The sequence below is a fragment of the Bilophila sp. T19-St14 genome, from assembly GCF_059728385.1.
The window spans coordinates 3,111,862-3,227,204 of record NZ_BAAGFT010000001.1 but is presented as its reverse complement, the minus strand read 5'-3'; the positions used below and the strand labels follow the sequence as shown (position 1 = coordinate 3,227,204).

Below are 115,343 nucleotides of genomic sequence, written 5' to 3'. Positions count from 1 at the left end.
GCGCAATCCTTGAGAGGCATTTCAAGCTCGAAACGCCTTTCTGCCATTCATAGAGGCACCGATAACGGGACCTTCTGAAGTTGAAATCGGCAAACCGAGTTCTTCCCGAAAAGGAACTCGGCCAACGAGCGGAAGGCGGCATTCACCAAAACACATGGAGGCACGATGTTTCTGGCTCATCTCAACTGGCAAGAGGCGGAATCCGTCCTGAAGGCGAAAGACCTCGTCGTCATCATCCCATTGGGCAGTACCGAGCAGCATGGCCCGCTGGGGCCGTTAGGCACGGATTTCATCATTCCTCAACATCTGGCCGAGCAAATCGAGGCGAAAACCAAGGCGCTGGTCGTTCCCACCATGCCTTTCGGCGTTGCCGCCCATCATACTGATTTTCCGGGAACCATCGACATTGGGCTTGAGGGGCTTACCTGCGTCATGCGGGGCGTGGTCGAAAACCTCATGAAGCACGGAGCCCGCAGATTCCTATTTCTCAACGGGCACGGCGGTAATGACCCGGCTCTGGATAAGGTTGGGCTGGAAACATTTCGGGCTGGAGGACTCTGCGCCCAGATCAACTGGTGGAGTTTGGCTCCGGCTCTCAATTCCCAATGGATCACGGGGCATGGAGATGCGCAGGAAGTCGCCATGATCCGTGCCATCGACAACAGTCTGATTCGGGATGATTCACTGATTCCTACCACGGTCAATCATTTGTCCGCTGAACTCCGCAATACTCATCTGAATCAGGTCCGGTTTGGCAATGCCGCGGTGAAGGTCATCCGGGATGTCCGATCCACGGTCAATTCTGGGGGATTCGGCGGACTGGAATCTGGACTGGGCACGCAGGAATGGGGCAAGGAAATGCTGGAAGCTGTGGTGGACTACTGTGTCGGGTTCGTCGAGGCGTTCCGTCAGGTAGACATCGAGGGAGCGCATCGGCATGTCTGAGCTTGAAACCCTGCTAGCGCAGGTGGATGCGGATAGGCTGATGGCACATGTCCGCAACATCACACAATTCGAGCGAATTCCGGGCAGCGACGAGGAACGGGCCGCGTTCGACTGCATTGAGAAAGCCCTTGTAGCCTGCGGTCTTTCCCCCCAGCGGCAAATGTTGCCCGCATACGTCAGCATTCCCGTGTGCGCGAAGTTGACGGTCGCTGGAGAAGACATCCCATGCACCGCTCATTCCATGCTGCCGAGCGCAGAGCTGAATGCTGAACTCGTGGAAGTGCCTGATGCTGCCTCCATCCTTCATTGCAATGTGGTAGGAAAGATTCTTCTGATCGATGGTCTGGCCATGGCTCCCACCGTGCGTGCAGCTCAAGAGGCTGGTGCCTTGGGCGTCGTGTTCGTTGCCGGTTCCCGGCATTATCACAAAATGATCGTTTCCACGGTATGGGGAAGCCCGGAGCCAGACGACTGCACCGCTTTTCTGGGCATCCCTGCCGTGACCGTGAGCTACAGGGACGGCGAACGCATAAGAAGTCTGCTACGGCGATCCGTTGAGGTTCACATGGCTACGGCGGTCGAGAACAAGTGGATGGAACTTCCTGTGATCACTGCGGATATCGGTAGAACGGACAAAGGCTATCTTATGCTTACCGGGCATGTGGACAGCTGGTACAAAGGAGCCATGGACAATGCCTCTGGAAATGCCGCGTCCCTTGAGATAGCTCGCATTCTGGCTGCCGAGCAGTCTTTTTTGCGGCGCGGCGTGCGTGTGGTGTTCTGGTCTGGGCATTCTCATGGGAGGTATGCCGGTTCTACCGCATTCTGCGATGCGTTTTTTCAGGATATTCACGACAATGCATTCCTGCATGTGAATGCAGACTGTCTGGGCGGCTGCGGCGCAACCCTGTTGAGTCAAGGCGGTTGTATGGCTGAATCATGGGCACTTGGCGACTTCGCCATCCGCACGGTCACGGGAGAGGGTTTTGAAGGTACCCGTTTCAGCCGTTCCTGCGATCAGTCGTTTTGGGGAACGGGGACTCCTTCTCTATTTTCCAGCGTTTCTGAGCAACCCAAACCGGAAACCGAAGATGCGGCCTCAAAAGCATTCGGCCTCATGTTCGGAGGCAGCAAGAGCGGTGGCTATGGATGGTGGTGGCATACTGAGGCGGATACGGTGGACAAGATTGATCCCGAATTGTTGCGGCGGGATACACGGATCTTCCTTGCGGCTGTGTACAAGGCCTGCGCCGACCCTGTCATTCCTCTGGATATCCGGGCTGGATTCGCCGAGTTTGCGGAGCAGGTTCGCGACTATGCGGCGACAGGGAACGGTTTAGATTTCAGACCGTTGCTATCTCGCATTCAGTGGGTGGAGAACCTGCTGGCTTCTCTGGATTTGTCCGGCGATACGGAGAAAGCGAACAGGTTGATTCTGAAATTTGAGCAGAAACTGGTCCCTCTGCTGTACGTCAAGAAGTCCAGGTTCGGGCATGATGCCGCATCCCGGCAGGCTCCTTTGCCCTTGCTGGAGGAAGTGCCTGCCTGGGCTGCGGAGACGAACGCGCATCGGCGCCATTGTCTTGAGGTGCTGCTGAAAAGACGCCTGAACGAATTGACCTTTCGGGTAGGCGAATTAGTCGAGCTTCTGGAAGAGCTCCATGAAAGGACATGATTCTTTCTTCGATGGTGGAAAAGCTACCCGGCGCGGACTGTATGATTGCGGTCCGCGCTATACCGTTTTATGCGATAGCCCGTCGGCCAACCCAGATCTGGAAAGGACCTGATTTGTCGGGCTGGAAGTTTTGCGCGCGGGAGAAGGTAATGTTACCGGTGCGTGTGCGAACAACGCTGCGGGAACGAGATGCCATAGTGGACAATGGCAGAAACGCCCTTCGGAAAAAATGAGCTATGCATGATCGATGCAAAGTTCTTGTGGCGCTTGATGCCTCCGCTCATGTGACCGCCCAACGTACGGCGGCGGTTGCGGGAGGATAGTACAGCATTTTTATCAATACCACAGCGGGCAACGGGCATGATACGATTTTTCTGGCTGAACTGACCGGAAGAATGAGACACGTTTACGCCTTTGACGTCCAGACTGCGGCCCTGAAAAGCTATCAGGAACAGGCTTGAGGCGACCCGGTTGTCTATGGACGGTTGGCTTTAAACCCGAAGCCTATACCTTTCATGTTGAAAAGACATTACACGCATGCAGCGCGGCAAGATCCGAAAGGGGACGGGGGAATACGAACATTCATACCAGCACCGTCTTGAGCTTGTGGCCTTTAGATGTTCATAGATGTGCTCAACCTCTCCCTGCATACGCCAATAGCTCGACTGTTTCGGTACTTGAATCCATTCGCTCAAGTTTTGGGATATATAGGTCTAATTGCCCACCAGTTTTATTCTTTGCGGCCACCTTGGGGCTTTGATCCTAGACGCTCTGTATGTGACATTAAACAAGGCCATTCTTTCGGATACCAGTAGAGGGAAGTTTGTGTAGGACGAGAGCCAATCTATAAAAACAAAAGATAACGCGAATTGACTCCCCAAACGAATTGAAAAGGCTGTGTTATAGAAAATGGTTGATGCTTTTTTCCTTGAAGCTCCAAAGGAATAACCGGCAAAATGCCTTATCCGTGAATCCCGCCAAGGGAAAAACCGGAGAAAAAGGCTGTATTTTTCACCTCACTGTGGAGATGAAACAACCACAAACTTATAACAAAGCCATTGAAAAAGAATCCACAGAGGTAGCCGGTGTTTCTCATATGCACCTGTAAGGCTCTGCCATCAGCAACACCTTAACAGGCACATAACGATCTGGCATTGACATCTCTGTTATCTGCCGCCCGTAAACGGGCTCCCGGAACAGGGAAGGAAAGCTGTGTATCCAGTTTATCCTCTTCCAGTTTTTTTATGCAATACTTAATCTTCTCTTTATTTTGCCTGCCGTGTCTATGTAATAGCCCCGGCACCTAAATCCGTGATTGCGGTATTTAAACTTCAAATCCCAAAACGCGCGTAGAGCATCAGGCTGCTTTTACCCTTCAGATATTCTATAAATTCCAATACGCCCATCTTGGGCTGTATCTCAAGCAGCATATGGATATAATTCGGACAGCATTCCGCTTCAACAATTGTTACTCCTTTCCATTCGTAATGCCTGCGCAATATCTCGCCGATCCCATGCTCCTTTTCATCATAGAAAACCTATCTGCAATATTTGAGGATAACCACCAATAATATTTGCAGTTTCATTTTGTGCGGACTAAACTTTGAACGTCACTCATTGTGACTTCCTTTTGACTTGTTGCCGCTTGCATCTGCCAGACCATAATACTTTGCTAACAAATCAAAATTGTTACTATACGAAAGCTCTATAAGATTTTGGAGACCTCCCACCTAGTTGGGAGGTTTTCTTTCTATACAAAAAGGGGAGCACTCAAAAAGTGTTCCCCTCTTTAGAAAATTAGCAGATGCCTACTTAGCAGACAAATCGCTTATCCTTCTTGGTTTCTTCTCTAACGATCTTAAAGAGGACAGGACTCAAGAGCAACAAGCCCGAAAGGTTGGGGAAAGCCATGAGTGCATTGCAAGTATCAGCAAGCAGCCAAACAACATCGAGAGCTACGAGACCTCCGACTCCTACAGCTATGCAGTAGATAATCCTAAAAGGAACTTGTCCTTTATCACCAAAAAGATAAATGATGCAACGTTCTCCATACACGCACCAGCCAAGGGCCGTCGTGAAGGCGAAGAGAGCCAGACAAATGCTTACTCCGTATTCACCAATGGAAGACAGGGATGAGGCAAAGGCTGTAGCGCTAAGAACCCCTCCATTGAGTCCACTGGACCAGAGAGGGTCTCCTTCTGGAGTCGTGCCAACCAAAATAACAAACCCTGTCATCGAGCAAACGATAATAGTATCGATGAATACATCAAGCATACCGATAGATGCTTGAACCAGTGGGCTTTCAGCGGTAGAGGCGGCATGGGCCATGGGAGCGGTGCCAAGGCCAGCCTCGTTGGAGAAAATACCACGCGCCATCCCCATCTGAATAGCCATCATGATAGTTGCGCCAACAAAACCACCCTGAGCAGCAGTAGGCGTAAAGGCGTCAGTTACAACCCATACAAAAACTTGAGGGACGCGATCTATGTGCATGATGATAATGACCAAGCACATGATAATGTACAACCCTGCCATGAACGGAACCAGTTTGCCAGCGACAGCACCAACACGCTTGACGCCTCCCAAGAGGACCAAAACGCACATGACGACCAAGATTCCGGTCACAAGATACTTATTAAGGCCGAACGAGGAAACAAGGTTGCCGCATATAGCATTGGCTTGAACCATAGCGCCGGTGCCGATACAGGCCAGTGTTCCAAAAACGGCGAACAGCACTCCAAGCCATGCCCACTTTGGACCAAGTCCGTTCTTGATGAAGTACATAGCTCCGCCTACCCAGTTGCCGGCAGGAGTTTTTTCACGAAAATGGACAGAGAGGAGCACTTCAGAAAATTTGGTCATCATTCCAACAAGGGCAGTAACCCACATCCAAAAGAGTGCCCCTGGGCCGCCAATAGCTATAGCTGTAGCCACACCAACAATGTTACCCGTACCAATGTCAGCAGCAATAGCTGTCATCAAAGCATTCCAAGGAGATATTTCACCATGACTGGATTTATCTGAGCGACCTTCCCATAGGCATTTATAAGCTCGGATCCAATTGCGAAATGAATAAAATTTAAGACCTATATTAAGGTATAAGCCTGTTCCAACCAGCATGACTAACATGACAGGTCCCCATACAAAACTATTAATGGGGGTTAGGATATCTTTGATAAGCTGCTCCATGATACCCTCTACATGTTTGAGTGTTCAATCTAAATTGTTTGAACGTTCAATTTAAAATTTCCATCCACCCTGATGCATATATGCGAGCACTCTTTTGATAGATCAAGAGAGCTATTAGATCAACAAAAAATGAGACCGTGATAAACTGGGGAATTTATCACGGTCCATTTTTGGGGGAGACTACAATGGAAGGTAGTCTTTACCTTTATTTATCATCATATCAACAGTATGTCCATACTTGATTCATTGCCTTTTGCATAGTGCTATAAAATTTGATTGATTACTCAATGTATCCTCTTTGGTGTGAAATTACCTGTAACACCTATTTATTAACTACAAGAAAACATTTATATATTTCATCAGAAATAGTATACCCTAATTTATAAGCCCAAGAATTATTAACTGAGATAGGAGTTAATAGAAAAGGGAAGGTAGCTGGTTGAGCAAAAGGCATGGCACAACGGTCCTACCGAGTCGCTATGCACTATCAATTCTTCAGTTTGCAGAATGTATTTTCAATGGCTGTTATAGAAAATGGTTGATGCTTTTTTCCTTGAAGTTCCAAAGGGATAACCGGAAAAATGCCTGAGCCGTGGCTCCCGCCAAGGGGAAAACTGGAGAAAAAGGCTGTATTTTTCACCGCACTGTGGAGATGAAACAACCACAAACTAGAACAGAGTCTTTTCAATAAGATGCCGACGGTTATATCGCATCTTATCAAAAGAAATTGCTTCATTTCTGTTTTTCAGGAGGGATGTAGACCGTCATGTCCTCAGCTTTCAAAGATTTTCTACAACCACTCAACATTATATGATAAATTCTGTAAACTCAATCTGCAAAGATGATCGTGCGTACGGTGCGTTGTACAGAACGCATTGAATACATGATAAAATATTTATTCCAATCTATAGTAAATCCAAAGAGCTATCGTTTCACTCAAAAAATAGATTTTTCTTTTTTCAAAAAGAAATCTGTTGAACTTTTCAGCATATAATATGCCTGATACGTCTCAATTGATCACGAATGAACCGTTTACCAATGATGACAATATCAATAAACTCATTTTTAATTTTTTATATCTGGTTATATTACTAAAAAGACAATAACAAATAAACAATAAATAAAAATAGTAAATAAATCTATATATTAATATAACACAAATAAGATAAAAATATAGATTATTACAATCCTCTATAGATGTAAAAAACGATCAAAATGGCAAGACTGCAATTGTATCTGTAAGCCTTGTAATACCAGATAAAAGAGTCACAAATGATTTTTGTTCCGTATATCCTTATTCTCATTTTTAAAAATATTCTTGAATTGACCAAAAACAAGGTTTTAAATCTATTAAACAAAAGACTGAACTTTCCCACAAATCATCAAAACATCTCTTAAAACGGCTCTCAGGACGATAAAAATAGATTCCGGGGAGGAGGCAAGCCTGCCAGCCGTAATCAACTCTCCCTCATTCGCAACAAGGCTCAGGAACAAAGGAAAAATTCAGAAGAGCTTGCCGAAACGAGTCTCCTCATGTTTCTGGAAAAAGGTCTTGATCCGGTCCAGGGTGTTTTCGATCTCCATATCCCCGATTCCTCCGTGCTCCTTGATCCAAGCGAAAAAACTAAACTGGGCCGCACGTGAGGCCGTTTTTTCCGGCCACGGAAGGACACCAAAGTCGATGGCTTTTTCTCCTGCGGTAGCTATCAGTCCGAATCGCTGGCACGCACGTTTGACTTGCCCCGAAGCAGCTTTCGGGCACACGTCCTGAATAAATTCGCTACTCATCTGCTTCGCATCAGGGACATGCTTCTCAAGCCCATCGACAAGACATCCGAGGACTCTCCGAAGTGCCGTTCCATAAAACCGTCCGACAGCTCCAACCAACTGTTGGCTGAAACTGTTCCTATTCAATCCACTAGGAATATAGGTAAAAATTCCTTGTCCTGTTCCTCCATCCGCCGGGATGTCCAGCACTTGGACGGCCTGTCCGGGCATAGCTTGCCCTCGTCCGTCTTCCGCAATCTTGTCCACAAGCGTCAGCCCTTCCGTAGACATGAAGGACAACCGCCACTCCTGTATGGCCTTGGCATTGCCTTTCTTGTTGGCGCGAGCCTTCCCTTGACCGTTTGCCAGCATGTAGGCAACCTCGCTCACGACACGCGAAGAGGCCTGTCCGATTTCGTCAAGACAGAAGAGGTGGTCACAGTGTGCCGCAGCAGTACCCTCAAGGGCGTTGTCGGTAGCCCGCCATTGGCGGATATAGCCATGCCTTGCCTACCTCCACCGCTACAGACAGAACCTGCCACCTTGATGGCAGTCGTTTTGCCGCAGAAAGAAGGCCACCACCTTCAAGTCCACAGGGTTCGAGAAGTGGTCCTGTAACAGCAAGGCTGTGTTAAAGTTTCCGGTTGATACAGCAATCAGAGGTCATTCATCTGCCCCTGTTTCAGCGGAACATTCGCTGCCGTGGAGACGGCCGCACTTCCAGCGCGGTGAAAGGCACCCTCCGGCAACGGCTGACGGCGCTTCGTCTCGCGCGGCTTCGCCGCTCTCGACCGCGCTTCGCGAGACATTTGGCCGCTCCTCGCCCCCTCCATGCCGCATTGCCATGCGGCGGTGGACGTCCTCAAAGCTCGCTGACGCTCGCGCCTCCGACGGTTAAACGAGCATACTTCTCTTTATCAACCGTAAACTTGAACAGAGCCAAAAGCAAAAGATATCGCCAGCTCCAACAGCGGATTGCCGAGGCATGGTTCCGCCACATTTTTCTGCCAGCCTTCAAGAATTCCGGCAGCCTCAAAACGACCTGCCAATCTCGGAGATTCAGGAATGAACAACTCTCCTTCAGCCCTGCCATAGGCTATGTCCCTAAGAACGTATACATCACCAATCCATCTGATTTTTTTGACTATCCTTGCAAACATCTGTGGAGTCGAATCGTCCAGAAAACGGATAAAAAGACTCCGAGCCACTTTATCCGGTGAAATCTGAAATCCCTGTTCCAACAGCGTTTGCCGCAAGCTGTCTCCGTTCCCCTCCAACTCTGCCATACTGAGGATGAGTTGGCGAAGGACGCCATTGGCATCATGGAACCTTACAAGATGTCCCCATAAACCGTTCAGAGAATCTCTCGTCTGGGACGGCTTCAATTGGAAAGAATAACTCCCCACCCTAGATTACATTATGCGTAGATGTGAAAAGCAATCCCGTCCAAGACGGCAAGGGTCGAAATTTCCGTACTCCGGCCAGAAAGCCTTGATTGAAACGGTTTCCTCCAGTGTTGCACGTGGCAAAGGCGTTCGGGGATCAAACAGCCGATGGCGCTCCTTTCTCCCGCAGCCCCGGACACCAAAGATGGAAATCTTGCCCCTTTCTTTCGACCGCTTCGCCACAGGGCGAACGCAGCAAGAACATCGACTCAGGGGGTACCGGCCTGCTGGCGTATAGGGAATAAAAACGGGCCGGCTGCCCCATTGAAGCACAACCGGCCTGTTTCCTTGTTTTTCCGGGAATGGTTTCTATATGGAAGCGGCCCGCCCTCTCCAGCGTGCGTAGTGCCCAAGCAGGCACTCCCTGTTTCTTTTCAGCGTATGCCTGAGGTCATGTCCGTCCATCATATCTTTCCGTGCGGCTTTCCTGACGCCGGCAAGACAAGCCCTCCGTTCCAGCAATGCCGCAATGCGGTTCACCGTGGCTTCCGCGGAACGAAAATCACACAGAAAACCGTTCTCCCCCTCCCGGACAAATTCACGCACCGCCTCCGTATCCGAAGCCAGCACCAGACAGCCGCAGCTCATGCTTTCCAGCAACGCCAAGGAAACGAACGCGGCGGCGGAATGGATATAAAGGGAAGAGGCCCTCAGCACATCCCGATATGCTTCCGCCGAAGAAAAGCCACACAGAAGAACACGCTCGGCGTACTTTCCCAGTTTCCCGGCAAGCTGCTCACGTAAGACGGGAAGCTGCGCCCGCCCAACGAAAGGGGCAAGGACCGCCGCCCGGCAGGTTGAGCGTTTGGCAAGCAATCCCGACAGGATATCGAATAGCGGAAAGGCTCCCGGCGACGCCAGTTCCTGCCCGGAAAAGGCCACCAGCTCCCCAAACGCCTCTCGACCGGAACCGGGGGAAAAGAAATCCGTATCCACACATCGAGGCAGGACAACCATGTCTTTGGCCAGCCACTCCGGGAACTGATCCCGCTGGTATCGCGTTGAAGTGACGGCAAGATCGCAGTCGGCGAGGCTGTTGAGATGCAGCACATTGCGTATCCGCCTGCGCGCCGGATCGGCCTTTTGGACACCCTCCAGCCCATCATCCCGCCTTGAGAAGGTTTCGGCATGCACCACACAAAAGCTCTCTGGGAATATGTCTCGGAGGAAAAGGCTGTTCCCCATAGCCGCCGTCGTGCAGATCATATCCGGCACGAATCCCGTCTTCCGCAGTTTCCAGAGTTCTCCCGCCGTCATATGGCCACGCAGGTACGCCCTGTGAAAATCGCGCCCGGCCTCCTGCAAGGGCGGCAATGGCCCCTGACTGCCTCCAGCCTTCGGCATGCGCAGGTTCAAACGAAGCACGCCGGGGACGGACAGATCCCTTCTGCCGTATTCCGAGGCGAACCAAACGGTTGTATCCGGCATGGCCGCAAAATCCGCAGCCAGATGACCAAATGGTCCCGGAAAGGCATAATACACAAACAAGACTTGCATGGCTGAACCCAACGCTCCGCACAGGCTGAAAGGTGATTGCGCCGAGAGGGACGGGGGATCGGAACAGGCCAAAACGTATTCCTTCCTTAAGGGGCATCCGACAACCCGCCCTCGTCTCCATTCCCCGAAAAGTCCCAAAGGCGGGAGCCTGCCCGCCTTTGGGAATCCCGGTTTCAATCACATGCCGTGGTTATTCGCCGCGCTTGCCTCCGCAAGCTGCTGCACAAGGCTTACATCGTCCGCAGGCAAGGATTCGCTGAACCCCACAATGCCGGCGACTTCGCTCGTCAGCTCATCAACATCGGGAACTCCGGGCATACCGTTTTGCGTACCTTCCAGCGCCTTGTCCACCTTGATCTCCGTGAGGCTCGGATCGAAATCATCTTGCCCACTGTTCGGCGCAGTTCCATCGGCATCTTCCGCCAGAAGCGAATCCAGAGTTCCGTCGGGTTCCTCAAGCACGTCCTCCAGATTCAGCCCGCCTGCCTGTCCGCCATAATGTCCGCCGTTCCCAGAGGCATCGGAGAGGAAGACATCCGAAGCCTCCACTCCAAAGATGCCGACGTCGCCGCCATCCCCCAAAAAGAACGCCGAATCGGAATATTCCATCTCCGGTTCCCTTTCCCAACGCGTCTCGGCCGCATTTCTGGAAACCAGCGAATCGTTTTCGGCGGCACTGGCCGCAAGGCTCTTGTCTTCAGCCCAGATCTCCTCGGCGGCACTCCCAAGCTCATCCCGTTCCATGAAGAGCTTATAAAGGGCATCTTCACCGCCGTCAGGGAGGGATGACGGTTCATGGGCGTCCCCTTCTTCGGAAGCAGGCGCGGGCAGGGGCATTTCTTGCCCGGCAAGAACGAACCCGTTCGTCCCTGAGCCGGAAACGCCATCCCCATCCTCTGGGAGGGATGCCACGATGCTGGGGATGCCGTCATACATCAGGTTCTGCATTGCAGGCTGCGCAAAAGCGGCGCCGTCCAGAGGCAGGTTTCCAAGATGGGACAACGGCACGTTGATGGTGAAAGCGTTCTCGGCACCGTATTGATCCTTAAAGGTGATGGTAAAGCTATCCGCCGTGTCTTCACCCGGATCTTTCTCAAGCGTATAGGTATACCCCCATGTCCCATCCTGTTTTTCCGTGATTGCCACGGAACCGTACGTTCCTGCGGCAGACTCAGGAATCTCGACCGGATGGCCATCGGGAGCGGTAACGGTAAAGGAACCGCTCATGGTATGCGTTTGAGCATCATGGCGTATTGCCGGGTCAACATCGGCCTCAGGGGTATTGTTGGTTCCCTTGAAGCCCAACCGGACAGACGCAGTGCCGCTTTCCCCTGCGCGATCCTCAACCTTGAACACAATATCCAGCGTGCCCCGCTTTCCGTCCGGCACGCTATCCGTCAAATTGGCATCGGGAACGAACGGATAGCCATAGGCGTTTGTTCCCGTCTCCTGAAGGGTAGTGGTTCCGACGCCGGGGTTCTCGCATGTGTTGCCTGCCACGGCATACGGTTTCCCGCCGTACTCAAGGGACAGCACTACGCTATCCTGAACGCCCGCATCGGAGAAGCTGACGGTCCCAGAGGTCTTGTCGGCGCCGACGGCGGCAGCAACATCGGACGCATCGTTTTCATTGGCAACAACGAACGAATGTTGCGTCTCTCCAGAATCCGTCAACGACGAACCGTTATTGTCCGCCACGCTCACAGAGAACGTGATCTCTTCCGATCCGCCTTTGGGCAGGGAGTTCGCATAATTCGCATCAGGGGTGAACGTATAGGACAATACATCCTCGTCGCCGTCTCCCTTGGTGAATTGCAAAGCAAGCGTTCCCACAAGAACGCCTTCCGCGTTGTAAACGGAAACGGGCTTGCCCGGCACCTTGGCGGTATCCACGCTCAGCGGAGTTTCTCCGCCCTCTGCGTACAGGCCGTCGAAAGTCACCGTATGCGTATCGGCCTTGTCCGCATCCGAAAACGTGAGCGTGCCCGTGACATCATCCACGACATCCCCCACGATTTGCGGTGCATCGTTCGCATTGGAAACCGTGAAGCCGCCTTCTCCGGCAACGAGAGTTCCCTGATTGGAATCGGAAACTGTGACCGTAAATTCCAACGAGGTATCGCCCACGGGCAGCCCGTTCAGATCGGAAGCGGGCGTGAATTCATACTCAATCCGGTTCCCCTGATTCTTGTCTCCCTGAGTATAGGAGACTTCAAGGGCGCCGACCGACACGCCGTCCTTGTAGACTTCAAATTTCTGCGAGGTGCCGCCACTCAGATCAACGGCAAGATCCTTGCCTTGCGCATCCTTAAGGCCGTTGAAGGTTACCGTGTGCGTATCCAGAATATCCTTATCCGAGAAGACAATGGTTCCTTCATAGTCGCCTCTAGAAACGTCCGTTCCCTCACCGCTCTCAGGGACATCATTTTTATTCTCAATGGTGAACGTCTGATCCGGCTTGGTATCGGACTTCATATCCGTTCCCGCCACGTTCCTATCCGTCACCGTCACACCAAACGAAATGTTTGAGCTGCCGACGGGCAGCGAATTCGCATAACCCGGATCAGGGGTGAACGTATAGGACAATACATCCTTGTCGCCGTCTCCCTTGGTGAATTGCAAAGCAAGCGTTCCCACAAGAACGCCTTCCGCGTTGTAAACGAAAACGGAACCCTCCGGCATATTGGCGGTATCCACGCTCAGCGGAGTTTTTCCGCCCTCTGCGTACAGGCCGTCGAAAGTCACCGTATGCGTATCGCTCGTATCCACATCCGAGAATTCGAGCCTGCCTGTGCTCGTGCCGCCAGCATTGGTGATGGTATTGGAATTGATGACGGGCCCATCATTCGTTCCGTCAATGGTGACAGATATGTCCGCTTCTATCTTATTGCCCGTGCTGTCGGAAATAACGACCTTAAAGGAGTCCTCCTTATATTCGCCCTGAGCCAGAGCCTTCATTTCCTCCGAAGGCTCATAGCGATACGCGCCCGTGGACGAATCAAGGAACAGGGTTCCATGCTCTCCTTCGATGCGCTGCCAGACCTTGCCGTCTTCCGTAACCGGCTGGGAGCCCTCGGCCGTATACGTCAGAGGATCCGATCCTTTGCCGTCAATGCCCTTATCCCAGCCCTCGGCCTTGATCTGGCCCTCAACGCGCTCGGCCGTATCATTCACCGAAACGGAAAGGCTGCCCTCATCAGTCACTTCCGGCGTGCTGTCCGTACCCTTGATATGCACCGCCAGTTCCTTTTCCACCGATTCCTTGCCGTCAGTCACGACTACGGTAACGGAATCCTTAACGATATCCGTAGGCCTCAGGTTCTTGACCGCATCGGCTTCATTGTTCAGCGTAAAGGTATAGTCTCCCGTCTTGGTGTTGATTTTGAACGTGCCGTAGGCCGTTTCCACGACGCTCCAGACAACGCCGTCTACCGTTTCTTCCGTTTTTCCGCCGTCAAAGGAATATCTCAGGTCATCCTGATCATTTTTATCCACATCCGAGGCTGTGGCCTTGCCGGACACATCTTCGTCACCTTCCTTGATGTCCAACACAGGCTTATCCAACTCCAGCACAGGCAAATCGTTGGTGCCGTTTATGGTGACGGTGATCTTTTGCGAGGTCACGCCGCCATCCTTGTCCTTGACGTAGATGGTAAAAATCTCGGTCAGCGGCTCATCGTCCTCTCCCAGTTCCTGCACGGCCTGTAACTGATTGTTGAGCTTGTACGTATAGGAACCGTCGGCATTCACATAGAGGGAGCCGTATTTCCCTGCGGCGATGCCCCCCGCCGTTTCGGCGCCTTCTTTACCTTCGCCAGCGGCGACGGTATAGGTAAGCCCCGTGGGTTTTCCGTCCGTACCCACCCTGTCGTCCTTCACTTCCAGCGTTCCCGTGTCGGAGAATGTCGTATCTTCCTTGACGATAAGCTCCTTCTTGAGGCCCGTTATTTTCGGTTCTTCATTGGTTCCCGTGATGGTGATGGAAATATCCGTGGACGCCGTGGCATTCTCCAGCGGCGAACCATCATCCTTTTTCGAGCCGTCATCCACGGTGATGGTGAGCTTCAGCTCCTCGTTTTCTCCAGCCAGCAGTTTTTCTGCCGCCTGCTCACTGGCCTTGAACGAATACGTGCCATCCTGATTCAGCGTGAACGTGCCCCAGTTGACGCCGTCCTTGCTGACCTTGTAGGAACCGTCTCCCTGAAGCTCAAGCTCAAGGCCGGAACCCTCAGCCGCGGAAACGGTGTATTGAAGATTCCCAGCCCCCCCTTCCGCGTTGCCGACATCACTAGCATCCGGGTCGGACGTGGTAAGGGTACCCTCGACGGCATCAGTCGCCGTATCCTCCAACGTGAGGTTCTCCGCCCCTTCAATCACGGGACGGTCGTTGATGCCGGAGACCACCACCGTTATCTCAACCGGCTTTTCCATACTTCCGGTCTGCACATAGAAGGATAACTCTTTCGATTCGCCCTCATCCAGAGACTGCACGGCATCGCTGCCGTTGTTCAGGACAAAACGGTATCCCCACTCTCCTGCTTCGTTTTTCTCCAGAACCAGAGCGCCGTAATCCGTATTGACTATATGGGTTTTGCCGTCGCCAGGTTGCGGCTCTCCAGTCCCCCCATTATCCACAAGCCAGATATCGTCCGGCTCAAGTTTGACGGTGTTTCCATCCTCATCCAGAAGCTTGGAAAACTCACTCTCCACGGCAGGCGGCGGGGTGTTGTCGATTGGTTTTCCAGTCTCATCTACAGCGTCGTTTCCATTCTCATCCTTCTTGAAATACTCGTGGTTGTCTTCCGTTACCTCCACTGTGGGGATGTTATCGTCAAGAAGCAATTTACCCTCGCCCTCTTCCGAACCCGGCTTGTGGGTCACATCAAAAACGATGGTTTCTTCATGCGTAGCGCCATAAGGGTCGGAAACGATGATCGTAAACGAGTCCTGACCGCCATCTTTTTCTACAAGATCCTGATAGTCTTTAAGGGCAGGGTCTACCGTATAACTGTACTCGCCGGTTTCGGAATTGATGACCAAGTAACCGTATTGCCCCTTGATGGTCTGAAGGCCGACCTGAGCCTCAGTCGTCCCATCCGCGTCATCCACATAGTAACGCAGGTCATTGGCATCGTTGTCGTAATCGGAACCAGAGGCTTTGCCTCTGACAGGATCCCAACCCTCAACGCTCATGTGCCATGTTGTACCTTCCCCCGTTATCACAGCGCCGCCTTTACCTTCCAGCGTCAGTTCATACGGCGCGTCATTTTCCCCCTTGATAGTGACGACTATATTATTGGAAACCGGCTCACCATTGGACGTTCCCGAAACTGTAAATGTTTCCTCTACAGAATCTGTTTCATTGAGCCAATTGAGCTTCTCTTCTACGTCCTTTTCCTTTGACAATGTATACGTATAAGAAAGAGAACCATCATCTCCTTTGGTCAGGGTTAATGTTCCGTACTCACCTTTGATCTCCCACGGCCCGTTTCCAGTAAGCGGAAGCTCTTTATTGCCGAATGTGATGGACGTAAACTCTTTTTCGCCGGCATCGACGTCAGAAATGACAAGCTTGCTGCTTCCTTCAACAACAACGTCCGCAGCATGTTCATAGGTCGTCACGGACCCCTTGTTGATGGAGGCCGCATCTTCCTTACCAGTAATCGTGAAGGTCAGTTCCTTTTCTTCAGAAACCGCATGGTATTCGTCTCTGACGACCACGGTAAAGGAAACCTCCACCGAGTCACCCTTATCAAGCTCCTGAACGGCGTCGTTATTGACCACGAATGTATATTCCCCGGTCTTCTCGTCCAGAGTCAGGTAGCCGTACTTGTTGGAGGCATCGGATCCGACATAGCTGTAGCTGACGTTTCCGTCCTTATCCGTATCCGTAACCCTGATCAGGTATTGGAGCGAACCAGCAGGGCTGTCCACGTCCGATGCGGAAATCGTACCGCTCACGGACTGGATCTCGCTATCTTCCTCAAGGCCACTAATCGTGTAACCTTTATTATCTTCGTCGGGGGTCAGCGTAATTCCGTCGGGGGTATCTTTACTCAGCTTGATGTCCCTCACGACAGGCGCGTCATTGGTTCCCACCACGGCGATTTTCAGAGGCTGGTCAGCGCCCAAGCTCTCAGGGTTGCCCTTTTCCCCAGCATGGATCTCAAACTCCTCATACCCAATCTCGCCCTGCTCGAGCGCTTCGGTATCCGGGTTGCCATTATCCAGTTGATAAAAATACTGTCCCGTCGCACTGTTCAGATAAAGCGTTCCGTATGTTCCCTTTACGATGCTGACCGTGGCATCAGGGCCCCACTCCTCCCCCGAAAATGCTCCGTTGATTGCCTCCCGAATATCGGAGGACAAACCTCCAAACGTTTCCTGAGCAACGCCTTCTTCTTTGACGGAATATTCGATAGGAAGTGATTCGTCAGGATCGACACCTTCGAACTCCTCACCAACCTTGTCAAATTCCTCAGCTTCCAACTTGCCCGATGCGGTCGGCTTTCCAGGCTTATCCGTGTTTTGCTTACCATCCTTTTCCGGCGCTATGACCCCGGCTTCCTCCACCACATGGATGGCGGCGTTTCCTCTGAAAACGGTAGGCGTATCCTCACCCGTGATCGTGATGGTGATCTCCTGCACGTCATACGCGCCCTTATCGTCACGCACGACCACATAAAAATGCAGCTCTTGCTCCTGTCCTTTCTGGAGCCCTATGACTTTGTTGCTGGTTTTATCCAGATAGAAGGTATATTCGCCCGTCTCCGGGTTGATTTCGAGTTTTCCCCATCCGTCTGCGGAAATGGATGGCTTCATATCAACGGACTCGCCGTCCTGAAGCTTCACATGGTCTTCTTCTGTAATCAGGCCAAAGGTATGGCTATCTCCCTTGCCGTCCGCATCCGTGCTATCCTTGTCCGCATCCTCAAACTCAACTCTGCCGGTAACCTTGTCCTCACTTTCCAAGATGGACTTATCGAGGGGGTTTTCCTTACCATTCGTGATCGTCGGCTTGTCGTTGCTGGCGTGGATGGTAAATTCCTGTTGAACCGAGTTCGTGCTTGTGGAACCGTGCTGATCCTTCGACTTGAAATCGACCGTAAACGAGAAGCTGCTGCCTTCCTCATAGCCTTTCAGAGGCGCTTCGTTCGTCAATTTGAACGAATAGGAGCCATCAGACTTCAATTCCAGTTTGCCGATTTCCTCTCCATTGAGAGAAACGGTGACCGTACTTTCATCATCACCAACCGCGCATGAGATGCCGTTTTCCTTACCGTTCGCCCCGCTGATGAAGAAGCTGACCGTATCTCCCGCGTCAGGATCGGAAGCCGTAAGGCTGCCCGTGATTTCCATCTTTGAAGAATAATCTTGATTTTCTGCCGGGTTGAGCAGCGTATCCGGCTCTGTGGTGATGGGCTTGTCATCGTTTTCCCCATCACGCCCCACGCCGGAAACATATATATCGCCGTCAGCTTGCTCTTTGACAACAGAAATCGAGGGCCGGTCATTGGTACCTTCGATGTTGATGGTCGCGGTATGCGTTCCCTCGGAAAGGACACCATGATTGTCTTTTACCTTAAGCGGGATTTGGATACTCAAATCCATGCCCTGCGGAATGTTTTGCAGGCCATCCTCACCCTGATTGGGCGTGAACGTGTAGGAAAGATCCCCATCCTTACCGTCCTGTTCCAGCGTTAGCGTACCCAAGGTTATGGGGTTTCCTCCGTTGATTCCGGGAATGGTGGCTGTGACGGTATATTCTCCAGCACTTCCAGTTTCCGTTATCGAATAGGTAGAGCCTGTAAGGGCATCTGCAAAGTCGCCAGAAACAGTGCCAGAAACCGTAAGCCCAGCATCCTTCGGCAGATCGCCGCCAATGACGAGGCTGTGCGTGTCATTGGCATCCACCTTATCGAATTGAACAGATTGGGTGTATTCCTCCTCCGAAGAGACCTTCTCATCAGGTTTATGAGCAGGATCTTTGCTGCCCCAGACGCCTGCTTCGACAACATTCATCTCCGACGACCCGTCAGCAAGAATCGGCAGATCGTTGGTGCCCTTTATGGTAACGGTAATCTCTTTTTCATCCCATGCGCCCCGATCATCCGTAACGCGCACGGTAAAGGTTTCGGTCACTGTATCGCCCTCGCTGAGGGCTTTCAGCTTCTCCGAATCCATCTTCAAATCATAACGGTAGCTTCCGTATTCATCGATGGTCAATGTGCCATAATCCGTGGAAATTGCTTTTCCACCTTCACTAACCTTCCCAGGGTCAGACGTGCCGCCATTCAGGGATGATTCCCCCCCGGTCAACGAAAACTCAAGGTCGTAATTGTCTTCCGTTGTAGTCTCCTGCCCGCCGCCGTTTTCCTTATCGGCATCCGTGGCATAAACGCTGCCGGTAAGCGAAACGACGCCCGCTTCTCCGTCCTCCCTTCCATCCCTGCTTGCTTCATGCAGGGACGTATCGCTACCAACCTCTTTGCCCGCTTCATCCCGATAGGCCCGATCTTCACGAAGAAACAGCTCAGGGCGGTCATTGGTGCCCGTGATGTTGACGGTCAGGGTCTTGCTGTCCCATGAACCATGCTCATCCTTGACATAGATGACAAAGCTGTCTGTTACCTTCTCGCTCTCATTCAGCGCATTGACTTTCCCGGGACGCGAATCATCATCCTCAATGCCCTCATTTCCCTTTTCAGCCAGAACATAGCGGTAAGACCCATCCGCCGAAAGGATAAGGGTTCCGTACTCGCCTTCTATGCGCACCTCGCCTGACGGATTTTCCTCAGTCTCTTCCGCGAATCGTGCATCATCGGACAGCTTATCGGCATCTGTTCCCGCAACCGCACCATAGACCAGTCCGTCCTCATCCCCCCTGTCTACATCCGAGCCTTCAGCCTCGCCGCTACTGGTATCCTTTCCTGTAAATGGAGTATTTTCCTCTTTGTCAGTACCATTTTTATAAGGTTTTCCAGCAGCGTCCTTGCCCACGCCGGACTCAACCACGTCCAGTGTTTCTGTGATGGAGAGTGTGGGCCGGTCATTGGTTCCCTTAATCGTAATGGCAAGATTAAACGGATTTTCGGAAAGGCCGCCCGCCGAGTCTTGTACGGTGACGCCGATGTTGAAGGAAAGCCTGTCGCCCTGCTCAAGGGCGTTCATGGCCTCCGAACCCTGTTGGGGCTCGAATGAATACACTCCCGTTTCCGGGTTCAGGGTAAAGGTTCCGTAATCCGTCTCAAATGAAGTGACGAAACTCGCCGTGCTCCCGTCAGGAAGCGTGATCGTTTCCGTCTCCACTACGGTGCAAAGAATGGATTGCGTCTCCGAAGGCTCGCCATTCCTTTCCAATGTCCCTTCAAGGGTGAACGTACTCCCCGCTTCGCCTTTCCCTTTCAGCGCATCCGAATAGAAAGTGTGCGTTTCCCCCCTGTCCTCGTCTTTAACCTGAATCTGCCCGCTCACTTTAGAAGAGCCGTCAAGAGTTTCATTAGGATCGGGATGTCCGTCCCTATCCGCATCCCCCCATACGCCGTTTTCCCTTATCGTCAGCGATCCCCCGGCAGGGTCAGGCACGGGAAGGCCGTTGACGCCGGTAATGGTGACGGTAATGGTTTGTTCCGAAGACGCGCCATGTTCATCGACAACGGTTATCGTGAATTCTTCAATATGCGTTTCGCCCTCGCCCAACCCCTGAACGGCCTCGGAATCGTTGTCGAGCTTATACGTCCATGTGCCGTCAGGATCGACCGTCAGGGTGCCGTATTCCGTTTCAAAAACGGCAGGGGTGCTGCCTTCGGCGGTTTTGTGGCCCGTCTGCGTCAATTCCCCGTCGTCAGCGGCAATAAGGAACGTCTGGTTCGTCCCGGCGTCGGCATCCACATCCGTTACGGTGAACTTCCCTCCACTTTCGTACGTTCCGGCATCCTCCGTGAAACTGGCCTCCTTGCCTTCAAGCTCCAGTTCAGGGCGATCATTCGTTCCCTTGATGGTGACGGTGATCTTGGTATCCGTCCAAGCGCCGTGCTCATCCTCCACGCGGACAGTGAACGTCTCCGTGACGGACGTGCCGCAGGCAAGGCTCTGCGTGTCTGTGGAGTCGTTATTAAGCGTATAGGTATAGGTGCCGTCGGGATTCAGCGCCATGACGCCATACTTGGTGGGGATGCTGGATACGGAAGCACCGGATCCGTCGACAAGATGAAAAGTGATATTGTCGTTATTGGGATCATCGCCGGTCAGGGGGCCGGATATGGATGGAATTCCGGGATTCTCTTCATTGCCGCCGTGGAATACGCCCGCTTCCTCGACTGCAAGGCTGCCGGGATCGTTTAACGCCGGTTCAAAATTGGGGACATCGTTTCCGCGCAGCCCTCCCCAAGCCTCCCGTTCGGGAGAAAAGGCACGGCTGCTGCTGAGATCCAGCCCGTCAAGACGATCCAGCCCGTCAATCAGTTCGGTATTGGCATATTCATGGAAGCGTCCGCCTTCAGCCGTCGACGCCGCCGGGCCAGCCGCAGGCATGAGTTCATCAAGGTTCAGGGCCGCAAAAAAATCCGCCCCGGCTATCTGCGCCCCATCCAGAATGAAGTCGGGCACGCTCTCTCTGGTGTAGGCCGTGTAGAAATCCTGAATGACGATGCTGGAACCGTCTTCAAAAGAGAACACGAGATCGTCGCCGCTCCGCTCAAGCAGTGCGTCTCCTGTCATAAAGTTGAGCTGAATGCGGGCATTTTCGACGCTCTGAACGACAGACCGGGTTCCGGCCTCAGGTTTTGCGAGAATAATATCTGCCATGATGCACGTTCCTTGTGGCTAGTATCTGAAAAAAAAGAAAAACGCCCTCTTTCCAAAACGGAAAAAGGACGTCAGGCACCGTCGATGACAGCGATGGGAGCAAAAATTACGGCATGGCTAAAGAGTCTGCCTTCAGGCAGCCCTGAGAGAGAGAGAGAGAGAGAGAGAGAGAGAGAGAGCATTGCACGAACTCCTGCCGAAACACGTAGGCATCCAAAATAACTTTGGATACTGGTCATGAAAAACAGTCACATCCCGACTGTTCGGCACCCCTTCATGATGGCAGGAGATGCTTTGCTTGTTGTGTTGATACCGATTCCTGATATATGTGTCAATAGCCTCTATCGGGCGCCCCCGGAACGCAATCAGGGCACAGAAATACTCTGCCTACGCCATACTGTCCTTATTTCATCCAGATTTTCGACAAACGAATCCCGCATAAAAAAGGCTCTGTTATCGTTTGCGGTTGTTTCATCTCCACAGTGCGATGAAAATACAGCCTTTTTCTCCGGTTTTCCCCTTGGCGGGATCCACGGCCAAGGCATTTTTCCGGTTATCCCTTTGGAGTTTCAAGGAAAAAAGCATCAGCCATTTTCTATGACACAGCCTTGGACATTACTCCCACAGTACATAAATTTGAGAGATGGCTATCGGGTATGTGAAAGAACTTGGACAATGATCAAAAGTTTTTCTACGTAACTTATTTTCATGTTATGCGTACGGTACATTGTACGAACAGCCTTTTCTCCCCGCTGAACGGAGATTTTGTCAGCTAAATTCAAACCACACAGGATCCTCCGCCCGATAAAAAAAGAGTCATCCAAAAGTCTTTGGCCTCCTATTTTGCTCACTAGTGGTTACTGCTGAACTGATTGCACTCAGCCTCTTGTAATTGGAAACAAGCCAGACTCGTCTTCCTCCCAACTCTAAGCCCCCCGCTTGTTTCATCCCCCGATCTACTTTGTTTTCACTGTCAGGCTATGCGGCTATCTGGCTGCCCCCGATCAGAATGATGGATAGATCCCCGATTGCCCCAGTGCATCCAGATGTCTCTAGGCAACATCCACGCCTTGCCGGTCCGGTTGGCGCTTTCATCACCGGGTTCTGCCCACAATCATAAGCGGCTTAGTGAGCATTCCGCTCATGCTGCCCATTACGGCGTGACTTAGAAATTACGAATTCTCTCCCCTAATTACGTACATCTCCGTCGGCTTTGCCAGCAACCTGACCTTCGGTCTTCTCCGTCACCGTTGCGGTGACCACCACAGGAAGTGAAGGCTAACCGTAGCCAAAGGCTTCTCAGCGGGTTCCCCAACACTGCACGTTGAGCCTCCTTATAAATACGTGGGGCAGTCCGGATCCGGGGACAGCGCAATACGTCACGTTGGGCACCTTTAGCCTATGCTGACCCATCGGTCCGATAACCCTGTAGGCGTACGGGATTTCTGTGGAATCAACCGATACAGCCCGCCTAATCCGGGAAATTGGGAAGGCCGTTCCTATGCAGGGACGGCCTCCCGTGTTTTCCTTGCAATTTTGGAAAACATAACCAACGCCGTAGGCTGGCAAGCCGCCAGTCCGGGGCCATAACATATATCCCTCAATGCGGTTTCAGTTCAATCTTGAATGGATACGCCTCTCGCGGCGTCCGCTTCGAGAACACGCCTCAGGCTGCTGTAACTGATTCCCAAGGCCTTAGCCGCTTTTCTGCGGTCACCCGCACAGCGCCGCATCTCCTTGCGGACAATCTCCAGCCGGTACGCAGCAAGCTGTTCCCCCAGCGTCCCCTCCTGCGGTGCCTTGTCGAAGAACTGGTTGCGATGGCGGAATATCTCCTCAAAACAGGCGAGGCTGGAACTGTTGTCCCCGAGCAGGACAAGGTAGCTTTCCATGACCGACATGAGTTCGCGGATGTTCCCCGGCCAGGAATAGCGCCGGATGGCATCCAGAATGGCCGAGGTGACGACGGAGGCGTTTTTCCCATACCGTTTGAGGACGTTGGCGATGAGGAGCGGTACGTCTTCCAAACGATCCCGTAGAGGGGCGACTTCAAGGCAGACGCCCGCCAGACGGAAGTAGAGATCCATCCTGAACGAGCCCGCCTTGACCAGCTCCAACAACTGTTTGTGCGAGGCGCAGATGACCCGCACGTTGACTGGGATGAAGCGATCGCCCCCTACGTGCATGACTTCCTTCGCATCCAGCACGCGCAGGAGACGGAGCTGCACGGCATGGCTCATGTCCCCGATCTCGTCAAAAAAGAGGGTGCCGCCGTTCGCCAGTTCAAAAAGCCCCGCCTTGCCGCCGCGCTTGGCTCCGGTAAAAGCCCCCTCCTCATAGCCGAACAGCTCGCTTTCCAGCAGCGGGTCCGGCAGGGCCGCGCAGTTGACCACCACAAAAGGCTGCTTGGCCCGTTTGCTGGCGGCGTGCAGGGCGTGTGCAACAAGCTCCTTGCCGGTACCCGTTTCGCCGTGGATGTAGACCGAGATGTCCGTGGGTGCGTAGCGGGCGATGTTCTCTTTCAGTTTCGCGACGCTGGCTGACTTGCCGATGATATCCCTTACCGTGTAGTTGGCCACGAGCCCGCGTGAATGGAGATCCGTATCAATCTTCCGGTTTATTTTTTGGAGGTTCTGCACGTCATGGATGAAGCAGACCGCGCCCGTCGTCGACGACGACATTGCCAGCGGGAACGTGTTGATGAGCAGCTGTCTGCCGTTGATGGTCACCACCCGATCTATGAACGGGGAAGAGTGTTCCAGAACGTCATCAAGAAAGAGCGGCGGGAAGAAACGGGCGAGCTCATGCGAAGCCCCCACACGCAACAGCTTGAGCGCCTGCGCATTGTGGAAAACGATGTCCCGTTGTGCGCTGAGGCAGATCACGCCCTCTTTAGAGTAGTGGAGCATCGCTTGGATGTTGGATCGGTTCGTCTGCTCCATGCGCATATTTTCGGCTATGGTGATGGCCCGGCTCACCGCATTGCGGATATTCACGGGCTGCGGCTCATCCAAAAAGATCTGTCCACCGAGCCGGCTGACGATCCTCGCCGTCCCGCCCCCGCCCACGAAAACCCGAACACCTCGCGCCATCGTTTCCTTGATCCGCTCCTCAAGTTCCTCCTTAGTGTCGTAGCGAACCGGAATAATGCGCATACCAAGCAAGGATTCCATGAATTCGATATCGCGGGCCTCATTGATATGCGCGGTGAGGGCCACTGTGTCCGAAAGCTTTCTGGCCCGGCTCAAGCCTTTGATGATGTCAATCTCCGAACGCTCGACGAAAACCGTGCGGCGTCCGAATTTTTTGAAGACGGCCTCACGGAACCCGCCGTGGCACAGCAGGACTTCGTACCCCTCTTCAAACAGGCGCCGGGCGTCTTCGAGCGCCGTCTCGTAGCTGGTCACCTCAATGGATATGTTCCACCCGAGAAGCAGCGTTTCCCGGTACACGATATCGGCGACAAGTTTGGAATGGACAAGCGCCGCAATCCGGTATTCCTGTTTCACATTCGGCTCCTGCATGGCAAAAACGGCCTTTGATTTGAAGGGGTACGGGGAAATATGCTCAAAATTGAGCACCATTTGCTCAATTATGAATCTACACGCCTGATTATCTGATTGTCAATAAACTCATAACCATACAACATATCATGCAATCGGTTCCCGGAAAGACCTTGGCATGGTTTTCGCTTGTTCAAAAGAGAACAGGATAACGCCGCCGGCCGCAACCCGTTACGCGTACGGCTCAAACCAGTCAAAGGAGTCTCCCCATGAAGCGTTGTTTTGCCTTCTTGCTGACGGTTTTCGTGGCCCTTTCCCTGACGGCCTTCGCCCATGCCGGAACCTACCCGGACAAGAGCATCAAGATCATCGTCCCCTTCAATCCGGGAGGCGGCGGAGAACAGGGTGCCCGCCTTCTCGAAAAGGATTTCAAGGAAAAGGTCGGCCAGCCCCTTTCCTTCATCTACAAGCCCGGAGGCACAGGGCTTATCGGCATGGTGGAGCTCAGCCGCCAAAAGCCGGATGGGTACACCATCGGCATACACTCCTATCCCCTGCTCATGCTCGACATCATTACTGGCCGTGCCGGGTACACGCTGGACAGTTTCGATTTCATCTCCCTCCTCTGTCTTGAGGAAGTCTATCTGGCCGTCCGCGCCGACAGCCCCGTTTCCAGCGCCAAGGAACTCATTGAGCGCGCCAAGTCCGAGCCCGGCAGGATCAACCTCGGCATCTGCGAAATCATGGGCCCCACGCATATCCCCGCCCTGCGCCTGAAGGCCGACGGCGTGCCTTTCAACCATGTGCCCATCGACGGCGCGGGCAAGGTCGCTCCCGCGCTCCTTGGCGGGCAGGTTGAAGCCGCCATCGTCCCCTCCGGAGGCGTCTCCGGTTCCATCAGCAAGATGAAGGTGCTCGCCGTATTCGCGCCCGAACGCAGCAAGCGCTTTCCCGACGCCCCCACCATGAAGGAGGTGGGGTACGACATCAACAGCGCCGTGGGCCGCTACATCGCCGCCCCCAAGGGTGTGCCCGCCGAAAAGCGGAAGGTGCTCGAAGACGCTTTTAGGACCATCCTTTCCAACCCGGAAGTCATCGCACGCTATGAAAATGCGGGAACCGTGGCCGCATGGAAGTCCGGCGACGAGCTGCGCAAGATGTTTGAGGACTATGAAGAGGAAGGGCGCGCCATGGTCGAGTTCTACCAGAAGTCGCAGAGCAAGTAGCCCCGTCCGGAGAAGCGGCTTTAGACCACTTCAGGATTCACCTTCCCACTAAGAGGATGTCCCATGGATGCAGTCCCTTCCATGCTTGAGTATATTGTGCGGGGCGCGGCGAGCGCCGTGCTTCCCATGAACCTGCTGGTTATGTTCCTTGGCCTCATAGTCGGCATCGTCGGCGGCATGCTCCCCGGCATCACCACCGTAACGGCCGTGGCCCTGTTTGTCCCCTTCACCTTTTCCATGCCCCCGGACATGGCGCTCATCGGGCTCGGCGGCGTGTTCTGCGGGGCCATGTACGGCGGGGCCAACGCCGCCATCCTCATCAACACGCCGGGAACGCCGGGCTCCATCGCCACCACGCTGGACGGTTATCCCCTTGTCTTACAGGGCAGGGCCGAAGAAGCCTGTTACATCGCCCTGCTCGCTTCGGTCCTCGGCGGCATTTTCGGAACCATCGTGCTCATGCTGTTCTTCGAGCCGCTGTCCGTCATGGCCCTGAAGTTCGGCTCCGAGGCCTTCTTCTGGATGGGGCTCTTCGGCCTGTCCACGCTGGCGGCGATGTTCCCCGGCAATATCGCCAAGGGATTGCTCGGCGGAGCCATCGGGCTGGCCCTGTGCATGGTGGGCCTTGACCCCGTGATGGGGATGCCCCGGTTCACCTTCGGCTGTTTCGAGCTGGTACAGGGCCTCGATATGGTCGCCCTCATGATCGGCCTGTTCTCGCTTTCCCAGATGTTCGTCATGCTGGAATCAGACGAAAAGTATATCGTCAAGATGGAACGGCAGGCGCATGCCTTCAAGCTTGCCGTCTTTGATATCCTCAGGCATTTGAAGCTGCTCTCCGTGGCCTCCGCCATCGGAACCTTCATCGGCGCGCTTCCCGGCGCGGGGGGCAGCGTAGCCGCACTCGTCTCCTACAATGAGGCCAAGCGGTGGGACAAGGACCCCGACCGCTACGGCAAGGGTGCCGTGGAAGGCGTCCTCGTTCCGGAAAGCGCCAACAACGCGAGCGTAGGCGGTGCGCTGGTTCCCCTGCTCTCCCTCGGCATCCCCGGCAGCGCGGCGGCCGCCGTCCTCGCCGGCGGGCTCATGGCGCAGGGGCTGACGCCCGGCCCGCAGCTCATGGAAAAGAACCCCGAGATCGCCTACGCCTTCATCGTGAGCATGATCATCGCCAACATCGGGATGCTGCTCATCGGCTACCTGCTGGTCCGCGTGTGCACGCGTATCCTCGATGTGCCCAAGCTGCTGATCATCCCGGCGGTCATCTCCATCTCGTTCCTTGGGGCCTATGCCCTGCGCAACAGCATGTTTGACGTCCTGCTCATGATCCTGTCTGGCGGCATCGCCTATCTGCTGCTCAAGGCGAAGATCATGCCCGCAGGCATCGCCCTCGGGCTGGTGCTCGGGCGGATCATCGAAGAAAACCTCATCGTGACCCTCTACCGCACGCAGGCGGAGAACTCGCTCGCCGATCTGCTGGTCTTCTCGCCCCTCGCCGCCGTATTCATGGCCGCGTGCATCCTTGCCATCGTCATCCCGCTCTGGCTGAACCACCGCAAGGAGCGCAAGGGCATCGCCCTCTCCAGCCTGCGCCCGTCCGGAGTGTGCCTGCGCCGCTACGACTTTTGGGTCGTCCTTGCAATCACCGTCGGCGGGGCTGTCCTCCTGCGCCAATCCTACGCCATCGAAGGCATTTCCGGCTACTTCCCGCAGGCCGTGTACGCCTCCATCGTGGGTTTGGGGCTCTTCATCATGCTGATGCAGATCTTTTCCGGCACGGCGCGGAAGCCGGAAACCGTGCGTCCGGGCTGCTACTGGAGCATCTGCCTGTACCTCGGGCTCATGGGCGTCGGCTATCTGCTCATCGAACCGCTCGGCTTCTACGCCGCCACATTCCTCTGCATCGTCGCCATGACCGCCTACGGCACGTTCTGGCTCTCCGGGCGCAAGGCCGACTTGCGGGGCATCGGTTCGGTACTGGCCTATTCGCTGCTCCTCATCGCCGTCGAGTACGGCTGTTTCTCACTGATCATGGAAGTACAGACCCCCACCGGGCTTCTGTTTTGACGCCCCGCACAAAGGATCTCTCGTATGGACATAATGGAATTGAGAACACGGCTTGAAGAGGCCCCGCGCATCCCGCTCGGCGTATGGCCCACGCTGTTCATGCCGATGGACGGGCTGCGGGCCCGCCTCTCCGCCGAGGGGATCGAATGCCCCCGGCTCTGGATCAAACGCGAGGACATGACCCCCCTCGGCGCGGGAGGGAACAAAATCCGCAAACTGGAGCACGTGCTCGCCAAGGCCCGCGCGGAAGGTGCCGACGTGCTGCTGAACACGGGCGAGGTGCAGTCCAATCAGGTCGTACAGACGGCGGCCTCAGCCGCGCACCTCGGCATCCCCTGCGAACTGTTCCTCGGGCGGACCGATCCCCCGCTCTCGGAGGACGATCAGGAAACCGGGAACATCCTGCTCTGCCGCATTTTAGGGGCTCAGGTGCATCTCGTACCGCCGGACGCCGACCGGGGCGCGGCCATGCGCCGCCGGGCCGAGGAGCTGAGGGCCGAAGGGCGGCATCCCTACATCATCCCCCGCGGCTCCTCCACGGTGGAAGGGGCGCTCGGTTCCCTACGCTGCTTTTTCGAGCTGCTCGATCAGGCGCAAGCCAGCGGCTTCACGCCGGACGCCATTGCCGTCACGGTGGGCAGTTCGGGCACCACGGCGGGGTTCCTCGCCGGCGCGCACGCCCTTGCCCTTTCGGGCGGGCCGGACATCCCCCTCTACGCCTTCGACACTTTCGGTACTGACTACCCGGTGCAGGCCCGTGAACGCATCATGGCGCACGCCGAGGAATGCTGGGCTTCGCTCGCCCTGCCCGGAATATGCGGGGAAAGGCTGCTGCGCCTCTCCTGCGATTTCGTGGGGCCGGGCTACTCCCGCCCCTACCCCGGCATGATCGAGGCCGTACGCCTCGTCGCCCAGAGCGAAGGCGTCATCCTTGACCCCAACTATACCGGAAAAAGCATGGCGGGCCTGCTCGACGCGATCCGCAAGGGCGCGTTCACGGCGGACCAGCATGTCGTCTATCTGCATACAGGCGGACTCCCGGCGCTGTTCGCCATGCGCCGCCACTTCGCCTAACCGCTTTTACGATAAGGAGCCTTGCATGAGCCTTACTTCCAAAAACAACGAAAAGATCGGTGCGGTCAACCGCGGCACGCCCTGCGAATCCGGGCTGTGCAACTTCTGCCGTACGGACTGCCAGGGCCGCTGCGAAACGTGGCTGAGCTCCCTTCTGGGGCGCAGGACGCTGGTGCCCCGCGACTACGGCAACGCCACCATCGGGACCGAAAACACCACGCACGTGGGCGTTTCCTACAATGCCCTGCGCATCCGGGGCCGCGTCTTCGGCGGGGCCGGGCTCGACCCGGAAAAGGCCCGCACGGGCGACGCGGCCTATTGCGACGCCGATCTGACCACGGCCGTGGGCTCCAACGCCAAGTACCCTTGCGACTATCCGTTCCTCATCGGCGCGCTGAGCCGCAATCCCGTGGTCGACAAGTACTGGGACAGCTTCGCCGTGGGCGCGGCCCTGTGCGGCATCCCGCTGGTCATTGGGGAAAATGTGGGCGGCGGGGACAACAAGACCGAATTCAATCCCGACGGCTCCATCCGCGCCCTGCCCGATCTGGACCGCCGCATCGCCGTGTACAGGCGCTATTACAATGGCAAGGGAGCGCTGTTCGTCCAGCTCAACGCCAATGACGCCTATAACGGCGTGGCTGAATACGTCGCCCGCAAATATGGCGATTTCGTGTGCGTCGAAATCAAATGGGGGCAAGGCGCCAAGCCCATCAACGGCGAAGGGCTGATCCGCGATCTCGACTACGCGCGGTTCATGAAGAGCCGCAGCTACTGCCTGCGCCCGGATCCCGAGGATCCGGCCGTACAGGAGGCCTTCCGCGCCGGACGCGTCAAACACTTCACCCGCTACACCGGCCTCACCTACCCCGCCCTGTCCACGCCCGAGGACGTGCTCGCCGAAGTCGCGGCCAAGGCGGAACAGCTCCGGGCCAACGGCGCGGCACGGCTGGCGCTGAAGACCGGGGCGTTCGGGATGCCCGATCTGGCGCTGGCGATACGGGTGGCCTCCGAGCTGGATTTCGAACTCCTGACCATCGACGGCTCAGGCGGCGGAACGGGCATGAGCCCCAACGACATGCTGGACAACTGGGGCGTCCCCTCCGTCCTGCTGCACGCCAAAGCGCATGATTACGCCTTCCTGCGGGCCGCCGCCGGGAAGAGGGTGGTCGATCTCGCCGTGGGCGGCGGGCTCGCCAAGCCGAGCCAAGCATTCAAGGCGCTGGCCCTCGGCGCCCCCTACGTCAAGGCTGTATGCATGTCGCGCTCGTTCATGATCCCGGCCTTCCTCGGCTGCAACATCGAAGGGGCCCTGCACCCCGAACGCCGGGAACGTGTCCACGGCGCGTGGTCGGCGCTTCCGAAGACGGTCCTCGACATCGGCGATACGCCCGAAACCATCTTCGCCGGATACCATGCCCTCAAGGAACGCCTCGGAGCCGACGAAATGGCGCATATCCCTTACGGAGCCATCGCCATGTGGACGATGTGCGACAGGCTCGGCGCAGGGCTCCAGCACCACATGGCCGGGGCCCGCAAGTTCGGCATCGGGCACATCGACCGCACGGACATCTGCGCCGCCAACCGTGAAACGGCTCAGGAAACGGGCATCCCCTTCATCACGGAACAAGACGACGAGCTGGCACGCCGCATCGTGCTCGGCTGACAAGGAGAGGCTTTCATGCTGGATCTGCTCTTGGGCAACGCCCGCATCGTGGACGGGACGGGCAACCCCTGGCGCAAAGGCTGCGTCGGCGTGCGCGACGGGCGCATCGTGGCCGTGGGTTCGGCCCACGACATGCCCGAAGCCCGGACGGTGCTCGACATCGGAGGCAACATCCTGTGCCCCGGCTTCATCGACAGCCACAGCCATTCGGATTTGAGGATAATAGATGAGCCGTTGGCCTTGCCCAAAATCATGCAAGGGATTACCACAGAGAACGTAGGCCTCGACAGCATGTCGGTGGCCCCCATCAGCGACAAGAACAAGGAGTCGTGGAGCACGAGCATTTCCGGGCTCGACGGCGTAGCCCAGAAACCGTGGGGCTGGAACGGGTTCGCCTCCTATCTCAATGCGCTCGACGCCGCGAAACCGAGCGTCAACCTGAGCTCCTATGTGGGGCTCGGCACCGTGCGCCTCGACGTCATGGGCATGGAGGACAGGCCGCCCACCGCCGAAGAACTGCGCCTTATGGAAGAAAGCGTGGCCCGGTGCATGGAGGAAGGCGCGCGCGGCATTTCGGCGGGGCTCATCTACACGCCCAACAAGTACCAGTCCACGGAAGAACTCGTCGCGCTCGCCAAAGTCGCGGCCCGCTACGACGGCATCCTCGACGTGCATATGCGCAATGAGGCCGACCACATGGCCGAGGCGTTGGAAGAGGTCATCCACATCGGGCGCGAAACCGGCATCCGTATTCTGGTGACGCATTTCAAGCTGCGGGGGCGCAGGAACTGGGGGAACGCCCGCAGGCATCTCGACACCATCGACCGGGCCCGCGGGGAAGGCATCGACATCGGCATCGCCCAGTATCCGTATACGGCCAACAGCACGTTCATGCACGTCGTCGTTCCGCCGTGGTACCACAGCCGGGGAACGGACGGCCTGCTCAAAGCCTTGGCGGAGGAACGCGAACAGGTCAAAAAGGACATGCTCACCACCGAAGGCTGGGAAAATTTCTCGCAGGTCATGGGCTGGGAGAACATCTACGTCTCCTCGGTCGCCAGCGAAAAGAACCTCTGGTGCGAAGGCAAAAGCGCCGTGGCCCTTGGCGAGGCCCTCGGCAAGTCGCCCGAGGACGCGGTGCTGGATCTGCTGATCAAGGAAAACCTTGCCGTGGGCCTGCTTGGGCACGGCATGTGCGAAGAGGATGTGATGGAAGGCATGAAGCACCCGACCATGTGTCTGATCACCGACGGCCTGCTGAGCGGCGGCAAGCCGCATCCGCGCACCTATGCGGCCTTCCCCCGGTTCATCGCCCGTTACGTGCGGGAAAAGCGCCTGCTCACCCTTGAGGAGGCCGTGCGCAAGATGACCTCCAGCACGGCGCTCAAACTCCGCATGAAGCGCAAGGGCTTCATCATGCCCGGCATGGATGCGGACATGGTGGTGTTCGGCGAAGACCGCATCCGCGATGTGAATACGTTTGAAAATCCGCGAGTCTATCCGGAAGGCATCGATTACGTGCTCGTCAACGGCGAGATCGCCGTCGATCACGGCGTCCATACGGGCGCGCGTCCCGGCAAGACCATACGCGACTGACCATGCCACCGACGGCGCGGCCGTTTCCCATCGCGGGGGACGGGCCGCGCCGTTTTTTCGTTCTTCAAGGAGGAAACGTCCATGTCGTACAGCCCCACGCTCGGCTCCGTGTTCAACCGCACGAAAATGCGCGATCCGTCCCATGTCTGTTCTTTTTCCGGCATGTGCGCCATGTGCACCGCCGACTGCATCGGCAGTTGCGAGATCGGCCTGTCCGCCGTCCGGGGCATGGAGACCGTATATCCCACCACCACGGGGGAAAACCAGATCGCCTCGGAAAAGGCCTATCCCGTCGATTATTCCCATTTCAACATCAACGGCAGAGCGTTCGGGGCAATGGGGGCTCCGCTGGACGCCGATCGCGCCACCATCTACCATGTGGGGCTCGAACGGGAGATCGGCACCCTCAACCCCGTAAAGCTGGCGCTGCCGATCATCCTCCCCGCGCTCATCAAGCTCAACTGGCCCGACTACTTCGGCGGCGCGGCCATGGCGGGCGTCAACGCGGTCATCGGCGAAGGGGCCGTGAGCAAGGACCCGACGCTTGCCTACGAAAACGGCAAGGTCGTCCACGCCCCGAAACTCCGGGAAATGCTGGACGCCTTCAACAAGTATGACCGGGGATACGGGCAGATCATCCTTCAGGCCAACTATGACGACGACGCGCAGGGCGTGCCGGAATACGCCATCCGGGAATGCGGGGCCAAGGCCATCGAATTCAAGTTCGGGCAGTCCGCCAAGGGCACGCAGCCCGCGAACCTTGTGCCGACGCTCGAAGAGGCACTGAAGAAATGCGGACAGGGTTTCCTTGTCCTGCCCGATCCGCGGGATCCCGGCGTACAGGAAGCCTATGGCCGCAAGGCGTGCCCCGCCTTCCACGTCTACGGCCGTCTGCCGATCTGGAGCGACGACTATCTGATCGGCCGCATCGCGCAACTCCGCGACATGGGCATGACCAACGTGTATTTCAAGATGGCGGGCTTCGATCCGGAGGATCTGGAGCATGTCCTCCGGCTGGCTTCCAAGGCGCAAGTGGATATGGTCACCTTCGACGGCGCGGGCGGCGGCTCCGGTTACAGCCCCTGCAAGATGATGAACGAATGGTGCCTCCCCACGGTCGTCATGGAAAGCATCCTTTACGGCATCCTCGACAAGCTGGCCGCGGAAGGCATGGAACTCCCGCATGTGGCGATCACGGGCGGCTTTGCGACCGAGGATCAGGTGTACAAGGCGCTGGCCCTCGGCGCGCCCTACGTCTCCGCCGTGGGCCTGTGCCGATCCAGCATGGCGGCGGCCATGAGCGCCAAAAAGATCGGGGAACTCATTGAAGCGGGCAAAGTCCCCCCGGAACTCGCCCGTTTCGGCACGACGAAGGAAGAGCTGTTCAGCGATCTTCCCGAACTGCGGGGGCTCTACGGCAGCGCGGCGGACGGGTTCTCCACCGGGGCCGTCGGGGTATATTCCTACCTGAACCGCATCGCCTACGGGCTGCGCCACTTCGCCGCCCTGAACAGGAAATTCGACGTGAAGCACATCGGGCGGCGCGACGTCTTCCCGCTCACCCGTGACGCCAAGGAACTGCTTGACGGAACGTGGCTGCGGTAGCCTCCCCTTCCATCCCCTTTTCCGTGCAGGCGGCATCGGCTCTTTCCCCGGTGCCGCCTGCCATTTTTTTGTGCCATCTGTATGAAGCGGAACAAGGGGCCGCCGTGCGCCTTACCCATCCAACGCGGATAACGATTCGACGATACCGAACAAAAGATACTTCTCCGCAAGATGCGTAAAAGTATTGCCGAAGCGTCCAAGTTCCGGCACATTTTGGCGCCGTTTCGGGCGGCTGAGAGGGGCCCATGGATCACGGACGTGGCATGTTGGTGAAACCTACGTACATAAGCGATTTGAATGGGTTGCGCTTTATCGGGCAATATAGGGTTCTGGAAACTTTCGTACACAAGCGGTTTGAATACTCCGTGGGAACAGGTGCTGCGCCGTGCTTCCCGGCATGCCTTCCCGAAGCGGCACACCACTGACGCCCATTGACGTTTCAAATAAGGAATCACCCCATTCCCTTCGCCGGCGGCTTATCCTCCCATATCCGTGAGCGGTTAGCGTACGGCGAACCAACCTGAAACAGCGGAAAGCCCCGTGCAATGCGGGGCTTTTGTTTTACTCGGCGGCGGAAGCCGTCCCAATCCCCAGCAGGCCCCCAACGGCCCGCACAAGCTGGACATGGCCTTTCCCCCCGCCTACAATGGGGCTTCGACTGAACAGGGGGTGGACATGGCGCTTTCCCAATCGCAAAAGATCATTGCCTTTCTCGAAAAACATCGGGGCGAGAGCTTTACGGCCCGGCAGATTGCCGAAACCATCGTACAGCAATACGCTTCCGACTACGCCCGAAAACGCAGCAATCCCCGTTTTGCGGATGACAAGGCGTTCCTTTCGCAAATCATTGCGGAAATCGGATCACAGAAGGATACGCTCAAAAGGCTCCGCCCCACCCTCGTATGGCAGGACAGGCCCAAGCCCCGCCGCTACTGCATTCCATTGGAAGAAACGCAGGGGGCGCCGGATACGGCCCAAGGCGAAACAAGCGATCGCGATGAGGATGCCTGCTCCTGTGAGGAACGGGCCCTGCTGGAACAGGAGCTTTACCCGCTTCTCATCAGCTATCTCTGGTCGGAGCTGCACCTCTACCCCATGCGCATCCGGGAAGGCCGCTCCCGCAATACGCGGGGAAACGGCGGCAACCAATGGCTCCACCCCGACATCGTGGCGATGGAGCCGGTGGACAAGGCATGGGGGAAACACGTCAAAGCCTGCGGCCACGCCAGCGGCAGCACCTGCGTCCGGCTCTGGTCGTTTGAAGTCAAAAAGACGCTCACCGTCGCCAATATCAGGAAATGCTTCTTTCAGGCCGTCAGCAACTCGTCGTGGGCGCACGAGGGGTATCTCGTCGCCACGGCCATCGCCGACGACCGGGTGGAACAAGAGCTCAGGATGCTTTCAGCCCTGCACGGCATCGGGGTCATCCTGCTCGATCCCGAAAACCCGTCGGAAAGCGAAATCCTGCTCCCAGCACAGAAAAAACCGGATGCCGACTGGCAGTCCATCGATCGCCTCGCCAAAGAAAACGGAGACTTCCACGAGTTCATCGAGCTTGTTTCCGTCTACTTCCAAACCGGGACGCTGCGGGAAAAGGATTGGGACAACAAGACGGCCTGACGAACGCCCTGTTTGAGCTGAGGCTGCCGAACGGCGTTTTGGATCCGCCGGGTTCCCTCCGCAAAAAAAGCTGTGCCAACGGTTGATGTTTCATGCCTTAAAATTCCAAAGGAATAACCAATAAAATGCCCCGGAGCATGGAATCCATCAGCGTAACAATTAGAAAACAACCTGTATTTTCACTCTATTGTAGAGACAAAACAACCACATCCTGCGACAGAGCCAAAGGAAAAGGCGGGCAAGATGCCGTATCCGTTCAGCCGCAGCAGACCAACAGTCTTGCACCGTCGGCGCTGGCTTGCCGGTTTTGCTCTGCCCATCCGGTGAAAGGCAACATACCCGGCAAACAGCTGAACCGGCATTCGAGCAAGCCCTTGGGCTGGGTAAAAGGCAACATACCTGCAAACAGCTTCCCGCCCGCGTCACCGTATGAAAGGCAACGTACCCGGCAGACGGCCATACCTTACAATATGATTCAGCATTATAATAAGATGGAGAAAAAAATGCGCGACGAACTGATGTCCGAGATCATCAAGCTGGAATGGGAGATGTTTTCCCACGTTTCAAATGTGGGAGGCCCGGCCTCCTGCCAGATGCGGCCCGACACCTTCAAGATCATGCGGAAGAGCCAGGCCGCCACATGGCCCGATGAGCTGCTCGCCAGCTATCTGGAAGATCTGAAAGCCGCCACGAGGGATGGCAGAAACATCATGACCGAGAAATACGCCCGGATGATGGAATCCACCTTCCCCGAAGAATACCGGAAGCTGGCGGCATCCCTTCCGCCCGTCGACAGGGAAACCTTGCGGAAGATCGAAGAAATCGTCGCGATCAACGTGGGTTGGAAAGCCGAGCTGTTCGACCGTTATCCCCGTCTGAGCGGCAAGGGCCGCCCGCTGCACACCAGCGAAGACTCCGCAATGGAAACCTCCTTTGAAACGTACCTGCGGGGAGAACTGAAGACGTATTCAGCGCGCACGATCACGCTCCTGCATGAACTTACCTTGCGGCAGCAACAGGATGGCGTAAACGGCGCGGAGCTGAACCTCCTCAATCAGGTGCAGCAGTACGGATACGCCACGCTCGAACAGGCTGAAGGCCATCGCGCGGGAGCCTAGGCGTCCCCGGCTTCCTGTAGGCGCGGCCTTCCTTTTCCGGTATGGCGCGCCTTCAGGAAAGCAAGCCGCCCGTAAAACGAACAGCCAAGATAAGGCATTCACATTTTCAATGAACGTGACGCCATAACAAACTGAAACAACAACTGAACTGTTTCAAAAGGCCGTGCCACAGGAAATGGTTGATGCTTTTTTCTTGAAGTTCCAAATGAATAACCGATAAAAGGCCCCAGCCATGAAGCCCGCCAACGGAAAACCGGAGAAAAGCTGTACTTTCACTATATTGTGGAGATAATGCAGCCACATCCCCTATGACAGAGCCTTTCAAAACACATCAGAAAAGTGAATGAATTGCCGAGCGCCCAAGGCTCCCGCCCACAGGGGATGCCGGCGGCCTTGGCGGTCATGGCGGCTTTCAGTTTCCAGAGAGAAGGGGAAGCGTACCCTGCGGCAATACACCGCCGCAAGAGGAAACCGCTTTCCCGCATACACCTTCATATGGCGGGGCTTGCGGCTTTTCCGGTGCCCATTGCAAGGAGTTTTTGATGCAGCTTTCCGCGTTCCCTTTTTCAACCATCCTTTTTGACCTTGACGGCACGCTTGTGGACAGCGCGCCGGACGTTCTCGAAGCCATTGCCGCAGTCCTGCGTGATGCGGGCGATCCTGTCCCTCGGATGGAGCTCTCCATCATCGGCCCCCCGCTGGAAGGCATTTTCCGCGAAGTCTGCCCGGATGCCGACGACGCGAAAATAGCCCGCCATGTGGCCGCATTCCGTGACCTCTATTTTGGCGGCACCTTCCCCAAAAGCACCCCCTACCCCGGCATTTTCACGCTGCTTGAACGCTTGCGGGCCAAAGGCTGCCGCCTGTTCGTCGCCACGCACAAGCCGGAGGCCGCCGCCCAGAGGATGCTTACGCTCAAGGGGTTCATGCCCTTCCTCGAAGGCGTCGGCTGCACGGACTCCCTGCCGGGCCGCCAGCTTTGCAAAAAAGAGATTATCCGCCTCCTTATGGAGCGCCATGCCCTCGATCCCGCTTCAATGACCATGGTGGGCGATACGGCCCTCGACATCAGGGGAGGCAACGAACAGGGCATAGCCACCATCGCCGCCCTGTACGGCTACGGCGACAAAACGAAACTCCTCGCCGAGCGCCCGCGCTATCTGACCGACGACCCGGAATGGCATACGCTCCGCAAAGCCGAATAGCCCCGGCAAAACAGGGAAGCCGTCCTTTTCCCGTTCAGAGAAAGGACGGCTTTTACCATTACAATGTACGGCCCTGCCCGTCTCCGGCAAGTGCCGGTTTGAAGGGAAAACGGGGCGTGCAAGGATTTCCAGAGCCGCCACCGGCCCCTCGGCGCCTTCCGTTACCGATGCAGCACCCCGGCATGGAACGCCGCATGCAGGGGAAGCTCATCAAGCCAATACGTCCAATCATGGAGGCCGGGCGCCTCGCGGTACTGATAGGAGAACCCGCCCCGGCGGAGCGTATCCCGAAAGGCGCGGTTCTCAGGCACGACATACGCGTCCTGCTGCCCCGTGGTAATGAGCATGGCGGGCATCCCGGCGGCCTTCGACCGCTTCAGCAGCTCTTCGGCGGAATACGACTGCCACAACGCCTTATTGGATTTCATAGGGCCGAGCACGTCGCGGATCTTCCATTGGGCGGGATGCCGGGTAATGTCCATGACGCCGCTCATGGAGCTGACCGAGGCGAAGGTGCCGGGATGCCGCAGCGCAAGGACAAAGGAGCCGTGCCCGCCCATCGACATGCCCATGACGCCGCGCTTCGGCAGCACAGGGAAAGCGCGCTCCACATACGGCATCAACTCGCGGACAAAAAAGCTCTCAATGCGGTTTTTCTTCAGATAGGGGCTGTCCGCGTACCAGCCGGTTCTTCCGCATGACGGCGCGATGAACACCAGCCGCTCGCGGGCCGCCAGCTTCGACAGCAGCGCCCCGGCCCGCGTGTTCCAGACGCCCGCATCTTCAAACGCGCCGTGCAGCAGATACACGACGGGGAACCGCTCGCCCGGCTTGCGGTCGGCGGGAAGGAACGCATAACAAGGGATTTTTCCCCCACGGAATGCGGAATCCACAGCGAACGGGATGCCGCCCTGCTCCACGGAGGCCTCGGCAGCAACGGGCAAAGAAGCCGCCGGGAGGGAAGAAGAAGAAGAAGAAGAAGAAGAAGAAGAAGATGATGATGATGATGATGATAATAATGATGATGGCAGGGCCTGAGGCGCGGAACGCTCCGCCGCCTTGCCCCTTCCAAGCAAAAGTTCCTTTTCGACGACAGGTTCCACGGCGGCGGAAAGCATGGCCCCGCCGTCCTCGGTCACATGCACCATATCCTTATACCGCAGCCGGACATGACGCCCTTTGCCGTCAACCTTGAATGTCGTGTAGTTGCCCTGAGCGTCGGCGAGCACCTTGACCGTATCCACGAAGACGGCATGATGCGTCTCGCAGGCTTCCTGCTGGAGCTTGCTCAAACGGCGGACGCGGGTTGAATACGGCTCCTTGCCCATGACGGGCAGACCGACCCATACGGCCTTGGCCCCTTTCGCCGTAGCCACGGCAAGCAGGCGTTCGGCGCGGCTTCGATAAACCGCCTTCCACGATTCACTGTCGGCATGATGGCGCTTGCGGTTCTCGTCGATGATATCCTGAGGGTCATTGGCCCCCATGCAGATCACGACCATATCCGGGTTGTGCTTTTCCACCAGCTTTTCAAGCTGCGCGGGCCAATCGAAATAGTCCTGCCGGCTGAGCCCGGTCGAATATTTGCCTTCGCGCACCACTTCCAGATCCGAGCGCTTGCGCAGGGTACGCTGGAGCACGGGCCCGAACCCTTCCATCATCATGGAATCGCCCACAAGCAGCACCAGCGGCTTGCGCCCCGTTTCAGCCCGAACCGGAGGAGGCCCCCCTGTTTCCGGCTGCGCCGCGGGAGTGGCCTGCTCAGGCACGGCTGCGGGAGGGACGGAAACGGGAACCTCTTCAGCCGGGGGCTCCGGCTGTACGGGGGAGGCCGCCTCACGGGAAAAATCCGCCAGTGCATCGGCTACGGGCCGCTGCGGGGCCGTGCCCGGAGCAACGGCGGACGGCCCCTCGACGGCCCCAATGGGCTTGTCCGTGTTGAACGCGGCCACCAGCCGGGTTTCCGCCCCCGAAAAGGCGGCGAGGCCCGTCGCTTCGGCTACGCCCTTCACCGCCTGCCCCAGGACGGCGGCGGGCGGGAAATCAATGCCGACCCGATCCAGAAAACTGGAAAAACGCGCCGCGTCCAGAAAAAGCATCAAGACGAAGGCCAGCGCGTACACGGCACAGGCACGGCCGGACGTGAGCGTTCCCCGCTCGGCTCGGAAAGGGTTCTTCATGCACGGCCCCTCATGAAATCAAAACTGGAAATAAATAAAAGGCATGACGCCATCCGGCCCCATCTTCAGGATAAAGCCGCCCACGAGCGCAAGAACCACGGCCTGCACGGCCCACGGCAGGCGCTCCTGCACATCCACGAACGCGGCGAACAGCCTCGCACCAAAAAGCTGAAGCGCCAGCCCTATAAGCGCCGCAGGAATCACCAGCAGCGGGAACCCTTCGCCGGGCTGCCCGAAGACAAAGATACGGCGCAGGATTTCAAGGCTCCGCTCCATGTCTTCCGCCCGGAAGAAGACCCATAAGAAGGATACGAAATGGAACGTCAGCAGCCATGACGCGCCCACGCCGCACCAGTGCAGGGCCGGGCTGGACGTGAACCCATCCGGCCGGAAACGCTTTTTCAGTTCATGGAAGGCATGGACGACGGCCAGCCCCACCCCGTGCATGACGCCCCAGACCAGAAAACGGATATTCGAGCCGTGCCACAGCCCGCCGAGCGCCATCGTGATGATCAGGTTCAGGTAGCGGTTCCCCCGGCGGCTTCCGCCAAGCGGGATATACAGGTAGTCGCGGAGCCACAGGGACAGGGTGATGTGCCAGCGCCGCCAGAAATCCTGTATGTTCAGCGCAAGGTACGGCGAACGGAAGTTCTCCGGCAGGCGGAACCCCATAAGCCTCCCCACGCCGACAGCCATGTCCGAATATCCTGAAAAGTCGCAGAAGATCTGTATGGAATAGGCATACACGGCGGCGAGAATCGTCCATGAGGAATAAAATTCCGGCGATTCAAAAACGTCGCGCACGATATGCTCGGACAGGTAGCTGGCGATCACGACCTTCTTGAACAGCCCGCTGAGGATAAGCGCGAACCCTTCCTGCAAGCCGCGGGAATCCCATGCCCGGTGCCCAAGCTGCGGCAGGAACTGCCGGGCGCGCATGATCGGCCCCGCCATGATCGTGGGGAAGAAGGACACGAACAGCAGCACGTCCAGAAACGCGCGCGGCGGCTCATCCGGGCAGCGGTAATGATCGATGGCGTAGGACAACCCTTGGAACGTGTAAAAAGACAGCCCCACGGGGAACAGGATCTCCATCGAAGGCAACGCATGGCGCAGGATGCCGGTGCCGAGCCCGGCGGCGCTTGCCAGCGATTCCAGCCCAAGGATGAGGAATTCGTAATATTTGAAGAACGCCAGCAAGGCCACATGCAGGGCCACGTCCAGCGCGATGATGCCTTTCCGCTTGCGCGGCTGCCCCGAAAAACGGGACATCAGGCGGACGGCCCCCCAGTTGAGCACCGCCACGGCCAGCAGCAACGGGACAAAGGCCATGCCCGCGAGCGCATAAAAAAAGAGGTTGCAGGCGAGCAGAAACGCCCTGTATTCCCCGTCCCTGTCGCGCAGCAGCCAGCCCGCGGCAAGGACGAACAGGAAAAAGGTTGCGAACTCCAGCGTGACGAAATTCATCAGTGCCTATCCGGGCAAAAGGTCATGCGCAAGGGTGCGCGATTTCCGCACAATAGCGAAAACGCACGCCCCTTGCAAGCAAACCGCCTCGGCGCCCTCGGCTATCCGCTGAGAAACGCTGGCGTTTTCAACATTTCATCGCGGCAGCAGCAGGAACACCGCGCCCCGGTTGTCCAGATAACTGGCCGTGTGCGTCGCCGTTTCGCCGTTGCCGCAGAACAAATCCACACGGTTGCGCTTGATCGCCCCGCCCGTATCCTGCGGCAGGGTCAACGCATTGAACGGGACGCTGTGCTCGCCCCCCTCATCGGGCAGCGTGACGTTCATCAGCGTCAGCAGGCCGTTGGGCAAGACGCTCTGGTCGGTCGCCACGCTCACCCACGGCGTGATCCGCCTCCCCATACTGCCTTTGGAACCCGAAGTCCCCGGCTTGCCGAGCCTGAAAAACACATAGCTGGGGTTCGTGTCCAGCAGCTCCCTCACCTGATCGGGGTGCGCGGCCAGCCATTCCCGGATGGAGAACATGCTCACCTCTTCCCGTTGCAGCAGCCCACGATCGACCATGACCCGTCCAAGCGCCACATACTTGTGCCCGTTCTGCCCGGCGTACAGCACAGGGCGCACCGAACCGTCCTCAAAACGCAGCCGCCCTGACCCCTGAATCTGGAGCATGAAGATGTCCACCGGATCTTCCACCCACGCCAGTTCCAGCCCGCGCCCCCTCAGCACGCCCTTGCAGTCGATGGCGTGACGGGTATGGTAAGGACGCTTTTTGCGCAGATCCGAAGGAGATTTATAGATTGGGTACTGGAAACGCCCCTTGCGGACGTGCGAAGCCGGGATCTCCGGCTCGTAATAGCCGGTGAAGCCGAAGTCCGGGCCGATGCGTACCCAGCGGAAGTCCGAAGCCAGCACTTCCGGGGCTTTATCAAGGAAAGGAAGCAGGCGCAGCAAGCGTTCAAGCCCTTTTTCCATCTCGCCGTAGGTGACTTGAAGCGAAGGGTAGTTCACGGCCACACGGGATGCAGGTTTCGCCCGCACATAGGCAAGGCTCTGTTCCACCGCGAAACGCATATCCTTCCACGAGCGCATGCCTTGCCGGGCCGGATCCAGCCCCCGCGAGAGGCGCTCCGCCTCCGCCTCCGAAACCGGGAATACGCCGGGTGTTTCCAGCGGCGTGACGCGCACGGCCTCCGGCACATCTGGCTGGGCGACATCAGGCCGGGTTGACTTCCCGCCGCAGGCGGACAGCAACAAACACAACAGGCAAGCCCCAAACAAGGAAAAACGGCGCGGCACGGCGGACTATCCTCACGCAACAGGTTGAAAAACAACAAAGCGTTTGCTGTGTACAGCATCCTCTCACCCGATGCAACGCCTTGCCTTGCCGGGCCCGGCAAAAAAAATTTCTTTTGGGGTAAAAAAAAGCTTGACGGAACGCGCCGTCCGTTATAAACACTCCCTCGTTCTGCGGGAGTAACTCAGTGGTAGAGTGCAACCTTGCCAAGGTTGAAGTCGCGGGTTCAAATCCCGTCTCCCGCTCCATATATTTTTACCCTTGCTCGCCATAAGGCTGGAGCGAGGGTTTTTCTTTGGTTCCGCTTCCTCAAGAGAAGCGTTATGAAATAGATGCACAACATTCCCGTGTACGGCTCTCAACATATCCGTTGCAGTGCCATTTCATAGACGAACATATCATTACGTTCATGAAGAAGGCTCGGAAAGGCGACTTTCCGGGCCTTTTTCAGTATATGGCTGGGAGAAAATCGGGGAAGGGAGGGAACCCCTTTCTGAAGAAAGGGGTTCCCTCCCTTCCCCGAACCCCATCCCTCCTTCCCCCAAGACTTTTGGCCTTATCGAATCCCTGCTGGAAGCATTCCCGGAGCATGGCTGTTTCGGCTGTGCAATGGGTCTTGGGAAAGGCTAGTCCGTGTCGTCAATTATCTATAATAATATGTTGAAGTTATTAAATTGTTTTTAGATCACAAAAATTATTTTAATACTTTCAAATAATTATATATAACACAACGACACAACCTAATAAGCGCTGGCATAAAATATAATAATTTCATTTGGCTGTGCCATAGGAAACGGCTGATGCTTTTGTGCCTTGAAATTCCAAATGGATAACCAACAAAAGGCTTCAGCCATAACGTCCACCAAAGGAAAATCTGGAGAAACAGGCCGTATTTTCACCATATTGCAGAAATGAAACGACCACATCCTATGACAGCCCCTTTCATTTCTGCGGCATAGTAAGGAGATGGCGTTTTTCCTCAGTTTTTCTGTCGTCGCTCCTTATGACAGAAACATTTGAGCGGCTATCTTTTTGAGTTTCACGAAATAAAGCATCAGCCCCTTACTATGGCAGGACCCCAAAGTTGTTTTCGGGTGCGTTCCTGATTTTTTTTGGCTGTGCCATAGAAAATGGTTGATGCTTTTTTCCTTGAAGTTCCAAAGGAATAGCCAACAAAAGGCCTTGACCGTGGATTCCCCCAACGGATAAAAAGGCCGTATTTTCACCGTGCTGTGGAGATGAAACAACCACCTAATGACAGAGCCAATCTTTTTGAATGATGGAACCGGGTTATTGGGCAAGGGGGGTTGCCGACGACCGCTGACGACCGGCGAAATGGGGAAAATCGCTTACCCGCCGCGGCATGGCAAAATAATAACCATCCGCTATGCGGGTGTTTTCTTGTTTCGGACACTTCGCGCCCTCAACAGGCTGAAGCCCATAATGAAAAGGGCCTCCCCGGAGGAAGGCCCTTGAAAACACCGTACGGCTGCGGCAAGCCCGCTAGACGAGACGGCCGATGTTGTCGATGCGTTCGCCGGGCAGAAGCAGGACGGGCGGCACATCGATCAGCGTATATGCGCCGGGACGCCCGGACTGGGCGAGGCGCACGGCGGCGCGGGCGCTGGACACGAGGACCTGGGCGGTCAAAGCCGGGTTGTCGATGCGCATGTCGAACGTGAAATGCTGGTTGGCGGTGAGCCCGGAAGCGCCGACGCGCTCCATCAGCACGCCGTGGGAGGCGTCCGCCACGCGGGGCAGCTCGTCCTTGGTCACCTGCCGCACGTCCAGCGGATCATGGCTGAAATAGGGGTCGGCCTGAATCGCGGCTTTCACGGCCTCGAACGTCGCGCCTTCCTCAAGCACCACATAGACGAGGCGCGAATGGCGCCCGCCGCCCATAGGGATGGTGATCGAGGTGGCGTCGGCCACGCCTTCAATGGCGCGGGCGGCTACGGAGTGGCCCATGGAACGGCCGCGCCCGAAGTTGGTGAAGGTGACGCCCACAGGGGCCATCGCCTCAAACAGGGCGCGCATCACGGAGTCCGTGCCGGGGTCCCATCCGGCGGCGGTGACGGCTACGGCCTTGCCCTTCACGGCCTGCGCTTCAAGCTGGCCGATGGTTTCGACAATCCGGTCATGGATGTCGAAACTGTCCACAGTGTTGTATCCCTTGCCGAGCAGCTCACCCGCGACTTCGGGGATCTTGCGGGACGGGGCGCACAGGAGCACGACATCCGGCTTGCCGGACACGGCTTCCAGATCCGCAAGGCTGGCGTATTCCGGAACGCCGCGCAGACCATGCACATCCTTTCCAAGGGATTCTTTCCGGCGAATGACGCCCACGCAGGTGAAATCAGGCTGGATTTCCAGCGCTTCGATGGCGTAGCGCCCGATATTGCCCAAACCCATAACGGCAGCTTTTATTGGCATTTTGGCCTCCAGAGAATGAATATCTTCAAGTAAAACACGAAATTCCCGTCTTGTAAAACGGTCTGGATCAGGCGTTTTTCTTCAATTTGAAGCGAATTCTGAGGCGTCCGGCCTCCTCATCGCCCTGCGGCGGGGTAAAATCGTGCGAAACCAGCCGAAACGCACCAACCTCAGATGTATTTTCCACATGCTCCCCAATGCAGGGGCAAATATCATAATCGCCCACGGTCACGATGCGAACCATCAGCCCCTCTTCGCCTTCAAGATGCGCCGGGAGCCGGCCAAGATCGACCAGCTTGCCCGCCTCTTCGCGGGGGAGCGTCTCCGTCCGCACCGGCATATGCTGCGCCAACACCTCGTTGATTCTTCGCTCCAGTTCGGCGGCCTCGGCGTCTTCCAACGGGCGCGGGAAATGGTAATCACATTTGGACTTGTCCGCATTCAAATGCGAACTGAACGAACGCCCGCACCCGAACATGCGCACCATCGTCTGGTTCAGCACATGCTCCGCCGTATGCATGAACGGATCATATTCCTTGCTCACAGGGACTCCTTTTCTTCTAAAGGGCTTGAAACCGCCCTACCCTACCCGATCCCTTCCCCGGAAACAATCCGTCCGCATATCCGGGGCATTCGCCTTTCCGATGATTTTCTAAAAAATTTATTTTGAATTTCAGACAGTTAAAATTCAACGTTCATTGAAAACGTGAATATCCCGCATATCCCCGCCGCTTGAAATCCGGCGGTGTTCCCCGTATGCTGAAAAACCCAACATCAGGACGATCATGAAAAAAAACGACCTCTTCCCCGAACACGGCTCGCCCTGCCGCGAACTGCGCGAGCCCGAACGCCCCATCGACGCGCCCTACGCCGTGGACATCCCCGCCGTGCCCACCGCGCTCGGCGCTCTGGACGCCGCCTCACGCGCGGAATTCTGGGCGGCGCTGGCCCTCTCGCATACCGGCGGGCTCGGCGCCAGAAGCCGTAAACGCCTTCTGGATGCGTTCGGTTCGGCATTCGAGGCCGTGCGGCGCGTCGAAGACTGGCGCGGGGCGGGCTTGCGGGAAGATCTCATCCATGAGTTCCGCTCGGAAAAATGGCGCGGGCCCGCCCGGAAAGAATGGGACGCGGCCCGGAAACTCGCGGGAACCGTCCTGCTCTGGACCGACGGCCGCTACCCCGCGCTGCTCAAGGAATTGCCGGATGCGCCGATACGCCTCTATTGCCAAGGGGATATGAGCCTGCTCGCCAACCCCTGCGTGAGCATCGTCGGAACCCGGACATGCAGCAGGGAAGGCATCCGCGCGGCGCAGGCCATAGCCGGCGGCCTTGCGGCCTCAGGCATCACCGTGGTTTCCGGCCTCGCCGTCGGCATCGACAGGCAGGCCCATCTCGCCGCCCGCGATCTGCCGGGCGGAACCATCGCCGTGCTCGGCGCGGGGCCCGACGTCTGCTACCCCAAGGAAAATGACGGGCTGCGCCGGGCGATCATCCAACGGGGCCTGCTCATTTCGGAATACGCGCCCGGAACGCTCCCGGACTCCCGGCATTTCCCCATCCGCAACCGGATCATCAGCGGCCTTTCGCTCGGCGTCGTCATCGTGGAAGCCGCCCTCCGCAGCGGCAGCCTCATCACCGCCCGGCTCGCGCTTGAGCAGAACCGCGCCGTCTACGCCGTGCCCGGCGGCATCGGCTCAAAACATGCCGAAGGCTGCCAGAAGCTCATCCGCGACGGAGCACAGCCGATCTTTTCTTCCTCCGACATCCTTTCGGATCTGTCCGCCCAACTCAAGACGCTCTTCCCCCAGCCGAATTCCGCACCGCAGCCTTACAGCCTCGACGCGCCTCAGGAACCCTTCCGTCCCGTTCCCGCCGCCCCTCCGCCCCTCAAACAGCCGGATCGCGGAACCCTTGAAGGCCGCATCCTGACGCTCCTCGCCCAAAGCCCCCGCGCCATCGACGACGTTTGCCAATCCCTTGGATGCGATCCCGGCGAAGCCGGTTCCACGCTCATCATCCTCGAAGTGCGCGGCCTGATCCGCCAGCGCCCCGATCTCCGCTACGCGTTGGCCTGATCTTCGGCCCGCCGTTTACATCATAAGGAATCCCCAATGCCCACCCACGCCCCCGCAATGCCCCCGCTTCCGCAGGATGTGGAACAGTTCCTGACATGGATGGCCGATCAAAAAGGCTTTTCCCCGGCAACCATCTCGGCGTACCGCACGGATCTCCTCCAGTTCGAGGAGTGGCTCCACCGCGAACAGTATACGCTCTCCCGGCCCGGCGAACTGGAAAAATACCACTTTCAGGATTATTCCGCGCATCTTTTTCATGAAGGCCAAGCCCGCAGTTCCATAGGCCGCAAGCTCTCGGCCCTGCGCTCGCTGTTCCGGTACCTCATGAAGATGAGCAAAATCGACAGGAACCCGGCAAAACTCGTGCGCAACCCCAAGCGGGAGCTCCGCCATCCCACGGTGCTGAACGTGGATCAGATGTTCACCCTGCTGGACGAGGCCAGCGTGGAGTCCGGCGGCGCGGCGGGCCTTGACGGTTCCCGGCAGGCCGGGCAGACGGCCACGGATCGCGAGCACGCCGGGCGTACCCGCGATCTGGCTCTGGCGGAACTGCTTTACGGTTCCGGGCTGCGTATTTCCGAAGCCCTTGATCTGGATGTGGACGATGTAGACCCGGCAAGCGGCTTTATCCGGGTTATCGGCAAGGGCTCCAAGGAACGTATAGCGCCGTTGAGCGACACATCCGTCAGGGCGCTGTTCCTCTGGCTCAGGGTGCGCGCGCTCATCGCCCCGCCCGCCGAAAAAGCCCTTTTCGTGGGCAACAGGGGCAAGCGGCTCAACCGGAGGCAGGCGGCGCGGATTCTCGACGAGATCCGCAAAAGCGCCGGGTTGCCGCAGCATCTTTCCCCCCACACCCTGCGCCATACCTTCGCCACGCACATGCTGGAGAATGGTGCGGACATGCGCTCCGTACAGGAGCTGCTCGGCCATGCCAGCCTTTCAACTACACAGCGCTACACGCACATCACCCTTGATCATCTCATGCACGTCTATGACAAGGCGCATCCCCGCTCAAGCGTTCGGGGAAAGGGTGGAGAAGAAGGGGAGGACAGGTGATGTGGGGGAGGGGAGAGGGAACCCTTCTGGAGAAGGGTTCCCTCTCCCCTCCCCCACGCCCCCTCCCCTCTCCCTCCCAAGACTTTCGACCTTATCGAATCCCTGCTGCCGTTTTTCCCGGATTGTTATGAGGCTGCGCACAGCAAGCCATTGAAATTTCATTTCTTGAAGTTTCCAGTAGATGCCCAGCCCAATGCTTCAATCATGAAGCCCATCAGGAGAAAAGACAGACAAAAATATATTTTCAATATGCTGTAAATATAAAAAAGGCTCTGTTATAGTTTGTGATTGTTTCATCTCCACAGTGAGGTGAAAATACAGCCTTTTTCTCCGGTTTTCCCCTTGGCGGGATCCACACGGCTAAGGCATTTTGCCGATTATCCCTTTGGAACTTCAAGGAAAAAAGTATCGACTATTTTCTATAACACAGCCTAAAAAAAGGCTGTGTTTAAGTTTGTGGCTGATACAAGATTCCAACTGGAAAGGAAGAGTTTTTTGGAAATTATTTGGAGGTCTCGCAACAATTCTTCAAAACTGGATTTCATGTAATGAACAAAAAATGAGAGAGGCCCACATCACCAGACGTGGAATGGACTTTTATCTATTGATTTTCATTGAAAAAATCATCAACCGTAAAATTGAACACAGCCTAAAAAAATCATATCCTATGCAGAGCCACTTATTAAACGCGAACGGCTCATAACCTATAAAATAAGAAGGTTCTGTCATAGGATGTGGCTGCCCAACTTTCTACAATATAGTGAAAACGACAGACTTTTTCTCTGACTTTTCCGTTGATGGATCCATAATCGTAGCATTTTATTGGTTATTCCTTTGGAATTTCAAAAAAATGGCTCTGTCAGAGTACATGGTTGTTTTGTTTTAGCAATACACTGAAAATATATGCTTTTTCTCAAAATTTTCCACTGGAGGGCTCTGTGGTTGGGGGATTTTATTGGTTATTTCCTTGAAGCTCCAAAGAAATGGCCAGCAAAATGCCTTAGCCATGAATTCCGCCAAGGGGAAAACTGGAGAAAAAGGCCGTATGTTCACCGTGCTATGGAAATGAAACAACCACATGCCATGACAGAGCGTTAAATAAAACCAACTAGTTCCTATGACACAGCCTCAATAAAAAATGGCTGTGTTCAATTTTACGGTTGATGATTTTTTCAATGAAAATCAATAGATAAAAGATCGTTCCACGTCTGGTGATGTGGGCCTCTCTCATTTTTTGTTCATTACATGAAATCCAGTTTTGAAGAATTATTGCGAGACCTCCAAATAATTTCCAAAGAACTCTTCCTTTCCAGTTGAAATCTTGTATCAACCACAAACTTAAACACAGCCATAAAAAATGGCTGTGTCCTAGAAAGTAGTTGATACTTTTTTTCCCTGAAGTTTCAAAGGAATAACCAACAAAGTGCCCTAACCGTGGACTACGCCAATAGGAAAGGCTGTGTCATAGAAAACGGCTGATGCTTTATTTCTTGAAATTCCAAGGAAATACCCAATAAAATCCCCCAATCATGGAGCCCATCAGCAGAAAATCGAAAAAAGCATATATTTTCAGTATATTGATAAAACAAAAACAACCATATACTCTAACAGAACCATAGGAAAACTGGAGAAAAAGGCCGTATGCTCACCGTGCTGTGGAGATGAAACAACCACATGCTATGACAGCGCCTAAAAAAGGACATACACCATTCGTTTCCGAACGGCACTTGTCATTGGCTCATAAAAACAAGACATGCAGGGGACGGACATAAGGGCACCAGCCGCCTTGCCGCCCGGCCCACCACCTAACCATTGCAAAAGTCTTTGGAAAGGGAGGGATGGGGTTTGGGGAAGGGAGGGAAAAGCCTTTCTCCAGAAAGGTTTTCCCTCCCTTCCCCAATGTTTACCCCTCTTCACCCACGCCTTCCCCCGCCCCCACGAAACGACGCAGCTCGCGCCAAAGGGCATCGATGCCGCGCATGTCCTTGGAGGAAACGGGAAGGGGCATAACGCCGTTGAGCAGACGGCTCCACTCCTGCTGGCGCTTGCTGCGTTCGACCTGCGTGCACTTGTCGGCTTTGGTCAGCACGGGCAAAAGCGGGATGCCGTGCACGCGCGCAAAGTCCGCGAGATCGCGATCCAAGGCCTGCGGCGGAATCCGGCAGTCGAGCAGCAGGGCTAAGGCCTTGAGCGCCGGGGTGTTCGTGAGGTAGTATTCAATCAGCTTGGCCCAGCTCTTGCGCTCTTCCTGCGAACACTTCGCATAGCCGTAGCCCGGAAGATCGACCAGGGAAAAGCCGTCGGGGTCGACCCTGTAGAAATTGATGGAACGCGTCTTGCCCGGCGTCGCGCTGATTTTGGCAAGCTGCTTGCGGCGGGCGAGGGCGTTGACGAGGGACGACTTCCCCACATTGGAACGCCCGGCAAGCGCAATCTGCGCTTCCTGACGCTGCTCAAGCACGGAAAGCTGCTCCTGAAGCTGCGGCTTATTGAACGTCGTCGCCTCAAGAGTCAGCGTGGGGGGAGTCTCTTTCATCATGCGGGAACCTCCGGTGTATGTTGACAAGCGCGGCCTGATGTTCGACAATATCAAGTTGCAGTGGCAAGGCTATCCTGCCGCAGCGTGAAAAGCAATCGCGGCAGCCGTCCGATTGCCCCGGATAAGGAACAAGCGGGGGGCGCTGAGCACTCCCTTGGTAAGTATTTGATATTCAGCACTGTTTTTGGAGGCAGCATGTATTCCACCACGGATTTCCGCAAGGGGCTTAAAATCGAAATCGACGGGACTCCCTTCGAAATCATCGAATTCCAACACTTCAAGCCCGGCAAAGGCGGAGCTATGGTACGTACCAAGCTGCGTAACATCCTCAACGGCCGCGTGCTGGACAACACCTTCCGTTCCGGCGAAAAGGTCGATCGCCCGAACCTCGAATCCCGCGACATGCAGTTCCTGTATCACGAAGGCGACCAGCTCGTGTTCATGGACATGACCACCTACGATCAGATGCACATGGATGCCGAAGCCACCGACGGCAAGGCCAACTACCTCAAGGACGGGCAGGAATGCCGTGTGCTTCTCTACAACGAAAAGCCGCTGGACATCGAAATCCCGGCCTCCCTCGTCCTTGAAGTCACCGAAACCGAACCCGGCGCCAAGGGCGACACGGTGAGCAACGTGACCAAGCCCGCCACCCTCGAAACCGGCGTCGTCATTCAGGTTCCGATTTTCGTGAACATCGGCGACCGCGTCAAGGTCGATACCCGCACCAACGCCTATCTCGGCCGCGAATAGTGCTTTTTCCGGCCCGGATCCCCGGTTCCGGGCCGGATGATCCCCGCTTCAACAGATCGCCATCCCTATCATGCAGACAAAACGGAGAGCGCCGGAGGAGGTTGCCATTACGGACGGACGCAAGATCGCCCGGGAACTGTTTGGGCTTTTTCTTATTTTCTGGGGGCTGCTGGTGCTCTTGAGCCTAGTGTCCTTTGATCAGAATGACCCCAGCATCAACCATGCCGTGAGCAACCCTGCAATCGTCAAAAATTACGCCGGGCTCTTCGGCGCATACCTCAGCGGGCTTCTGGTCGACATCTTCGGGTTCGCCGCGCTTGTCTGGCCCCTCGTCTTCCTTGCGTGGGGGGCGGGCTGCGTCTCCACATGGTTCACCATGCCGTGGTGGCGCTGGTTCGGCTTTACCCTTCTGGCGGTTTGCCTCATTTCCCTCGGTGCGGCTTGGAACCTCGGCATCGGCGACGTCCGGGGCGGCGGCATGCTCGGCATGACCCTTTATACCAAGTTCACCACCCTGTTCAGCCCGGTGGGGTCTTCCCTGATCTGGCTGTTCCTGCTGTTCATCTCCCTTGAGATGGCCTTCGGCATCGCGTGGCTCGCGCTTATCCGCAAAGGATGGGCCCTGCTGAAGGAACAGCTGAGCGGGACGCCCCTCTCCCTCGACGACTTGCCGGAGCGCCTTTCCAAGGTATCCATGCCCAAGGTCGCCCTGCCCAAAATCGGGTTGCCCCAAAAGGATAAAAAAAGCGAAGAAGAAGCCTCCAGCGTCATCCCGCTGTTCGAGATCCATGATGAAGAGGGAAGGCCCGCGCCCAAGCGCGAGGAACTGCTCAGCATGGATCCGCCCTTCCTCCTAGCGCCTGAGGAAACGCCCGCCGCGCCGAAAAAAAGCGCAGGGGAACCGCTCAAGCTCTGGGAGCCTCCGTCCGAGGATACCTTTGAGTTCCAGCCGGAAGAACCGCGCGCGGGGACGGGGACATCCGCGCCGCAGACGGACATCCGCTTGCCCTCCCCTGCGGATGCCGCCGCCAAGCCCGTCAATCTTCTCGCCGGGGAAAACCCGCTGCTGGCCCTGACCATCCCCGAAATGCCGCCCGCCCCCGCACAGCCTCAGGCGGAACCGCAAGCCACGGTTCACCCCGTACAGCCGTATGCGGCGGAGCAGCAAGCCACGGCTCAGCCTGCGCAGGCCCACGCGGAAGCGGCTTCCCACGCCCCGGATCAGCCGCAGGACACCTTTGCGTTCGCGCCCCAGCAGGATGCCGCGCAGCCCGTTGCCCAATGGCAGCAAGCGCCGCAGCCGGTACAGGCTGCCGCACAGCCTGCGGCTCCGTCCGCGCCCGCCCAGCCGCCCGTACAGGCGGCCCCAACGCCTCAGGCAATGTCTCAGGCCCCGGCCCAAACCGCGCAGCCCCGCATCGACGCGCCCGTGGGGACGGCCCCCGCAGCAGCGAAACCCCTCCTGCGCAAGCGCTCCTATCCCATGCCTTCGCTGGATCTGCTCCAACAGCCGCAGCAGAGCGATTCCCTGCCCACGAGGGAAGTGCTGGAGCAGCAGAGCGCAAGCCTGATGAACTGCCTCTCCGAATTCAATATTCAGGGCGAACTGGTTCGGGTGACGCCCGGCCCGGTGATTACCCTGTTTGAAATCCGCCCCGCTCCGGGCGTCCGCGTGGGCCGGTTCACCAACCTGACCGACGACCTCGCCCGCAGCCTCAAGGCCGAAGCCATCCGTATTCAGGCCCCCGTGCCGGGATGCGACACCGTGGGCGTGGAAATCCCCAACCTGAACCGCTCCACCGTCAACTTCCGTGAGCTGATCCAGTCGGAAGCCTTCCAGAGTGCGCCGTCACTGCTGACGATGGCCCTCGGCAAGGACATCGAAGGGCGCCCCGCCGTCCGGGATCTCGCCACCATGCCCCATGTGCTCGTCGCCGGTACGACGGGATCGGGCAAAAGCGTGTGCCTCAACTCCGTGTTGGTGAGCTTCCTCTACAAAGCCTCGCCGGATGAAGTGAAGCTCATGATGATCGACCCCAAGCGCGTGGAAATGGCGATGTATGCGAATCTGCCGCATCTCGTGCATCCCGTGGTGACGGAAACCTCCCTCGCCAAGACGGCGCTTGAATGGGCCGTGGCCGAGATGGACGGCCGTTACGACTGCCTCGCCAAGTTCGGGGTCAAAAACATCAAGGACTACAATAAGAAACTGGCTTCATTCGGCGACGAAAGGCCGCAGGAGTACGCCGATCTCAAGCCCATGCCCTACCTCGTCATCGTCATTGACGAACTGGCGGATCTCATGCTCACGGCGGGCAAGGATGTGGAAGGCTGCCTCGTGCGCCTTGCCCAGCTCGCCCGTGCCGCCGGCATCCACCTCATCGTGGCGACGCAGCGTCCGAGCGTGGACGTGGTGACGGGCCTCATCAAGGCGAACTTCCCGTGCCGCATTTCGTTTCAGGTCGCCAACAAGTATGACTCGCGCACCATCCTCGATACGGCCGGGGCCGAGCAGCTCCTCGGCAAGGGCGACATGCTGTTCAAGCCCACCGGCGGCAAACTCCAGCGCCTGCACGGGCCTTTCGTCACCGACGACGAGGTGCAGGCCGTGGCCGATCACTGGAGACGCCAGTGCGCGCCGCAATACGAGGTGGATTTCACCGAATGGGGCACGTCCCTCGCGGAAAACGCCAAGGCGTCCTCGGCCCCGGCTTCCGGGCCGGGCAGCTCGGAAGAGGAATCCCTGTACGCCGAGGCCGTGGCCTTCGTGCAGGAGCAAGGCCGCATGTCCATTTCCCTGCTCCAGCGGCGTTTCCGCATCGGCTTCAACAAGGCCGCGCGGTTCGTCGAACGCATGGAGGAGGAAGGCATCCTTCCGCCCGCTTCCCGCGCCAATAAAGCCAGAACCGTGCGGATGGATTGATTTTTCAATGGGGGGAGCGCGTTCCGGCGCCCTTCCCCCGGCCTGCCCTCCTGCCCGGCCCATCGGCGGAGAACGTGCGGCGGACAGCCCTTTTCAGGAAGGGGACGCGCGCACGGGGGGACTTCCCGAAGAGGCAGGCTTCCCGGAACACGGTGGCCTGCCTGCCGGTCGTTGCGGCAAGACAGTTGATGCATTCCGTGCCAAACACCCTTTTTCAGGAGATCATCATGCGTTTCCCGACCTTTTTCGCCTGTGCCGCGGCCCTGCTGCTGATCAGCGCGGGCGCTTCGCACGCGGCGGCTCCCGCCATTACGGGAGAGATGCAGAAAAAATATGAGGCGATGCAATCCTTTACCGCTGAGTTCACCCAACGCCTCGTCCATCAGGAAAGCGGCTCCGAGGAAACCCGTCAAGGCACCCTCGCCTTCCAGAAGCCGCTCCGCATCCGCTGGGAGACCAAGGCCCCCCATGCGGAACTTTTGGTCATCACGGACAAGGACGTATGGGACTACCTGCCCGACGAAGAGCTGGCCTACCAATATTCGCCGGAAGTGGTTCACGACTCCCGCTCCATCATTCAGGTCATCACCGGCCAGAGCCGCCTCGACAAGGATTTCACCGTCGAGGCCGAGCCGGACGATAACGGACTGGCCGTGCTCCGGCTCTACCCCAAAGATCCTTCTCCGCAGCTTGTGGAGGCGCTCCTCTGGGTGGACAAGGGCACGAAGTTGATCAAGAAGGCGCAGATTCTGGACTTCTACGGCAACACCAATGAAGTGGCCCTGACCTCGCTGACGCCCGATGCGTCCATCAAGGCCGGAACCTTCCAGTTCACGCCTCCTCAGGGCATCACCGTGGAGAACCTGATGAATCAGAACGCTCCCGAACGCCCGCTGCTGCAATAACGCCCTAGCCCTGCGAGGTGTCCATGTCCATCGGCTCCCGGACGCATGAAGAATTCATGGAAGAGGCCCGTGCCTTTCACGGGTATCCCGCTCCCGGCCTGATCATCGGCGGCTACATGGTGGAGCTTGCCAAGCGCCACATACCGGAAGGCGTCCTGTACGACGCCATCAGCGAAACGGCCCACTGCCTCCCCGACGCCGTGCAGATGCTTACGCCATGCACGGTCGGCAACGGCTGGCTCCGCGTCCTGCCCTTCGGCATTTACGCGTTGACCCTGTACGACAAGGCGACCGGGGAAGGCGTCCGCGTCGAGCTCGACAACGACAAGCTGGAACCCTACGACGCCATCCGCAGCTGGTTCCTCAAGGAGCGCCCCAAGAAGGAGCAGGATAGCGAACGGCTGCAAGCCCAGATCAAGGAAGCGGGCGAGTCGATCCTCTCGTTCCGCAAAGTCCGCATCCGTCAGGACATGCTTGGGCGCCGCTCGTTCGGCGCGATCACCCGCTGCCCGCTCTGCGGTTCCCACTACCCCGCCTCCTACGGCGGGATCTGCCGCTCCTGCCAGGGGCAGTCCCCATATGAGGACGGCCCCGGCTTCGCCCTGTCGCAGCAGCCCCGTATGCCCGCCCCCGTCCCGATCCCGGTCGAAGAGGCGGTCGGCAAGCACGCCCTGCACGACATGACGCAGATCATACCGGGCAAGGAAAAGGGCGCCGCGTTCGTCGCCGGGCAGGAGCTTTCCGCAGGGGACATCTGCCGCCTCCAGCAAATGGGCAAAAACCGCGTCTACGTTCAGGAAAACACGCCGCACCCCGAAGGCTGGGTGCATGAGGACGACGCCGCCCGCGGCTTCGCCCGGCTCATGCCCGGCGACGGCGTGGAAGTGGAAGCCGCCCCGCGCGAAGGCAAGGTCAACTTCCGGGCCACGCGCGACGGCATGCTGCTGGTGGACACGGAACGCCTTGAACGCTTCAACCTCGTGCCCGACGTGATGTGCTGTACGCGCAAGAACTACAGCGTGCTCACCGCCGGGACGCGGCTTGCAGGAAGCCGGGCCATCCCGCTGTTCCTGTCCCGCCCCGGATTCCTCAAGGCGCTTTCCGTTTTGGAAGACGGCCCGCTGTTCAAGGTCGTGCCCATGCGCAAGGCCAAAATCGGCATCCTCGTAACCGGGACCGAAGTGTTTCAGGGGCTGATTGAGGATCGTTTCGCGCCCATCATCACCCAGAAGGCGCAGCAGCACCACTGCGAAGTGGTCAAGACGCTCTTCGCCCCTGACGACGCGGATCTCATCGTTCAGGGCGTGCGCGGCCTGCTTGAGGCCGGGGCGGACTTCATCGTCACCACGGCGGGCATGTCCGTCGATCCCGACGACCTCACCCGCAAGGGCCTCACCGAGGCGGGGCTTACGGACACCCTCTACGGCGTGCCCGCGCTGCCGGGGACGATGACCCTCATCGGGCGCATCGGCGGCGCGCAGATCATCGGCGTGCCCGCGTGCGCGCTGTTCTTCAAGACCACCGTTTTCGACATCATCCTGCCCCGCATGCTCGCCGGGGTGCCCATCACCCGCCTCGATCTCGCCAAGCTCGGCAACGGCGGCCTGTGCATGGAATGCAAGGTCTGCACGTTCCCCAAGTGCCCCTTCGGGAAAGCCTGATACGCCGGAAAAAAGAGGGGGAAGCCTTTCTTCGGAAAGCGCTTCCCCTTTTCTTTTGCCCCTGCCATAGAATATGGCCGGTACATTCATACGGCATCGTGGCCATACAAATGGCTATATGCCTTTTCTCCGATGAACCGCATGAATGAAACCTTTCATTGATCCTTTATTGAGGATTTCAAGAAAGGCTCTGCCATGGCATGTGGTTGTTTCATCTCCACAGGACAGTGAACATACGGCCTTTTTCTCCGTTTTTCCCCTTGGCGGAATCGCGGAATCTCCGGTTAAGGCATTTTGCCGGTTATTCCTTTGGAGTTTCAAGGAAAAAGGCATCAACCATTTTCTGGGACACGGCCTCAAGAAAGCATCAATCGCTTACTCCCACAACGCCTTGTCTTGAGGGCAGGCCGCCTTTGATCCGGCGGCGGCTGCTTCCGGGAACGGGTTGCCTCTGAAATACCGCACAGCCCAAAGATGACGTTCTGGTAACAAACACCGTTTCCCTCAAAATCCACGCCTGTGTGCGGCTGCCCTTTCAGAAATGGCTGTGCCATAGGAAAGGTTGAGCTTTTTTGAAATTCCAAAGGGATCCCCCTATCCCAACTGTGAAGCCCATCAACGAAAAGCCTGAGAAAAAGCCCGTATTTTTCAGCATGCTGCAAACACAAAAGGCTCTGTCAGAGCATACGGTTGCTTCATCTCCGCAACACGGTGAAAATGCAGGCTTTTTCTCAGATTTTCCCCTTGAGCGGAATCCATAGCCAAGGCGTTTTGCCGGTTATTCCTTTGGAACTTCAAGGAAAAAAGCATCAACCGTTTTCTCGGACACAGCCACACAAAACAATCACATGCCATGACGGGGCCCCGGAAACGAGACGCTTCAGAACAGGGCGTCGGCATTGCTGCAATAGCGATCCAGCTCCGCGTCGCTGAGCCCCGCCTTTTCCTGAAGCTGCATCATGGCGTCGCCCGGATCGTACAGCGGGTAATCGCTGCCGAACAAGATGCGATCCTGCGGATGCCTGCGGAGAATGGCCTTGAGGAGCTCAGGCTGGATGAACGGGGTGCAGCTTGACGTATCCAGCCACACGTCGCGCCCCACGAGCGCCTTGAGGGAGTGCTCCCACTGATGATACCCGCCGAGATGCCCGGCGATGCAGCGGAGGCGCGGGAAACGATCCAGCAGCGCCGCCAGCTTGTACGGGCAGGAGGGATTCTTTTCCGGCGGCACGTTGTCCCCGATATGGAACAGGAAGATGAAATCGTCCTGCGCGGCCTCGAACATGGGCAGAAGCCGGGGATCGTCCAGCCAGAAATGCTGGAAATCGGGATGGAGCTTGATCCCGCGTATGCCCGCCGCCTTCAGGCGTTCCAGTTGGCTCTCCCACGCTTCGTAAGCGGGGTGCAGGGTGCCGAAAGCCGTCACTTCGGGGTGCTCGCGCTGGAGCGTGACGGCGTAGTCATTGGCCGGGACGACCTGCCCCGGCGTGGTGGCCGCGCACAGCACCACACAGCGGCCTATGCCGGAACGCTTTTCCCGCAGCAGCAGATCGGCGATGGTTCCTTCGCCCACACAATTGAGCTGATAGGCTTCGTTAAGATGTTCCACCGCATGGCGGGCGATTTTCGGGTGAAAAGCGTGCGTATGAATGTCTGTAAGCATGATCCAGTCCGAATGATTCAGGGAAAAAAGCCCGCGTTCTTTCGCGGGCGCAGCCCCTGAACATACGTTCGGCGCGGCCCGTTGTCCACAGGCTGCGCCGAACGAGGCATTCGCGGCTTCACCGGAAGCAAAAAATAACTATTGAAATAGGCTCTGCCATATATGTGATTGTTTCATTTCCACAGCACAGTGAGAATACGGCCTTTTTCTCCGTTTTTCCCCTTGGCGGAATCCATAGCTGAGGCATTTTTTTGGTTATTCCTTTGGAACTTCAAGGAAAAAAGCATCAGCTACATACTATAACACAGCCTTTACATAAGGCTCTGTTATAGTATGTGGTTGTTTCATCTCCACAGTGCGGTGAAAATACAGTCTTTTTTCCAGTTTTCCCCTTGGGGGATCCACGGCCAAGGCATTTTTCTGGTTATCCCTTTGGAGTTTCAAGGAAAAAAGCACCAGCCATTTTCTATGACACAGCCTTTACATAAAGCAGAACATGCTTCAAACAACAGCAGAATAATGAAAGTCCACGCCGAAAGCCTATAGCCCGAACAGCCGCTTCACCGCGCCAAGCTGCGCCTCGTCGAGCGCGCCGCCGTATCCCCGTGAGACGGGTTCCAGCCCGCCGAACTTGGCGGCGACGGCGGACTTGATGGCCGCCACGAAATCGTCGCTTATCGCATAGATGGACGAGAGCCGCCCGATTTCCCTGTGCGCCGCGCACAGTTCCTCGAACTGCCCTGAGCGGAACGCCGTTTTCGCCTGCGCAAACAATTCGGGAACGACATTGTTCAGCCCGGACAGCACGCCGTCCCCGCCGTTCATCAGGTTGGGGATGAAATACTCGTCGAACCCGCACAGCACCGAAAAGTCCTCGCGCACCTCAGACACGGCCCGCACGATGGCCCGCGTATGCGAGGCGCAGTCCACTGTATCCTTCACCCCCATGAACCGGGGGAACCGGGCGGCAAGCCTGGCGATCAGGGCCGCATCCACATCGCACCCCGTACGCGCCGGGAAATTATAGATGAGCCACTCGCCCTCGAAACGCCCGCCCAACATATCGAAATACGCCTCAAGCTGGCGCGGGGTCTGGGCGAAATAGTAGTGCGGCAAGGCCATGACCGCCTCATAGCCTTCCGAATAGGCCGCGTCCGCCAAGCGCGTCATGTCTTCCATGCAGGTGCCGGACACGTTGGCGATCAGCGGCAATCGGGTCATAGTCCGCGCCGCATGGATCAGGCTGACCCGCTCGTCCATGCTCAGGGCCGTGAACTCCCCGATGCTCCCCATCAGCAGGACGCCGTCGATCCCGGCTTCCGACAGCCGGGAGAAATGCTTTTCCAGCGCGGCAAGATCCAGCTTCCCGTCCGCGTCAAACGGCGTGATCGAAGGGCACCACGCCCCCGTGTATTTTTTCTTGCTTTCCGGCATGATCCGCTCCTTTGGCTGTACTGTTGCACGAAAAGGGGTGTCCCCAAAGCTTTCGGCTGATGGGGAGCGGGCTTCCGCGCGATCCCCCCATGCCTGAGACGGCGCGGCGCGTCCGCGAAAACGGACGGCCCCCCATCAGGTGAAAGCCTTGGGAACGGGGGAAGGGGCCCCTCCCCCTGTCATTCCTTTACCAGCCGCCCATACGCCGCACCGTACAGGACGACGCAGGCGAAGCAGCACAACGGCAGGGCAAACGCCGCCGCGGTGTGCGTGTAGTCCGCAATCAGCCCCATGCAATACGGCATGATCGCCCCGCCCACGATAGCCATGATCATGTACGAGCCGCCGCGCTTCTTGCGGGTTCCGAGGTTCTTGGTCCCCATCGCGAAAATGGTCGGGAACATGATGGAAATGAAGAAAAACACCGCGATGAGCGCGATGACCGACACGTATTCGACGGCCATGAACACCACCCCCGTCAGGATCACGCATACGGAGCCGTACGCCGCAAGCAGTTTTGCGGGCGCGATTTTGGTCATGATGCCCGTGCTCACGAAACGGCCTATCAGCAGGCAGAGCATGGCGCTGGACAGGAAAAACGCGCCTTGCTGCGCCGTGCCGCCGGGCCAGCATTCAATGTACAGGTTGATGAAGAACGCCCCGATCCCGACCTGCGCCGCCACATAGAGGAACTGCGCCGCCACCCCGGCGACGAATTCCCTATGGGCCAGCAGGGAATGTTTCGTCATGGCGGCCTCATCCGCCTCCTCACTGCTCCGCAAATCGGGCAGTTGGGCCTTGGCGAACAAAACGGCCAGCAGGATCACCACGCAGGCGATGCCCACATAGGTCATCCTGACGGCATCAAGCCCGCCTCCGCCGCCGGCCCCGTCGCCGCCGAAGAACAGCAGGCCCCCGATCAGCGGCCCGGTGAACTGCCCAAGCCCGTTGAAGGACTGGGAGAGGTTCAGGCGGGTTTCGGCGGTTTCCGTGGAACCCAGCGCCGAGGAATAGGAGTTGGCCGCCGTTTCCAGGCATCCGAGCCCAAGCGCGATGACGAACAGGGCGAACAGGAAGAACGCGAAGCTTGCGGCGCCCGCCGCCGGGACAAACAGCAGGGCCCCGATCGCGTACAGGCTCAGGCCGCACAGGATGCCCGCCTTGTAGCCTTTCCATTCCATGAACAGCCCGGCGGGGATCGCCACGACGAAATAGGCCCCGAAATACGCGGCCTGAATAAGCCCGGACTGGGCCTTGGACACGTTGAGCGTCATCTGGAACTGCTTGTTCAGCACGTCGATGAGCCCGTAGGACAGGCCCCACATGAAGAACAGCGTGGTGACGAGGACAAACGCCTTGCGGTATTGGGGGCTGGTTATCTGGCTCACGGCGAACCTCCCTCAGCGGGCCGTCAAAGTGCGGTCAAGGTGCGTGTAGCCGCCGTCCACCACAACCCACTGGCCCGTGGTATGCGACGACAGCGGCGAAAGCAGGAACACAGCCATGTCCGCCAGTTCCTCCACCGTGGTCATCCGGTGCCCCAAGGGGATGTTGCGGACGATGGTTTCCAGCTTTTCCGCCGGGCGGGGGAATGTGTTCACCCACCGTTCATAGAGCGGGGTCCAGACCTCGGCGGGGACCACGGCGTTCACCCGGATGCCGTCCTTGAGATAGGATGCGGCCCATTCGCGCGTCAGGGACAAAATGGCCCCCTTGGCGGCGGTGTAGCCGCTGGTCCCGCCCTGCCCCGTGAGCGCGGTCTTGGAGCTGACGTTGAGGATGCTCCCCTTGCTCTTTTTCAATTCCCCGATGCAGTAGTGCGCCATCGTGTAGTAATGAACGAGGTTGCGCTCAAGCGAAACCCGAAACGCCTCCACCCCGGTTTCGAGGCTGACGTTGTCGTTGCCCCCGGCGCAATTGATCAGGCCGTCGATGCGCCCGTACATGGACACGGCTTCCTGAACCGCATCGGCGCAGGCCTGCCCGTCGGTCAGTTCGGTTTGGATGAAATGCATGAGCGGCTGGAGCGCCAGCACTTCGGCCCGGAACCCCTTTTGCAGCGGGCTGCGCCCCAGAATCACCGGAATCGCGCCCTCACGGGCCAGCGCAGCGGATATGCCGCCGCCGATGCCGGAACCGCCGCCGGTCACGAGATACACTTTGTCCTTTATCCGCAAATCCATGACATGCTCCTGCGTTTAGAGGTTGCCGACGCCGTACACGCGGCAGGCGTTGCCGCCCCATACGGCATCACGCTCCGACTCGGAGAGGGACGCCGTGGCCTTCCCAACCAGACCGCACACCTGATCGTACGTTCCGGACAGCAGGCAAACGGGCCAGTCCGAACCGAACAGCAGGCGGGAGGGCCCGAAACATTCCAGAGCCGCGTCGAGGTAGGGGAGCAAATCCCGCTCGTCCCAGCCGTGCCAATGGGTTTCGGTGATCAGCCCGGACAGCTTGCAGCTCACATGCTCCAGCGCCGCGAGCGGGGCGATGCGTTTGGCCCACTCCGCCGCGCCCTCATGCAGGACGTCCGGCTTGCCGAGGTGATCCAGCACGAGCGGCCCCAGATCGTGCCTCCCGCAGAAGGCAATGGCGGCGGGCAGGTCTTTCGCGCGGATCAGAACCTCATAGAGCTTGCCCGCCCGTTGGAGCGTTTCCACGCCGCGGTTGAACCGCCCATCCTCCAGAAACGCCGAAGGGGACGGCTCATCCTGCACCTGATGGCGGTACCCCTTGAGCACGGCGGACGAGGCCCGCGCCTCAAGCCGGGCTTCCAGATCATCCGCCCGCAGATCGATCCAGCCCACGACCGCCAGAATCCACGGATTCGACGCCGCCAGCCCAAGCAAAAAGTCCGTTTCCGCCTCCGAAGCCCGTGCCTGAACCGCCACCGAACCGCCGATATGCCGGATGTCCAGCTCAAACCGCAGCTCGGCGGGCAGGAAGTCCCGTTTCAGGACGTCCATGCCGTCACCTATCCAGCCATATGAGGCCGGATCGAACCGCCAGAAATGCTGATGCGCGTCCACGCGCCATACCGTATCCATCGTCTTCCTCCTTCACAGGCCCCGGCGAAACAGCCTTATAGGGACTACTGCCGCTCCATGCGGCGGCCCTGCCGACGGTAACGGCCCCCAAACGGCCTCAAAGAAGAGGGGGGATTTTTCGGACAGGGGGCCCGTGTGGAGGCACCGTCCTTCGGAAGGCATCCCTTCCCCCCAGCCTTTCCGCCCGCTACAGCGACACATCACGCTTCCAAAACAGGAAATCATGCTGCCCAAGCCGATCGGCCTTGGTGGAGTACCGCCCGCTGGCGGTATCAAGTACCTTTTCAAGCAGGCGGTCGGCGGCAACCGCAATGGGTTCCCCGTCAATGATCGGGCCGCAGTCGAAATCGATCAGGTCGCTGAGCCGTTCCGCCACCGCCGTATTGGTCGCCACCTTGATCACGGGCACGATGGGGTTCCCGGTAGGCGTCCCCAAACCGGTGGAGAACAGCACCACGTTTACGCCCGCAGCCACGAGCCCGGTCACGGCTTCCACGTCGTTGCCCGGCGTACAGACGAGGGACAGCCCGGCGTCCGGCATGGGCTCCGCGTAATCGAGCACGGCGCTGATCGGGGCCTTGCCGCCCTTCTTCGCCGCGCCGGCCGATTTGATGGCATCGGTGATCAGCCCGTCGCGGATGTTGCCGGGGCTGGGGTTGTCGGAGATGGAGGCCCCGCAAGCGTTGGCGGCGGCCTCATAGCGGCGCATCAGCTCAAGGAAGCGAGCCTTGTCTTCCTTGCGGATGCAGCGGGAAATCATGTTGGCCTCCACGCCGCACAGTTCGGGGAATTCCGCCAGCGCCGACCCGCCGCCGAGCGTCACCACGCGATCCGAAACTTCCCCGATGACAGGGTTGGCCGAAATGCCGGAAAAGCCGTCCGAACCGCCGCACTTCACCCCAAGCTTGAGGTGCGAGAGCGGCACGGGGCGGCGCTCCGCCAGATCGGCGTTCCTGAAATGCGCCAGCGTCTTGCGGACGGCCTCTTCCATCATCTTGGCTTCGCTGGCCCAGTCCTGCTGCCGCAGCAGGATGCAGGGCTTGTCGAAACCAAGGTTCCGTTCCCGCAGCGCCTCCTGGAACAGCCCGATCTGCGCCTTCTCGCAGCCAAGGCTGAATACGGTAAGCCCCGCCACGTTGGGGTGATCCGCATAGGCGGCCAGCACCCGGCACAGCGCCCACGCGTCCTGAGCCGTGCCGCCGCACCCGCCGTTATGGGTGATGGCCCGGATGCCGTCGATGTGCGGGAAAGGCCGGGGAGCGGGCGCGCAGCCCGTGCCGCCCACCAGCGACCGCGCGAAGTCCGCCAGATGATCCCCCGCGTACCCAAGCGTCCGTTCCAGCGCGTCGCGCAGCTTCAGGGCATTGCGGTTCTCACAGAACACCAGCGGGATGATGAGCCAATAGTTGGCGGTTCCCACGCGCCCGTCCGGGCGGATCACGCCGTCGAACGTGCGGTCCGCCCAGCGGGAGACGTCCGGGGCCTTCCACATGTACGGGACGGCATCGCTCAGATCGACTTCCGCCGTGTAGTGAACCACGTTGTCCACGGTGATGCGTTCTCCGGGCTGGAGCGGGGCGACGGCCTTGCCCACGGGCACGCCGTACAGGGTAACGATGCCTCCCACAGGCACGGGGTCGCGGGTGAACTTGTGTTTGGCGGGGACATCCGTGACCAACTGGATGCGTTGCCCGTCGTTTTCGACGATGTCGCCTTGGGCCAGATCGCGCAGGGCCACGATCAGATTGTCTTTCGGATCGATACGGAGGATTTTCTGCATAGCCGAATCCTTTGGGCGGGAGCCCCGCCCGGCATGGCCCACGGAAGCCCCGCGCGGCGCGCACAAAAAAAGGAAAGCCGAACGGCATGTCCGACTTTCCTTTTATAATTTGTTGAAATAAAAGATAAATGATTATATGAACGCGCTAACGCGCCGCATGCTGAGAAACATATCCACGCCGAAGGGACGCAAACCGGACGCCTCTCTTTTGGGAAAAATGCGGGGCAAGGTTTTACAGGGAACAGCTCCCGCCGCGCGTGGTGAAGATGGACAGGGGCCTTTCCGTATAGATGCGGAAGCTGCCCGTGGGATCACAGTCAATGAACACCGAACCCACCTGATCCATCAGCGCCTTTTCCATGCAAAAATGAAATTCCCCGACATCCTCGGTCACGTCGCCTTCTTCCGGCTCATCCAGAGCCAGTTCAAAGTTGGTGCTGTGTCAGCCGCTGGAACCTTTTTCGATGCGGATCGTGCGAGCCGCGTTACGCCCCCGGAACGTCCGCAGATCGTCGAGGACAGAGTCGGATAATGTGATCATAATATTGCCTCACTGTTGGATTGATGCCGGAACGCCCCGCCGGGGCCCTTCCGGTTTCGCCGTCAGCATATACGGAATGCGGCCCGTTGGAAAGAAGCGGAGTGCAGGCTGGCGATACGGCTCTTATACGGCGTTGGCGGGCATGGCCTGGCCCGCCATCTTCCCCTGGATTGCCCTCAAGAGGAAAGGATGGTTCCGGTAGGCACTGTCATCGTATGTGGTTGCTTCATCTCCACAGCTCGGTAAAAATACGGCCTTTCTCTCCAGCTTTCCATTGGCGGAATCCCTAGCTGAGGCATTTTGCCGGCCATTCCTTTGGAACTTCAAGGAAAAAAACATCAGCCATTTTCTATGGCACAGCCTTCCGGTAAGCCCTGCTGTGAAGCCCGCCCTTGCAAAAGCCCCGCCTGACGCGGGATATTGCGGGCATCCCCGTGAAGTGGCTTGGGGATAAATCGCCGGTCAAGGTAGTGCGGGATATTACTGACATTACCGTGAAGCAAAGGCCAACATCAGCGCAAGCCCCAGAAAGATGCACCCGGCAATGCGGTTCATAAGCATCTGCGCCCGTTCGGAACGGTTGAACCATACCGCCATCCTGCCCCCAAGCGCGGCAATGGCCGTAAAAACGATGAGGCAGGCCAGCTCGTACAGGCCGCCGAGCGACAGGATCTGGAGCGTCGGGTGGCCGCGTTCCGGCTCCACGAACTGCGGCAGCACCGCAAGGCAAAACAGCGTCACCTTTGGGTTGGTGATGTTGGAGAGGAACCCACGCCGATAGAGCGTGCCGTATCCGGGGAACAGGGACTGTGTGAGGAAGGCCCGGAACACGCCGGATCGGAAGGACTGCCACGCAAGATACAGCAGATAGGCCGCACCGAGGAACTTCAGCGCCGTAAACGCGGCCTCCGAGGTCTGGAACAGGACGGCCACGCCGAGCGCGACGGCCAACGTATGCCCAAGCAGCCCGGTCATAAGGCCAAGCGTCGTGAACACGCCCGCCCGCATCCCGTACAGCGAGGACTGGGTCAGCACAATGATGACGTCCGGCCCCGGCGTCATAGCCATCAGCAGCGATGCCACAAAAAACGCACACGTCGTTTCAAAAGAAAGCATACGACCTCCGCAGGCGTTGCTCTACCGGAAAGCCCGATGAGTTTCAATCAACGGGAAGGCACAGCGGAAGGCCCCATTTCAAAAATACGGCACAGGCGCACCCGTCCGCTTTTTCCGAAGATCCTGTCAGGGCATATGCTTATTTTTATCCCAGTAATACACTGAAAATATACATTTTTCTCCATTTTTCCGCTGATGAGCTCTATAGTTGGGACATTTTATTGGGTTATTCCTTTGGCATTTCAAGCAATAAAGCATCAACCGCTTTCTACGGCACAGCCTTTCCGAAACGCCCGCAAGCCCCATGCGGCCCCGCCCTGCCGCCGTATCCGGGGCCGCGGCTCATCCCTCCCGACAGCCGAGGCGTTGCCGCCCATCGGCACGAGGCGAACATTGGCTGACGGCACGCATCAGTCGGGGGCCCCACCATCGCACGGGGCAAACTCCCCGACGATCCCGGCTTGGTGGACAAACTCACGGGGCCCCACCCATCGGCGGGGCGACCCCCATCCAGCCCGTCATCCATGATCCCCCAATTAGCCCCGCCCATCGCATAGGGCGAAACATTCCCCCATGCGGCCCCGCCCTGCCGCCGTATCCGGAGCCGCGGCTCATCCCTCCCGACAGCCGAGGCGTTGCCGCCCATCGGCACGAGGCGAACATTGGCTGACGGCACGCATCAGTCGGGGGCCCCACCATCGCACGGGGCAAACTCCCCGACGATCCCGGCTTGGTGGACAAACTCACGGGGCCCCACCCATCGGCGGGGCGACCCCCATCCAGCCCGTCATCCATGATCCCCCAATTAGCCCCGCCCATCGCATAGGGCGAAACATTCCCCCATGCGGCCCCGCCCTGCCGCCGTATCCGGAGCCGCGGCTCATCCCTCCCGACAGCCGGGGCGTTGCCGCCCATAGCACGAGGCAAGCATTGGTTGACGGCGCACATCAGTCGGGGGTCCCCCCATCGCACGGGGCAAACTCCCCGACGATCCCGGCTTGGTGGACAAGCTCACGGGGCCCCACCCATCGGCGGGGCGACCCCCATCCAGCCCGTCGTCCATGACCCCCCAATTAGCCCCGCCCATCACATGGGGCGAAACATTCCCCCCATGCGGCCCCACCCTGCCGCCGTATCCGGGGCCGCGGCTCATCCCTCCCGACAGCCGGGGCGTTGCCGCCCATCGGTTCGGAACCTTCCCAGCCGCCTACCTGCCCCGGCAGCCGGAGGCGCCGCCCATCAAAAAGCCTTGTTCAAAAGCGTCGGGAGGCACGGGCTTCCCAAACAGGAACCCCTGTATGAAATCAAGCCCCATCGGACGCACGCGGTCAAATTCCTCCTCACGTTCGACCCCCTCCAGACAGACTTTGATGTTCACGTCATGGCAGAGCGCCACCACAAAATGGATGAATGTGGCATCGAATTGGCTGGTCAAAATGTCGCGGACAAACGTCCTGTCGATCTTGACCACATCCGCAGGGGAAGTCTTGAGCATGCCGAGCGAGGAATAGCCCGTGCCGAAATCGTCCATCGCGATACGGATGCCAAGGCTGCGGATGCTCTCGAATACGGCCCGGATGCGGGTGTTTTCGCGGATCATGCAGCTTTCCGTAAACTCAACCATCACGTTTGCGGGAGACAAGCCCAGCCGTTTCAGCGTGTCGCTGATGAACGGAACCATGCTGTCCGTAGTCACCTGCAAGTATGAAAGGTTGACGCTGATTTTGAGATCGGGGCACAGCTTCGTCCATGCCTTGCACTGCGCTGCGGCCTCGCGGAACACCCACCTGCCGAAGGGGATGATGAGCCCGCTCTGCTCCAGCAGGGGGATAAACTCGCCGGGCGACACGGGGCCGTATTTGGCACACTTCCAGCGGGCCAGCGCCTCGGCGCCCACCACACGCCGCGTGTCCGCCGCGATCTGCGGCTGATAGACAAGCTCAAACCCTTCAAACTGCCGTTCGATGCTCTCGCGCAGCAATTCCACCAGCTCCAGAGAGCGCATTTCCTGTTCGAGGATGGCGCGGCTGAAAAAAACGATCTGGTTCCTGCCGAGCTTTTTGGCGTGCTTCAACGAATGGCTGGCGTACTTGGACAAGTCCGTATAGCAGGAGGCGTCTTCGGGATAGCTCGCGCTGCCCGCCGAGATGGTGCAATAATATTTCTTGCCGTCGTATTCCTGCTGTGAGCGGAAACTCTCCGAAAGGGAGCGGAACAACTCCGTCATTTCAGAACGTTCCCCACTCATCATGATCCCGAACTCGTCGCCGTCCAGACGATATACGGAGGCCGAAAGCGGGAGCATCCCCTGAATCCGCTGGCCGATCACGCGCAGGATCTCGTCCCCGAAGCCCTTGCCGTACAACTCGTTGACGTGCTTGAAGCCGTCCAGGCCAAGGACGAGCAGGTGCAGGGGGTGTTCGGGCCGCTTCTCCAGCATGAACTCGATGTCTTCTTCAAATTTCAGCTTGTTGAACAGCCCGGTCACATGATCGATTTTGTTCTTCTGGCCCAGATTGGTGATGAACCCGGCGAACAGGCCCGGCCCGCCGTCCTCGTCGCGTTCCAAATACCCCCGGCAGCGAACCCAGATCCACTCGCCCTTGCGGTTTTTCGCCCGGTATTCGACGCAATGGAAATCGGAACGCCCGTCGGCGATGACCTGATTGGCCTCCATAAAGGCGGCCTTGTCGTCCGGGTGCACCTTGCTCCCCCAAACGGCGGCGGCATTTTCCACAATGGACTGCGGAAGGTCGAACTCTTCCACCATAGAAGGCGAATAACGGAATATCCCCGTCTTCATGTTGGAAACAAAGACATAGGAATCGGTGCTTTTCGCCAGCGCGTTGTATAAGCGCAGCGAATCGTACTCAAGGGCTTCGGGAGGGATCTCCCCGCCCGCCTGCTTCTCCTGGAGCTGCCGTTCCGCCCTGCGGATATGGGCGCGCTTCTTTTGCTCATACATGCTTTCATCGGCTTTCGAGAGCACCTCGGCCACCGTCATCCCACCCCCCGGCATCACCTTGAAGCAGCCGAAACTGAACTCCAGCGAATAGGGAAGGCGGAACTGCTTCCTCCATGCCTCCAACCGTTCCAGCACGCCCGCCACCAGCCCATCCACGGCGTGGCGGTTGGTGTTGTGGAGCACGACGACAAACTCGTCCCCGCTGAGCCGGAAGCACAAGTCCGGCGCGTGCAAGCTCCGCCGCATCTCCTGCGCAATGGTGCGCAGTGCGCGGTCACCTTCCGTATGGCCGTACAGGTCGTTGATTTCCTTGAGCCTGTCCAAATCAAACATGCCCACAATCAAGGAACCCTCTTCCTTGTCGAGGCGCACCAGCGCATCGGCAAGCGCGGCCTTCCCCGCCCTGCGGTTCAAAAGCCCGGTCAGCTCGTCATAATTCGCCGCCTGATGCAGGCGGAGGGAATCCGTAATATCCACAGACTGCTGCAAATGCACAAGGGAACCATCCGTCCAGCGCATCAGGCTGTCGCTGTTGTCATAGATCCGCCCCGTCAACGTGTTCCGTTCCTCCCAACGGAGAACCTGATCCTGCCCCGCGTCGGCCATGAGCCTGTCCACAGGGCAGAACGGGCAGCGCCCGTTCATTCCGGACTGCAACACCTTCCAGCAGGTATCCCCTTCGGGATGTTCCAGATTGAAACCGTCCTTCATGAACTTGTTCATGTACAGGATGGTGTCCGTGCGGGGATCGGTGACATACAGGCCGACTTTCACCTGATCCATCGCCGCATTGAGGACGCCGATGTGGAACGATTGCTGCTCGCAATGCGCCTGCCCCGCAAAGAAAACCCCGATCATGGCGCACACGAGCCGCAAGAAATCCCGCTCCTGTTCCGACCACCCCGCTTTCCCGGAATCCCTGCCGGCAAACAGCACGCCGAGCGGCCCGCCGTCGCAAGCGATGGGCAGCACCAACGCGTTGAGCCTTGCCGCCGTTTCCCCCGGAAACAATGCGGCAGGCACCTCCTCTGAAGAAGGCTCAAACGCTTTGGTCAAGTCCGTTCCGTCCAAAGCACGGAACAGCAGCTCTTCGGGCAGGTGCGGCGTCCCGCTCCAGCACGCCGTCTCGCACGCGCCCTTTTTCCCTTCCGTGCGGGCAATCGCCAGCGCATCCAAGGGCACAATGCCGCCGAGCGCCTGAACCCAAAAGGGCAACGCATCCTGAAGGGGTTTGCCGTACTGGAAAAAGGGTTTAGCGCCCTCCAGAAATGTGAACACGGCTGTGCACAGGTGTTCCATGCTCTCTACCTTCGCTGTCTTCTCGACGCGGCAATCCCTCTCCTAAGAATAGGCGTACTCATCCGAGCAGAGTGCTCCGCGCTGATATTGATTCCTTATTCTGTTGTTCTACGTATTCCAAAACCAGTAGTCCAGACGAAAAATATTGGCTGTGTCATAGAAAACGGCTGATGCTTTATTTCCTTGAAGTTCCAAAGAAATGGCTGTGTTCAATTTTACGGTTGATGATTTTTTCAATGAAAATCAATAGATAAAAGTTCATTCCACGTCTGGTGATATGGGCCTCTCTCATTTTTTGTTCATTACATGAAATCCAGTTTTGAAGAATTGTTGCGAGACCTCCAGATAATTTCCAAAGAACTCTTCCTTTCCAGTTGGAATCTTGTATCAACCACAAACTTAAACACAGCCAAAGAAATAACCAATAAAATCCCCCAATCACAGAGCCCGCCAGCGGAAAATTTGGATAAAAAGCATATATTTTCAGTGTATTGCAGAAACAAAACAGCCATGTACCATGACAGAGCCCAAATATTCCGCTGCGGCATGACGCAGCAGCCGTACAAGCATCTTGCGGATACCGTCCGCATACGGCCCCCCCTCTCTTGCAGCGTGTCTTTCCAAGAACGTGTTGCCCGGAAAACCGTTACGGACAATAGCCTTAGACGCAGAGGCATGGAAACGGCCCGAATCAAATCACTATGCTGACTCAATAACTATCTGTTCTTATAAAGTAAGATGTTATGCCGCACAGACGCATCAAAGTGCATGGGAAAAATCCTGACGGGTATTTTCCCATTTTAAAAAGGCTGCGTTATAGAAAGTAATTGATGCTTTTTTCCTTGAAACTCCAAAGGAATGACCGGAAAAATGCCCCAGCCGTGGCTCCCGCCAAGGGAAAAACTGGAAAAAAGGCTGTATTTTCACCGTACTGTGGATATGAAACAACCACATACCATACCAGATCCCTTAAAAAATGGGATGATACGCATTCTATAATAGAAATACATTATTTGTGTATGGAATGTATACCCTATAAAAATGTCGACATACCATATTCTACGCAATACTGCCGCCGTATCCTGGCAAACAAATAGGCTCTGTTTAAGTTTACGGTTGATAAATAAGTACGCTCCATTAACCGCCGTAGGCGCGAGCGTCAGCGAGCTTTGAGGACGTCCCTCGCCGCATGGCAATGCGGCATGAAGGGGGTGAGGAGCGGCCAAATGTCTCGCGAAGCGCGGTCGAGAGCGGCGAAGCCGCACGAGACGAAGCGCCGTCAGCCGTTGGAGGGTGCCTTTCACCGCGCTGGAAGTGCGGCCGCCTCCACGACAACGAATGTTCCGCTGAAACAGGGGCAAACGACCTCTGATTGCCGTATCAGCTGGAAACTTTAACACAGCCAACAAATATCCTTCTGTGAATCGGCACCTATTGTTCCGCATAAAAAATAGGCCGTGTTATAGAAAATGGTTGATGCTTTTTTCCTTGAAGGTCCACAGGGATAACCGGCAAAATGCCTTAGCCGTGGATCCCGCCAAGGGGAAAACCGGAGAAAAAGGCTGTATTTTCACCGCACTGTGGAGATGAAACAACCACAAGCTATAACAGAGCCAAAAAATACAGGCCTACTGCGGATATGTTTATTCTTTTGGCCCTGTCATGGGATGTGGCCGCTTCATATCCACAGTATGGTAAAAATACAGGATTTTTCTCTAATTTTCCGTTGATGGGCTCCATAATTGTGGAACTTTATCGTTTATTACCTTGGAATTTCAAGGAATAAAGCATCATCCCGTTCCTGCGGAACAGCCGTTCTTCTTCATTTTTATTAGGAAAATCCGATGATTTTGCAATAAAATACTATCCAACGCATCGTTTTCGCATCCTTTCCACATACCAAATGATAAAAATTTTCTGTTTTCAACATATCAGAAAGCGTTTCCTTAAGAATCCGTCTGTAAGCGAACCGCATTCTGTATGATTCGATGAGAAAGTACCTTCTTCCCGTGAGAACGGCGGCCCAACATCTCATTGACAATCATTCCTAATGAGATTATCGGTTGCGCCAAACGGTACAAAGCCGACAGCCACAAGGATACGAGATATGTACGCCAACCAAAGAAACAGCCTCTCACCCACATGGCATATGCTGCTCATGGGTCTGATGAGTGTTATCCTGTTCTTTGGCGGGATGCTTACGTCCAATACCCACCCCGTGCCCATCATCGACAACCTCCCCAACGAGGGGTTGCTGCGCCCCACGTCATTGCTGCCGTGGGAGTCCATCGAGCTGTCCGAAACGCGTTTCTTGTTCCGCCACGAGGAAATGCAGGAGGTCAAGAGCCCGCCGCGCCCGAACCAGCCCACACCGCGCAACCTTCTGGCGCGTCACCGTGGCCTCCAGACATTTACGGCGGCTTCGCCCACACCTACCTTTGCCGAACGGATTTGCGCTGGCCATGAGAAGGCCTTCCTCCCCTATACGGGATGGGACGGCCCCGTCTCCTTCGCCCTGCCTCCTCCCCTGAGCGTCTAACCGCGGCGCGACGCCTTCCGGCTACTCGTCCCTTCGTTCCCTGCTGACAAACGGGCTCCTTTGAAAAGGCGTTCCTGTCGCCTGTGCCTCAAGAAAGGCATCAGGCCCGGTGAAGCAGCAGTCGGCCCCGTGGATCATACTGCCAGTACGTCCGATGCCACGCCGCATAAGTGCGCCCTCCTCAACTGTTTGTTCCAACAAACAGTTCTAGGGCACGGATAGCGATGAAGGAGCTTTTCCTACAACAACTTCAGCCTATTGACGCGGGCAAGCGGCCCGCGCAAGGCATCCTGACGGATGCAACAGGGGATAACCGTTTCCCTTGAATTCATATATGAGGATTGCCCCTTGAACGATGCCGGAAGGCACGCGCGAGGGGTTAGAGGATACGATCGCGGCGGAAGCCCGATCGCCATATGTGCCACCTTCACCAACAGAGGTTTCGTATGAACGCTCTTACGGTGGTTTTTGCAGCCTTGTGTATTTTTGCGATAGGGTATCGTTTTTACGGCCTGTTCATTGCAAACAAGGTGCTGAACCTGAATGACGCCCGTGTGACGCCGGCCGTCAAATACGCCGACGGCCACGACTATGTGGATACCAACAAATACGTGCTCTTCGGGCACCATTTCGCCGCCATCGCCGCCGCCGGCCCCCTGCTTGGGCCCGTGCTGGCCGCCCAGTTCGGCTACATGCCCGGCCTGCTCTGGATTCTCATCGGCTGCGTGCTTGCGGGCGGCGTGCACGATATGGTCGTGCTGTTCGCCTCGGTGCGGCACCGGGGTCAGAGCCTCGCCTACATCGCCTCGCAGGAAATCGACAAGACGACGGGCTCCATAGCGGCGTGGGCCGTGCTCGCCATCCTCCTGCTGACGCTGGCGGGCCTGTCCATCGCCGTGGTCAACGCCATGCACAACAGCCTGTGGTCCACCTACACCGTGGCCGCGACCATCCCGATCGCCATCATCATGGGCCTGTACATGCAGATCTGGCGCAAGGGCGATGTGCTCGGAGCGTCCATCATCGGTGTGGTCCTGCTTGCCCTGTGCATCCTGACCGGGCCCTATGTCGCCGCCCATCCTGAAACCTTCGGCTGGCTCGACATCGACAAGAAGCCCATGTCCATCCTGATCCCGGTGTACGGCTTCGCCGCGTCGGTTCTGCCCGTGTGGATGCTGCTCCTGCCGCGCGACTACCTGTCCACCTTCCTGAAGATCGGCACCATCGGCGCGCTGGCCCTCGGCATCATGTTCGTCATGCCCGACTTCAACATGCCTGCGTTCACCGAATTCACCAAGGGCGGCGGCCCCATCGTCGGCGGCCCGGTGATCCCGTTCATCTTCATCACCATCGCCTGCGGCGCGCTCTCCGGCTTCCACGCCACCATCGGCACGGGCACCACGCCCAAGATGATCGGCAAGGAACGCGACGTGCTGTTCGTCGGTTACGGCGCCATGCTTGTTGAAGGCTTCGTGGCGATCATGGCCCTGATCGCCGCCTGCGTGCTCGTGCCCGCCGACTACTTCGCCATCAACGCCCCGGCCGACAAGTTCGCGGCGCTCGGCATGTCCGTCGTCGACCTGCCCACGCTGGAAAAGGAAGTGGCCGAAAACCTGATGCACCGCCCCGGCGGTTCCGTGTCCCTCGCCGTGGGCATGGCCCACATCTTCGGCCAGATCCCGTGGATGTCCCACCTCATGAGCTACTGGTACCACTTCGCCATCATGTTTGAAGCGGTATTCATCCTCACCGCCGTGGACGCCGGCACCCGCGTCGGCCGTTTCTTCCTTCAGGAAATGATCGGCAAGGTCATCCCCAAGTTCGGCGACAAGAACTGGTGGCCCGGCATTTTCGTGACCAGCTTCCTGTTCACGGGCGCGTGGGGCTACCTTGTCTACACCGGCGACATTTCCAGCATCTGGCCCCTGTTCGGCATCAGCAACCAGCTCCTTGCCTCGGTCACGCTGCTCATCGGCACGACCATGCTGCTGCGCATGAACAAGACCAAGTATGCGTGGATCACCGCCGCCCCCGGCATCTTCATGACCATCATCACCTTCTGGGCGGGCATCTGGCTGATCCTGTACCAGTACATCCCCACCCAGAAGTACCTGCTCGCCTCGCTGAGCGTGCTGGTCATGATCATGATGGGCTTCGTCATCATCGGCACGCTGCGCCGCTGGTCAGTCCTGCTGAAGGAAACCAAGACCGTACGTGACCCCTATGGCGATGAAGTGAAGGAAATCGTACAAGAATAAAGAGAAAACCGGAGAAGGAGCCCGCCTAAAGGGCCGGTTCCTTCCTCCCCTCCAAAGCGGTTAGGGGACGAGGCGGCCATGCGGCATGTACTATGATGCCGTGCGGAAAGCCCCAAAAACAAAATCCCTCGTGGCGTTCCCGTCACGGGGGATTTTTGCATAAGGCTCTGTCATAGCATGTGCTCGTTTCATCTCAACGGTACTGTCAACATACAGCTTTTTTCCGGCTTTCCCCTTGGCGGAACCTATGACCAAGGCATTTTGCCGGTTAGTCCTTTGGAATTTCAAAGAAAAAAGCATCAGCCATTTTCTCCGGCACAGCCTTGCATAATGCCCTGTCATAGCATTTGATTGATGCAATGTTACGCCGATTGACTTCATTGCCTTTTTCAAAGGGATTTGCTGGCGAGCCCGCCGATGAAAAGCCCCCTTCAAAATCTGCCTTGAATTACATGAAATAGAAGGTTCTGTTATAGTTTATGGTTGTTTTATCTCCGCAATACGGTGAAAATACAGCCTTTTTATCCGGTTTTCCCCTTGGCGGGAGCCACGGATAAGGCATTTTGCCGGTTATCCCTTTGGAGCTTCAGGGAAAAAAGCATCAACCATTTTCTATAACACAGCCAAATAGAATATCAATCTTTTGCCATAGGCTCTGTTCGTACTATGTGGTTGTTTCATCTCCACAGCACGGTGAAAAATACAGCCTTTTTTCCAGTTTTCCCTTTGGCGGAATTTATGGCCAAGGTATTTTGCTGGCGATTCCTTTGGAGTTTCAAGGAAAAGACATCAGCCATTTTCTCTGATTTCTCTGACACAGCCTTGCCATAAAAGCCTCGCACAGCCGATACGGATTCGTAGGGAACCTTCCCCGCGAATCAGCCTGCCGAGGCGCTGTAATCTGAAAACGGCAAGCTATTCCTTCATATTGGTCATATACCTGTTCCACAGGCGGACAGCCGCGGTCTTGGACACCGACCACTGGGTCGGGGCCTTCTCGCAGGGACATTCCACACGCCACAAATCCGCTATCCGGCCTTCGGGCCTGCACGAAACCAAACGGGGTTTTTCGTTTTTGCAGTGGGAACAGGGAAGCATTTCCAAAAGTTCGTCTTGTTCAACCATAAAAGCGGCTCCTCATCAGACCTTTCTTCCGTCCGAGAGTGCCCGGAAAAGAAGAAGCAGTAACCGCCCTTAAAATAGCTATGAACGGAATGCCTGTCCAGAGAAGGACGGCATACGCGGAAAGGCGCCTGCAACATTTCCGCTGCGGGCGCCCCATTCCGCGGACGCGGGTTCCGGCCGGGGATATGGCTGTTGAATGGGTCAGTGCAGCATCTTCTTGAGCGCGGCGGCGGCCTGAGCCACGGCAGCGCGTGTCGGCGCCGTCTCTGCAAGGGCGTTCAACATCATGAAATCATGATGCGTGTTGTTGTAACGCACGCAGGCCACATGCACGCCGGCCTCGATCAGCCTGCGGGCGTAGGCTTCGCCTTCATCGCGCAGCACGTCGTTTTCCGCCGTGATGATCATAGCCGGGGGAAGCCCGGCGAGCTGTTCCGGCGTGGCCCTCAGCGGGCAGGCGGTGATCTCGCTGCGGCGGCGCGCATCCGGCGCATAGGCATCCCAGAACCACTTCATGGCTTCGCGGGTCAGCCAAGGGCCGTCGGCAAAATCATGGTACGATTCCGTATCAAAGTTGGCGTCCGTTACCGGATAAAGCAGAAGCTGAAACGCAATCTCCGGCCCTTTCCTTTCTTTGGCGAGCAGCGCCATCACCGTGGCCATATTGCCGCCCACGCTGTCCCCCGCCACGGCGATACGGCCCGGATCCAAGCCGTAGGCGTCGGCATGTTCAACAACATGGAGCATGGCGGCATAAGCCTGTTCGAGCGGCACGGGATATTGGGCCTCAGGCGACGGCGTGTAGTTCGGATAGACCACGGCGGCCCTGGCTCCCTTGGAAAGCTCGCGCACCAGCCGATCATGCGTGTCCTTGTCCCCCAGAACCCAGCCTCCTCCGTGGAAATAAAAGACTATCGGCAGCTTTCCGCCAGCCCCTTCGGGCCGGATGAACCGCGTCGGAACCTTGCCTGTGGGACCCACGGGCAAGTCTTCGTCATGCATGTCCATAGCGAGCTTCCTGATCGGTTTGGCCTGTGCGTCCGCCAGAATCCTCCGGGCGGCTTGGGGCGGAAGGGTATACAAGGGAGGGTTGTTTTCGGCGATGATGGCGTCGACAAACGCTTTTGTCGCCTGCGTCAGATGCGGCGAACGGGAAGATGCTGCGGGCATAAGAAACTCCTTGCAAGGAATGATGAAAAAGGCGTTGTCCAACCCTCCTCTCAAAAATAAAAGACATGCCATTCGGATGGTTACGCACAGGGTAGTGCCCGGCGGCATAGACGGCAATGAGAAACGTGCTGTGAAGCGGATCAAGGCTTCTTTTTCGCGGACAATAGGGTATTTCAGGCGATACGGCTAAAATGCTGCCCGCAAAAGCATGGCTTCCTGCCTTTGGCAATACGTAACGATCATATCCGTTCCGTACGGCATGTCAGTGGCGCCATTTGTTGCTTTGCATATTATTGATGAGGAAGCGCTCAATAAAAAGGAAGCCTCTATTCTTTATTCTGCCTTAATCCAATGAAAATACGGAGATGCTCGCAAAAAGAGTTTTTGAACAAGGCTGTGCCCTAGGCTGTATCGTCAATTGTATATAATATATTGAAATTATTTAATTATTTTTTCAAGTCACAAAAGATTGTTTTCAATAATTTCAAAATGTTCTGTCATAGTATGCGGTTATTTCATCCCACAGTGTGGTGAAAATACAGCCTTTTTCTCCGGTTTTCCCCTTGTCGGGAACCACGGCTAAGGCATTTTGCCGGTTATCCCTTTGGAGCTTCAAGGAAAAAAGCATCAACCTTTTTCTATAACACAGCCTTCGGAAAACACAGCACAAGCAATGCTCCCGTTCCGATGCCCCTTTTTCTTCAAATCACTTTCATTTTCTGTCATCAATCCATCTTGTTGTACCTTGCAGGTACCAAAAGCCGTATTTTTCATATACCCAAACGGGCTAAATCAGGAAAAACGGATATGGGACGCCATTCGATCCTTTATTCACAAAAATATTTTTCCATAATCACCAGCAGGATATAAAATATCCGCCTTCCTTTTCATGGAGTCCGCACGGCGTTTCAAAAAAATTTTCACTTTATCAATGATTATTGTCGAATGTATATAAAAAGATACCTCATTCCATTTATATGATTTGTTTGATGATCCATACTGTCATACCTCTTATGATGAAACGGAGTGACTGATTTTATACCTCTCAGAATGAGCGTATTGAAGCTCACAACCTCTGTATATGCCTGCCGAAAGCATTGACACCCTCTTGGGAAACGTGTTCTTTTGTTCCCATAAGAACAAAGTCCTTTGAGACACAGGCATCCATAGTCCCCATACAGCCCAACCGTTCAGGCGTCTTCTGAACAAGGGAATGAGGTATGCGATACGCTTCCGAAAGACTCTCGCTTTTCCGCACGGTGTTCGTGCAGGTCGCCGCGTTGCTCCTGTTCGCGGCGGGCGGGGTGTTGTTTGCGGCAGCGGAAAAGGAACTGGATGTACGTTCCGCCCCCCATGCGGAAATGGCTCCCTCCGCCGGGTTGCAGGACATCCGGCTGCCCGCTGTGCTCAAAGACCCGCCGGGCGAGCTCCCCGCGCCTGCCGAGAAATCGCTCCATAAAAAGGCTCGCGGTTCACAGCCGCCCTTTGCCCTGAGCGGACTTTCCCCCATGCTTCAGCCGGAACGTCCTGTCCGGCTCAGTGAAGCCGTCTCGGCCCTTCTCCCCTCATGGCGCGGCCTCGTCGCCTTTCCCCTGCCTCCCCCCGCGTCCGCCTAGCGGATCGGGAACGGCCTTTCGTCTCCTCTTGGGGGCCGTTCCCTCCACGCGCCTTGCTTTCCTATGTCGATTCCGGTTCGGATGTACCGCTCCTCCCGACGGGCTTTCCCGCAAAGCCTCCGTCCCTTGGCCTTCGCCCTCGCCTCGGCTGGCCTCCTGGCGGAAGGGCCCGGTACGTCCCGGATGCCCCCGCATCCACACTGCGACACATTACGACAGGAAACAGCCATGAAGATAACGTCTCTTCTCGGAACGCTCGCGCTCTCCCTCGGCCTGCTCGCCTCCCCCGCCGCGGCGGAAAAGTTCGTCGTCGGCTTCCAGCCCTACGACACCATCTCCTATCAGGCCATCGTCAACGCCGAACTGGGGCTCTGGAAGAAGTACACCCCCGCCGGTACGGAAATCGAATTCCAGCCCGCCCTGCAAGGCACCGTCGTCGCCAACAACATGCTGGCGAACAAGGCGCAGGTCGGCTACATGAGCGTCATGCCCGCCACCATCCTCTGCTCCAAGCCGAAGCAGGCGGAAATCAAGATGGTCGCCGCCCTCGGCATGTCCAAGGGCACCCGCTGCTCGCTCATCGTAGTCCGCAAGGACGCCCCCGAATTCAAGGGCAACGAAGAAGTCGCCCGCTGGCTCGACGGCAAGATCATCGCCGCCCCCAAGGGCAGCGCGTCCGACCAGTACCTCCGCCGCTTCTTTGAAAAGTATAACGTGAAGCCGGGCGAATACCTGAACCAGTCCATCGAAGTCATCGCCACCAACTTCCGCATCGGCAAGATCGACGCCGCCTCCCTGTGGGAGCCCACCCTGTCCCGCATCGCCACCGACGTAGGCGAAGGCACCGCCCGCATCGTGGCCGACGGCAGCGCCTGCGACAACCCCGACCTCGGCATCCTGAACATGCGCGCCGACTTCGTGAAGAACCACCGCGACGTGGCCAAGGGCTACCTGCGCGCCGAACTCGAAGCCCAGCGCTACATGCTCGATCCCGCCAACTGGGAAAACGTCATCAACATGGTTTCCAAGTACGCCACCGGCATCCCGAAGAACGTGCTGTGGTACTCCATCTACGGCCTCGTCCCCTCCGACGGCACCGATCCCGTCCGCGAATGGAAGAACTTCTATTTCGGCGACCGCGAACGCGCCAACATCGTTGAAGTCGCGCCCTTCCTCTTCAAGTCCAAGATCATCAGCATGGAAAAGCTCCCCGAAGGCATCGTCGACGACTCGCTCGCCCGCGAAGTCTTCAAGGAAGCCGGATACGCTCCCGTCAGCCCCGACGCCGCCCTCGGCGTCATCAAGGGCGCCAAGGCGGCCGACTGCCCCTTCAAGAACTAGCCGGTCCCCGCGGTTCCGTTCCCCGCCGGGGCGGAACCGCAACGAAAACCGTTTGCGGCGGGCCCTCCCCTGAGGGCCGCGTCTCGGCCCCTGCGCCTCAAACGGGCTTTTCCCAAAGCTGAACCCCAACCCAAAGGGGAAACACATGAGCCAAGCCATCATGCAACGCCAGACGACCAAGGGCCCAAGCGCTTGGGAAGTGACGCTGGCGAATACGAAACTCTGGCTGAAGAGTCCGACCCCGTACCTGAACGCGCTCGGCCTGGTGGCCTTCGTCCTCTTCTGGTACCTGACGACGGAATATTTCCAGCTTCCCTATTTTGAAAAGCTCCCCGGCCCCGTGGCCAGCTTCCAAGAGTGGATCTCCCAAGACCCCATCTACGGGATCTCCATCTATACCGGCGACTATTACGCCCACATCGGCATCAGCGTCTGGCGCGTGCTTCAGGCCTTCATGCTCGCCACGCTCCTCGGCGTGCCCACCGGCCTGTTCATGGGCTGGAACAAGACGTTCAAGGACTACTCCTTCCCGCTGCTCGAAACCCTGCGCCCCATCCCCATGCTGGCATGGGTTCCGCTGGCGATCCTGATGTGGCCCGGCCGTGAGGCGTCCATCGTGTTCCTGACGTTCCTCGGCTCCTACTTCGCCACGGTGCTCAACACGCTGCTCGGCGTGGAGTCCATCGACGAATCCTATTTCCGCGCGGCCCGCGCCCTCGGCGCACGGCCCCGCGACGTGTTCTTCAAGGTCATCCTGCCCGGCGCCATGCCGTTCATCTTCACCGGCCTCCAGATCAGCATGGGGTACGCATGGTTCTCGCTGGTCGCGGGCGAAATGCTCGCGGGCGAATACGGCCTCGGCTACCTCATCTGGAACTCGTTCATGCTGGTGCAGTACCCCGTGATCATCATCGCCATGATCACGCTCGGCGTCATCGGCTCGTTGAGCAGCTTGCTCATCCGTATGATAGGCAACCGCCTCATGCAGTGGAAGGTCAGGGAGGAAGTACGATGAGCGGCAACGAAACGCCCACGCGCGGGCACATCCAGATCAACAACGTCAGCAAGATATACGATCCCGACGGCGCCAAGGTCCTCGCCGTGGACCGCTGCACCATGGACATCGCCCCCGGCGAGTTCTGCGTGGTCGTCGGCCCTTCGGGATGCGGCAAAACAACGCTCCTCAACGCCATCGCGGGCTTCCACAGCATCAGCAGCGGAGAAATCCTCCTCGACGGCGAAGTGCTCTGCTCCGCCGACAAGCAGGCGCAGCCCGGCTCCGACCGCATCGTGGTCTTCCAGAACGGCGCGCTGTTCCCGTGGTTCACCGTGCTCGAGAACGTCACCTTCGGGCCCATTGTCCAGAAGGTCATGAGCAAGGAAGAGGCGGAGGACAAGGCCATGGAGATGCTCGGCCAGATGGGCCTCATGGGCATCGAGAACAACTACCCGAGCGAAATCTCCTCAGGTATGCGCCGCCGCGTGGAAATCGCCCGGGCCATGATGAACAACCCCCGCGTGCTCCTGCTCGACGAGCCGTTCCGGGCCATGGACGCCCTGACCAAGACCGTGGTGCACCAGTTCCTTCTTCAGGTGTACGACAGAAGCAAGACCACCGTGTTCTTCATCACGCACGACCTTGAAGAGGCCATCTTCCTCGGGAGCAAGGTCTACATCATGACCACCCGCCCCGCGACCATCAAAAAGATCCTCGACGTGGACATCCCCCGCCCCCGCGACTTCCGCGTGCTGTCCTCGCCGACCTACACGCGGCTGAAGGAAGAATGCATCTCCGCCGTCCATGAGGAAGCCCTCAAGGCCTTCAAGGCCGGCGAACGGGAAATGTAACCGAAGGAGACACCATGTCGTCGATCAAAAAGAGCCTGTGCAGCGCAACCGCGTGGCGCGGCATCATCTCCATCATCGTGTTCACCATCGTTTGGGAAATCTGCACCCGCCTGCACGTGCCGATCATCGGCAACGTCCCCGCGCCCTCGTCCGTCATCGGCTCCATGGGCAAGCAGCTTACCGACGCCTTCTACTGGATCTCGTGGCGCGACAGCATGATGCGCATCGTGGGCGGCTTCGTCCTCGCGCAGGTCATCGGCATCCCGCTGGGCCTGCTCCTCGGGGCCAGCAAGACGGCGCACAACCTCATCTATCCTGTGTTCGAAATCATGCGCCCGGTTCCGCCGCTGGCGTGGGTTCCGGTCGCGGTCATCTTCTGGCCCACCCCTGAAATGAGCATGGTCTTCGTGACCTTCCTCGGGGCGTTCTTCATCGTCGTGATCAACATCGTGGACGGCGTGCGCAGCATCGACGCCCGCTACCTGCGGGCCGCCCGTTCCCTCGGTTCCTCGCGTTCCGACATGTTCTGGCACATCCTGCTCCCCGGCAGCCTTCCGAGCATCGTCGTCGGCATGACCGTCGGCATGGGTGTGACGTGGGCCGTCGTGGTCGCCGCCGAAATGATCGCCAGCCGTACCGGCCTCGGCTACCTGACGTGGAGCGCCTACGTTGCGGGCGAATTCCCGGTCATCATCATCGGCATGATGAGCATCGGCATCGCCGGATACGTTTGTTCGGCCATTATCCGCTTCGCGGGCACTCGCATGACCCCGTGGCTGCGTACCTTCTAAGGAGAGGCGACCATGAGCGACATCAGTATGGGATACGGCGAAATGCAGGTCGCCAACCTCTGCAAGGGCTACGGCATCGGCCCCCTGCACAAGGAAGTCATCAAGGATTGCTCCTTCACGCTGGAAAAAAGCAAGCTCACCGTCCTCATCGGGCCGTCGGGCTGCGGCAAGTCGGCGCTTATCAACATGCTGGCGGGCTATGAGACGCCCGACGCGGGCAGCATCCTCATCGACGGGGAAAAAGTCTCCGGCCCCGGCCCCGACCGTCTGGTCGTGTTTCAGGAAACCGCGCTGTTCCCGTGGATGACCGTGTTCGAAAACGTCAGCTACGGCCCCCGCGTGCGCGGCGAGCTGAGCGGCAAGGACCTCGAAAACACGACCATGAAGCTGCTGGAAATGGTCGGCCTCGAGGATTTCCGCAGCAAGTACCCCTCGCAGCTCTCCGGCGGTATGCAGCGCCGCGCCGAACTGGTCCGTGCCATGATCAACCAGCCGAAGGTCATGATGATGGACGAGCCCTTCCGCGGTCTGGACGCCATGACCCGCGCCCTCATGCAGGAATACTACGTGCGCCTTTTTGAGGAGCACCGGGGGACCAACCTGTTCGTCACCTCCGAGCTGGAGGAAGGCATTTTCCTCGCCGACCGTCTGGTCGTGCTGACGAACCAGCCTTGTCAGGTCAAGAAGGTCATGGACGTCAACCTGCCCCGCCCGCGCACCTTCGACATGATGGCCATGCCCGAATACGTGGACATCAAGCGTGAAGTCCTGGAACTGCTGCACGACGAAGCCATGAAGTCCTTCGCCACGGGAGCGGTCAACGCGGCGGATTTTCTCGAAGCCTACTCCCAGCTCGGGCAGGATCAGGCCCAGCCGCGCATGGGAGACCACAAGTAACGCGCAACGGCGGCCAAACCGAAAAAGGCGGGGAATCCCCGCCTTTTTCATTTCTGGAGGCCAGACACGACAAAACCCGTCCCACATGCTCGGGAACGGGCTGCTCCGTGTCGGCGCACCCTATGTGGCGCTACGCGTCTTTCGGCTGAATGGGGTATTTGGTCATAAATCCGGTAACGGTGGCGATGGCCACCAGCGTCCCGTCCGAATCGGTGATGCGGACGTCGTAGGTCCCCAGATTCCGGCCTGAGCGGATCTTGCGGGCTTCGCCGCGCAGGGGGCCGATGCGCCCCGGTTCGAGATAGGAAATGTTCGTCTGGGCGTTGACGCAGTAAAGCCCGGCGGCGTTGGAAACCGTGGCGAACGTCATGTCCACCAGCGCGAAAATGGCCCCGCCGTGCGCGTGGCCCATGCCGTTGCGGTGGCGCTCGTCCAGCGGCATGATCGCCACGCCATGCTCAGGCCCGACTTCGAGGAGCTCAATCCCCATGTGCCGGGCGAACGGATCATAATGGTTGAAATGGTAACGGACTTCTTCGTAAGACGGCATCCTGCCCTCCTGATGCGTGTGCGGCGGCCTTCGCGGGGCGCCGGAAAGCGTTGTTCGCAGGGCTACGGCTCGCCCCTTCGGGCGCATCCGCAACCGTCAGCATACGAACATTTTTTCTTTGAAAACGCCAGCCCCGCGCGCCCCCTTCATTTGCTTCCTGCCCCGCCCCAGGGACGGCGCGCCCCTCCCCAAAGGGGAAAACGCCACGCAAAAAGGCCTCCCGCCAACATCGGAGGGAAGCCTTCTTGTGCGGCTATTCCGGCCGGCAATGCCTCGCCGGGAGGAATCAGGAATTCCGCACGGTTGGCCGCCGTTTCCCCTCATTCCCGGATGAAAAGGGGGGTGCTGCAAACGCCGCGTTGGAAGCCCCCGCAGGGGCCTCCACGCCTTGCCGCGGAACATTCGCGCTTTCAATGAAGTTTGTATTCAACCATATGAAATTTAAAATGATTTTTATAAAATCATCGAAAAGGCAAATATCCCCTTGCCGCCTACTTGAGCGACCTGAGGAAACTGCCCGTAACGGCCTCAGGCGTGGCGTGGCGGTGCGCCGTGTCCGGGTTCATCTTCTCGGAAAAGGCAGCGATCTCGGCCAGCCATGCCTTCAACGGGCTTTTCCCATCTTCCCCGAACAGAACAATCTGTTCTTCCAGCGAAAATACGGGGTGATCCCGCAGCTCGGCAACGGCATCGGCCTCGGAAAACTTTTTGCCCATCCATGCCTCCGCAAAGCGGACATAGGCGGGAGCCAACGTTTCCGGGCCCTGTGCCTTGATCTCATCCACAACCCGCAGGTACACTTTCAAAAACGCACGCACGGCATCCGGGTTCTTTTCCGTGAACGCGCGATCCGCCACGAGGAGCACGGGCTGCGTCGCGCCGCAATCCTGTGAACGCGCCGCAGCCTTGAACCCAAGCGCCTCGGCTTCGCGGGTGAACGGCGACCAGACGGCGAGGATGTCGCCATACCCGCTCTTGAACGCGCCGAGGGCGGGCGTCGGTTCCAATTCCTCGATCTTGACGTCCTTCTCCTCAAGCCCAAGCGCGGCGAGCCATTTGTCGAGCAGGTAGCGGGCCGATGTTTTTTTGGGGCACAGGATGAGCTTGCCCTTGACGGATTCGGGCGTCCCGAAGACATTCGGAAAATCGGGATTGAATCCCTTCTCCGCAAGGATGGGGCTTTCGGGGCGGGTCAGGATCATGTTGGCCGAAGATTCGTCGTTGGCGATGGCAATCACTTCCACCTGATCGCTCATGGTGGCCTGCATGGCGGGGACGGCCCCGCAACCGGCAATGGCCCAGTCATAGGCCCTGACGTTTTCGATGAGGCTCTTGCCGGAATCGAACCGAAGCATGACGATGTCCAATCCGGCTTCCTTGTCCCAGCCTTTTTCCTTTGCGTACCATGTCAGAAACGCCTCGTGCTCGCCGAGCCATGCCGTACGGAGGGTTTCGGACAAGGAGGGCGACGACTGAAACAGGCTGCCGAAAAGCGCGCATACTGCAAACAGTGTCTTGAATCGCATAATAGGTTCCTTTGGGTTGAATGTTGTAAACCGGGCCCCGGCCCGGATGCTGCCCGTCCGTAAGCAAAAAGCGTTCCTGTTCCTTCATTCCCCGATGCAGGGGAACAGCGGCAGGCCGCACGGGGAAAGTACATGCTCCCACAGTATGAATTCCAAATGACGGTTATCGCGCCCTACAAGGGCCTTGATGCACGGGTTTTCAGACAGGTCGCCAAGGATCTGCGCTGCCGCATCAAATTCATCGATCTGGCCTTCGACGATGCCATCGAAGCGGCGGAACGCCTCTCCCCGGATACCTGCGACGTCGTCCTCAGCCGCGGCGTGACCGTGGACGTCGCCAAACAACATTCCTCCATCCCCGTCGTGCCCATCGACTTCTCCGCATGGGATCTCCTGCAGGCGCTCCAGCCCTATGCGGGGCATGTCCGCAACGTCGCGTTCTTCCGCTATTCCACCCCGCTGCCCGGTCTTTCCAGCGTGGAAAAAGCCCTTGGGATGCGCATTACGGAACACCTCTACGGCTCCAAAAACGAGATGCACCTCAGGCTCATCCAGTTGAACCCCGCCGACGTGGAGCTTTTCGTCGCGCGCGGGACGCTCGTGTGCCAATGGGCCACCGCAGCGGGGTTCCCCACGCTTGAGATCATCGACGGAGAAATATCCGCCAGGCGGACGCTCCTCGAAGCGGTCAACGTCGCCCGCGCACGCCGGGCCGAGCGCAAGCGCACCGCACGCTTCGGCGCCATCCTCGACGCCATTGACGAGGGGATCGTGGTGTACGATGCGCAGGGCGAGGTGAACCTGATCACCCCATCGGCGGAATCCCTCCTCAACTGTGCGAAAAAAGAAGCCCTCGGCAAACATATCCGAACCGTCATGCCCGGCGTCTTTTCCCCTGATACGCTGGCGGGCGACAAGGCGGAGCACGGGCGCGTCCATGACATCCGGGGGAACACCCTCGTCATCAACCGCGTGCCCATCCTTTTCCAAGGGCAGAACGTGGGGACGGTCTGTTCCATCTCCGACGCCCGGCGCATCTACAAAGCGGAGGCAAAGCTCCGCAACAAACTCAAATCAAAAGGGTTTACCACGCGCTACTCGTTTGGGGACATCCGTACCCGCTCCCCGCACGTGCGGCATCTCAAAGAACTCGGCGTACTCTACGCCTCCACGGACGCCAACCTGCTCATCTGCGGGGAATCCGGCACGGGCAAGGAGCTGTTCGCCCAGAGCATCCACGCCGCCAGCCTGCGCAAGGACAAGCCTTTCGTGGCCGTGAACTGTGCCGCCATCCCCGAAGGGCTGCTGGAAAGCGAGCTTTTCGGCTATGAGGAAGGCGCGTTTACCGGCGCGAGGCGGCAGGGCAAGGCGGGCATGTTCGAGCTCGCCCACACCGGAACCCTGTTCCTCGACGAAATCGGGGATTTGCCGCTCACCCTTCAGGGGCGGCTGCTGCGCGTGCTTCAGGAGCGGGAGCTTGTCCGCGTGGGCGGGACGCAGGTGATCCCCCTCGACGTGCGCGTCCTGTGCGCCACCCATCAGGATCTCCGCCAGCTCGTGGCTCAGGAACGGTTCCGGGCAGACCTCTTTTACCGCCTCAACGTCCTTTCCCTGCGCCTCCCGCCGCTACGGGAACGCCTTGAAGACATTGTGGATCTCGCCGTTTCCCATCTGAGGGGACTCCTCGACGAGCCGCCTGCGGAAAGCCTGCTCGTTTCCCAGCTTGAGCGGCCCCTGCTGCGCCATCCTTGGCCCGGCAACATCCGCGAGCTGCTCAGCCTCATGGAGCGCATGGCCATCGTCGCCAACCACATGGCCGAAGTAACCGACTGGGAACAATTGCTTTTGTCCCTATGGGAAGATCCGCCCCTTGAGGATCACCCCATGACGCCGAGCCCCGCCGAAGAGCCCGATTCGCCGCCCCCCACCCTCAGGAGCCATATGGCGCGGGAAGAGGCCAGGTTCATCCGTCAGGCCGTCGCCCGGTGCGGGGGGGATATGGGCAAGGCGGCCCATATCCTCGGCATCAGCCGGATGACGTTGTGGCGCAAGCTCCAAGGCATTGCGGAAGCGAATACGGAGGAACGCACCGAGTAACAATATTGATACAAAAAAGACAACAAGGGTGGTATCGCGTAACGCTTTTGTTACGGATGATGCCGCCCTTTTTCCTTTGGCTGTGTTATGGAAAATGGTTGATGCTTTTTTCCCTGAAGCTCCAAAGGGATAACCGGCAAAATGCCTTAGCCGTGGCTCCCGCCGACGCCGAGGAGCCCGGAAAGAAGCCCCACAAGCAAAATGCCTTATTCATGGATCCCGCCAAGGGGAAAACATGAGAAAAAGGCTGTATTTTCATAGCATTGCGGATATAAAACAACCGCAAACCATAACAGAGCCTTTCCTTTCCGTCTACCTTTAAACGGCGATTCCCCTTCAAATGGGCTGGCATATTTCTTGATATAATCATCCTAAAAGCCTTTCGGCACGATGCCGTCGGCGCGCTGGAAGGGGCAGCCCGCTGCCCATGCCCCCCTACACAATCAGAAGGATGGAGTTGCCATGAAGAAAAGCATCATCGCCTCGTTGCTCATCGCCTGTTCCCTGTTCATCGGCGGCAACACGGATGCCCGGGCCGAATACCCGTACGACAAGCCCATCAACATCATCGTGCCCTTCGGCCCCGGAGGGGGCGTGGACATCGCGGCCCGCATCCTCGCCGACTACTTCCAGCAGCACTACAACATCACCATCAACGTCGTGAACAAGCCCGGCGGCGCACAGGCCATCGGCATCAACGAAATGCTCCGCGCCCGTCCCGACGGCTACACCCTCGCCTTCCCCGGCTTCAGCGCCCTCGCCACCACCCCCAAGCTGACCAACGTGGGCTATACCCTCAAGAACATCAAGCCCGTCGCCCACATCGCCAGCATGGAATGCGTGCTGAGCACCCACAAGAGCTCCGGCATCGACACGTGGGAAAAATTCCTCCAGACCGCCGAAAAGGATCCTGACGGAACCGTCTACGGAACCACCGGTTCCATCTCCACGCAGCGTCTGTACATGACCAAGCTGACCGACCGCTTCCACGGCGACTTCAAGATCCGCCACACCGCCTATACCAGCGGCCATGAAGTGAGCACCGCCCTGCTCGGCAAGCACATCACCGCCGGTTTCCAGGTCCCGGCCAACATCCTGCCTTATGCCAACTCCGGCGACTTCAACGTCATCGCCATCTCCCGCAAGGAACGCCGCGCCGATCTCCCCAATACGCCCACCTTCCGCGAGCTGTACGCCGACAAGATGACCCCCGCGGACGAAAAGTGGATCGATCTCGGCGCGTGGCATGGCCTCATCGTGTCCAACAAGGTCAAGGACGATCGCATCGCCGCGCTCGAACCCCTCATCGAAAAGGCCATGAAGGACCCCGACGTCATCGAAAAGTTCAACAAGATCGGCCTTGATGCCGGGTATCTCCCCGCCAAGGAATTCGGAGAGCTCATCCAGTCGTCCTCGGATCTCGCCGACGAAGTGCTGGCCGGGCGCAAGTCGCTTGACTAACGGATACCGGGGCGGAGCGCGGGTGCGCCCCGCCCTTCCTTTTCACGACGAGGGGTCGCTTCATGAAAAACAAGACGGATTTCTTTATCGGCTTGGCGCTGCTCGCCTTCTGCTGCGTCATGGGATACCAGATACACTTGATCCCGGAACCTGCGGCGCTCGACTTCTTTTCGGCGGGTTCGTTCCCGACGGGCGTCACGATCGCCCTGGCCCTGCTCTCGCTTGTCCTCGTGGCAAGGGCGGTCTTGGGCAAGGATGAAAGCGCGGCCTGTTGGCCTGAAAGGAAGCTCGCCGTCAAAATCGGAATGATGGCCGCGTGGATCCTCATCTATGTCATCGGGTTCATTTTCCTTGGGGAATACGCCTACGACGCCGAGTGGCCCGAAGGCACGGGCTTCGTCATCTCCACGCTGGTTTTCCTCTCCGGGGCGCAGGTGCTGACCGGATACCGCAATCCCTTCTACATCCTTCTTATCTCCGCAGGGATATCAGCCTTCCTGTATGCCGTGTTCGCCATCTTCTTTAAAGTCCCCCTTCCCTAAAAAAGGCGGTACCCTATGGATATGTTCATGACAGCCCTCAGTTCGGCCTGTAGTCTGGAAGCCCTCGTCGCCAACTTCATCGGCGTGGCGCTCGGCATCGTCTTCGGCGCGCTGCCCGGCCTCACCGCCGTCATGGGCGTGGCCCTGCTCATCCCCCTGACCTTCGGCTTCTCCCCCGTCATCGCCTTTTCCTCCCTGCTCGGCATGTACTGCGGCGCGATCTACGCGGGCAGCATCACCGCCATCCTCGTCGGCACGCCGGGCACGGCGGCCGCCGCCGCGACCATGCTCGAAGGGCCGCAGTTCACCGCCCGCGGGGAATCGCTCAAGGCGCTCGAAATGACCACCATCGCCTCCTTCATCGGCGGCGTCTTCTCCTGCCTTGTGCTGGCCACGGTCGCCCCCCAGCTCGCCCACTTCGCCCTCGACTTCAGCGCCCCGGAATATTTCTCCCTCGGCATCTTCGGCCTGACCATCGTGGCGACGCTGTCCGAAGGCGCGCTGCTCAAGGGCTGCATCGCGGCGCTGCTCGGCATGCTCATCTCCATGATCGGCATGGATCCGCTTTCCGGCAACCTGCGCATGACCTTCGACTCGCCCGACCTCATCAACGGCGTATCCCTCGTCCCGGCGCTCGTGGGCCTGTACGCCCTGTCGCAGGTGCTGATCACGGTTGAAGACGTGTTCATGGGCCGCAAGCTCTCCACTGCCGAAATCTCGCGCAAGCGCATGCCCCTTTCCGAAATCTGGACAAACCGGGCCGCCCTGCTCCGCGGCTCGATCATCGGCACGTTCATCGGCATCGTCCCGGCCACTGGCTCAGGCACGGCCTCATTCGCGGCCTACAGCGAAACCAAGCGCCATTCAAAGCACCCCGAACTTTTCGGCAAGGGCTCCATTGAGGGCATCGCGGCTACGGAATCCGCCAACAACGCCGTCACCGGCGGCGCGCTCATCCCCCTGCTGACCCTCGGCGTGCCCGGCGACGTGGTCACGGCGATCATGCTCGGCGCGCTCATGATTCAGGGCATGACCCCCGGCCCGCTGCTGTTCCAAGAACAAGGCACGCTCGTCTACAGCATTTTCATCGCCCTGTTCGTCTCCAACGTCTTCATGCTGCTTCTGGGGTATTACGCGGTACGCCTGTTCGCCAAGATCGTGCTCATCCCCGGCGGCATCCTCATGCCCCTCGTCACCACCCTGTGCGTGGTGGGCGGCTACGCCCTGAACAACTCCAACTTCGACCTCGCCGTCATGGCCGGTTTCGGGCTGCTCGGCTATATCATGACCAAGGCGCGTTTCCCGCTCGCCCCCCTGCTCCTCGCCATGATCCTCTCCGGCATCATCGAAACCAACTTCCGCAGGGCGCTCAGCATCTCCAATCAGGATTTCTCCGTGTTCTTCACCCGTCCGGTCTGCGCGGCGTTCCTCGCCATCAGCCTCTTCATCCTGTGTAACCTGCTCTGGAAGGAATGGAAGAAGCACCGCGCCGCCGGCGCAGCCTGATCCCGCAACCCCCATGAGGCCAGCCATGCAACAAGCGACCCACATCTACAAAAACGGCGCCATCCTGACGATGGATTCCCGCTGTTCCATCGTTTCCTGCCTTGCCGTATCCGGCGAAACCATCCTTGCCGTGGGATCGGAAACCGAAGTGGCCCCGTTCCAGGGCCCGGAAACCCGCATCACCGATCTCGGCGGGCGGTTCATGATGCCGGGCTTCTACGACTGCCACAGCCACTTTATGCGCGCGGGCATGTACAACAAATACTATCTTGACGTGAATTCCCACCCCATCGGGGACGTCAGGACGCACGGCGACATCCGCCGCAAGGTGCGGGAGGCCCTTTCGGGTATGCCCGCCGGGGAATGGCTGCTCTGCGCGGGGTATGACGACACCGCCGTTGCCGAAGCGCGGCATTTCACGCTTGCCGAACTGGACGCGATGGCCCCGGATCACCCGCTGTTCCTGCGCCACATCTCCGGGCATCTGGCCCTGTGCAACAGCAAGGCGTTCGAGGCAGCCGGGATCACGGATGAAACGCTGAACCCGTCGGGCGGCGTGTTCCGGCATGACGGGAACGGCCGCCTCACCGGGCTGGTGGAGGAACCCGCCGCAATGGAGATGGTTCTGGCGGCCTCCCCGCAGATGACCGAAGAAAAATGGCTCGGCGCCGTGGAACGGGCTACCAACGACTACGTCGCCAAGGGCGTGACGACGGCCCACGACGGCGGCGTCACCACGGATATGTGGAAGAACTACATGACCGCCCACAAGCGCGGGATGCTCAAAAACCGCGTCCAACTGCTGCCCAAGCACGGCTGGTTCGACTTCTCGCTGGCCCCCACCGTGCAATGCGGCACGCCCCTGACCAAGGACGGCCTGCTCAGCATGGGCGCTGTGAAACTGTTTCAGGACGGGAGCCTCCAAGGGTACACCGGCTATCTGAGCAACCCCTACCATTCGCTGCCGGACGCCATAGCCGACGGCTCATGGCGCGGGTATCCCATCTACAACCCCCGTGAACTCGCCAACATCGTCACCCGCTACCACGAAGAGGGCTGGCAGGTCGCCATCCACGGCAACGGCGACGCGGGCATCGAAGACATCCTCAACGCCTTTGAGGAAGCGCAGAAGGCATACCCCCGTGCCAACGCGCGGCACATCATCATCCATTGCCAGACAGTCCGCGAGGATCAGCTCGACCGCATCGAACGGCTCGGCGTGGTTCCGTCCTTCTTCACCGTGCACACCTATTACTGGGGCGACCGCCACCGGGACATCTTCCTTGGGGAAGCCCGCGCATCCCGCATCGATCCGCTGCGGAGCGCCTTGAAACGCGGCATCCCCTTCACTTCCCACAACGACACCGCCGTCACGCCTATGGACCCGCTGCTCTCCGTCTGGTCGGCGGTCAACCGGCTCACCGGCAGCGGCAAGGTGCTCGGCGGGGATCAGGCCGTTTCCGTGCTGGACGCCCTGAAAAGCGTCACCATCTGGGGCGCCTACCAGTTCCATGAGGAACGCATGAAGGGAAGCCTCGAACCCGGCAAGCTCGCCGATATGGTCATCCTCGGTGAAAACCCGCTTGAAATCGCGCCCGAACGCATCAGGGACATCCCGGTTCTGGCGACCCTCGTGGGCAACCGGCTCGTCTACGGTTCCCTGTAATTTCCCCATTTCCGGCGCGCCGGGCAAAGGGTGCTCCCTCTTCCCTGCCCGGCGTGCGGTTCCCAAGGCACCCCCCGTTCGCCCATTCCTCCGGGCGACAGCCGAAGGAACCGACCTCCACAGAAGAACGCCCGCTCAGCCAATCCGAGCGGGCGTTCTTCTGTTAGATATAATCTCAGGTCGCCATCCACGGCAACGGCGACGCGGGCATTGAAGGCATCCTCAACGCCTTTGAGGAAGCGCAGATTGAAACTATTAAACTCTTTTTCAAGCTCAAAAAATATTTTTTAATTATTTCAAATAGTTATATATCAAACGGCGACACGGCCTAGGGCACAGCCTTCTAAAAATACGGCAGGAAAAAATTCAGGCCCTGTCATAGTATTTGCTTGTCTTATCAATACAGTACGGTAAAAATACGGCTTTTTTATCTGGTTTTTCCGTTGGCGGAATCTATGGCTAAGGCTTTTGTTGGCTATTCCTTTGGAACTTTAAGGAAAAAGCATCAACCATTTTCTATGACACAGCCAAAAATTCAAGCCCTGTCGAAAAAGCCGGAAAGCGTTTCCACCCTGACCACGTGGGGAGGCGGGAGCTGGGGAGCGGCTTCGGCAATGCGGCGGGCCAGCTCGACGCACAGGCCGGGGGAAAGGGCGGGATCAGGCAGGACATGCAATTCCAGCCGCCCCGCATCAACGAGGTGCAGGCAGAAATCCGGCTCAGGCAATCCCGCGTCTATGACACAGCCAAAAATTCAGGCCCTGTCGAAAAAGCCGGAAAGCGTTTCCACCCTGACCACGCGGAGAGGCGGAAGCTGGGGAGCGGCTTCGGCAATACGGCGGGCCAGCTCGACGCACAGGCCGGGGGCAAGGGCGGGCTCAGGAAGGACATGCAATTCCAGCCGCCCAGCATCGATGAGGCGCAGGCGGAAATCCGGCTCAGGCAATCCCGCTTTCTATGACACAGCCGAAAATTCAGGCCCTGTCGAAAAAGCCGGAAAGCGTTTCCACCCTGACCACGTGGGGAGGCGGAAGCTGTGGAGCAGCTTCGGCAATACGGTGGGCCAGCTCGACGCACAGGCCGGGGGCAAGGGCGGGATCAGGCAGGACATGCAATTCCAGCCGCCCCGCATCAACGAGACGCAGGCGGAAATCCGGCTCAGGCAATCCCGCTGAGGCGAACACCCCATGAACGGCCCGCTCGCCGGCGGCAAGCCCCGCAAGCAGGGGGCGATCCGGCTTCATGCCGTACGGGAGCCGCGTCAGCAGGCAAGGCCGGGCTTTCTGCTCCGGATCTTCCATTCCCGTCAGCGCGGCGCACCGATGGATGTCAGCCTTGGCCAGGCCAGCGGAAGCCAGCGGGGACAAGATGCCGAGTTCCTCGACGGCCCGTATGCCGGGGCGGTACTGCCCCGCATCGGAAGCGTTCGTACCGTCGCACAGAGGAAGATCGGTTTTAGCTTTCAGCAAGGAAAACAAGTTACGCTTGCACGCGTAACAACGGCGGCGATCCCCGGAGGCCACCAGAGGCAAATCCAATGGATCGGCGGGAAGCTCCTCATAGGGGAGGTTCCGGGAGGCCGCCCACCGCCGCGCATAGGCCGTTTCTTCCGGCGGGATGTGCGGCCCGACGATGTGCAGCAGCACGGGCTCGAAGCCGAACCGCCGGGCCGCATGGGCAAGAAAACGGCTGTCCAGCCCCCCTGAGTAGGCCAAGGCAAAACGGTTCCCTGCCGCGAGAGCGCCGAGGACGCTTTCAAGGCGCGACAGGAGCGCGCCTTCATCCGGGGGCACGGCGGCCATACGTGAATCCATCACGGCAATCCCTCATGCAATGACAAAAATACCGAAAACCCCGTCACCGATACGGCGCATCAGCCGTCAAGTTCCGTGCCGCAGGCGAAGATCGCCCCGTTGGGCGCATTGGCGAAGACACGCGAACCGTAAACCAGCGCCCGCTTTTCCACCAGCATGGCGGGCCACGGCCCGAACGCCGCCCCAAGGCTGCGAAGCAGGGCGATGGCGGTGGGCGTCACGGTTTCGCCTTCGCCGGAGAACGGGCGGACGGGAATGCCTTCAAGCAGTTCCAGCACCGCAGGAGCCGGAACGGGGATGACGCCGTGGGCGCAAACGACCTCCCCGTCCGCAATGGGAAGGGGGCTGACCACAAACCGCGCGGGCGAAAGCCGCGTGAACAGGGTACAGGCCATGCAAATGTCCAGAATGCTGTCCAGCGCGCCGACCTCATGGAAATGGACGGCCTCCGGCTTCATGCCGTGTACGGCGGCTTCGGCCTCCGCCAGCAGCGTGAACGTATTCGAGGCCAAACGCTTCGGCCCTTCGTCCATGCCGCTCCCGGCGATGATTCCGAGAATGTCCTCAAGTGTGCGGTGCTCGTGCTGGCGGGGAAGCGACACTTCCGCGAACCAGCCGCCGATGCGGTTCACCTGACGCCGCTTCAGGCGCACGGTTCCGGCCAGATCGGGAAGCACGGCGGCAAGCAGCCTGTCCGTTTCCGCCTCGTCGGGTTCCGTCATGCGCAACAGCCCGGCAAGGAGCATGTCCCCGGACAGGCCGGAATGTGACCGGATGGTCAGGATGCGGCCTCCCAGCCCTGTATCCCGCCCCTCCCCGTGGGCCGTTTCATGCGTATGACCGTGCCCATGATGGTGTTCCTGGCGGCGGGCATGATCCCCGTGTGCGTGCGCTTCGCTCATAATCCGTTTACCACCCTTGCGGCGGCGCAGGCCGCGCCGTACCCGTTGTCGATATTCATGATCCCCACGCCGGGAGCGCAGCTTGAGAGCATGCTCGCCAGCGCGGCCCGTCCGCCCTGCGCCGCACCGTACCCAACGGACGTCGGCACGCCGAAGATCGGCTTGGGCGTAAGCCCGCCCATCACGCTGACCAGTGCGGCGTCGAGCCCGGCAACCACGATGACGGCATCGAAGGTGTTGATCTCCTCCAGCCGCTCCGCGAGCCGCCACAGCCCGGCAACGCCGCAGTCCTCAAACAGTTTGTGCCCGATGCCCAGATACGCCAGCGTCCGCGCCGCCTCCCATGCCGCAAAGCCGTCCGCCGTGCCTGCGGAGATGACCGCAACCCTGCCCTTGCCTTTCGGAGGGAGCGCGTCCCCGAACGCGGTACACGACAGGGGATGGTAGTCATACCCCGCGCGGATCTCGGCGGGAACCCGATCGAATACGTCCGGGGAAAGCCGCGTGAACAGAACAGGATGCCCCGACCCCCTGCCAAAACTGGAGAGCAGCTCCACGAGCGCCTCGAAGGGCTTCCCTTCGCAAAATACCGCTTCCGGCAGCCCGATCCGGGCAGTCCGGGCGTGATCAAACAGAATGCCGTGATCCATATCTTTGCCCATCTTTTGGAAAATCCGAAACGCCATGCCAAGAGGCTTTTGCAATGAACGGTGTATCTTAACTATCTGAAATTCAAAATACGTTTTTAGAAAGACTGTGTTATGAAAATGGTTGATGCTTTTTTCCTTGAAACTCCAAAGGGATAACCGACAAAATGCCTTAACCGTGGATCCCGCCAAGGGGAAAACTAGAAAGGCTGTGCCCTAGAAAATGGTTGATGCTTTTTCCTTGAAGCTCCAAAGGATTAACCGATAAAAGACCTTAGCCCTGTATTCCGCCGAGAGGAAAACCGGAGAAAAAGGCTGTATTTTTCACCGCACTGTGGAGATGAAACAACCACATGCTATAACAGAGCCTTGAGAAAGATCACCGAAAAGGCGAATGTCTCCCGCCAGAGTGAAGGTCGGGAAAGCCCCGCCAGCGCGGGCGGCCATGCGCCCGGACGTATCCGCGCCCTGACCGCCCGCAAACGGCGCCTTACACCGTGATCAGTTGATAATCCCGCGAACCCATGCCGATGGATTCGGCATACTCGATCTGGTGCCAGCCCCGCGTATTCGGGTGCAGCGCCGAGAACTTGTCGTAGCCGCAGGAATGCGCGCCGTGCCCGCCCAGCGGAATGAGGCTATGCGCTTCCTTCACCAGATCGAAACAGGCCGTGTCCAGCGCCACGGGGTCCTCCGAAGCGAGGATACCCAGATCCGGGACAATCGCCGGTTCCGACCATCCGGCACAGTCACACTGCGGCGTTACGTTAAGCAGGAAGTTCAGGTAACAAATGCGACCTTCCTTCCCCTTCACCGCGCCATAGGCGTATTCCGCCATGCGCTCGGCGAAATCGGCATACTCGTTGGGCGTGTCGACGCCGATAGCCCCTTGCTTGCATGCCGTTACGCACTCGTAACAACCGATGCAGCGTTCCTTGTCGATGACGGCATGGCGGCCTTTCTCGGCTTTTTCCAATGAGAGCGCGTTTCTGGGGCACAGCGGCACGCACTGCCCGCAGCCGATGCATTTCGGGTAGATCACGACGTTTCTGCCGTGCTGATCGATTTTCCCGGCCTGCGGGGCGCAGCCCATGGCGAGGTTCTTGATCGCGCCGCCGAAACCGCCCATCGCGTGCCCCTTGAAGTGGGACAGCACGACCATCGCGTTGGCGGAAAGGAACGCCTGCGCGATCTTGACCGAAGCGAAATGTTTCAGGTTGACGGGCACTTCCTCGTAGCATTTGCTGGTCACGCCGTCGGCCATGATCACCGGGGCGTCCACGACATAGGGCGTAAAGCCGTGGCGATACGCGGTTTCCAGATGATCCACGGCGTTGTGGCGGGTGGACTTGTAGAGCGTACAGGTATCCGTCAGGAACGGGCGGGCCCCCGCCGCCTTCACGCAGTCCACGACCTGCCGCACGAACGTCGGATGCAGGTAGGTATCGTTGCCCGCTTCGCCGAAGTGCAGCTTGATGGCAACGACCTCATCCTCGCCGACCGTGCCGAGCGGCTTCACCTTGTCCGCAAGCCCCACGGCGTCGCAGAGCCGCTTGATCTTGGCAAGCCGGTGATCGGAAGGATTTTTTACAGCAAGTTTTGCCAGATAAACGGGTACAGACATACTTTCTCCTTGTTTTCAAACTGGCCCCGCCGGGTACGGCGGAACCCAAAACGCCCGGTGCGCGGCTCACGGATGAGCCCCACGCACACCGGGACATTCCCAGTAAGGAAGCCACGCCTCCCGGATGGGAACGCGGGCTGGCCCCGCTACTTTTCCGGGATGACCGCGTTGACGCACCCGAGCGCGTTCAGGGTCCGGGGGAACCCGATATACGGCAGGCAGCACGTCAGCGCGTCGATCAGGTTTTCTTTCGTGTTCCCCACATTCACGTTGCCCTGCACATGGCTCTTGACCTGGCTCTCGCACCCGCCCAAGGAACTGATGATGCAGAAGGTCAGGAGCTCACGGGCCCGCAGATCCAGCCCCTTCCGCGTATATACGTCCCCAAAGCAGAATGCCGAGAGCATGTCGCGGAGGAGGTGGCGCTGATTCTGCGGCGCGCCCTTGTGCATGGCGTCTATCGCCGCTCCGAAAATGGACTTCTGCACCCTGACGCCCTGCGTGAAGCGGTCGTCTTCCGTTACCGTCTTCTGCGAGGCCACGGGCAGCGGGATGCGCTTTTCCCTGAAGACCTCATTGACCAGCCGAAGCGCTTTTTCGGTCTTGGGGAACCCGATATACGGAGCGCACTGGTACATCGCTTCCTTGATTTCCTCAGGCTTCGCCCCGGCCTGCAAGGCCGCGCCCACATGCGGGGCGAAGCCGTCCAAGGTCTGGCTCGCCGTCAGGACGACCAGCATGATCAGCTCCTGCATTTTGGCGTCGAGCGATCCGTGCCACGCGACTTCGCCCCAAATGAGGCGATCCCGCATCTCGGCAAAATCCGGATCGGTCGCCTCCAAAGGGGATCGGACGTTTCCGAAGCGCTCCAACTGTTTCCTTTCGGCTAAAGCGGCCCTGCTCATGTTCTTGCCTCCGTTTGGAACCTGCTGCATAGGGGAAGGGGCCGCGGTTGCCGCACCGGACAATAGCAGACAAAGCAATGCGGCGAAAAGCCCCAAAAAGGTTTTCCTTTTTTCGTGTGCGGGCATATGCGGCCTCCCTCATGGAAATACGGTGAAAGCGGCCCGAATCCGAAGCCGGAAACGCTGTGGGCATGGCCTGCTTTCCCTATGGATGCACCATACGCTCCCTAACGGAGAACAGAAGATACGATCCTCTCTTATTCTTGCCTGATTCTCTCGCCGCGCTACCCAAAAAGGACGGAGTATGATATCAAAAAACGGAAGCCTGAAAAGGGGCTTCCTTTTTTCCATGCAAAACCAGAGGATTATGCCATATGATGGAAACAGGAAATGGAGAGGCGGCGAGAACAGCCGGCCTGTTGAAAGAGAAATTGCTCCAGTGGGCACCCGAACATGGGAAATATCCGATGGACATCAAAGGGCTGGTCATCAAGCGGCAGCATGAGGCCAACAGGATTGAAATCTGCTTCTCCAAGCCTTCCGTCAGCGTGATCATTCAGGGCTCCAAGCGGACTATGCTGGGTTCCGAGGAGTACTGCTACGGCGAAAACCAATGCCTCGTGACCGGGGTGGACATGCCGAGCTCCTTTTACGTCACGGATGCCAGCCCGGAACGGCCTTTTCTGGCACTGTGCCTTGATCTGGACAAGTACCTGATCACCCGGCTCGCGGCGGAAGTCCCGCCGCCCTGCCCGGCCGGAATCTGCTCCTATAAGGGGCTCTCCGTTGCGGACGTCGATCCCGACATCCTGAATGCGTTCCTGCGCCTCATCGCCCTCCTCGAAAAACCGGAGCAGATCCCCATACTTGGGCCGCTCATCATCCGTGAAATCCATTACCGCCTGCTCATCGGCCCCCAAGGGGAATTCCTGCGGCGGCTGAACACCCTCGGCACCCAGAGCAATCAGATCGCCCAAGCCATCACATGGCTGCGCGACAACTATAGGGAACCGTTGCAAGTCGACAAGCTGGCTCAGAAGGTAAACATGGCCACCTCCACGTTCCACCGCCATTTTAAAGGGGTGACGACGCTCAGCCCGCTGCAGTTCCACAAACGGCTGCGCCTGTACGAAGCCAAGCGCCTCATGCTCACGGAAAGCAAGGATGCCGCCGGCGCTGGCTTGGCTGTCGGCTATGAGAGCCCTACGCAGTTCAGCCGGGAGTATAAACGGTTGTTTGGCGAACCGCCGCACAGGGATGTGATGAGGATGCGCTGAGCATGGCGGCACAGGTTCCCCCTGCCCCTTCCCCCTGAATAGCCGAGGGGGTGGATCGCTCAAAAAGTAAAGTTCTATTCAAGGTTACGGTTGATAAAGAGAAGTATGCTCCTTTAACCGCCGGAGGCACGGGCGCCAGCGAGCTTTGAGGACATCCCCCGCCGCATGGCAATGCGGCATGGAGGGGCGAGGAGCGGCCAAATGTCCCGCGAAGCGCAATCGAGAGCAGCGAAGCCGCGCGAGACGAAGCGCCTTCAGCCGTTGCCGGAGGGTGCCTTTCACCGCGCTGGAAGTGCGTCCGCCTTCACGGCAGCGAATGTTCCGCTGAAACAGGGGCAGATGAACGACCTCTGATTGCTGTATCAGCCGGAAACCTTAACACAGCCAAAAGGAAAAGGCTCTGTCAGGATGTGGCTGTTTCATCTTCGCAATACGGTAAAAATACAAACTTTTCTCCAGTTTTTCACTTGGCGGAATCCTTGGCTAAAACATTTTGCTGGTTATTCCTTTGGAACTTCAAGGAAAAAGCATCAACCATTTTCTATGGCGGAGCCAAGTAAAAAAGCCCCTTCCGAAACGCCCGGAAGGGGCTTTTTTACGGGTATGGCGCCTCCCCCTCGCCCTGAGGGGATCTGCATTGGCTGCGCAGAGGCGTTTCTTTCCGGCTGCGGGCGGCCCTCCCGGATCACTGACGGCTATAGTGCCACGGTGCTTGACCTTTCCGGCGGCGGCCTCCCGGCTCAATCCGCATGGGGCATAGGGGGATAAGTTCTTTATTATACATATGGATACATACTTTTTAGGGAAATGTTTCCTTCCGTTATTGCTTTTATAGACAGATCAGTCTAAAAATCACCCATGCAAAACCACATGCAAGACGCCAAAGGCCGTGGCCGCCCGCCCAAACAGCGCGGCGACAAACTGCTGACCCGGGAAATGCTGGTTCACGTCGGGACGGAAGTGCTGACGGAAAAAGGCTATTCCGCAGTGGGGGTCGACGAGATATTGCAGCGCACGGGCATTTCAAGGTGTTCTTTCTACTATTATTTTAAGACAAAGGAAGGGTTCGGCGCGGAACTCATAGACCGCTACAGGCTCTCCATCACACAAAAGCTGGAACGCTGCCTCTGCGACCCGTCCCTATCCCCGCTGGACGGCCTCCGGGCTTTCGTCGGCGGAGTGCGGGACGAGATGGCGCGGGCCGGCTGCCGTTCCGGCTGCCTGATCGGGAAGCTGGCGCAGGAGGTCAACACGCTGCCGGAAAACTTCCGCGAGCAGCTTTCCGCCGCCTTCGCGGAGTGGCAGGATGTTTTCGCGCGCGGCCTGAGTCGCGCCCAAGAGGACGGAGAAATCTCCCCGGAACTCGACTGTTTCTCTACGGCGGCCTTCTTCTGGTACGGCTGGGAAGGGGCCTTGCAAAGGGCCAATCTGGAATTGGACATCAAACCCGTCGACATCTTTATCGACAATTTCTTTTCCCGGCTAACGGGATAAGCCTACCGCCCCCATGAATCGGCAAGCGTCCGAACAGTTTCCGGCGTCCGTCAAAAACGCCGGGGTCTTCGTCTTTTGCCTGTATCCGGCCGCTCGCACAGCCCGGCGCCCCGCCGCCGGCAACGCTTCAAAGGAGATGCCTCATGGATCACGCGGACACCGCCGGCGAACTGGCGACAAAGCCCCTCGGCAGGCTTCTTTTACGCTTCGCCATACCGAGCATTTTGGCGCAGATCGTCAACCTCTGCTACAACATCGTTGACCGCATTTTCGTCGGCAGGATACCTGAGGTCGGCCCGCTGGCGCTTGCCGGGCTCGGCGTCGCCTTCCCCATCATCCTGATCATCTCGTCCTTCTCCTTCCTCGCGGGCATGGGCGGCGCGCCGCTCGCCTCCATCGCCATGGGACGCGGCGACAACGCAAAAGCCGAGCGCATCCTCGGCAGCGCCTGCGTATTCCTCCTCGTCATGTCGCTCGTGCTCACCGTGTTGTGCTTTTGGGCCATGCGCCCGATGCTGCTCATGTTCGGGGCGAGCGAACAGACCATCGGGTACGCGGTCGACTATTTTTCGCTCTACCTGCTCGGTACCCCGGCTGTACAGCTCTCGCTGGGCCTGAACTACTATATTTCCTGCCAAGGCTTTGCCAAGACGAGCATGATGACCGTCCTCATCGGGGCGATCCTCAACATTATCCTTGATCCCATTTTCATCTACGGCCTCGATATGGGCTGCAAGGGCGCGGCCCTCGCCACGATTTGCAGCCAAGCCGTCAGCGCCGTCTGGATCTTCGCCTTCTTCTTCGGCAAGCGCACGATTTTGCGTTTCCGCAGGCAATACCTGCGGCTGAACTTCAAGGAGCTTGTGCCCGTCATCCTGCTCGGCCTTTCCCCGTTCTTCGTCCAAGTGACGGACTGCTTCGTCCCCTTGGTCATGAACGCCGGGATGCAGCAGTACGGCAACGACTATTATGTCGGCACCTTGACCGTCATGTTCAGCATCGAGCAGCTTCTGCGCCTCCCTGTGGACGGCTTGTGCCAAGGCGCCGTGCCCATCATGAGCTATAACTTCGGCGCGGGCAAACCCGAACGCGTAAAAAAGGTCTTTTTCCTCATTCTGGCCTTTTCTTTCGGCTTTACCACCATTGCAAGCTGGCTCATCATGCTCTTCCCCAAGACCTTCATCATGCCGTTCACCGATTCCCAGCGGCTCATCGAAATCACCATCCCCGCCATACGCATATACTTCGGGGGCATGATGTTCATCGGCATCCTCTATGCCTGCCAGCGGACGTTCATGGCGCTGGGGCGCACCAAGCTCTCCCTCATCGGAGCCATGATGCGCAAACTCGTCATCCTGCTTCCGCTCTGCTTCATCCTCCCCCGGTTCGGCTACGGGACTGACGGCCTGCTCTATGCGGAATGCATTGCCGACGTTTTGGGCTCTGCCATCGTCTTTACGATTTTTATTTGGAATTTCAAATCCATGCTCAAAACCGCCTGACGGTACGTCCTTATACATAAGAAACGCATGTGGGAGGGGCTTTCGGGCATCACGCTTAAGGCATGGAAAAAACGAATTGATGCCGTTCATTCGTTTCATGACGCCCCCCTGCCCCTCCGCACTCCGGTCTCGCCTCAGAACGGAGCCGGGCCCCGTACACAGGCAGTTCCCGCCGCAGCGCCTCGCCTCCCATACGCTGCAAAGGAGAAAACGCTGCCAACTCAGTCCGCCCCAGAGAGGACAGGACTGTCTGGACACACCCGGCTTTCACATATCACCATATGCGCCTCCGCCTGATTGGGCTTCCAAATCATTCAACCACAGAGAATAGTGGAGCCTGCCCGCCGATGGTTCTGATTCCGAAGAAGGCTGGCCCCGATAAAAGGAAAGGCTGTGCCATAGAAAATGGCGGATGCCTTTTTCCTTGAAATTCCAATGGAATAACCGGAAAAATGCCTCAGCCATAAAGTCCGCCAAGGGGAAAGCCGGAGAAAAAGGCCGTATTTTCACCATGCTGTGGAGATGAAGCAACCACACACTCGAACAGGGCCAAAGGAAACAACGGAGAAACAACAGGCGGCATCCTGAAGATCAGCCTGTGCAGATGGTGCCCGGCAGGTTCTTTTGCCGTGCCCCATCAGGCCGTTTATCTTGAGCGCCGGTGCCCGATGCCATAGGATTCATGAAAACCAGGCTTGAAGAAGAAGGCTGTTTGGATGGAAACCCGAAAAACGAAAGTCATATTCACTAAAGCCGGAGGCAACGCCAACGGAAGCCCTTCCGTCTGCAGAATATCCCTTCCCAAAGCATGGGTGAATCGTATGGGGCTGACTCCTGAGCGGCGGGAAGTGGAACTGACCTTTGACGGAGACAAAGTCTCAATACAAAATTTGAAAGAATCCCCCGCAAAACGCCGGATGTTGGCAGATAAAAAGAAAATCCGCCGCTTTGCCCTGGTTTGGGGACAGATGTATAAAAACCATGCCGCGGTTCCGCAAAGATATTTTGAACTTGCTGAACTTGTTGGTGATGGAATGGCAGACTTGGGGTTTGAAATGGACGCCGGAGAATCCATGCGGCGAGCTTTTCCCGAAGCAGATGCTTTCCATGACAATGAAGCCCTGAAGGGCATCAGCAGCAAGGTTGACCTGCAAACCTTGGGCAATGCCATTTTCTCACGATGGCGCTATTGGAATCATTGGGCTATGGGGCCCATGCAGGAAGCAGATTTTGAATGGTTTGTGACTGCCTTTTCCCGACTGGCAGAGCTTGCCGAGGATTTGTAATGGAGGCCGCCTGCGCAAACAAACCCCATACCGGTATGCTTCCCCTTTTTGAGGAATTCCTCGGAAAATTTTTGCTGAAACCGGCAGACCAAAGGCAAAGACTCCTCTCACATATCCGCATGACACTTCCTGTCCGTGCCGCCAACACCCAGAAAGGCAATAAAAAAAGCTGGGCTATAGGAAAGGGCTGATGCTTTTTTCCTTGAAGTTCCAAAGGAATAACTGACAAAATGCCTTAGTCAGAAATTCCGCCAAGAGGAAAGCTGGAGAAACAGGCTGTATGTCCGGGGAAAACTAAAAAAAAGCTGTATATCCACTGTGCTGTGGATATGAAACAGCCACATGCCACGACAGAGCCTAAAAAAGTGTTTCGCGCACATATCAGCGGCCTGCAAGAGAAAACGCCCGCCTTCACATCCGCATTGCTCCATACCGCCCAGACCGCCCCGCACGAAATGCTGCCCGCTTTTTGAATAGGCTGTGTCATAGAAAATGGTTGATGCCTTTTTCCTTGAAGTTGCAAGGGAATAACCAATGAAATGCCTCAGCCATGAACTCCGCCAAGGGGAAAGCTGGGGAAAAAGGCTGTATGTTCACAGTGCTGTGGAGATGAAAATACAGATTTTTATCCGTTTTTCCCATTGACGGAATCCACAGCTAAAATATTTTGTTGGCTATCCCTTTGGAACTTCAAGGGAAAAAGCATCAGCCATTTTCTATGACGCAGCCTTGAATAAAAATTGGCCCCTCGAAGGCAACACTTCAAAAAACATGAAATATTGCATGGATACCTTTATCCTCCACGCCGTTGCAAGCGGTACTTCCAGCCGCCCACACCGCCGTTCTTCAGACACCCTTTGTTGACAACCCATACCCCTATAGGCTTAATATACCCATACAGGTATCGGCTATAAACAAAGGAGGAATCCGACATGGACATCATCCACAGGCTGGAAACGCTGCTTGCTTGGGGCGGCACGCGGCGGGACATCGCATTTCTCGGCATTTCCGGCGTCTTTTTGGCCGTCAGCTTTTTTGGCCTGCACCCCTTTCCTTTTGATGCCGCATGGATAGCCATCGTTCTCTGCGGCCTGCCCATTATTCTGGAGGCAATCATCGGCCTGGTGACGGACTTTGACATCAAGGCCGACGTATTGGTGTCGCTGGCGCTCGTTGCCTCGGTCATCATCGGGGAAGACTTCGCCGCCGGGGAGGTGGCCTTCATCATGCAGATTGGCGCACTGCTCGAAGACCTCACCGTAGCCAAGGCGCGGGCCGGCATAGAAAAACTGGTGCGCCTCACCCCCCAGACGGCCCGTGTCGTGCGGGGACAGGCTGAAAGCATCATCCCCGCGGAACAAGTGGCCGTAGGCGACACGCTGCGCGTTCTGCCGGGCGAGGCCGTGCCCGTGGACGGCATCATCCGCACGGGCCAGACCTCCATCAATCAGGCCGTCATGACGGGCGAATCCCTGCCCGTGGATAAGACCGTGGGCGACGAGGTCGCCTCAGGCACGGTCAACCAGTTCGGCGCCTTTGACATGGAAGCCACACGCGTGGGGGAAGACAGCTCCATCCAGCGTATGGTGCGGCTCGTCCGCTCGGCTGATGCCGGAAAGGCGAAAATTGTGCGCATGGCTGACCGCTGGGCCACATGGATTGTGGTCATCGCCCTGACCTCTGCCGCTCTGACATGGTTCGTGACGGGCGAAGCCATCCGCGCCGTCACCATCCTCGTGGTCTTCTGCCCCTGCGCTCTGGTACTCGCCACCCCCACGGCCATCATGGCCGCCATCGGCAACGCCACACGGCACGGCTTTCTTGTGCGCGAGGGCGATGCCTTGGAACGGCTGGCCCAAGTGGACAGATGCGCCTTTGACAAGACAGGCACGTTGACCTTGGGTACGCCGCGCGTAGTGGCTGTAAAAAGCATCATGGACGGCCTTGCGGACGATGAGCTATACCGCCTCGCCGCCGGAGCCGAACAGCTCTCGGAACACCCCCTCGGCAAAGCCGTCGTCATGTCCTTCAGGGAAAGCGGAAAAGCCGCGCCTAAGGCCATTGAGGATTTCCGCATGCTCCCCGGAAGGGGCGTCACCGCGCGCGTGGAAGGGCATACGGTCATGGCCGGAAATCTGGAATTATTGCGGGAACAGGGTATCCTAGACACAGGGGGTCTGGCTGACGCCGCCGCGTCATACCTTGAAGGCGGGCGCACCGTGATTTGCTGCGCCGTGGACGGCAGGCCTGCCGGATGCATCGCCCTGGCGGACACGCTGCGGGAGGACGCCCCGTGCATGGTCGGGCGTCTGCGCCGGCTGGCGGTAACGCCCGTACTGCTCACCGGCGATCACGAAACCGCTGCCGGCCAGATTGCAGGACAGGCGGGGATTGACCTTGTACGCGCCGACTGCCTGCCTGAAGACAAGCTCGACTACATTGACGCAAGCCAGAAAGACGGTGCCAAGGTCTGCATGATTGGTGACGGCATCAACGACGCCCCCGCATTGAAAAAAGCCCACGTAGGCATCGCGATGGGCGGCGTGGGCAGCGACATCGCCGTGGACGCCGCCGACATCGCCCTTGTACATGACGAAATTCGTGAGATTCCCCATCTTGTCGCGCTGGCGCGGCGCACCATGCTTACCATTAAATGCAACCTGGCGTTTTCCATGGGGCTGAATTTTATCGCCATCATTCTTGCCATGACCGGGGTGCTCAATCCCGTGGTCGGCGCGTTGGTGCATAATGCCGGATCCGTGTTTGTCATCATCAATTCGGCTCTGCTGCTCCACTGGCATAAACATGGCATCACCGTAAGAACACCTGCCGCAAAATAACCAGCGCATGGGGATGCGTCATAAAAATCATATCGCTCCTTGATGCTTTCTAAATTCTGGAGGCTGGCGGCAACACCTCCCGAAACCGACGGCAAAGCACGCTGCCCCTTTCCGGCAGGGGCCTCCCCTTGCCGGATATTTGCGCTCATGCCCATTCGGCTGTAGAAAACCAAAGAAATACACCAGAGAGAGGAAACCATGCGCCAATGTACGAACGCCAATGCCGCCAGCATGCACGCACGTCTGAAAAAAATCATCGGTCAAGTACAGGCTGTGGATCGCATGATTGATGAGGACATTCCCTGTGAGGACGTACTCGCACAAATCAACGCCTGCAAGTCGGCCCTGCACCGAGTGGGCCAGATGGTGCTGGAAGGACACATCCAGCACTGCGTGCGCGACGGCATCCAGCACGGGGACGCCGATGCCACCATCAAAAAATTCACCAAGGCCGTTGAGCGCTTCGCCAACATGAAATAACAGGACGGCGGACAGCGCCATGACGCCTGCTCCGGTACGCCATTTCAGTAGGCTACGGTTCCCCTATGCTCCTCCGAAGAAAATCCGGGACGCCGGCAGCAACTGAAACCAGTTCCATAAACAGGAATATTAAAAAGTCCATCGGAATGTAAATCTATTCCGATGGACTTTCATCTTATGCGTAGAAAAGAGTGCTGGGTTGTGGGACTTTTTTGATGTGCGGCACTGTTTCAGGCAGGGATTTTTCCAATCACCCATACATTTTTGTGTCTAATGCTTTACAGCCCCAGAAAACACATTGATTATAATGACTCCCGCAACAATAAAACCAAGGCCAATATATGCTGGCAAATCAAGATGCTGCTTGAAATATACAACACCTATAATTGATATGAGCACAATGCCCAATGCACACCAAATGGCATAGGCAATCCCTACAGGCATGGATTTTAATACATGAGAAAGAGTATAAAACGATACCAAATAGCCGGCAATCGCCCCCAGAGTGGGCAGAAGCCGAGTAAATTGCTTTGAAGCATTGAGGCTGGATGTGGCAAGCGTTTCAGCTATAATGGCCACGAGAAGAAGGGCATAGGTTTTTACAAAGCTGTTCATTTGTCTTTCCCGCAAAGAAAACGGATTTCTGAGATAAATTCAAAGGCAAGGAAAAAACATCAACCATTTTCTATAACACAGCCAATTCAAAAAGTAAAAAGGGATAACGGCTTTTAAGAAATACATGGCTTCAGCCTGATTGTCAAAAATCAGGATAACCTGTTTGAATGACAAAATAACCGTAAATTTCAGACTTGTGTAGTGAAAAAGAAAGGCTCTGTCATGGCATGTGGTTGTTTCATCTCCACAGCACGGTGGACATACAGCCTTTTTCTCCAGCTTTCCCCTTGGCGGAATTTCTGGCTAAGGCATTTTTTCGGTTATTCCTTTGGAACTTCAAGGAAAAAGCATCAGCCATTTTCTATGATACAGCCAAAGGAATATGAAAATTTCTCTTATTTGTTTGTTATTAGTATGTGGTATTCTCATCCCCACAAGTACAACAGCGACTTTTACTGCCCCTGATATAGAAATGCAACACCACTGCGGCGGCAGGCACGGCGGATGTGGTGGATGTGGCGGCTGCGGCTGGTAAAAATACTTGCATAAGGAACTTAGATAGTTAACGATTCTTCCTGTATGGACAAGCAAATATAAAAATAGAGCCGGAAGGTTTTCCTTTCCGGCTCTTTCATTTCCCGTTCCTCAGGTGATTCCTGTAAACACAATGGATATCGAGGAAGGCATGATTTACCAGTATTGAAAAAGTCGAGGGAATATTAAATATGTTATCGTTTTACATAACAATTTTGAAATTGTTGAAAACAACCTTTTGCAGCTTAAAAATCAAATAATTTCAATATATTATATAACTAATGACACGCCCTAGTTCATTCCCTCGACTGATACGGCATTTTTTATCCGTATCCCTGTCATGAAACATCACAAGCAGGCTGGTGTTCCTTTATCGTATATGAACTCCTTTTTTAGCATGCGTCAAAACATATACTGGAATGAAAGTGTATACTTGAAGTTATTTTTGTTGGCTTCATACCCAACACTACGCCAAAGTTCCTTATCCTGATCCATACGGATATAACCGAGCTCAACGTGCATGGTCAGATTGTCATAAATCTTATAGGTGGAATCAAAGTTGAACTCAACAGCCTTATCCGCAGTAGTCATATATGTCATGCTGCCGATAGTATCCTGTGGGTTGGTAATGAATTTATCCCGCACCATCTGTGTGTTGTTTGTGCCTTGATAATAGACCAAGCGCAGCACATGCGACAGATCCTCATAGAAAGAAATATTATTGATCCGTGCCATGGCCGCCCATGTACCGCTGATGCCATAACCAAGCGTCAAGGCAGCACCGCCGTAGTTAGTGCCGTCAAAGCCATAAGATGTGGGATACATGTCGGGAAAAATGGAAGGCAGACGCTCAGAACCGTTATAGGGATTGGCATCATCACCGGACGTATACCAAAGAAGTATCCCCGGCGTGCCGAAATCCATCTTGTACTCAGCAAGAAAGACGGCATACCAGCCTGACCGCTTGACGTCGAAGTGACGACCGTTGAGTTCGGACGTTCCTACATCTACGGATCCATATGCGGCATCAAGAGCAAAATTGAAGGGCTCAAAAGCAGAGAGCTGTGCGGCAATGCCGCCATACCACGCGCTTCCATGCGCCTTGTCGCTGGCACTTATGATGGAGGAAGTTGCTCCAAGAGGCATCATACCCTGCTGGGCAATGGATAAGTTGAAGTCTGTTCCCTGAAAACTATCCCGCCCGACGAAACCATACATCCCCCACGGTGTTACCCGGACTCCATCGAATGTAATGGGCAAAGTCATCCCCACGAAATCCATGGCATCATGCGGGTTAAAAGTCTTCTTCGTTTCGGAATCGTAGGTGAGGGCATTGTCATTTTCGAGACGGAACCAGAACAGGTTGGAACCTATATTCTCAGTAAACGGTGTGGAAAATACGACGCCACCCGCATAGGTAGAATCAGTGGAAATGGCGTTGCCGATGGTGGTGAAACTCGGCAGAGCGAAACCCTGCAGCCCTACGCGCATTCTGGCCTCAGTATCGGGAATGGCCCAGTCAACGTAGCTTTCGAGGATACCGATGAACTTGCCATCCGTTCCAAGGGCCGCCCCCTGACTCTGGTATCCCCAGTTCTGATGGCCTACCTGGAAATAGACGACCCCCTTAAGGGATTCGGATGCAATGATCTCGATCCACGTACGCAGTCGAGTGCTTGCCCGCATATTGTCGTCGTGATTTCCTTTGGCAAGGTTGCGATCCGCCCATGAAAAGGGACGGTGTTGCCAGACACCGGCAATCTTATATTCCGTTGCTGAGGCTATAGGGGCAACGGTAAGCATTGCCGCAAGGATTAAGAGAGAGAGAGAGAGAGAGAGAGAGAGAGAGAGAGAGAGAGAGAGAGATTCTCTTGTATTTCATTATATTTTCTCCATAGGATTATACAGTATTACAGAGAATCCATCATTTTCGCCTTGGCGAGATCGCTTCGGTAAGTGAACCCCGCAATAAGCATGCAAAGTGCGGCAAGGAACAGAATGCCTTGCATGTAGACGAGTGCGTCATTAAGCCCGAAAGCCTGAGACAATCCTCCGGCAATCACAGGGCCGAAGAAGCCTATCCCTTGAAGAAAAGTCACATAGGTTCCATAGGCCGATGCCCGATAGCGGGCAGGCACAAGCTCCTGAGTGGAAATATGGATGCCCGTATAAGGAAAATTCACCAACAGAATGCCGAGTACGATGGGGATGAACCATCCATAACTGAAGGCAATGATGAATAACGTGGCGCTCAGCAGAAAAATAGGCATGCCGAACCAAGCACGAGTACGGTTGTCGATTCTTGCCAACCGATCAGAAATGAGGCCGGAAACGGGCATGATACAGATTCCACCTATCAGATACACGGGGCCAAGAGCTGCTCCGGCTTCGGCGCTGCTCCAACCGAGAGTGCGAACCAGGTACATAGGAATCCACGCCATCATACTGGCGAAAACAAGGTTGCTGAGCCCTGCCCCGATCCCCATAAGCACGAGAGTCTTATTTTTGAGGGTGACGCCAAACGCTTCCTTGAGATTACTCTTCTTTGGAGAGGCTCCCTGCTTCTCTGTACCGTTGGGCAGAAACATGGAAAGTACGGCAAAAACAAGGGTCAAACCTCCGATGACCATAAACGAAACGCGCCAGCCGTAGAGTCCGGCAAGCAGGCCGGAAGCGGATGTGCCGAGGGCAAGCCCCACGGCCATGGAAGAGTTATAGATACCAATGGCCGACCCCCAACGGGACTTCTTTGTCCATGAAGTCAACAGGGATACGGACACAGGGGCGTAGCTGGAGTTGCCTATGCCAACCAGAAAGCGGCCGCCAAGAATCAAGAAAAGATTGGTAACAAAGCCGCACAGCGTACATCCCACCCCCCACAGGAGGGACATGACCGTAATGGCTCTTTTCTTTGAAGTCTTATCCGCAAGGTAAGACAGAGGAAGTACAAACAGCCCCATGCTCAGGAGAACCGCCGAGCCAATGAGCCCCAACTCCGCATCGGTGAAACCGAGCTCCTTCTGCATGCTGGGGAAAACAGCAAGGACGCCAAGGCGCGCTGCAAAATCCAGCATAAAAAGACAATATAAAACAATAACCCCATAGATATATTTAGGTTTACTGACGATGACATCGGCGACGTCGTCATTGGCGACCTGTTGTTGGGACATGGTTCACTCCACAAAAAGATATGACTTTAGAGACCGGGCGGATGCTTCCGCCCGGCATGCCTAAGTGGTTATTCCGGAACGCTATGAGCGTATGAAAATGGTCTTGCCGCCGACGATGGTTTCCATGACCTTGATGTCACGCAGCCTTTCAGGGGCACATTCCAACGGGTTGGTGTCGAGCACGGCGAGGTCCGCGAACTTGCCAGGTTCGAGGGAGCCCTTGTCCTTTTCCTCAAAGTTCTGCCATGCAGGGTTGATGGTGTGAGCGCGCAGGGCATCCACTACGGAAATGCGCTGTTCCGGCCCAATAACCTCGCCGGAGGCGCTTATGCGATTGACGCAAGCCCAGATGGACAGGAAAGGATCAACCGGCACGACGGGCACATCGCAATGGGCTGTGGCCACAATGCCGCGCTCAATGGCCGAACGCATCGGGTTCTGATGGGCCGCACGTTCGGGGCCGAGGAAGATGCCCTTATGGCGATCGCCCCAGTAATAGACGTGCAGCGTATAAAAAGTGGGAGTGACACCCAACTTCTTGAAACGGTCAAGCTGATCTTCACGGACATTTTGGGCATGAACCATGAGGAAGCGAGGATCGGCAACGGGGTGTTCTTTCTGAGCGGCTTCAATGGCATCAAGAACATCCTCAGAGGCTGCATCACCATTGGTGTGGATGACGATCTGATGCCCCGCCTTATGATACTTGGCGATTAGCTCAAACAGCTTCTCACGGGTATGGGTGGGATAGCCCCGCCATTCCGGGTCTCCCTTGAACGGAGTATAGTAAGGTTTGGACATGTATGCCGTGAAACACTGGATAGAGCCGTCCTGAAGAAGCTTGACGCCGCCACGGTGAACCTTGGAACTCTGGAAGGTTTCTTCTTCGGATTCATCAAACAAGGTGAACAGAGGATTGTAGGTCACCCGGATAGGAAGGCGATCCTGTTTCGCGGCAAGGCGCACAGCCTTGAAATATTTCTGGTGCATCACCCCGGCGTCGATTGCGTTGGTAATACCCTTGCCTGCGTAGTCGGCACAAGTCTTTTCGATTTCATCAACAAGGCGTTCGCAGGAGAGCTGGGGGAGCTGCCCATAAAGGTTGATGACTGCCGTTTCTTCCAGAATGCCGTTCGGGGTGCCGTCCGCCTCGCGCCTGATAACCCCACCGGCAGGATCGAGGGTTTCCCTCGAAACCCCTGCGAGCTTGAGAGCAAGCGTATTGGCTACACCGAGGTGCCCGGAAATATGGCTGACCACAATGGGATGCTCCGTGCTGACCTGATCCAAGTCATGGCGGGTGAGGAACCGTTTTTCAGCAATCATGGTGTCATCGAAGCCATACCCCTGTACCCACTCACCCGGAGGCGTCGCAGCAGCCCGTTCCTTCAATCGTTCGAGGCAATCGGCAAATGTGCGGCAATCTCCAATAGGCGGAGAATTCAAGTCCACCCGAGTGGCATGAAATTCCACATTCATAAAGAAGTGGCCATGCGCATCATAAAATCCGGGGATGACTGTCGCGCCGTTGAGATCGGTCCTTTCCGCACCAGGCCCGGCAAGAGACAACATTTCATCATTGCCGCCCGTGGCAAGAATGCGCTCACCCTTGAAAGCGATGGCGGGAACAACAGTATTGAAGGCGTCCATCGTCAGGATGGTTCCATTGAAAAGGACTCGTGTTGCCGATTCCATATTGACCTCCAAAAAACAGATTACAGATGACGCAACCATTTATAATACATAACAAAAGTATGCATCATATTAGGATGCCCATTTCCTCGATCGGTTTTTCAGAGTGCGCACTCTTTGTGATATAATGATCAATATTGATGCCAAACCGTTATTTTTTCTCTACTACACTGTTATTATTAAGTTAATAAAATAAAACCCCATATGTTACAGTTCTCTTATTTCAAAAAAATGAAAAAATGTTATGTCGATTTTTGAAATAATGCAAAAAAATGAAAACACTGATATAACCCGCCGTGATAATCCATTGGAGGACACACATGTTTTCCCCCACTAAACAACAGGCTTTTCTCCTGCTGGCGCTGGATATTTCGCGTCGCCCCCGTTCCGAACAGGATCTAGCGATATTAGCCGGAACACCTCAGTCCGCCATACGAAATGTACTGGAACCTTTGCGGCAGACGGGAAAAGTGCGCCAGTCCATTTC

At 57.4% G+C, this 115,343-nt stretch carries 79 protein-coding genes, 1 tRNA gene and 1 pseudogene (1 of these 81 running past the window's edge); 41 read left to right on the top strand and 40 right to left on the bottom strand.

Translation table 11 applies throughout. From position 1 onward, the window contains the following. The first annotated feature begins 165 nt into the window (after nucleotides 1–165). Together AC6I1V_RS13485 and AC6I1V_RS13480 are read left to right on the top strand one after the other, a co-directional pair. Nucleotides 166–945, top strand: coding sequence for a creatininase family protein (locus tag AC6I1V_RS13485; protein WP_308770480.1), 780 nt, complete (start codon nucleotides 166–168; stop codon nucleotides 943–945). Next, nucleotides 938–2,620, top strand: a complete 1,683-nt coding sequence (locus AC6I1V_RS13480) for a M28 family metallopeptidase (protein ID WP_497737072.1) — start codon at nucleotides 938–940, stop codon at nucleotides 2,618–2,620. The genes AC6I1V_RS13485 and AC6I1V_RS13480 overlap by 8 nt, the downstream gene beginning before the upstream one ends. A 152-nt stretch (nucleotides 2,621–2,772) precedes the next feature. Here the strand turns inward: AC6I1V_RS13480 and AC6I1V_RS13475 are convergent, their stop codons facing one another. Beyond that, complete coding sequence (locus tag AC6I1V_RS13475) at nucleotides 2,773–3,024, bottom strand: hypothetical protein (RefSeq protein WP_497737071.1); 252 nt, start codon at nucleotides 3,022–3,024, stop codon at nucleotides 2,773–2,775. Nucleotides 3,025–3,536: 512 nt separating this feature from the next. On the opposite strand from AC6I1V_RS13475, the gene AC6I1V_RS13470 reads away from it, so the two are divergent. Further along, nucleotides 3,537–3,728: a hypothetical protein gene (locus AC6I1V_RS13470; protein WP_497737070.1), complete on the top strand. Its 192-nt coding sequence runs from the start codon at nucleotides 3,537–3,539 to the stop codon at nucleotides 3,726–3,728. Between the two features lie 58 nt (nucleotides 3,729–3,786). Here AC6I1V_RS13470 and tnpA read toward each other — a convergent pair. The 7 genes and pseudogenes from tnpA to AC6I1V_RS13435 form a co-directional block, all read right to left on the bottom strand. After that, nucleotides 3,787–4,238 (bottom strand): annotated as a pseudogene (gene tnpA / locus AC6I1V_RS13465) (IS200/IS605 family transposase). A gap of 194 nt (nucleotides 4,239–4,432) precedes the next feature. After that, nucleotides 4,433–5,809: an alanine/glycine:cation symporter family protein gene (locus AC6I1V_RS13460; protein ID WP_308770482.1), complete on the bottom strand. Its 1,377-nt coding sequence runs from the start codon at nucleotides 5,807–5,809 to the stop codon at nucleotides 4,433–4,435. Nucleotides 5,810–7,312: 1,503 nt separating this feature from the next. Beyond that, entirely contained in the window at nucleotides 7,313–8,071 is a 759-nt protein-coding gene (locus tag AC6I1V_RS13455) for a DUF927 domain-containing protein (protein ID WP_486854447.1), read from the bottom strand. A gap of 422 nt (nucleotides 8,072–8,493) precedes the next feature. After that, the gene (locus tag AC6I1V_RS13450; protein WP_486854445.1) at nucleotides 8,494–8,982 is read right to left on the bottom strand and encodes a DUF927 domain-containing protein; all 489 of its coding nucleotides are present in this window, start codon (nucleotides 8,980–8,982) and stop codon (nucleotides 8,494–8,496) included. Nucleotides 8,983–9,330: 348 nt separating this feature from the next. Beyond that, nucleotides 9,331–10,449, bottom strand: a complete 1,119-nt coding sequence (locus tag AC6I1V_RS13445) for a glycosyltransferase (protein WP_486854444.1) — start codon at nucleotides 10,447–10,449, stop codon at nucleotides 9,331–9,333. 246 nt (nucleotides 10,450–10,695) lie between these two features. Further along, entirely contained in the window at nucleotides 10,696–21,324 is a 10,629-nt protein-coding gene (locus AC6I1V_RS13440; RefSeq protein WP_497737069.1) for a VCBS domain-containing protein, read from the bottom strand. Nucleotides 21,325–22,940: 1,616 nt separating this feature from the next. Then, on the bottom strand, nucleotides 22,941–24,833 hold the full coding sequence (locus tag AC6I1V_RS13435; protein ID WP_486855012.1) for a sigma 54-interacting transcriptional regulator: 1,893 nt from the start codon (nucleotides 24,831–24,833) through the stop codon (nucleotides 22,941–22,943). A 263-nt stretch (nucleotides 24,834–25,096) separates the two neighbouring features. Between AC6I1V_RS13435 and AC6I1V_RS13430 the strand changes: the two genes are divergently transcribed. The 9 genes from AC6I1V_RS13430 to AC6I1V_RS13390 all read left to right on the top strand — a co-directional run bounded on the left by AC6I1V_RS13430 (nucleotide 25,097) and on the right by AC6I1V_RS13390 (nucleotide 38,004). Beyond that, entirely contained in the window at nucleotides 25,097–26,053 is a 957-nt protein-coding gene (locus tag AC6I1V_RS13430) for a tripartite tricarboxylate transporter substrate binding protein (RefSeq protein ID WP_497737068.1), read from the top strand. A gap of 63 nt (nucleotides 26,054–26,116) precedes the next feature. Then, nucleotides 26,117–28,120 (top strand): tripartite tricarboxylate transporter permease, encoded by a 2,004-nt coding sequence (locus AC6I1V_RS13425; RefSeq protein ID WP_486855071.1) that lies wholly within the window; start codon nucleotides 26,117–26,119, stop codon nucleotides 28,118–28,120. 24 nt (nucleotides 28,121–28,144) lie between these two features. Next, the gene (locus AC6I1V_RS13420) at nucleotides 28,145–29,194 is read left to right on the top strand and encodes a D-cysteine desulfhydrase family protein (RefSeq protein WP_497737067.1); all 1,050 of its coding nucleotides are present in this window, start codon (nucleotides 28,145–28,147) and stop codon (nucleotides 29,192–29,194) included. A gap of 25 nt (nucleotides 29,195–29,219) precedes the next feature. Continuing rightward, a complete protein-coding gene (locus AC6I1V_RS13415) occupies nucleotides 29,220–30,860 on the top strand; it encodes a glutamate synthase-related protein (RefSeq protein WP_308770539.1) in 1,641 nt (546 codons plus the stop codon). A gap of 15 nt (nucleotides 30,861–30,875) precedes the next feature. After that, a complete protein-coding gene (locus tag AC6I1V_RS13410; RefSeq protein ID WP_486854251.1) occupies nucleotides 30,876–32,456 on the top strand; it encodes an N-acyl-D-amino-acid deacylase family protein in 1,581 nt (526 codons plus the stop codon). 81 nt (nucleotides 32,457–32,537) lie between these two features. Further along, on the top strand, nucleotides 32,538–34,061 hold the full coding sequence (locus AC6I1V_RS13405; RefSeq protein ID WP_486854252.1) for a glutamate synthase-related protein: 1,524 nt from the start codon (nucleotides 32,538–32,540) through the stop codon (nucleotides 34,059–34,061). A gap of 540 nt (nucleotides 34,062–34,601) precedes the next feature. Then, nucleotides 34,602–35,681: a COG2958 family protein gene (locus AC6I1V_RS13400; protein WP_486854253.1), complete on the top strand. Its 1,080-nt coding sequence runs from the start codon at nucleotides 34,602–34,604 to the stop codon at nucleotides 35,679–35,681. A 503-nt stretch (nucleotides 35,682–36,184) separates the two neighbouring features. After that, nucleotides 36,185–36,799 carry a DUF4125 family protein gene (locus tag AC6I1V_RS13395; RefSeq protein ID WP_486854254.1) on the top strand — a complete coding sequence of 205 codons (615 nt, stop codon included), beginning with the start codon at nucleotides 36,185–36,187 and terminating at the stop codon, nucleotides 36,797–36,799. 542 nt (nucleotides 36,800–37,341) lie between these two features. Next, on the top strand, nucleotides 37,342–38,004 hold the full coding sequence (locus tag AC6I1V_RS13390; RefSeq protein WP_486854255.1) for an HAD family hydrolase: 663 nt from the start codon (nucleotides 37,342–37,344) through the stop codon (nucleotides 38,002–38,004). A 161-nt stretch (nucleotides 38,005–38,165) separates the two neighbouring features. Here the strand turns inward: AC6I1V_RS13390 and AC6I1V_RS13385 are convergent, their stop codons facing one another. From AC6I1V_RS13385 to AC6I1V_RS13375, 3 genes are all read right to left on the bottom strand, one after another. Beyond that, entirely contained in the window at nucleotides 38,166–40,184 is a 2,019-nt protein-coding gene (locus AC6I1V_RS13385) for a DUF459 domain-containing protein (protein WP_497737066.1), read from the bottom strand. Nucleotides 40,185–40,202: 18 nt separating this feature from the next. Beyond that, complete coding sequence (locus tag AC6I1V_RS13380) at nucleotides 40,203–41,651, bottom strand: MBOAT family O-acyltransferase (protein ID WP_486854256.1); 1,449 nt, start codon at nucleotides 41,649–41,651, stop codon at nucleotides 40,203–40,205. Nucleotides 41,652–41,786: 135 nt separating this feature from the next. Next, nucleotides 41,787–42,950 (bottom strand): MltA domain-containing protein, encoded by a 1,164-nt coding sequence (locus tag AC6I1V_RS13375; protein ID WP_486854257.1) that lies wholly within the window; start codon nucleotides 42,948–42,950, stop codon nucleotides 41,787–41,789. 171 nt (nucleotides 42,951–43,121) lie between these two features. On the opposite strand from AC6I1V_RS13375, the gene AC6I1V_RS13370 reads away from it, so the two are divergent. Further along, nucleotides 43,122–43,196 (top strand) — tRNA-Gly (locus AC6I1V_RS13370). A gap of 1,255 nt (nucleotides 43,197–44,451) precedes the next feature. On the opposite strand, the gene AC6I1V_RS13365 is transcribed toward AC6I1V_RS13370, so the two are convergent. Together AC6I1V_RS13365 and AC6I1V_RS13360 are read right to left on the bottom strand one after the other, a co-directional pair. Further along, nucleotides 44,452–45,381, bottom strand: a complete 930-nt coding sequence (locus AC6I1V_RS13365) for a diaminopimelate dehydrogenase (RefSeq protein WP_308771904.1) — start codon at nucleotides 45,379–45,381, stop codon at nucleotides 44,452–44,454. Nucleotides 45,382–45,448: 67 nt separating this feature from the next. Next, nucleotides 45,449–45,925 (bottom strand): alanyl-tRNA editing protein, encoded by a 477-nt coding sequence (locus AC6I1V_RS13360; protein ID WP_302554299.1) that lies wholly within the window; start codon nucleotides 45,923–45,925, stop codon nucleotides 45,449–45,451. Between the two features lie 241 nt (nucleotides 45,926–46,166). Here AC6I1V_RS13360 and dprA point away from each other — a divergent pair, with 241 nt between their 5' ends. Beyond that, entirely contained in the window at nucleotides 46,167–47,456 is a 1,290-nt protein-coding gene (gene dprA / locus AC6I1V_RS13355; protein WP_337432194.1) for a DNA-processing protein DprA, read from the top strand. A 36-nt stretch (nucleotides 47,457–47,492) separates the two neighbouring features. Then, nucleotides 47,493–48,512, top strand: a complete 1,020-nt coding sequence (locus AC6I1V_RS13350) for a tyrosine recombinase XerC (RefSeq protein WP_486854259.1) — start codon at nucleotides 47,493–47,495, stop codon at nucleotides 48,510–48,512. Between the two features lie 1,903 nt (nucleotides 48,513–50,415). Here the strand turns inward: AC6I1V_RS13350 and yihA are convergent. Continuing rightward, nucleotides 50,416–51,051 (bottom strand): ribosome biogenesis GTP-binding protein YihA/YsxC, encoded by a 636-nt coding sequence (yihA, locus tag AC6I1V_RS13345; protein WP_486850891.1) that lies wholly within the window; start codon nucleotides 51,049–51,051, stop codon nucleotides 50,416–50,418. Between the two features lie 195 nt (nucleotides 51,052–51,246). On the opposite strand from yihA, the gene efp reads away from it, so the two are divergent. The 5 genes from efp to AC6I1V_RS13320 all read left to right on the top strand — a co-directional run bounded on the left by efp (nucleotide 51,247) and on the right by AC6I1V_RS13320 (nucleotide 57,693). Next, nucleotides 51,247–51,804 (top strand): elongation factor P, encoded by a 558-nt coding sequence (gene efp, locus AC6I1V_RS13340; RefSeq protein WP_302553569.1) that lies wholly within the window; start codon nucleotides 51,247–51,249, stop codon nucleotides 51,802–51,804. Nucleotides 51,805–51,874: 70 nt separating this feature from the next. Beyond that, nucleotides 51,875–54,727 carry a DNA translocase FtsK gene (locus AC6I1V_RS13335; RefSeq protein ID WP_497737065.1) on the top strand — a complete coding sequence of 951 codons (2,853 nt, stop codon included), beginning with the start codon at nucleotides 51,875–51,877 and terminating at the stop codon, nucleotides 54,725–54,727. A gap of 227 nt (nucleotides 54,728–54,954) precedes the next feature. Then, complete coding sequence (lolA, locus tag AC6I1V_RS13330; protein WP_486854595.1) at nucleotides 54,955–55,632, top strand: outer membrane lipoprotein periplasmic chaperone LolA; 678 nt, start codon at nucleotides 54,955–54,957, stop codon at nucleotides 55,630–55,632. Between the two features lie 23 nt (nucleotides 55,633–55,655). Further along, a complete protein-coding gene (locus AC6I1V_RS13325) occupies nucleotides 55,656–57,293 on the top strand; it encodes an FmdE family protein (protein ID WP_486854596.1) in 1,638 nt (545 codons plus the stop codon). Nucleotides 57,294–57,438: 145 nt separating this feature from the next. Beyond that, a complete protein-coding gene (locus AC6I1V_RS13320) occupies nucleotides 57,439–57,693 on the top strand; it encodes a hypothetical protein (protein ID WP_486854597.1) in 255 nt (84 codons plus the stop codon). A gap of 480 nt (nucleotides 57,694–58,173) precedes the next feature. Here AC6I1V_RS13320 and AC6I1V_RS13315 read toward each other — a convergent pair whose 3' ends face one another. The 10 genes from AC6I1V_RS13315 to AC6I1V_RS13270 all read right to left on the bottom strand — a co-directional run bounded on the left by AC6I1V_RS13315 (nucleotide 58,174) and on the right by AC6I1V_RS13270 (nucleotide 71,141). Beyond that, nucleotides 58,174–58,956 (bottom strand): amidohydrolase family protein, encoded by a 783-nt coding sequence (locus AC6I1V_RS13315; protein WP_308770778.1) that lies wholly within the window; start codon nucleotides 58,954–58,956, stop codon nucleotides 58,174–58,176. A gap of 540 nt (nucleotides 58,957–59,496) precedes the next feature. Then, nucleotides 59,497–60,390 (bottom strand): dihydrodipicolinate synthase family protein, encoded by an 894-nt coding sequence (locus AC6I1V_RS13310; protein WP_486854598.1) that lies wholly within the window; start codon nucleotides 60,388–60,390, stop codon nucleotides 59,497–59,499. A gap of 179 nt (nucleotides 60,391–60,569) precedes the next feature. Further along, entirely contained in the window at nucleotides 60,570–61,778 is a 1,209-nt protein-coding gene (locus AC6I1V_RS13305; RefSeq protein ID WP_308770776.1) for an MFS transporter, read from the bottom strand. A gap of 12 nt (nucleotides 61,779–61,790) precedes the next feature. Then, complete coding sequence (locus AC6I1V_RS13300; RefSeq protein ID WP_486854599.1) at nucleotides 61,791–62,573, bottom strand: L-fucose dehydrogenase; 783 nt, start codon at nucleotides 62,571–62,573, stop codon at nucleotides 61,791–61,793. A gap of 15 nt (nucleotides 62,574–62,588) precedes the next feature. After that, nucleotides 62,589–63,440 (bottom strand): amidohydrolase family protein, encoded by an 852-nt coding sequence (locus AC6I1V_RS13295; RefSeq protein ID WP_486854600.1) that lies wholly within the window; start codon nucleotides 63,438–63,440, stop codon nucleotides 62,589–62,591. A 187-nt stretch (nucleotides 63,441–63,627) separates the two neighbouring features. Then, nucleotides 63,628–65,220, bottom strand: coding sequence for a UxaA family hydrolase (locus tag AC6I1V_RS13290; RefSeq protein ID WP_486854601.1), 1,593 nt, complete (start codon nucleotides 65,218–65,220; stop codon nucleotides 63,628–63,630). Between the two features lie 232 nt (nucleotides 65,221–65,452). Beyond that, nucleotides 65,453–65,614, bottom strand: a complete 162-nt coding sequence (locus AC6I1V_RS13285) for a hypothetical protein (RefSeq protein ID WP_302553582.1) — start codon at nucleotides 65,612–65,614, stop codon at nucleotides 65,453–65,455. 636 nt (nucleotides 65,615–66,250) lie between these two features. Then, complete coding sequence (locus AC6I1V_RS13280; RefSeq protein ID WP_302553583.1) at nucleotides 66,251–66,877, bottom strand: LysE family translocator; 627 nt, start codon at nucleotides 66,875–66,877, stop codon at nucleotides 66,251–66,253. 268 nt (nucleotides 66,878–67,145) lie between these two features. Continuing rightward, complete coding sequence (locus AC6I1V_RS13275) at nucleotides 67,146–67,553, bottom strand: hypothetical protein (protein WP_497737064.1); 408 nt, start codon at nucleotides 67,551–67,553, stop codon at nucleotides 67,146–67,148. A 531-nt stretch (nucleotides 67,554–68,084) separates the two neighbouring features. Continuing rightward, nucleotides 68,085–71,141, bottom strand: a complete 3,057-nt coding sequence (locus AC6I1V_RS13270) for a diguanylate cyclase domain-containing protein (RefSeq protein WP_486855032.1) — start codon at nucleotides 71,139–71,141, stop codon at nucleotides 68,085–68,087. Nucleotides 71,142–73,248: 2,107 nt separating this feature from the next. On the opposite strand from AC6I1V_RS13270, the gene AC6I1V_RS13265 reads away from it, so the two are divergent. Together AC6I1V_RS13265 and AC6I1V_RS13260 are read left to right on the top strand one after the other, a co-directional pair. After that, nucleotides 73,249–73,680 carry a hypothetical protein gene (locus tag AC6I1V_RS13265; protein WP_486853710.1) on the top strand — a complete coding sequence of 144 codons (432 nt, stop codon included), beginning with the start codon at nucleotides 73,249–73,251 and terminating at the stop codon, nucleotides 73,678–73,680. 446 nt (nucleotides 73,681–74,126) lie between these two features. After that, entirely contained in the window at nucleotides 74,127–75,938 is a 1,812-nt protein-coding gene (locus AC6I1V_RS13260; RefSeq protein WP_302554596.1) for a carbon starvation CstA family protein, read from the top strand. 90 nt (nucleotides 75,939–76,028) lie between these two features. On the opposite strand, the gene AC6I1V_RS13255 is transcribed toward AC6I1V_RS13260, so the two are convergent. The 3 genes from AC6I1V_RS13255 to AC6I1V_RS13245 all read right to left on the bottom strand — a co-directional run bounded on the left by AC6I1V_RS13255 (nucleotide 76,029) and on the right by AC6I1V_RS13245 (nucleotide 78,233). Beyond that, the gene (locus AC6I1V_RS13255) at nucleotides 76,029–76,319 is read right to left on the bottom strand and encodes a hypothetical protein (RefSeq protein WP_486853711.1); all 291 of its coding nucleotides are present in this window, start codon (nucleotides 76,317–76,319) and stop codon (nucleotides 76,029–76,031) included. Nucleotides 76,320–76,853: 534 nt separating this feature from the next. After that, nucleotides 76,854–77,063 carry a serine acetyltransferase gene (locus AC6I1V_RS13250; protein WP_302554593.1) on the bottom strand — a complete coding sequence of 70 codons (210 nt, stop codon included), beginning with the start codon at nucleotides 77,061–77,063 and terminating at the stop codon, nucleotides 76,854–76,856. Between the two features lie 201 nt (nucleotides 77,064–77,264). Further along, nucleotides 77,265–78,233: an alpha/beta hydrolase gene (locus AC6I1V_RS13245; protein ID WP_486853712.1), complete on the bottom strand. Its 969-nt coding sequence runs from the start codon at nucleotides 78,231–78,233 to the stop codon at nucleotides 77,265–77,267. Between the two features lie 1,220 nt (nucleotides 78,234–79,453). Here AC6I1V_RS13245 and AC6I1V_RS13240 point away from each other — a divergent pair. From AC6I1V_RS13240 to AC6I1V_RS13215, 6 genes are all read left to right on the top strand, one after another. Next, nucleotides 79,454–79,849, top strand: a complete 396-nt coding sequence (locus AC6I1V_RS13240; protein ID WP_302553059.1) for a hypothetical protein — start codon at nucleotides 79,454–79,456, stop codon at nucleotides 79,847–79,849. A gap of 228 nt (nucleotides 79,850–80,077) precedes the next feature. Next, complete coding sequence (locus tag AC6I1V_RS13235) at nucleotides 80,078–81,190, top strand: ABC transporter substrate-binding protein (protein ID WP_486853713.1); 1,113 nt, start codon at nucleotides 80,078–80,080, stop codon at nucleotides 81,188–81,190. A gap of 145 nt (nucleotides 81,191–81,335) precedes the next feature. Beyond that, nucleotides 81,336–82,205 carry an ABC transporter permease gene (locus AC6I1V_RS13230; RefSeq protein WP_486853714.1) on the top strand — a complete coding sequence of 290 codons (870 nt, stop codon included), beginning with the start codon at nucleotides 81,336–81,338 and terminating at the stop codon, nucleotides 82,203–82,205. Further along, a complete protein-coding gene (locus AC6I1V_RS13225; protein ID WP_009379703.1) occupies nucleotides 82,202–83,038 on the top strand; it encodes an ABC transporter ATP-binding protein in 837 nt (278 codons plus the stop codon). The genes AC6I1V_RS13230 and AC6I1V_RS13225 overlap by 4 nt, the downstream gene beginning before the upstream one ends. Nucleotides 83,039–83,052: 14 nt before the next feature. Beyond that, the gene (locus tag AC6I1V_RS13220) at nucleotides 83,053–83,829 is read left to right on the top strand and encodes an ABC transporter permease (RefSeq protein WP_486853715.1); all 777 of its coding nucleotides are present in this window, start codon (nucleotides 83,053–83,055) and stop codon (nucleotides 83,827–83,829) included. A 12-nt stretch (nucleotides 83,830–83,841) separates the two neighbouring features. Next, nucleotides 83,842–84,726, top strand: coding sequence for an ABC transporter ATP-binding protein (locus AC6I1V_RS13215; RefSeq protein WP_287546143.1), 885 nt, complete (start codon nucleotides 83,842–83,844; stop codon nucleotides 84,724–84,726). Between the two features lie 130 nt (nucleotides 84,727–84,856). On the opposite strand, the gene AC6I1V_RS13210 is transcribed toward AC6I1V_RS13215, so the two are convergent. Then, nucleotides 84,857–85,276 carry a PaaI family thioesterase gene (locus tag AC6I1V_RS13210; RefSeq protein ID WP_486853716.1) on the bottom strand — a complete coding sequence of 140 codons (420 nt, stop codon included), beginning with the start codon at nucleotides 85,274–85,276 and terminating at the stop codon, nucleotides 84,857–84,859. A gap of 491 nt (nucleotides 85,277–85,767) precedes the next feature. Then, the gene (locus tag AC6I1V_RS13205) at nucleotides 85,768–86,802 is read right to left on the bottom strand and encodes an ABC transporter substrate-binding protein (RefSeq protein WP_486853717.1); all 1,035 of its coding nucleotides are present in this window, start codon (nucleotides 86,800–86,802) and stop codon (nucleotides 85,768–85,770) included. A gap of 132 nt (nucleotides 86,803–86,934) precedes the next feature. Between AC6I1V_RS13205 and AC6I1V_RS13200 the strand changes: the two genes are divergently transcribed. The 5 genes from AC6I1V_RS13200 (at nucleotide 86,935) to AC6I1V_RS13180 (ending at nucleotide 94,074) form a co-directional block, all read left to right on the top strand. Beyond that, nucleotides 86,935–88,899 carry a sigma 54-interacting transcriptional regulator gene (locus AC6I1V_RS13200; RefSeq protein ID WP_486853718.1) on the top strand — a complete coding sequence of 655 codons (1,965 nt, stop codon included), beginning with the start codon at nucleotides 86,935–86,937 and terminating at the stop codon, nucleotides 88,897–88,899. A 462-nt stretch (nucleotides 88,900–89,361) separates the two neighbouring features. Then, nucleotides 89,362–90,360 (top strand): tripartite tricarboxylate transporter substrate binding protein, encoded by a 999-nt coding sequence (locus tag AC6I1V_RS13195; protein ID WP_486853719.1) that lies wholly within the window; start codon nucleotides 89,362–89,364, stop codon nucleotides 90,358–90,360. Between the two features lie 62 nt (nucleotides 90,361–90,422). After that, entirely contained in the window at nucleotides 90,423–90,902 is a 480-nt protein-coding gene (locus tag AC6I1V_RS13190; RefSeq protein WP_302553074.1) for a tripartite tricarboxylate transporter TctB family protein, read from the top strand. Nucleotides 90,903–90,917: 15 nt separating this feature from the next. Continuing rightward, nucleotides 90,918–92,408 carry a tripartite tricarboxylate transporter permease gene (locus AC6I1V_RS13185; RefSeq protein WP_302553075.1) on the top strand — a complete coding sequence of 497 codons (1,491 nt, stop codon included), beginning with the start codon at nucleotides 90,918–90,920 and terminating at the stop codon, nucleotides 92,406–92,408. 25 nt (nucleotides 92,409–92,433) lie between these two features. Then, nucleotides 92,434–94,074: an amidohydrolase gene (locus AC6I1V_RS13180; protein ID WP_486853720.1), complete on the top strand. Its 1,641-nt coding sequence runs from the start codon at nucleotides 92,434–92,436 to the stop codon at nucleotides 94,072–94,074. Nucleotides 94,075–94,609: 535 nt separating this feature from the next. Here the strand turns inward: AC6I1V_RS13180 and AC6I1V_RS13175 are convergent. The 7 genes from AC6I1V_RS13175 to AC6I1V_RS13145 form a co-directional block, all read right to left on the bottom strand. Next, a complete protein-coding gene (locus AC6I1V_RS13175) occupies nucleotides 94,610–94,801 on the bottom strand; it encodes a hypothetical protein (protein WP_486853721.1) in 192 nt (63 codons plus the stop codon). Between the two features lie 27 nt (nucleotides 94,802–94,828). Further along, entirely contained in the window at nucleotides 94,829–95,020 is a 192-nt protein-coding gene (locus AC6I1V_RS13170) for a hypothetical protein (RefSeq protein WP_486853722.1), read from the bottom strand. A 28-nt stretch (nucleotides 95,021–95,048) separates the two neighbouring features. Beyond that, nucleotides 95,049–95,888, bottom strand: coding sequence for an adenine nucleotide alpha-hydrolase family protein (locus tag AC6I1V_RS13165; protein WP_486853728.1), 840 nt, complete (start codon nucleotides 95,886–95,888; stop codon nucleotides 95,049–95,051). Nucleotides 95,889–95,947: 59 nt separating this feature from the next. Next, nucleotides 95,948–96,790, bottom strand: a complete 843-nt coding sequence (larC, locus tag AC6I1V_RS13160; RefSeq protein ID WP_486853723.1) for a nickel pincer cofactor biosynthesis protein LarC — start codon at nucleotides 96,788–96,790, stop codon at nucleotides 95,948–95,950. Further along, complete coding sequence (gene larB / locus AC6I1V_RS13155) at nucleotides 96,787–97,440, bottom strand: nickel pincer cofactor biosynthesis protein LarB (protein ID WP_486853724.1); 654 nt, start codon at nucleotides 97,438–97,440, stop codon at nucleotides 96,787–96,789. Before larB ends, larC begins: the two co-directional genes overlap by 4 nt. Before the next feature lie 487 nt (nucleotides 97,441–97,927). Continuing rightward, nucleotides 97,928–99,061: a DUF362 domain-containing protein gene (locus AC6I1V_RS13150; RefSeq protein WP_302551563.1), complete on the bottom strand. Its 1,134-nt coding sequence runs from the start codon at nucleotides 99,059–99,061 to the stop codon at nucleotides 97,928–97,930. Nucleotides 99,062–99,207: 146 nt separating this feature from the next. Continuing rightward, nucleotides 99,208–99,966 (bottom strand): carboxymuconolactone decarboxylase family protein, encoded by a 759-nt coding sequence (locus AC6I1V_RS13145; protein WP_486853725.1) that lies wholly within the window; start codon nucleotides 99,964–99,966, stop codon nucleotides 99,208–99,210. Nucleotides 99,967–100,340: 374 nt separating this feature from the next. Between AC6I1V_RS13145 and AC6I1V_RS13140 the strand changes: the two genes are divergently transcribed. The 7 genes from AC6I1V_RS13140 to AC6I1V_RS13110 all read left to right on the top strand — a co-directional run bounded on the left by AC6I1V_RS13140 (nucleotide 100,341) and on the right by AC6I1V_RS13110 (nucleotide 108,845). Next, nucleotides 100,341–101,243, top strand: a complete 903-nt coding sequence (locus tag AC6I1V_RS13140) for an AraC family transcriptional regulator (protein WP_486853726.1) — start codon at nucleotides 100,341–100,343, stop codon at nucleotides 101,241–101,243. Between the two features lie 201 nt (nucleotides 101,244–101,444). Then, a complete protein-coding gene (locus AC6I1V_RS13135; protein ID WP_497737063.1) occupies nucleotides 101,445–101,597 on the top strand; it encodes a hypothetical protein in 153 nt (50 codons plus the stop codon). A gap of 516 nt (nucleotides 101,598–102,113) precedes the next feature. Beyond that, nucleotides 102,114–102,737 carry a TetR/AcrR family transcriptional regulator gene (locus tag AC6I1V_RS13130; protein ID WP_302551560.1) on the top strand — a complete coding sequence of 208 codons (624 nt, stop codon included), beginning with the start codon at nucleotides 102,114–102,116 and terminating at the stop codon, nucleotides 102,735–102,737. Between the two features lie 143 nt (nucleotides 102,738–102,880). Further along, entirely contained in the window at nucleotides 102,881–104,239 is a 1,359-nt protein-coding gene (locus tag AC6I1V_RS13125; protein ID WP_302551559.1) for an MATE family efflux transporter, read from the top strand. 695 nt (nucleotides 104,240–104,934) lie between these two features. After that, nucleotides 104,935–105,525, top strand: a complete 591-nt coding sequence (locus AC6I1V_RS13120) for an AbrB/MazE/SpoVT family DNA-binding domain-containing protein (RefSeq protein ID WP_486849565.1) — start codon at nucleotides 104,935–104,937, stop codon at nucleotides 105,523–105,525. Nucleotides 105,526–106,457: 932 nt separating this feature from the next. Continuing rightward, nucleotides 106,458–108,365 carry a heavy metal translocating P-type ATPase gene (locus AC6I1V_RS13115; protein ID WP_497737062.1) on the top strand — a complete coding sequence of 636 codons (1,908 nt, stop codon included), beginning with the start codon at nucleotides 106,458–106,460 and terminating at the stop codon, nucleotides 108,363–108,365. Nucleotides 108,366–108,563: 198 nt separating this feature from the next. Next, nucleotides 108,564–108,845 carry a metal-sensing transcriptional repressor gene (locus AC6I1V_RS13110; RefSeq protein ID WP_178640387.1) on the top strand — a complete coding sequence of 94 codons (282 nt, stop codon included), beginning with the start codon at nucleotides 108,564–108,566 and terminating at the stop codon, nucleotides 108,843–108,845. Between the two features lie 270 nt (nucleotides 108,846–109,115). Here AC6I1V_RS13110 and AC6I1V_RS13105 read toward each other — a convergent pair whose 3' ends face one another. The 4 genes from AC6I1V_RS13105 to AC6I1V_RS13090 all read right to left on the bottom strand — a co-directional run bounded on the left by AC6I1V_RS13105 (nucleotide 109,116) and on the right by AC6I1V_RS13090 (nucleotide 114,859). Next, nucleotides 109,116–109,460, bottom strand: coding sequence for a DMT family transporter (locus tag AC6I1V_RS13105; protein ID WP_302551554.1), 345 nt, complete (start codon nucleotides 109,458–109,460; stop codon nucleotides 109,116–109,118). A 936-nt stretch (nucleotides 109,461–110,396) separates the two neighbouring features. After that, nucleotides 110,397–111,809 carry an outer membrane homotrimeric porin gene (locus tag AC6I1V_RS13100; RefSeq protein WP_497737104.1) on the bottom strand — a complete coding sequence of 471 codons (1,413 nt, stop codon included), beginning with the start codon at nucleotides 111,807–111,809 and terminating at the stop codon, nucleotides 110,397–110,399. Nucleotides 111,810–111,904: 95 nt separating this feature from the next. Next, a complete protein-coding gene (locus AC6I1V_RS13095; protein ID WP_294626428.1) occupies nucleotides 111,905–113,164 on the bottom strand; it encodes an MFS transporter in 1,260 nt (419 codons plus the stop codon). An 81-nt stretch (nucleotides 113,165–113,245) separates the two neighbouring features. Continuing rightward, entirely contained in the window at nucleotides 113,246–114,859 is a 1,614-nt protein-coding gene (locus AC6I1V_RS13090) for an amidohydrolase (RefSeq protein WP_497737061.1), read from the bottom strand. A 317-nt stretch (nucleotides 114,860–115,176) separates the two neighbouring features. On the opposite strand from AC6I1V_RS13090, the gene AC6I1V_RS13085 reads away from it, so the two are divergent. Then, nucleotides 115,177–115,343, top strand: partial view of a sigma-54 interaction domain-containing protein gene (locus AC6I1V_RS13085; RefSeq protein ID WP_497737060.1) — the beginning only. Its footprint extends 2,971 nt past the window's final position; the window shows 167 of its 3,138 coding nt (coding positions 1–167); it begins with the start codon at nucleotides 115,177–115,179; its stop codon lies beyond the right edge, outside the window.

What these genes read in the sequence shown, in the direction of transcription:
- AC6I1V_RS13485 (WP_308770480.1), top strand. Translation starts at nt 166, where the DNA reads ATGTTTCTGGCTCATCTCAACTGGCAAGAGGCGGAATCCGTCCTGAAG.
- AC6I1V_RS13480 (WP_497737072.1), top strand. Translation starts at nt 938, where the DNA reads ATGTCTGAGCTTGAAACCCTGCTAGCGCAGGTGGATGCGGATAGGCTG.
- AC6I1V_RS13470 (WP_497737070.1), top strand. Translation starts at nt 3,537, where the DNA reads ATGCTTTTTTCCTTGAAGCTCCAAAGGAATAACCGGCAAAATGCCTTA.
- AC6I1V_RS13460 (WP_308770482.1), bottom strand. Translation starts at nt 5,809, where the DNA reads ATGGAGCAGCTTATCAAAGATATCCTAACCCCCATTAATAGTTTTGTA.
- AC6I1V_RS13445 (WP_486854444.1), bottom strand. Translation starts at nt 10,449, where the DNA reads ATGCCGGATACAACCGTTTGGTTCGCCTCGGAATACGGCAGAAGGGAT.
- AC6I1V_RS13440 (WP_497737069.1), bottom strand. Translation starts at nt 21,324, where the DNA reads ATGGCAGATATTATTCTCGCAAAACCTGAGGCCGGAACCCGGTCTGTC.
- AC6I1V_RS13430 (WP_497737068.1), top strand. Translation starts at nt 25,097, where the DNA reads ATGAAGCGTTGTTTTGCCTTCTTGCTGACGGTTTTCGTGGCCCTTTCC.
- AC6I1V_RS13425 (WP_486855071.1), top strand. Translation starts at nt 26,117, where the DNA reads ATGGATGCAGTCCCTTCCATGCTTGAGTATATTGTGCGGGGCGCGGCG.
- AC6I1V_RS13420 (WP_497737067.1), top strand. Translation starts at nt 28,145, where the DNA reads ATGGACATAATGGAATTGAGAACACGGCTTGAAGAGGCCCCGCGCATC.
- AC6I1V_RS13415 (WP_308770539.1), top strand. Translation starts at nt 29,220, where the DNA reads ATGAGCCTTACTTCCAAAAACAACGAAAAGATCGGTGCGGTCAACCGC.
- AC6I1V_RS13410 (WP_486854251.1), top strand. Translation starts at nt 30,876, where the DNA reads ATGCTGGATCTGCTCTTGGGCAACGCCCGCATCGTGGACGGGACGGGC.
- AC6I1V_RS13405 (WP_486854252.1), top strand. Translation starts at nt 32,538, where the DNA reads ATGTCGTACAGCCCCACGCTCGGCTCCGTGTTCAACCGCACGAAAATG.
- AC6I1V_RS13395 (WP_486854254.1), top strand. Translation starts at nt 36,185, where the DNA reads ATGCGCGACGAACTGATGTCCGAGATCATCAAGCTGGAATGGGAGATG.
- AC6I1V_RS13390 (WP_486854255.1), top strand. Translation starts at nt 37,342, where the DNA reads ATGCAGCTTTCCGCGTTCCCTTTTTCAACCATCCTTTTTGACCTTGAC.
- AC6I1V_RS13385 (WP_497737066.1), bottom strand. Translation starts at nt 40,184, where the DNA reads ATGAAGAACCCTTTCCGAGCCGAGCGGGGAACGCTCACGTCCGGCCGT.
- AC6I1V_RS13380 (WP_486854256.1), bottom strand. Translation starts at nt 41,651, where the DNA reads ATGAATTTCGTCACGCTGGAGTTCGCAACCTTTTTCCTGTTCGTCCTT.
- AC6I1V_RS13365 (WP_308771904.1), bottom strand. Translation starts at nt 45,381, where the DNA reads ATGCCAATAAAAGCTGCCGTTATGGGTTTGGGCAATATCGGGCGCTAC.
- dprA (WP_337432194.1), top strand. Translation starts at nt 46,167, where the DNA reads ATGAAAAAAAACGACCTCTTCCCCGAACACGGCTCGCCCTGCCGCGAA.
- AC6I1V_RS13350 (WP_486854259.1), top strand. Translation starts at nt 47,493, where the DNA reads ATGCCCACCCACGCCCCCGCAATGCCCCCGCTTCCGCAGGATGTGGAA.
- yihA (WP_486850891.1), bottom strand. Translation starts at nt 51,051, where the DNA reads ATGATGAAAGAGACTCCCCCCACGCTGACTCTTGAGGCGACGACGTTC.
- efp (WP_302553569.1), top strand. Translation starts at nt 51,247, where the DNA reads ATGTATTCCACCACGGATTTCCGCAAGGGGCTTAAAATCGAAATCGAC.
- AC6I1V_RS13335 (WP_497737065.1), top strand. Translation starts at nt 51,875, where the DNA reads ATGCAGACAAAACGGAGAGCGCCGGAGGAGGTTGCCATTACGGACGGA.
- lolA (WP_486854595.1), top strand. Translation starts at nt 54,955, where the DNA reads ATGCGTTTCCCGACCTTTTTCGCCTGTGCCGCGGCCCTGCTGCTGATC.
- AC6I1V_RS13325 (WP_486854596.1), top strand. Translation starts at nt 55,656, where the DNA reads ATGTCCATCGGCTCCCGGACGCATGAAGAATTCATGGAAGAGGCCCGT.
- AC6I1V_RS13320 (WP_486854597.1), top strand. Translation starts at nt 57,439, where the DNA reads ATGAAACCTTTCATTGATCCTTTATTGAGGATTTCAAGAAAGGCTCTG.
- AC6I1V_RS13315 (WP_308770778.1), bottom strand. Translation starts at nt 58,956, where the DNA reads ATGCTTACAGACATTCATACGCACGCTTTTCACCCGAAAATCGCCCGC.
- AC6I1V_RS13310 (WP_486854598.1), bottom strand. Translation starts at nt 60,390, where the DNA reads ATGCCGGAAAGCAAGAAAAAATACACGGGGGCGTGGTGCCCTTCGATC.
- AC6I1V_RS13300 (WP_486854599.1), bottom strand. Translation starts at nt 62,573, where the DNA reads ATGGATTTGCGGATAAAGGACAAAGTGTATCTCGTGACCGGCGGCGGT.
- AC6I1V_RS13295 (WP_486854600.1), bottom strand. Translation starts at nt 63,440, where the DNA reads ATGGATACGGTATGGCGCGTGGACGCGCATCAGCATTTCTGGCGGTTC.
- AC6I1V_RS13290 (WP_486854601.1), bottom strand. Translation starts at nt 65,220, where the DNA reads ATGCAGAAAATCCTCCGTATCGATCCGAAAGACAATCTGATCGTGGCC.
- AC6I1V_RS13280 (WP_302553583.1), bottom strand. Translation starts at nt 66,877, where the DNA reads ATGCTTTCTTTTGAAACGACGTGTGCGTTTTTTGTGGCATCGCTGCTG.
- AC6I1V_RS13270 (WP_486855032.1), bottom strand. Translation starts at nt 71,141, where the DNA reads ATGGAACACCTGTGCACAGCCGTGTTCACATTTCTGGAGGGCGCTAAA.
- AC6I1V_RS13265 (WP_486853710.1), top strand. Translation starts at nt 73,249, where the DNA reads ATGTACGCCAACCAAAGAAACAGCCTCTCACCCACATGGCATATGCTG.
- AC6I1V_RS13260 (WP_302554596.1), top strand. Translation starts at nt 74,127, where the DNA reads ATGAACGCTCTTACGGTGGTTTTTGCAGCCTTGTGTATTTTTGCGATA.
- AC6I1V_RS13255 (WP_486853711.1), bottom strand. Translation starts at nt 76,319, where the DNA reads ATGAAGTCAATCGGCGTAACATTGCATCAATCAAATGCTATGACAGGG.
- AC6I1V_RS13250 (WP_302554593.1), bottom strand. Translation starts at nt 77,063, where the DNA reads ATGGTTGAACAAGACGAACTTTTGGAAATGCTTCCCTGTTCCCACTGC.
- AC6I1V_RS13245 (WP_486853712.1), bottom strand. Translation starts at nt 78,233, where the DNA reads ATGCCCGCAGCATCTTCCCGTTCGCCGCATCTGACGCAGGCGACAAAA.
- AC6I1V_RS13240 (WP_302553059.1), top strand. Translation starts at nt 79,454, where the DNA reads ATGCGATACGCTTCCGAAAGACTCTCGCTTTTCCGCACGGTGTTCGTG.
- AC6I1V_RS13235 (WP_486853713.1), top strand. Translation starts at nt 80,078, where the DNA reads ATGAAGATAACGTCTCTTCTCGGAACGCTCGCGCTCTCCCTCGGCCTG.
- AC6I1V_RS13230 (WP_486853714.1), top strand. Translation starts at nt 81,336, where the DNA reads ATGAGCCAAGCCATCATGCAACGCCAGACGACCAAGGGCCCAAGCGCT.
- AC6I1V_RS13225 (WP_009379703.1), top strand. Translation starts at nt 82,202, where the DNA reads ATGAGCGGCAACGAAACGCCCACGCGCGGGCACATCCAGATCAACAAC.
- AC6I1V_RS13220 (WP_486853715.1), top strand. Translation starts at nt 83,053, where the DNA reads ATGTCGTCGATCAAAAAGAGCCTGTGCAGCGCAACCGCGTGGCGCGGC.
- AC6I1V_RS13215 (WP_287546143.1), top strand. Translation starts at nt 83,842, where the DNA reads ATGAGCGACATCAGTATGGGATACGGCGAAATGCAGGTCGCCAACCTC.
- AC6I1V_RS13210 (WP_486853716.1), bottom strand. Translation starts at nt 85,276, where the DNA reads ATGCCGTCTTACGAAGAAGTCCGTTACCATTTCAACCATTATGATCCG.
- AC6I1V_RS13205 (WP_486853717.1), bottom strand. Translation starts at nt 86,802, where the DNA reads ATGCGATTCAAGACACTGTTTGCAGTATGCGCGCTTTTCGGCAGCCTG.
- AC6I1V_RS13200 (WP_486853718.1), top strand. Translation starts at nt 86,935, where the DNA reads ATGCTCCCACAGTATGAATTCCAAATGACGGTTATCGCGCCCTACAAG.
- AC6I1V_RS13195 (WP_486853719.1), top strand. Translation starts at nt 89,362, where the DNA reads ATGAAGAAAAGCATCATCGCCTCGTTGCTCATCGCCTGTTCCCTGTTC.
- AC6I1V_RS13190 (WP_302553074.1), top strand. Translation starts at nt 90,423, where the DNA reads ATGAAAAACAAGACGGATTTCTTTATCGGCTTGGCGCTGCTCGCCTTC.
- AC6I1V_RS13185 (WP_302553075.1), top strand. Translation starts at nt 90,918, where the DNA reads ATGGATATGTTCATGACAGCCCTCAGTTCGGCCTGTAGTCTGGAAGCC.
- AC6I1V_RS13180 (WP_486853720.1), top strand. Translation starts at nt 92,434, where the DNA reads ATGCAACAAGCGACCCACATCTACAAAAACGGCGCCATCCTGACGATG.
- AC6I1V_RS13165 (WP_486853728.1), bottom strand. Translation starts at nt 95,888, where the DNA reads ATGGATTCACGTATGGCCGCCGTGCCCCCGGATGAAGGCGCGCTCCTG.
- larC (WP_486853723.1), bottom strand. Translation starts at nt 96,790, where the DNA reads ATGAGCGAAGCGCACGCACACGGGGATCATGCCCGCCGCCAGGAACAC.
- larB (WP_486853724.1), bottom strand. Translation starts at nt 97,440, where the DNA reads ATGGATCACGGCATTCTGTTTGATCACGCCCGGACTGCCCGGATCGGG.
- AC6I1V_RS13150 (WP_302551563.1), bottom strand. Translation starts at nt 99,061, where the DNA reads ATGTCTGTACCCGTTTATCTGGCAAAACTTGCTGTAAAAAATCCTTCC.
- AC6I1V_RS13145 (WP_486853725.1), bottom strand. Translation starts at nt 99,966, where the DNA reads ATGAGCAGGGCCGCTTTAGCCGAAAGGAAACAGTTGGAGCGCTTCGGA.
- AC6I1V_RS13140 (WP_486853726.1), top strand. Translation starts at nt 100,341, where the DNA reads ATGATGGAAACAGGAAATGGAGAGGCGGCGAGAACAGCCGGCCTGTTG.
- AC6I1V_RS13135 (WP_497737063.1), top strand. Translation starts at nt 101,445, where the DNA reads ATGTCCCGCGAAGCGCAATCGAGAGCAGCGAAGCCGCGCGAGACGAAG.
- AC6I1V_RS13130 (WP_302551560.1), top strand. Translation starts at nt 102,114, where the DNA reads ATGCAAGACGCCAAAGGCCGTGGCCGCCCGCCCAAACAGCGCGGCGAC.
- AC6I1V_RS13125 (WP_302551559.1), top strand. Translation starts at nt 102,881, where the DNA reads ATGGATCACGCGGACACCGCCGGCGAACTGGCGACAAAGCCCCTCGGC.
- AC6I1V_RS13115 (WP_497737062.1), top strand. Translation starts at nt 106,458, where the DNA reads ATGGACATCATCCACAGGCTGGAAACGCTGCTTGCTTGGGGCGGCACG.
- AC6I1V_RS13110 (WP_178640387.1), top strand. Translation starts at nt 108,564, where the DNA reads ATGCGCCAATGTACGAACGCCAATGCCGCCAGCATGCACGCACGTCTG.
- AC6I1V_RS13105 (WP_302551554.1), bottom strand. Translation starts at nt 109,460, where the DNA reads ATGAACAGCTTTGTAAAAACCTATGCCCTTCTTCTCGTGGCCATTATA.
- AC6I1V_RS13095 (WP_294626428.1), bottom strand. Translation starts at nt 113,164, where the DNA reads ATGTCCCAACAACAGGTCGCCAATGACGACGTCGCCGATGTCATCGTC.
- AC6I1V_RS13090 (WP_497737061.1), bottom strand. Translation starts at nt 114,859, where the DNA reads ATGGAATCGGCAACACGAGTCCTTTTCAATGGAACCATCCTGACGATG.